The sequence below is a fragment of the Peribacillus simplex genome (genome assembly GCF_001578185.1).
In the GTDB taxonomy this organism is placed as follows: domain Bacteria; phylum Bacillota; class Bacilli; order Bacillales; family DSM-1321; genus Peribacillus; species Peribacillus simplex_A.
The window spans coordinates 5,162,490-5,277,832 of record NZ_CP011008.1; the positions used below are offsets into that span (position 1 = coordinate 5,162,490).

Annotated in this window: 114 protein-coding genes, 1 tRNA gene, 2 pseudogenes and 1 riboswitch (2 of these 118 cut by a window edge); of the genes and pseudogenes, 29 read left to right on the forward strand and 88 right to left on the reverse strand. The window is 42.1% G+C overall.

Going from position 1 to position 115,343, the window contains the following annotated elements:
* The 20 genes and pseudogenes from upp to UP17_RS24305 all read right to left on the reverse strand — a co-directional run.
* Positions 1-446, reverse strand: partial view of a uracil phosphoribosyltransferase gene (upp, locus tag UP17_RS24210; protein WP_034315825.1) — the 5' portion only. It extends 184 nt beyond the left edge of the window; only the first 446 of its 630 coding nucleotides appear in the window; the start codon lies at positions 444-446; the stop codon falls past the left edge of the window.
* 235 nt (positions 447-681) lie between these two features.
* Positions 682-1,923 carry a serine hydroxymethyltransferase gene (gene glyA / locus UP17_RS24215; protein WP_061465713.1) on the reverse strand — a complete coding sequence of 414 codons (1,242 nt, stop codon included), beginning with the start codon at positions 1,921-1,923 and terminating at the stop codon, positions 682-684.
* 369 nt (positions 1,924-2,292) lie between these two features.
* On the reverse strand, positions 2,293-2,889 hold the full coding sequence (locus UP17_RS24220) for a TIGR01440 family protein (protein WP_061465714.1): 597 nt from the start codon (positions 2,887-2,889) through the stop codon (positions 2,293-2,295).
* 82 nt (positions 2,890-2,971) lie between these two features.
* A complete protein-coding gene (rpiB, locus tag UP17_RS24225; RefSeq protein WP_061465717.1) occupies positions 2,972-3,418 on the reverse strand; it encodes a ribose 5-phosphate isomerase B in 447 nt (148 codons plus the stop codon).
* Between the two features lie 127 nt (positions 3,419-3,545).
* Positions 3,546-4,821: pseudogene (locus tag UP17_RS24230) on the reverse strand (methyl-accepting chemotaxis protein).
* Positions 4,822-4,843: 22 nt separating this feature from the next.
* Positions 4,844-5,287 carry a low molecular weight protein arginine phosphatase gene (locus UP17_RS24235; RefSeq protein WP_061465719.1) on the reverse strand — a complete coding sequence of 148 codons (444 nt, stop codon included), beginning with the start codon at positions 5,285-5,287 and terminating at the stop codon, positions 4,844-4,846.
* A gap of 146 nt (positions 5,288-5,433) precedes the next feature.
* Entirely contained in the window at positions 5,434-6,000 is a 567-nt protein-coding gene (locus UP17_RS24240; RefSeq protein WP_061465721.1) for a manganese efflux pump MntP, read from the reverse strand.
* A 75-nt stretch (positions 6,001-6,075) separates the two neighbouring features.
* Entirely contained in the window at positions 6,076-7,125 is a 1,050-nt protein-coding gene (locus UP17_RS24245) for an L-threonylcarbamoyladenylate synthase (protein WP_061465722.1), read from the reverse strand.
* A 262-nt stretch (positions 7,126-7,387) separates the two neighbouring features.
* The gene (gene spoIIR, locus UP17_RS24250) at positions 7,388-8,269 is read right to left on the reverse strand and encodes a stage II sporulation protein R (RefSeq protein ID WP_061465724.1); all 882 of its coding nucleotides are present in this window, start codon (positions 8,267-8,269) and stop codon (positions 7,388-7,390) included.
* Between the two features lie 274 nt (positions 8,270-8,543).
* Positions 8,544-9,413 (reverse strand): peptide chain release factor N(5)-glutamine methyltransferase, encoded by an 870-nt coding sequence (prmC, locus tag UP17_RS24255; RefSeq protein ID WP_284149547.1) that lies wholly within the window; start codon positions 9,411-9,413, stop codon positions 8,544-8,546.
* The gene (gene prfA, locus UP17_RS24260) at positions 9,406-10,476 is read right to left on the reverse strand and encodes a peptide chain release factor 1 (protein ID WP_061465726.1); all 1,071 of its coding nucleotides are present in this window, start codon (positions 10,474-10,476) and stop codon (positions 9,406-9,408) included. The genes prmC and prfA overlap by 8 nt, the downstream gene beginning before the upstream one ends.
* Positions 10,477-10,635: 159 nt before the next feature.
* Positions 10,636-11,091, reverse strand: a complete 456-nt coding sequence (locus UP17_RS24265; protein ID WP_061465728.1) for a hypothetical protein — start codon at positions 11,089-11,091, stop codon at positions 10,636-10,638.
* Between the two features lie 245 nt (positions 11,092-11,336).
* Complete coding sequence (locus UP17_RS24270; RefSeq protein ID WP_061465730.1) at positions 11,337-11,942, reverse strand: thymidine kinase; 606 nt, start codon at positions 11,940-11,942, stop codon at positions 11,337-11,339.
* A gap of 138 nt (positions 11,943-12,080) precedes the next feature.
* Positions 12,081-12,281: a 50S ribosomal protein L31 gene (gene rpmE, locus UP17_RS24275; RefSeq protein ID WP_053348458.1), complete on the reverse strand. Its 201-nt coding sequence runs from the start codon at positions 12,279-12,281 to the stop codon at positions 12,081-12,083.
* 149 nt (positions 12,282-12,430) lie between these two features.
* On the reverse strand, positions 12,431-13,720 hold the full coding sequence (gene rho / locus UP17_RS24280) for a transcription termination factor Rho (protein WP_034315849.1): 1,290 nt from the start codon (positions 13,718-13,720) through the stop codon (positions 12,431-12,433).
* Between the two features lie 326 nt (positions 13,721-14,046).
* Positions 14,047-15,009 (reverse strand): class II fructose-bisphosphatase, encoded by a 963-nt coding sequence (glpX, locus tag UP17_RS24285; RefSeq protein WP_061465732.1) that lies wholly within the window; start codon positions 15,007-15,009, stop codon positions 14,047-14,049.
* Between the two features lie 99 nt (positions 15,010-15,108).
* Positions 15,109-16,392 (reverse strand): UDP-N-acetylglucosamine 1-carboxyvinyltransferase, encoded by a 1,284-nt coding sequence (locus UP17_RS24290; RefSeq protein ID WP_061465734.1) that lies wholly within the window; start codon positions 16,390-16,392, stop codon positions 15,109-15,111.
* Positions 16,393-16,600: 208 nt separating this feature from the next.
* Entirely contained in the window at positions 16,601-17,251 is a 651-nt protein-coding gene (gene fsa, locus UP17_RS24295) for a fructose-6-phosphate aldolase (RefSeq protein WP_061465736.1), read from the reverse strand.
* 174 nt (positions 17,252-17,425) lie between these two features.
* Positions 17,426-18,283 carry a class II fructose-bisphosphate aldolase gene (locus UP17_RS24300; RefSeq protein ID WP_061465738.1) on the reverse strand — a complete coding sequence of 286 codons (858 nt, stop codon included), beginning with the start codon at positions 18,281-18,283 and terminating at the stop codon, positions 17,426-17,428.
* 248 nt (positions 18,284-18,531) lie between these two features.
* A complete protein-coding gene (locus UP17_RS24305) occupies positions 18,532-18,903 on the reverse strand; it encodes a response regulator (protein ID WP_061465740.1) in 372 nt (123 codons plus the stop codon).
* Between the two features lie 298 nt (positions 18,904-19,201).
* On the opposite strand from UP17_RS24305, the gene UP17_RS24310 reads away from it, so the two are divergent.
* Positions 19,202-19,732: a DUF2529 domain-containing protein gene (locus UP17_RS24310; protein WP_061465742.1), complete on the forward strand. Its 531-nt coding sequence runs from the start codon at positions 19,202-19,204 to the stop codon at positions 19,730-19,732.
* Positions 19,733-19,781: 49 nt separating this feature from the next.
* On the opposite strand, the gene UP17_RS24315 is transcribed toward UP17_RS24310, so the two are convergent.
* The 10 genes from UP17_RS24315 to UP17_RS24355 all read right to left on the reverse strand — a co-directional run bounded on the left by UP17_RS24315 (position 19,782) and on the right by UP17_RS24355 (position 33,680).
* On the reverse strand, positions 19,782-21,389 hold the full coding sequence (locus UP17_RS24315) for a CTP synthase (protein ID WP_061465744.1): 1,608 nt from the start codon (positions 21,387-21,389) through the stop codon (positions 19,782-19,784).
* Positions 21,390-21,800: 411 nt separating this feature from the next.
* Complete coding sequence (gene rpoE / locus UP17_RS24320) at positions 21,801-22,382, reverse strand: DNA-directed RNA polymerase subunit delta (RefSeq protein WP_061465745.1); 582 nt, start codon at positions 22,380-22,382, stop codon at positions 21,801-21,803.
* Between the two features lie 214 nt (positions 22,383-22,596).
* Positions 22,597-22,758, reverse strand: a complete 162-nt coding sequence (locus tag UP17_RS28070; RefSeq protein ID WP_155727492.1) for a hypothetical protein — start codon at positions 22,756-22,758, stop codon at positions 22,597-22,599.
* A gap of 140 nt (positions 22,759-22,898) precedes the next feature.
* Positions 22,899-26,165: a fused isobutyryl-CoA mutase/GTPase IcmF gene (icmF, locus tag UP17_RS24325; RefSeq protein ID WP_061465747.1), complete on the reverse strand. Its 3,267-nt coding sequence runs from the start codon at positions 26,163-26,165 to the stop codon at positions 22,899-22,901.
* Positions 26,166-26,195: 30 nt separating this feature from the next.
* Positions 26,196-26,828 carry a TetR/AcrR family transcriptional regulator gene (locus UP17_RS24330; RefSeq protein ID WP_061465749.1) on the reverse strand — a complete coding sequence of 211 codons (633 nt, stop codon included), beginning with the start codon at positions 26,826-26,828 and terminating at the stop codon, positions 26,196-26,198.
* A gap of 115 nt (positions 26,829-26,943) precedes the next feature.
* Positions 26,944-28,083, reverse strand: coding sequence for an acyl-CoA dehydrogenase (locus tag UP17_RS24335; protein ID WP_061465751.1), 1,140 nt, complete (start codon positions 28,081-28,083; stop codon positions 26,944-26,946).
* Between the two features lie 26 nt (positions 28,084-28,109).
* Positions 28,110-29,246, reverse strand: coding sequence for an acyl-CoA dehydrogenase (locus UP17_RS24340; RefSeq protein ID WP_061465753.1), 1,137 nt, complete (start codon positions 29,244-29,246; stop codon positions 28,110-28,112).
* A gap of 31 nt (positions 29,247-29,277) precedes the next feature.
* Complete coding sequence (locus UP17_RS24345) at positions 29,278-30,135, reverse strand: 3-hydroxybutyryl-CoA dehydrogenase (protein ID WP_061465754.1); 858 nt, start codon at positions 30,133-30,135, stop codon at positions 29,278-29,280.
* A 31-nt stretch (positions 30,136-30,166) separates the two neighbouring features.
* Positions 30,167-31,357, reverse strand: a complete 1,191-nt coding sequence (locus UP17_RS24350; RefSeq protein WP_061465755.1) for an acetyl-CoA C-acetyltransferase — start codon at positions 31,355-31,357, stop codon at positions 30,167-30,169.
* A 193-nt stretch (positions 31,358-31,550) separates the two neighbouring features.
* Positions 31,551-33,680, reverse strand: a complete 2,130-nt coding sequence (locus tag UP17_RS24355; protein WP_061466314.1) for a (Fe-S)-binding protein — start codon at positions 33,678-33,680, stop codon at positions 31,551-31,553.
* Positions 33,681-33,986: 306 nt separating this feature from the next.
* On the opposite strand from UP17_RS24355, the gene cls reads away from it, so the two are divergent.
* Positions 33,987-35,189, forward strand: coding sequence for a cardiolipin synthase (gene cls, locus UP17_RS24360; RefSeq protein ID WP_061465757.1), 1,203 nt, complete (start codon positions 33,987-33,989; stop codon positions 35,187-35,189).
* 27 nt (positions 35,190-35,216) lie between these two features.
* Positions 35,217-36,170, forward strand: a complete 954-nt coding sequence (gene uvsE / locus UP17_RS24365) for a UV DNA damage repair endonuclease UvsE (protein ID WP_061465759.1) — start codon at positions 35,217-35,219, stop codon at positions 36,168-36,170.
* 48 nt (positions 36,171-36,218) lie between these two features.
* Here the strand turns inward: uvsE and argS are convergent, their stop codons facing one another.
* The 4 genes from argS to speE form a co-directional block, all read right to left on the reverse strand.
* Positions 36,219-37,889 (reverse strand): arginine--tRNA ligase, encoded by a 1,671-nt coding sequence (gene argS, locus UP17_RS24370; protein ID WP_061465760.1) that lies wholly within the window; start codon positions 37,887-37,889, stop codon positions 36,219-36,221.
* A gap of 3 nt (positions 37,890-37,892) precedes the next feature.
* Positions 37,893-38,333: a YwiB family protein gene (locus UP17_RS24375; RefSeq protein WP_061465763.1), complete on the reverse strand. Its 441-nt coding sequence runs from the start codon at positions 38,331-38,333 to the stop codon at positions 37,893-37,895.
* 277 nt (positions 38,334-38,610) lie between these two features.
* On the reverse strand, positions 38,611-39,489 hold the full coding sequence (gene speB, locus UP17_RS24380; protein ID WP_061465765.1) for an agmatinase: 879 nt from the start codon (positions 39,487-39,489) through the stop codon (positions 38,611-38,613).
* Positions 39,490-39,502: 13 nt separating this feature from the next.
* Complete coding sequence (speE, locus tag UP17_RS24385; protein ID WP_061465766.1) at positions 39,503-40,330, reverse strand: spermidine synthase; 828 nt, start codon at positions 40,328-40,330, stop codon at positions 39,503-39,505.
* A 207-nt stretch (positions 40,331-40,537) separates the two neighbouring features.
* On the opposite strand from speE, the gene UP17_RS24390 reads away from it, so the two are divergent.
* Positions 40,538-42,607: a transglycosylase domain-containing protein gene (locus tag UP17_RS24390; RefSeq protein ID WP_061465768.1), complete on the forward strand. Its 2,070-nt coding sequence runs from the start codon at positions 40,538-40,540 to the stop codon at positions 42,605-42,607.
* A 148-nt stretch (positions 42,608-42,755) separates the two neighbouring features.
* Here the strand turns inward: UP17_RS24390 and UP17_RS24395 are convergent, their stop codons facing one another.
* Entirely contained in the window at positions 42,756-43,265 is a 510-nt protein-coding gene (locus UP17_RS24395) for a YwhD family protein (protein ID WP_061465770.1), read from the reverse strand.
* A 38-nt stretch (positions 43,266-43,303) separates the two neighbouring features.
* The gene (locus tag UP17_RS24400) at positions 43,304-43,960 is read right to left on the reverse strand and encodes a site-2 protease family protein (protein WP_061466316.1); all 657 of its coding nucleotides are present in this window, start codon (positions 43,958-43,960) and stop codon (positions 43,304-43,306) included.
* Between the two features lie 146 nt (positions 43,961-44,106).
* Between UP17_RS24400 and UP17_RS24405 the strand changes: the two genes are divergently transcribed.
* The gene (locus UP17_RS24405) at positions 44,107-44,292 is read left to right on the forward strand and encodes a 2-hydroxymuconate tautomerase (RefSeq protein ID WP_061465772.1); all 186 of its coding nucleotides are present in this window, start codon (positions 44,107-44,109) and stop codon (positions 44,290-44,292) included.
* A gap of 28 nt (positions 44,293-44,320) precedes the next feature.
* Here the strand turns inward: UP17_RS24405 and UP17_RS24410 are convergent, their stop codons facing one another.
* From UP17_RS24410 to UP17_RS24420, 3 genes are all read right to left on the reverse strand, one after another.
* Positions 44,321-44,830, reverse strand: coding sequence for a YwgA family protein (locus UP17_RS24410; protein ID WP_061465774.1), 510 nt, complete (start codon positions 44,828-44,830; stop codon positions 44,321-44,323).
* 32 nt (positions 44,831-44,862) lie between these two features.
* The gene (locus tag UP17_RS24415; protein WP_061465776.1) at positions 44,863-46,170 is read right to left on the reverse strand and encodes an HD domain-containing protein; all 1,308 of its coding nucleotides are present in this window, start codon (positions 46,168-46,170) and stop codon (positions 44,863-44,865) included.
* Between the two features lie 236 nt (positions 46,171-46,406).
* Positions 46,407-46,628 carry a YuzB family protein gene (locus UP17_RS24420; RefSeq protein WP_048683566.1) on the reverse strand — a complete coding sequence of 74 codons (222 nt, stop codon included), beginning with the start codon at positions 46,626-46,628 and terminating at the stop codon, positions 46,407-46,409.
* Between the two features lie 291 nt (positions 46,629-46,919).
* On the opposite strand from UP17_RS24420, the gene UP17_RS24425 reads away from it, so the two are divergent.
* Positions 46,920-47,666 carry an RsfA family transcriptional regulator gene (locus tag UP17_RS24425; protein WP_061465778.1) on the forward strand — a complete coding sequence of 249 codons (747 nt, stop codon included), beginning with the start codon at positions 46,920-46,922 and terminating at the stop codon, positions 47,664-47,666.
* 256 nt (positions 47,667-47,922) lie between these two features.
* On the opposite strand, the gene UP17_RS24430 is transcribed toward UP17_RS24425, so the two are convergent.
* Together UP17_RS24430 and pta are read right to left on the reverse strand one after the other, a co-directional pair.
* Positions 47,923-48,771 (reverse strand): octanoyl-[GcvH]:protein N-octanoyltransferase, encoded by an 849-nt coding sequence (locus tag UP17_RS24430; protein ID WP_061465780.1) that lies wholly within the window; start codon positions 48,769-48,771, stop codon positions 47,923-47,925.
* Between the two features lie 34 nt (positions 48,772-48,805).
* A complete protein-coding gene (gene pta / locus UP17_RS24435) occupies positions 48,806-49,792 on the reverse strand; it encodes a phosphate acetyltransferase (protein ID WP_061466318.1) in 987 nt (328 codons plus the stop codon).
* A gap of 256 nt (positions 49,793-50,048) precedes the next feature.
* On the opposite strand from pta, the gene hemQ reads away from it, so the two are divergent.
* Positions 50,049-50,798 carry a hydrogen peroxide-dependent heme synthase gene (hemQ, locus tag UP17_RS24440; protein WP_061465782.1) on the forward strand — a complete coding sequence of 250 codons (750 nt, stop codon included), beginning with the start codon at positions 50,049-50,051 and terminating at the stop codon, positions 50,796-50,798.
* Between the two features lie 415 nt (positions 50,799-51,213).
* Positions 51,214-51,717: a spore coat protein GerQ gene (gerQ, locus tag UP17_RS24445; protein WP_061465784.1), complete on the forward strand. Its 504-nt coding sequence runs from the start codon at positions 51,214-51,216 to the stop codon at positions 51,715-51,717.
* Positions 51,718-51,824: 107 nt separating this feature from the next.
* Here the strand turns inward: gerQ and UP17_RS24450 are convergent, their stop codons facing one another.
* The 3 genes from UP17_RS24450 to UP17_RS24460 form a co-directional block, all read right to left on the reverse strand.
* The gene (locus tag UP17_RS24450; RefSeq protein ID WP_061466320.1) at positions 51,825-52,193 is read right to left on the reverse strand and encodes a DUF423 domain-containing protein; all 369 of its coding nucleotides are present in this window, start codon (positions 52,191-52,193) and stop codon (positions 51,825-51,827) included.
* Positions 52,194-52,219: 26 nt separating this feature from the next.
* Positions 52,220-52,483, reverse strand: coding sequence for a YwdI family protein (locus UP17_RS24455; protein ID WP_061465786.1), 264 nt, complete (start codon positions 52,481-52,483; stop codon positions 52,220-52,222).
* Between the two features lie 270 nt (positions 52,484-52,753).
* The gene (locus UP17_RS24460; protein WP_061465788.1) at positions 52,754-53,434 is read right to left on the reverse strand and encodes a uracil-DNA glycosylase; all 681 of its coding nucleotides are present in this window, start codon (positions 53,432-53,434) and stop codon (positions 52,754-52,756) included.
* A 152-nt stretch (positions 53,435-53,586) separates the two neighbouring features.
* On the opposite strand from UP17_RS24460, the gene UP17_RS24465 reads away from it, so the two are divergent.
* Together UP17_RS24465 and UP17_RS24470 are read left to right on the forward strand one after the other, a co-directional pair.
* Positions 53,587-55,020: a phospholipase D family protein gene (locus UP17_RS24465; protein WP_061465790.1), complete on the forward strand. Its 1,434-nt coding sequence runs from the start codon at positions 53,587-53,589 to the stop codon at positions 55,018-55,020.
* A gap of 139 nt (positions 55,021-55,159) precedes the next feature.
* A complete protein-coding gene (locus UP17_RS24470) occupies positions 55,160-55,507 on the forward strand; it encodes a YflT domain-containing protein (RefSeq protein WP_061465792.1) in 348 nt (115 codons plus the stop codon).
* 74 nt (positions 55,508-55,581) lie between these two features.
* Here the strand turns inward: UP17_RS24470 and UP17_RS24475 are convergent, their stop codons facing one another.
* From UP17_RS24475 to mobA, 4 genes are read right to left on the reverse strand one after another with little or no spacing between them, the layout of a single operon-like run.
* Positions 55,582-56,601: a MoeB/ThiF family adenylyltransferase gene (locus UP17_RS24475; protein ID WP_061465795.1), complete on the reverse strand. Its 1,020-nt coding sequence runs from the start codon at positions 56,599-56,601 to the stop codon at positions 55,582-55,584.
* Positions 56,602-56,625: 24 nt separating this feature from the next.
* On the reverse strand, positions 56,626-56,859 hold the full coding sequence (gene moaD, locus UP17_RS24480) for a molybdopterin converting factor subunit 1 (RefSeq protein ID WP_061465797.1): 234 nt from the start codon (positions 56,857-56,859) through the stop codon (positions 56,626-56,628).
* Positions 56,852-57,316, reverse strand: a complete 465-nt coding sequence (locus UP17_RS24485) for a molybdenum cofactor biosynthesis protein MoaE (RefSeq protein WP_061465799.1) — start codon at positions 57,314-57,316, stop codon at positions 56,852-56,854. The genes moaD and UP17_RS24485 overlap by 8 nt, the downstream gene beginning before the upstream one ends.
* Positions 57,306-57,941, reverse strand: a complete 636-nt coding sequence (mobA, locus tag UP17_RS24490) for a molybdenum cofactor guanylyltransferase (RefSeq protein WP_061465801.1) — start codon at positions 57,939-57,941, stop codon at positions 57,306-57,308. The genes UP17_RS24485 and mobA overlap by 11 nt, the downstream gene beginning before the upstream one ends.
* Positions 57,942-58,267: 326 nt before the next feature.
* Here mobA and pdxK point away from each other — a divergent pair, with 326 nt between their 5' ends.
* The 3 genes from pdxK (at position 58,268) to bshB2 (ending at position 60,329) form a co-directional block, all read left to right on the forward strand.
* The gene (pdxK, locus tag UP17_RS24495) at positions 58,268-59,095 is read left to right on the forward strand and encodes a pyridoxine/pyridoxal/pyridoxamine kinase (protein ID WP_176431819.1); all 828 of its coding nucleotides are present in this window, start codon (positions 58,268-58,270) and stop codon (positions 59,093-59,095) included.
* Positions 59,096-59,219: 124 nt separating this feature from the next.
* A complete protein-coding gene (locus tag UP17_RS24500; RefSeq protein WP_061465802.1) occupies positions 59,220-59,567 on the forward strand; it encodes a YojF family protein in 348 nt (115 codons plus the stop codon).
* 96 nt (positions 59,568-59,663) lie between these two features.
* The gene (gene bshB2 / locus UP17_RS24505; protein ID WP_061465804.1) at positions 59,664-60,329 is read left to right on the forward strand and encodes a bacillithiol biosynthesis deacetylase BshB2; all 666 of its coding nucleotides are present in this window, start codon (positions 59,664-59,666) and stop codon (positions 60,327-60,329) included.
* Positions 60,330-60,475: 146 nt separating this feature from the next.
* Here bshB2 and UP17_RS24510 read toward each other — a convergent pair whose 3' ends face one another.
* Together UP17_RS24510 and UP17_RS24515 are read right to left on the reverse strand one after the other, a co-directional pair.
* Positions 60,476-61,681 carry an MFS transporter gene (locus tag UP17_RS24510; RefSeq protein WP_061465806.1) on the reverse strand — a complete coding sequence of 402 codons (1,206 nt, stop codon included), beginning with the start codon at positions 61,679-61,681 and terminating at the stop codon, positions 60,476-60,478.
* 18 nt (positions 61,682-61,699) lie between these two features.
* Positions 61,700-62,119, reverse strand: a complete 420-nt coding sequence (locus UP17_RS24515) for a MarR family winged helix-turn-helix transcriptional regulator (protein WP_061465808.1) — start codon at positions 62,117-62,119, stop codon at positions 61,700-61,702.
* Between the two features lie 131 nt (positions 62,120-62,250).
* Between UP17_RS24515 and UP17_RS28075 the strand changes: the two genes are divergently transcribed.
* Positions 62,251-62,511 carry a hypothetical protein gene (locus UP17_RS28075; RefSeq protein ID WP_155727494.1) on the forward strand — a complete coding sequence of 87 codons (261 nt, stop codon included), beginning with the start codon at positions 62,251-62,253 and terminating at the stop codon, positions 62,509-62,511.
* Between the two features lie 129 nt (positions 62,512-62,640).
* Here the strand turns inward: UP17_RS28075 and UP17_RS24520 are convergent, their stop codons facing one another.
* The 19 genes from UP17_RS24520 to UP17_RS24610 all read right to left on the reverse strand — a co-directional run bounded on the left by UP17_RS24520 (position 62,641) and on the right by UP17_RS24610 (position 80,102).
* On the reverse strand, positions 62,641-63,732 hold the full coding sequence (locus UP17_RS24520) for a PQQ-dependent sugar dehydrogenase (RefSeq protein ID WP_061465810.1): 1,092 nt from the start codon (positions 63,730-63,732) through the stop codon (positions 62,641-62,643).
* A gap of 27 nt (positions 63,733-63,759) precedes the next feature.
* Positions 63,760-64,626 (reverse strand): Cof-type HAD-IIB family hydrolase, encoded by an 867-nt coding sequence (locus UP17_RS24525; RefSeq protein WP_061465812.1) that lies wholly within the window; start codon positions 64,624-64,626, stop codon positions 63,760-63,762.
* 168 nt (positions 64,627-64,794) lie between these two features.
* Complete coding sequence (locus UP17_RS24530; protein WP_061465814.1) at positions 64,795-65,913, reverse strand: PRK06851 family protein; 1,119 nt, start codon at positions 65,911-65,913, stop codon at positions 64,795-64,797.
* An 89-nt stretch (positions 65,914-66,002) separates the two neighbouring features.
* Positions 66,003-66,479, reverse strand: a complete 477-nt coding sequence (gene ybaK, locus UP17_RS24535; RefSeq protein ID WP_061465816.1) for a Cys-tRNA(Pro) deacylase — start codon at positions 66,477-66,479, stop codon at positions 66,003-66,005.
* A 99-nt stretch (positions 66,480-66,578) separates the two neighbouring features.
* On the reverse strand, positions 66,579-68,123 hold the full coding sequence (gene gntK / locus UP17_RS24540; protein ID WP_061465818.1) for a gluconokinase: 1,545 nt from the start codon (positions 68,121-68,123) through the stop codon (positions 66,579-66,581).
* Positions 68,124-68,261: 138 nt separating this feature from the next.
* Positions 68,262-68,714, reverse strand: a complete 453-nt coding sequence (locus tag UP17_RS24545) for a GntT/GntP/DsdX family permease (protein WP_061465820.1) — start codon at positions 68,712-68,714, stop codon at positions 68,262-68,264.
* A 508-nt stretch (positions 68,715-69,222) separates the two neighbouring features.
* The gene (locus tag UP17_RS24550) at positions 69,223-69,921 is read right to left on the reverse strand and encodes a hypothetical protein (RefSeq protein WP_061465822.1); all 699 of its coding nucleotides are present in this window, start codon (positions 69,919-69,921) and stop codon (positions 69,223-69,225) included.
* Entirely contained in the window at positions 69,918-70,412 is a 495-nt protein-coding gene (locus UP17_RS24555; protein ID WP_061465823.1) for an ECF transporter S component, read from the reverse strand. The genes UP17_RS24550 and UP17_RS24555 overlap by 4 nt, the downstream gene beginning before the upstream one ends.
* Before the next feature lie 2 nt (positions 70,413-70,414).
* The gene (locus tag UP17_RS24560) at positions 70,415-70,999 is read right to left on the reverse strand and encodes a cob(I)yrinic acid a,c-diamide adenosyltransferase (protein WP_061465825.1); all 585 of its coding nucleotides are present in this window, start codon (positions 70,997-70,999) and stop codon (positions 70,415-70,417) included.
* Positions 71,000-71,012: 13 nt separating this feature from the next.
* On the reverse strand, positions 71,013-71,441 hold the full coding sequence (locus UP17_RS24565; protein WP_061465826.1) for a bifunctional adenosylcobinamide kinase/adenosylcobinamide-phosphate guanylyltransferase: 429 nt from the start codon (positions 71,439-71,441) through the stop codon (positions 71,013-71,015).
* Positions 71,393-72,010, reverse strand: coding sequence for a histidine phosphatase family protein (locus UP17_RS24570; protein ID WP_061465828.1), 618 nt, complete (start codon positions 72,008-72,010; stop codon positions 71,393-71,395). Before UP17_RS24570 ends, UP17_RS24565 begins: the two co-directional genes overlap by 49 nt.
* Positions 71,968-72,759, reverse strand: a complete 792-nt coding sequence (gene cobS / locus UP17_RS24575) for an adenosylcobinamide-GDP ribazoletransferase (protein ID WP_061465830.1) — start codon at positions 72,757-72,759, stop codon at positions 71,968-71,970. The genes UP17_RS24570 and cobS overlap by 43 nt, the downstream gene beginning before the upstream one ends.
* Positions 72,756-73,331 (reverse strand): bifunctional adenosylcobinamide kinase/adenosylcobinamide-phosphate guanylyltransferase, encoded by a 576-nt coding sequence (locus UP17_RS24580; RefSeq protein WP_061465832.1) that lies wholly within the window; start codon positions 73,329-73,331, stop codon positions 72,756-72,758. The genes cobS and UP17_RS24580 overlap by 4 nt, the downstream gene beginning before the upstream one ends.
* The gene (gene cobD, locus UP17_RS24585; RefSeq protein WP_155727496.1) at positions 73,304-74,377 is read right to left on the reverse strand and encodes a threonine-phosphate decarboxylase CobD; all 1,074 of its coding nucleotides are present in this window, start codon (positions 74,375-74,377) and stop codon (positions 73,304-73,306) included. Before cobD ends, UP17_RS24580 begins: the two co-directional genes overlap by 28 nt.
* Positions 74,352-75,317, reverse strand: a complete 966-nt coding sequence (gene cbiB, locus UP17_RS24590; RefSeq protein ID WP_061465834.1) for an adenosylcobinamide-phosphate synthase CbiB — start codon at positions 75,315-75,317, stop codon at positions 74,352-74,354. Before cbiB ends, cobD begins: the two co-directional genes overlap by 26 nt.
* A complete protein-coding gene (locus UP17_RS24595) occupies positions 75,314-76,786 on the reverse strand; it encodes a heme ABC transporter ATP-binding protein (protein WP_061465835.1) in 1,473 nt (490 codons plus the stop codon). Before UP17_RS24595 ends, cbiB begins: the two co-directional genes overlap by 4 nt.
* Before the next feature lie 6 nt (positions 76,787-76,792).
* Complete coding sequence (locus UP17_RS24600) at positions 76,793-77,848, reverse strand: FecCD family ABC transporter permease (RefSeq protein WP_061465837.1); 1,056 nt, start codon at positions 77,846-77,848, stop codon at positions 76,793-76,795.
* Positions 77,811-78,782, reverse strand: coding sequence for an ABC transporter substrate-binding protein (locus tag UP17_RS24605; RefSeq protein WP_061466326.1), 972 nt, complete (start codon positions 78,780-78,782; stop codon positions 77,811-77,813). Before UP17_RS24605 ends, UP17_RS24600 begins: the two co-directional genes overlap by 38 nt.
* A gap of 156 nt (positions 78,783-78,938) precedes the next feature.
* Positions 78,939-79,113, reverse strand: a riboswitch (cobalamin riboswitch).
* An 86-nt stretch (positions 79,114-79,199) separates the two neighbouring features.
* Positions 79,200-80,102, reverse strand: coding sequence for a polysaccharide deacetylase family protein (locus UP17_RS24610; protein WP_434218704.1), 903 nt, complete (start codon positions 80,100-80,102; stop codon positions 79,200-79,202).
* A gap of 188 nt (positions 80,103-80,290) precedes the next feature.
* Between UP17_RS24610 and UP17_RS24615 the strand changes: the two genes are divergently transcribed.
* Positions 80,291-80,364, forward strand: a tRNA-Arg gene (locus tag UP17_RS24615).
* Positions 80,365-80,565: 201 nt separating this feature from the next.
* On the opposite strand, the gene UP17_RS24620 is transcribed toward UP17_RS24615, so the two are convergent.
* Positions 80,566-81,924 carry a lytic polysaccharide monooxygenase gene (locus UP17_RS24620; protein WP_081108960.1) on the reverse strand — a complete coding sequence of 453 codons (1,359 nt, stop codon included), beginning with the start codon at positions 81,922-81,924 and terminating at the stop codon, positions 80,566-80,568.
* 372 nt (positions 81,925-82,296) lie between these two features.
* On the opposite strand from UP17_RS24620, the gene UP17_RS24625 reads away from it, so the two are divergent.
* Positions 82,297-82,773: a GNAT family N-acetyltransferase gene (locus UP17_RS24625; protein ID WP_061465842.1), complete on the forward strand. Its 477-nt coding sequence runs from the start codon at positions 82,297-82,299 to the stop codon at positions 82,771-82,773.
* Positions 82,774-83,080: 307 nt separating this feature from the next.
* Complete coding sequence (locus UP17_RS28080) at positions 83,081-83,248, forward strand: hypothetical protein (protein ID WP_155727498.1); 168 nt, start codon at positions 83,081-83,083, stop codon at positions 83,246-83,248.
* A 218-nt stretch (positions 83,249-83,466) separates the two neighbouring features.
* On the opposite strand, the gene UP17_RS24635 is transcribed toward UP17_RS28080, so the two are convergent.
* Complete coding sequence (locus UP17_RS24635) at positions 83,467-85,659, reverse strand: DNA topoisomerase III (protein ID WP_061465846.1); 2,193 nt, start codon at positions 85,657-85,659, stop codon at positions 83,467-83,469.
* Positions 85,660-85,920: 261 nt separating this feature from the next.
* Between UP17_RS24635 and UP17_RS24640 the strand changes: the two genes are divergently transcribed.
* A complete protein-coding gene (locus UP17_RS24640; protein ID WP_061465848.1) occupies positions 85,921-87,471 on the forward strand; it encodes an ABC-F family ATP-binding cassette domain-containing protein in 1,551 nt (516 codons plus the stop codon).
* Positions 87,472-87,578: 107 nt separating this feature from the next.
* Here the strand turns inward: UP17_RS24640 and UP17_RS24645 are convergent, their stop codons facing one another.
* From UP17_RS24645 to UP17_RS24655, 3 genes are read right to left on the reverse strand one after another with little or no spacing between them, the layout of a single operon-like run.
* Complete coding sequence (locus UP17_RS24645) at positions 87,579-88,766, reverse strand: class I SAM-dependent methyltransferase (RefSeq protein WP_250211730.1); 1,188 nt, start codon at positions 88,764-88,766, stop codon at positions 87,579-87,581.
* Between the two features lie 33 nt (positions 88,767-88,799).
* Positions 88,800-89,708, reverse strand: a complete 909-nt coding sequence (locus UP17_RS24650) for a phosphotransferase (RefSeq protein ID WP_061465850.1) — start codon at positions 89,706-89,708, stop codon at positions 88,800-88,802.
* 15 nt (positions 89,709-89,723) lie between these two features.
* The gene (locus UP17_RS24655) at positions 89,724-91,421 is read right to left on the reverse strand and encodes a DEAD/DEAH box helicase (RefSeq protein WP_081108961.1); all 1,698 of its coding nucleotides are present in this window, start codon (positions 91,419-91,421) and stop codon (positions 89,724-89,726) included.
* A 305-nt stretch (positions 91,422-91,726) separates the two neighbouring features.
* Here UP17_RS24655 and UP17_RS24660 point away from each other — a divergent pair, with 305 nt between their 5' ends.
* Positions 91,727-93,019, forward strand: a complete 1,293-nt coding sequence (locus UP17_RS24660; RefSeq protein WP_061465852.1) for an NCS2 family permease — start codon at positions 91,727-91,729, stop codon at positions 93,017-93,019.
* A 97-nt stretch (positions 93,020-93,116) separates the two neighbouring features.
* Here the strand turns inward: UP17_RS24660 and UP17_RS24665 are convergent, their stop codons facing one another.
* Positions 93,117-93,656, reverse strand: coding sequence for a hypothetical protein (locus tag UP17_RS24665; RefSeq protein ID WP_061465853.1), 540 nt, complete (start codon positions 93,654-93,656; stop codon positions 93,117-93,119).
* Positions 93,657-93,664: 8 nt separating this feature from the next.
* Positions 93,665-94,858, reverse strand: coding sequence for a ParM/StbA family protein (locus UP17_RS24670; protein WP_061465855.1), 1,194 nt, complete (start codon positions 94,856-94,858; stop codon positions 93,665-93,667).
* A gap of 478 nt (positions 94,859-95,336) precedes the next feature.
* Between UP17_RS24670 and UP17_RS24675 the strand changes: the two genes are divergently transcribed.
* The 4 genes from UP17_RS24675 to UP17_RS24695 all read left to right on the forward strand — a co-directional run bounded on the left by UP17_RS24675 (position 95,337) and on the right by UP17_RS24695 (position 98,698).
* On the forward strand, positions 95,337-95,618 hold the full coding sequence (locus tag UP17_RS24675) for an FAD-dependent oxidoreductase (RefSeq protein ID WP_155727500.1): 282 nt from the start codon (positions 95,337-95,339) through the stop codon (positions 95,616-95,618).
* Between the two features lie 414 nt (positions 95,619-96,032).
* Positions 96,033-97,553 carry an FAD-dependent oxidoreductase gene (locus tag UP17_RS24685; RefSeq protein ID WP_061466331.1) on the forward strand — a complete coding sequence of 507 codons (1,521 nt, stop codon included), beginning with the start codon at positions 96,033-96,035 and terminating at the stop codon, positions 97,551-97,553.
* A gap of 103 nt (positions 97,554-97,656) precedes the next feature.
* A complete protein-coding gene (locus tag UP17_RS24690; protein ID WP_061465859.1) occupies positions 97,657-97,851 on the forward strand; it encodes a YwbE family protein in 195 nt (64 codons plus the stop codon).
* Between the two features lie 187 nt (positions 97,852-98,038).
* On the forward strand, positions 98,039-98,698 hold the full coding sequence (locus tag UP17_RS24695) for an SIMPL domain-containing protein (protein ID WP_061465861.1): 660 nt from the start codon (positions 98,039-98,041) through the stop codon (positions 98,696-98,698).
* A 60-nt stretch (positions 98,699-98,758) separates the two neighbouring features.
* Here UP17_RS24695 and purU read toward each other — a convergent pair whose 3' ends face one another.
* The gene (gene purU, locus UP17_RS24700) at positions 98,759-99,661 is read right to left on the reverse strand and encodes a formyltetrahydrofolate deformylase (protein ID WP_061465863.1); all 903 of its coding nucleotides are present in this window, start codon (positions 99,659-99,661) and stop codon (positions 98,759-98,761) included.
* A 499-nt stretch (positions 99,662-100,160) separates the two neighbouring features.
* Here purU and UP17_RS24705 point away from each other — a divergent pair, with 499 nt between their 5' ends.
* The 4 genes from UP17_RS24705 (at position 100,161) to UP17_RS24720 (ending at position 104,371) form a co-directional block, all read left to right on the forward strand.
* Positions 100,161-100,940: a transporter substrate-binding domain-containing protein gene (locus UP17_RS24705; RefSeq protein ID WP_061465865.1), complete on the forward strand. Its 780-nt coding sequence runs from the start codon at positions 100,161-100,163 to the stop codon at positions 100,938-100,940.
* 26 nt (positions 100,941-100,966) lie between these two features.
* Positions 100,967-101,632, forward strand: coding sequence for an amino acid ABC transporter permease (locus UP17_RS24710; RefSeq protein WP_061465866.1), 666 nt, complete (start codon positions 100,967-100,969; stop codon positions 101,630-101,632).
* Positions 101,633-101,643: 11 nt separating this feature from the next.
* The gene (locus UP17_RS24715; RefSeq protein ID WP_061465868.1) at positions 101,644-102,384 is read left to right on the forward strand and encodes an amino acid ABC transporter ATP-binding protein; all 741 of its coding nucleotides are present in this window, start codon (positions 101,644-101,646) and stop codon (positions 102,382-102,384) included.
* A gap of 334 nt (positions 102,385-102,718) precedes the next feature.
* Positions 102,719-104,371: a glutamine--tRNA ligase/YqeY domain fusion protein gene (locus UP17_RS24720; protein ID WP_061465870.1), complete on the forward strand. Its 1,653-nt coding sequence runs from the start codon at positions 102,719-102,721 to the stop codon at positions 104,369-104,371.
* Between the two features lie 447 nt (positions 104,372-104,818).
* Here UP17_RS24720 and msrB read toward each other — a convergent pair whose 3' ends face one another.
* The 8 genes and pseudogenes from msrB to UP17_RS24750 form a co-directional block, all read right to left on the reverse strand.
* Positions 104,819-105,778, reverse strand: coding sequence for a peptide-methionine (R)-S-oxide reductase MsrB (gene msrB / locus UP17_RS24725; RefSeq protein ID WP_061465872.1), 960 nt, complete (start codon positions 105,776-105,778; stop codon positions 104,819-104,821).
* A gap of 187 nt (positions 105,779-105,965) precedes the next feature.
* On the reverse strand, positions 105,966-107,150 hold the full coding sequence (locus UP17_RS24730) for a NupC/NupG family nucleoside CNT transporter (RefSeq protein ID WP_061465873.1): 1,185 nt from the start codon (positions 107,148-107,150) through the stop codon (positions 105,966-105,968).
* A gap of 378 nt (positions 107,151-107,528) precedes the next feature.
* On the reverse strand, positions 107,529-108,767 hold the full coding sequence (locus UP17_RS24735; protein ID WP_061465874.1) for a sensor histidine kinase: 1,239 nt from the start codon (positions 108,765-108,767) through the stop codon (positions 107,529-107,531).
* A gap of 10 nt (positions 108,768-108,777) precedes the next feature.
* Complete coding sequence (locus UP17_RS24740; protein ID WP_061465875.1) at positions 108,778-109,449, reverse strand: response regulator transcription factor; 672 nt, start codon at positions 109,447-109,449, stop codon at positions 108,778-108,780.
* A 108-nt stretch (positions 109,450-109,557) separates the two neighbouring features.
* Positions 109,558-109,773, reverse strand: a complete 216-nt coding sequence (locus UP17_RS29640) for an ABC transporter permease (protein WP_349817583.1) — start codon at positions 109,771-109,773, stop codon at positions 109,558-109,560.
* Between the two features lie 4 nt (positions 109,774-109,777).
* Positions 109,778-110,488 (reverse strand): ABC transporter permease, encoded by a 711-nt coding sequence (locus tag UP17_RS24745; RefSeq protein WP_434218679.1) that lies wholly within the window; start codon positions 110,486-110,488, stop codon positions 109,778-109,780.
* Positions 110,421-110,696, reverse strand: a complete 276-nt coding sequence (locus UP17_RS29820) for an ABC transporter permease (RefSeq protein ID WP_434218680.1) — start codon at positions 110,694-110,696, stop codon at positions 110,421-110,423. The genes UP17_RS24745 and UP17_RS29820 overlap by 68 nt, the downstream gene beginning before the upstream one ends.
* Positions 110,668-111,408: pseudogene (locus UP17_RS24750) on the reverse strand (ABC transporter ATP-binding protein). Before UP17_RS24750 ends, UP17_RS29820 begins: the two are co-directional and overlap by 29 nt.
* A 285-nt stretch (positions 111,409-111,693) precedes the next feature.
* On the opposite strand from UP17_RS24750, the gene UP17_RS24755 reads away from it, so the two are divergent.
* A complete protein-coding gene (locus tag UP17_RS24755) occupies positions 111,694-112,032 on the forward strand; it encodes a DUF485 domain-containing protein (protein WP_061465876.1) in 339 nt (112 codons plus the stop codon).
* A gap of 13 nt (positions 112,033-112,045) precedes the next feature.
* Positions 112,046-113,584, forward strand: coding sequence for a solute symporter family protein (locus UP17_RS24760; protein WP_061465877.1), 1,539 nt, complete (start codon positions 112,046-112,048; stop codon positions 113,582-113,584).
* Positions 113,585-113,716: 132 nt separating this feature from the next.
* On the opposite strand, the gene UP17_RS24765 is transcribed toward UP17_RS24760, so the two are convergent.
* The 3 genes from UP17_RS24765 to UP17_RS24775 form a co-directional block, all read right to left on the reverse strand.
* Positions 113,717-114,166 carry a threonine/serine exporter family protein gene (locus UP17_RS24765; RefSeq protein WP_208857036.1) on the reverse strand — a complete coding sequence of 150 codons (450 nt, stop codon included), beginning with the start codon at positions 114,164-114,166 and terminating at the stop codon, positions 113,717-113,719.
* A 16-nt stretch (positions 114,167-114,182) separates the two neighbouring features.
* Complete coding sequence (locus tag UP17_RS24770; protein WP_061465879.1) at positions 114,183-114,938, reverse strand: threonine/serine exporter family protein; 756 nt, start codon at positions 114,936-114,938, stop codon at positions 114,183-114,185.
* A 302-nt stretch (positions 114,939-115,240) separates the two neighbouring features.
* Positions 115,241-115,343 carry the 3' portion of an alpha/beta fold hydrolase gene (locus UP17_RS24775; RefSeq protein ID WP_061465880.1) on the reverse strand. Its footprint extends 704 nt past the window's final position, so 103 of the gene's 807 nt are visible here — the last part of the coding sequence; its start codon lies off the right edge, out of view — the gene reads right to left on this strand; the stop codon is at positions 115,241-115,243.

Sequence of the window (115,343 nt, forward strand, 5' to 3'; positions counted from 1 at the left end):
TTTTTAATGGAATGGATCGCTTCGATGGCTGAACCGCCAGTTGCTAACATCGGGTCAACGACAATGCATTCTCTTTCTGCCAAATCACTTGGCATTTTCGCATAATATTCAACTGGTTTCAATGTTTCAGGATCACGGTAAAGTCCAACATGTCCAACCTTTGCAGCTGGAATCAGCTTAATGATTCCGTCCACCATCCCTATGCCTGCACGTAAAATCGGGACGATCCCTACTTTTTTACCAGAAAGCATTTTCACTTTCGCCGTGCTTACAGGTGTTTGGATTTCCACCTCTTCCAGTGGCATATCCCTTGTAATTTCAAATGCCATCAATGATGCAACTTCGTCCACTAGTTCGCGGAATTCTTTTGTTCCTGTATTTATATCACGTATATAGGCTAATTTGTGTTGAATTAACGGGTGATCGAAAACATAAACTTTTCCCATTCAGCATCTCTCCAATTCCATTGCTTATTTTTGCGCTTTTTTATGATTTCCCTAATTGAATAGAAAAATTGTCGTGTCTTTTATAATTCACTTCAACCTATTTTACAGAAAAATGTTTCAATCTTCAATAAAGGTTTAGATGTCAGACCTTTTTTACTATTCGGACTATTCTAATATACTCACCTTCTTTAAAATACAAAAAAACCGCTCCCTTTAAAAGGGAGCGGCTCCGATATTACATTGAAGGATATAATTCAAATTTGCTCGTTAATGATTCAACGCGCTGTTTTGCTTCTTCAAGTTTAGCTTCGTCTTCATTATTTTTCAAAACAAGTCCGATGATTGAAGCTATTTCATCCATGTCTTCCAACCCGAAGCCACGCGATGTCACTGCAGCAGTCCCAATACGAATACCACTTGTAACGAATGGTTTTTCCGGATCATAAGGAATCGCATTTTTGTTAACTGTAATACCGATTTCATCCAAAACATGTTCTGCGATTTTTCCTGTTAATCCTGTTGAGCGTACATCAAGAAGAATCAAGTGATTGTCCGTTCCATCAGAAACAAGGGTGAATCCTTCTTTCTTCAAACCTTCGCCCAAGCGTTTAGCATTATCGATGATTTGTTGTGCATACACTTTAAAATCATCTTGAAGCGCTTCGCCGAATGCAACAGCCTTAGCGGATATCACATGCATCAATGGCCCACCTTGAATACCAGGGAAAATGGATTTATCAATTTTCTTACCGAATTCTTCTTTACAGATGATCATTCCTCCGCGTGGTCCGCGAAGTGTTTTGTGAGTAGTTGTCGTTACAAAGTCTGCATATGGAATTGGACTTTGATGCAATCCTGCTGCAACTAAACCTGCGATATGCGCCATATCGACCATTAAATAAGCTCCAACTTCATCTGCAATTTCACGGAATCGCTTGAAATCAATTTCACGTGGATATGCACTTGCACCAGCTACGATCAATTTCGGTTTATGCTGACGGGCTTTCTCCAATACATCATTGTAATCAATACGGTGATCTTGTTCGTCTACACCATATTCAACAAAATTGTAGTTAACACCACTGAAGTTAACTGGACTTCCATGTGTTAAGTGGCCGCCATGAGAAAGGTTCATCCCAAGCACTGTGTCGCCAGTTTGAAGTACTGTAAAGTAAACGGCCATATTAGCTTGAGCTCCAGAGTGAGGCTGTACGTTTACATACTCCCCGCCGAAAATTTCTTTTGCACGCTCACGTGCTAGATCTTCAACGATGTCAACATACTCACATCCGCCATAGTAACGTTTTCCAGGGTATCCTTCTGCATACTTATTAGTTAAGACCGACCCTTGCGCTTCCATGACAGCTTCACTTACGAAGTTCTCAGAAGCAATAAGCTCAATCTTACTTCTTTGACGCCCTAATTCCAGTTGAATTGCGTTAAACACTTGCTCATCTTGCTTTGCTAAACGATCCATTCCGTAATTCCTCCCCAAATTGTGCGTGATTCGCTTTTTAGATTTATGTGCAACATGCCTTCTAAAAGACATGAAAAAGCCTTACCAATAATAATTAGAAAATTCTACTCCATTTTAACATGTCTAATTTAGAAGTGATAGTCTAATTTTATCGAACATTAGATGTTTTTTTATTAAAAAACGTTCGTATTTAACAGTTAAATTAAGTTAAATAGCTCTTTTACCCTATATTTAATCAGTGAAAAAACCATTTTATTGGCACTAAAAAATTAAGGATTTTTTGTGAACATTATCTTAAGCTTTACACTTCCGCTATCATTCTATACGAAAAACAGCATTCCCCACCCGAGAAATGCTGTCTAACTTTACCTATAAAGTACAACTCTTGTTTTCAATGAGGTCCTGATAAACGGCCCGTTCCCCGCCTATTAGTTTCGGGCGGGTTTTTGCCATGGTCACATGTGCATGTCCTATTTCTTTAATGGCAGATCGAACTGGAACCGCCACATGCTTTAAATGCATGCCAATGAAGGTATCCCCAATGTCTATCCCCGCTTCCGCTTTAATATGCTCAACGACGACAGCATCCTTCCATTGTTGATAGGCGAACGTTGCCATCGATCCCCCAGCTGTTCTGACCGGCACAACCGAAACTTCTTCATAATCGTTTCGCACTGCGGTTTCCCTTTTCAAAACCAGGGCCCTATTTAGATGCTCACAACATTGATATGCAACCTGAATGCCCGTTTTTTCTTGAAAATCCCTCACTACGGAATAAACCATCCCCGCAACGTCGAGCGTCCCTTCCGTACCGATTCGTTTTCCGATCACTTCACTTGTACTGCAGCCGATTACCAGTAGCTGGTTTTCTTTTAAAGCTGCCTCTTCTTGAAACTCATGTAATAGTTTCCGAAACTGGTTTTCCCATATCTCAAGCTCATTCGAAAATATAGCATCATTTGTCATGAAAACGCATCCTTTCAATAAGAAAACTTGCTATTGGAAGAAAAGAGTGGACTCTCTAAATTCTTTTCCAGAACCTTAACGATTAGCTGTGTTTACCTTCATATTCCGCTATCTTACCAATCCTGTTTTGATGACGCCCGCCTTCGAATTCCGAAGTCAGCCATGTTTGTGCAATTTCCCTGGCAAGACCCGGACCAATGACACGTTCCCCCATAGCTAACATATTGGTATCATTATGCTGACGGGTCAACTTTGCACTATAGACATCATGAACCAATGCACAACGGATCCCTTTGACCTTATTAGCCGCAATGCTCATTCCAATTCCAGTACCACAGATTAAAATCCCCCGATCGAACTCACCCTTTGCAACTTTTTCTGCAACCGGCAATGCATAATCCGGATAATCCACTGACGTACTGCATTCACAGCCAAAGTCCTCAAATGGAATCTGTAATTCATTCATTAAATTCTTTATTTCTTCACGGATATGTATGCCACCATGATCCGAAGCAATCGCAACTTTCATCAAAATCCTCCCCTAGCTTTTTTATTTGATTTTATTGTGTCACAAAATTATGAAAAGATAAAGGACGGCCAACCTTTTTCTCCCGTAAAGAAGCAGGAAACCAACTAAGGTTTCCTGCTGAAAAATGTCAAGTGTTAAAGCGTGTAATGGTCCCGTTCAACTTTTCCGCTTGCACTTTAAGGTCCATCGCCGATTTTTTGACGTTTTCCATGACTATTGCTTGTTCGCTCGTCATAGCTGTTACTTCTTCCGCTCCAGCAGATGTTTCTTCTGCAATGGCAGCCACCTCTTGGGACTGCCTAGATGTTTCTTCTACACTTTCCATTTGACGGTCAACAAGCTCAGTAATATCTTTTACTGCAACGACCACATTATGTACCGTTTTTGTCATTCCTTCTATCGCTATATCCGTATTTGTCCCGTTTTGGGCTTCTTCATTTGCCGATATGACCTGATCGCCGATTTGTTTCACAACTGCCTGGACCTCAACTTGAATATTTTGAACCAGGTTCGAAATGCCCTGAACAGCTTTCGCACTCTGATCAGCTAACAACCGGACTTCTTCGGCTACAACCGCGAACCCTTTTCCATGTTCTCCTGCCCGTGCAGCTTCAATGCCAGCAGGTTCGTCTGTGCCGCAATCTCGCCGACAAGTTCGATGATTTGCTCCACCTTTTTTGCATTTCCCTCTAAACGATTGACTGTTTTCAGCGACTTTTGATTTTCTTTAGCCAATTGTTTAATGCCATGAACCAAGGAATTGACTACCGCTTTGCTCTGAACAAGTTCTGTAGCCATATCACTGGATAGTCCAACGGATTCCTGTGCTTTGCTTTGAACCTTTTTGGCAATCATGACGACATCATCAATGGATTCAGCAGTATTCATGATGGAAGCGGCAGATGTATCCGCCCCTTTTGAGATTTCCTCTATGGTTCTTCCTATATTATCTGCCTGTTCGGATGCTTTTGAAGATTCTTGAGAGATATGGAGGACCTTTTTGTTGGTCTCACGGAAATTCTCTTCAATATTCCGAACCATGTCCTTAAGGTTAGAAAGCATATGATTGAAAGCAGTGCCTAATGAACGGATTTCATCATCCGTCTTCGATAACACCACTTCTTCGTTTATACTTCCATCAGCAGCACTTAATACGGCTTTTTCTAGTCTTTTTATGGTTTAGTAATAAGACCAGAAGCGAAAAACGAAAGAATCCCCGACCACAGTATGCCTAATAAAAGCGCCCCTACACTAAAACTTAGCAAACTCGTTTTTCCAAAAAACATTGGATGGATCACGAAAATAAAAAATGCCGAGGTTGAATAGGTGATCAGAGCAAGGACTGTAGTGAAGATAACCAATTTTTTTCGCAAGCCAAATTTATAATGTGTTCTTTCCTCCATACCGCTCCCCCCTGTAGACTGTTTACTCTTTCAGCCTTATGACTAATTCTTCCATTAATTCCTGCAGCTCCCTGAAGGTTTCCCGATAGATGCCTTCAGAACCGCCAAACGGATCTATTATGTCTCTATCATATTTATCGTCAATAACGAATTCTTTTAAAGTAAAAGTCTTATCGATCATCTTAGGATATGTACGGATAATGACCGCTTTATGCCCTTCCGTCATGGTGAAAATATGAGTCGCCCACTCCATTTCCTTCTCGGATAAAGGCGTTGAATGATGATTATGCACTATGTCATTCTCAACCAATACATTTTTAGCATGCACGGAAGCATCCTGGCCCACTGAAGCATAAACACCAGCGGACTTCACTTCAACACCTGCAATATGCTTATTTTTTAATATCGCTTCTGCCATGGGGCTTCTGCATGTGTTACCTGTACATACAAATAATACTCGGATCATATTAACGCCTCCTTTTTATTCATTATAAGCTATCGCCCGTTCTATATAGGCAAAAAAATAAACACTCTCTTTATGTCATGAGAAAAATAAAAACCGTCCCGATAATCGGAACAGTTGAGGAAGGAAAGGTATGAGGTCAAGTGGATTTAAAAAGAGAACAATAATTTTAATCCAAACGCACACAGGATGCTTCCGCCAAGAATCTCACTATAAACTCCGAGCACCCCCTGTATTTTTCTACCCAGTAATAGCCCTCCCCACGTTAACAGAGTGGCAGCCAACCCAAAACAAAGAATGGTTATAATCGTTTTCGCACCGTAAATCCCCAGGGTTAATCCTACTGAGAAGCTATCCAGGCTTACCCCTAAAGCAAAAATGAATAGGCCTTTCCCGACAGGAGCCAGCATCTTAATTCCCCTGGCATCAGCTTCACCCTTTTTACCCGGGATGAACATCTGTATACCAAGAATGACCAACAAGAGACCTCCGGCGTATGTAGCAAAGGTCCCGAATTTTTCTGAAATGAAACGACCTGCCCCCATACCAAGCAAGGGCATCCAAATATGAAAAATACCTACTATCAGCCCTATAAAAAATACTTGCCTCAACCTTAGCTTAAACATTCCCATTCCTAGGCCGACGGAAAAGGCATCCATTCCCAACGCGAATGCCATGAGCAATAAGGTGATGATTTCCCCAGCAAATGTATTCATTCCAATCCTCCCTCGGACGTGCCTATTACATGTTATGCATGTCCGAAAAGAAATAGAAGAATAAATCAGTCCTCGTTACACATGTTCCTCGATGATTTGATGACCTGCCGCCTTCTCAAGCCGGTTCATGACAGCAGCCCCGATACCGTAGTCAGGAAACATTTCACTGAAAATGATATCGACCTCCAGCTCATCAAATTGTCGTAAAGTATCATATAAGCCTGTCGCAACTGTATGTAAATCCGATAAAGAACCTGGGGCAACCACATAATCCGCATTATAATCCTGTTGATGTTCTAAAGCCGTTATGATGCCTACCTTTAACCCGTCATTTCTTTTTTCATTCACAAGCCTCTGAAGGAATGATTGATTACCCTTGACTAAAAATAGCGGGGCTTTTGGAGCATAGTGGGTATATTTCATGCCCGGAGCTTTTGGCGCCGTTTCCTGATTCTTCAAAGCGACATCTTGCCTGACTTCTCCTATTACCGCTTCCAACTGTTCCAAGGTCACCCCACCAGGCCTTAAAATAACAGGGACTTCCACAGTGCAATCCAGTACTGTGGATTCTACGCCCACACCCGTAGTACCGCCATCGACAATGCCTGCAATCCGGCCCATCAAGTCATCTTCAACATGTTTGGCTGAGGTGGGGCTTGGTTTTCCTGAAGTATTTGCACTTGGAGCCGCAATGGGCAAATCACTCGCACGAATAAGACCGAGGGCAACCTGATGATCTGGCATCCTGACAGCCACCGTGTCCAATCCAGCTGTCACAAGAGTTGATAGCTGGCCCGGTTTTCGTTTCATGATCAAAGTCAAAGGACCCGGCCAAAATTCCGCCATTAGCTTCCGTGCCTTTACCGGGATCTCTTCTACAATACCTGACAACTGGTCATCTGAGGCTATATGAACGATTAAAGGATTATCACTCGGACGCCCTTTTGCTTCAAACACTTTTTTGACCGCCTCGTCACTTTTGGCATTCGCGCCTAGTCCATAAACGGTCTCCGTAGGAAAGGCAACCACTTGATTAGCCATTAATAATTCAGCTGATTGTGTAATCTGGGGATAACTTTGTAAATTATCCACATTTTTATCCACTGACCAAACTTTCGTTTTCATTTTTAACACCATCGCCTTTTAACATTTCTTATTTTATATGATTGCTTTTATATGAACGATATTTTCAACTTATCTTACTAATTTTACTTAAAAGATACTTTGAAAGTATAAAAGAAGTATACACATAATTCAAGTGTTATCCACAAATTGGGGATAACTATATCGAATCCGTGGATAAGTTTGTGGATATTAAAGATTAATGACAGACTTTTTTGATTTTTTGTTAATAACCCTGTGGATATGTTTTTTAAATTATCTGATCTTAAAAAAGCTCATTGAAGATTTCTGCAAATAAGGACTTCACTTCTACCTCAGGCTCCTTTTCACCTTTATAAAATTGTTGACCCTGTTCATTGGATGCCGCAAGCTTCTCTTTGTTTTCCTTACCATTCCCATCAATGACTTCCTCCGTTAATTCCTCGTTCCCCTTTACTTCTGTCACTTCACCTTCTACCTCTGGCTCGATAACCTTTACCGTTTCTTCCGGTACTTCCTCTTTTACACTTTCATCTTTTACCTTTTCTTCAACTTCTTCCTCTTGAATAGGTTCTTTCTCTTCATTCGTTGCAGCATAAGCCTTCCCTCCCGAAGTTTCGGATTCTTTATCTTCATCCTCGACAATCGGACTTTGACTTACAGCCGTCCCATTTGAAAAATCCAAGAAACATAATGGAGGAAATAACACACACCACCAATTAGCCCCTTCCCCTTCACCCAGTGTAATGATCACAGCTTCATAATCCCCTGCCGGATATAAATACTGCCCGTAAAGTTTTGTTGGAAATTCCGCTTGTCCAAAATCTACTTTTACTGACTGTTCCAAACCATGTTCCTTTATAACCGCCTCAGCCGTGGCCTGGATATCCGGTAGATGTGAGGTGATCACATCCCTCGCGTCATCCAAAGAAGTAAGCTCCTCGACCCACTTTGTGATATCTTTATTTACCTCATCCCTAATCAGCCGCTTAACCGATTGATCCTCTTCTGTATCACTATTAGCAAGTATCCGCAGACGAATCGCCTCATCCGGGATCACCATCGTTTCCTCTGCACCGACCATTTCCGCTTTAGGCATATATATACTTACGATCGTTCCTATAGTTAAGATTAATAGATAAATAATGGCTAAATGTTTAGTTTTCATCGCCTTCGCCCCCTCACATGAATTAGTCTCACCATTTTCCAGCTATCTTAAACTAGTAAAAATCAAAAAAGTTGATAGTTGGAAATATAGATTCCAATTTGATAGTGAGGGGGGAGATTATAAAAAAAACCGCCTCTAAGTAGAGACGGATCCAGACTGTTGACCAACTCGATATTTTATTGATTTTTTTGCACACTGTTTTTTGAGGGTTTGCACTATTAGAACGTTGATTGGTACGTAGGGCACTCGCTTTCCGTCCCAAAGAAGAGACGGATTATTTTAATACGGCAAAGACCATTCTATCTTTTTCGTTAATGTCATTTACAATGGATACTTCTGCGGCGGGAAAGGTTCGCTTCAATAAATCGGCAACCGCCTGACCCTGTCCAGTACCCACTTCAAAACCGATCAGTCCAGGCACCTTCATGATTAGAGGTAACTGTTCCATAAAACGGCGGTAAAAATCCAGCCCGTCGACACCAGCAAATAATGCACGATGTGGTTCATGGCCTGTTACGACTACAGACATGGATTTTTGATCATCATTTGGTATATATGGCGGATTCGATAAAAGGATGTCCACCTTCTGGTTCGTGTTAATGAAAGGCTGAAGCAAATCACCCTGCATGAACTGCACTTCGGCACCAAGTGATTCGGCATTTTCCCTCGCTACTTCAAGTGAAGGATCTGCTATGTCCGTGGCCATCACCAACAAGCTTGTTTTTTCAAGTTTCATCGTAATGGCGATTGCACCGCTGCCCGTCCCAATATCAGCTAATCGGAGCTTCTGTCCCTCCATAAAAATGGCCGGGAGTTTACGTAATGTATAATAAATCAATTCTTCTGTTTCAGGTCTCGGTATCAGCACTTCCTCATTTACAAAGAAGGTCCGTCCATAAAATTCTTCACTGCCTATTATATATTGGATGGGTGTTCCATCAGCGTGAAGCTCAATAGCTGCCTTAAATTGTCCAAAATCATCTTCACTAAGCTCATCATGAAGGTTGGCTAGTAGCTGGGAGCGAGTTTGTTTTAATAAATGCTGTAACAGGATTTCCCCTGCATTGGCGTCACGATCATTTTCCTTTAAAAAAGAAGAAGCCCACTTAAGGGCTTCAAACACTTTCAGGCCAGAATTATTCATCTGCATTTTCCAGCCTTGAAGATTGGTCTTCCATGATTAAAGCATCCACGACATCATCCAGTTTACCTTCCATGATTTGATCCAGCTTTTGAATCGTTAAACCAATGCGGTGGTCAGTAACGCGGTTTTGCGGGAAGTTATACGTGCGAATCCTTTCGGAACGATCGCCCGTACCAACAGCAAGCTTCCTATTTTGATCATATTCCGCCTGCACTTCGCGATGGATTTTATCATACACCCTGGCACGCAAAACCTTCATCGCTTTTTCTTTGTTCTTGATTTGTGATTTTTCATCTTGACAGGATACAACCGTATTAGTCGGAATATGAGTCAATCGCACCGCTGACATGGTCGTATTGACACTTTGCCCTCCAGGACCGCTTGATGCAAAGGTATCGACACGAACATCCTTATCATGGATCTCGACTTCCACTTCCTCGGCTTCGGGTAAAACGGCAACCGTGGCTGTAGATGTATGAATCCGTCCACCTGATTCAGTTTCAGGCACTCGCTGAACCCGATGGGCTCCATTTTCGAATTTCAATTTTGAATAAGCGCCATTGCCATTAATCATGAATATGATTTCCTTGTAGCCTCCAAGCCCGGTAGGACTCGCTTCAATGACTTCAGTCCGCCAACCCTGCACTTCTGCAAAACGGCTATACATTCGGTATAAGCTACCTGCAAATAAAGCCGCTTCATCTCCGCCTGCCGCTCCGCGGATCTCCATGATTACGTTCTTATCATCGTTAGGGTCTTTCGGAATGAGCAATATTTTCAGTTTATCCTCAAGGCCTTGTATGGTCTCTTCGAGTTCATTGATCTCTTCTTTTACCATTTCACGCATATCCGCATCAAGTTTGTCCTCCAGCATAGCCTTAGCTTCCTGAAGTTGCTCACGAACCGCTTTATATTCTTTATAAGTCGATGCGGTCTCTTGAATACTGGATTGCTCCTTAGAATATTCCCTTAGCTTCTTATTGTCATTAATGATCTCCGGGTCACTTAATAGTTCATTCAATCTTTCATATCTATCTTCTACTGCTTGCAATCGATCAAACAAATTATTCACCTCATAATTTTCCAAAACATCTGAAACGAATTGGAAGTAATCCATCTTTTCTAACTATAAATAAGTAGTTCAGTGTCCCAGCTCAGTTCACTTCTAGGTTAATTATAGTATAGGTGAATAATCAACGTCAAAGAGGATTCAAAATTGTGGTTATTTCTTTAACTTAACATCTATTTTATATTGGGGCACAACCCTGGTTATCATGTCTTGAATTCGCCGCTTTTCCTCATTTCTTTTCTCTTCCGTCTTGATTTCGCCTTTATCATGGACCGTAACATGTATGGTATTGCCATTTAACCACACGGTGCCCGCTTCATAATTAGTTTTCGACTTAACGACCTCTCGGATTTTATCAATTTCCTGCCCCATGGAAGGGGAATTATTCGATGTTTGATGCGGAGTGTTTAGGACTTGATCCGATGGCCGTTCCGTTTCATTGTCCCAATCATTATTAGACATACGTTTTAAACCTTTGCCAACAAAAGCCTTTCCATCCCGGGATTGATCGCCATATTCCGAATCATTATTTATTGCATTGTCATTTTGACCGCATGCTGTTAGTGCAGCAAGAAAAAAGGCCATCATAAAAACCAGTATTGATTTCATATTATTTCCCTCCATTTTGACTAGTTAAACAAGGACATTTCCTAAGTTAGCCTTCCCAAAATGGGGCAATATTTATCTTTTATTTCCCTTCCATGTATTGGTCTTACCACCTGAATGCCTTTAGAAAGTTTTTTCAACATGGCTTATCCTCTTTCAGAATAAACTCAATTTCCCGTATAAATTACTTAACCATTTCTTCATAAAAAAGCACCCTAAGATCTCAATCGATCCTAGGGCACCATCATTCAAATATGTTCTTTAATCCCGACAGCCTGCTTACCTGGAACTTCGTGATGATGGCGGCAGCGGGGCTCGTATGATTCCGATGCACCCACAAGGATGATCGGCTCATCATAGGAGGCCGGCGCCCCATCTATCAATCGCTGTGTCCTGCTCGCAGGTGAACCGCACACTTCACACACAGCCTGCAGCTTAGTCACTGATTCTGCTAGCGACAATAGAACAGGCATAGGACCGAATGGTTCACCTCTGAAGTCTTGATCTAGTCCAGCCATAATCACTCGATAACCGCTGTCCGCAAGATGCTGGGCAACCCCGATAATTTCATGATCAAAAAATTGCACTTCATCTATAGCAATGATATCCAGGGGCTTGTCCAAATGCTTAAAAATATCAGTTGAATGGGCAATCGGTTTTGCCATCACAGAAGAGCCATTGTGCGATACGACAGCCTCTTCCGCATAGCGATTATCTATAGCCGGTTTAAATACAGCTATTTGCTCTTTAGCAAATTGAGCACGGCTGACTCGTTTAATCAATTCCTCAGATTTACCTGAAAACATGCTTCCGCAAATAAGCTCAATCCAGCCTGTTTGTTTCATTACATACATGGAAACAGCTACTCCCTTCCACCTGTCGATCCCTTAGCCATAATTGAAGTGGACCCGGCTTTATAAAAATTCTTACCTGTTTACAGAAAATAAAAAACAGGCAAGAAAAATACTTGCCTGTTTTTTAAAAAGTCCGGCTTATTTAATACCGTATTTTTTGTTGAAACGATCAACACGTCCGCCAGCTTCAGCGAATTTTTGACGACCAGTATAGAATGGGTGGCACTCTGAACAAGTCTCAACTTTGATCTCTTCTTTAACTGAACCAGTTTCAAAAGTGTTTCCGCAAGAGCAAGATACTTTTGAAAGTTTATAATTTGGATGAATTCCAGTTTTCATTCTTTTCAGCTCCTTCTGCCCTGAATCATTCGAAACAGAGTTATATACTTCAAGGTGAGGGAAAAGCACCCTCACATTTATTGTAAAAACACATGAACCCATTATAGCAACTTAAGACTAGTTGTGCAACAGTTTGTTTCTTTCACTGTTTAAGAACGTTTAACGCTCGCTGGTCCCTTTTTCATTTCTGACATCTCTTCATCCAACTTACTGAAAAACTCTTCATTACCTTTTGTCTGTTTTAGACGGCGAAGGAATTTCTCTGAGAAATCAGGTGAATCTGACATCGTTTTCCTAATAGCCCATAATTTATCCAGGCGATCTTTCGGAATTAACAATTCTTCTTTACGAGTGCCTGAGCGACGGATATCGATTGCAGGGAAGATACGTCTTTCGGCAAGGGCACGGTCTAAATGCAGTTCCATATTACCCGTACCTTTAAATTCCTCATAAATGACATCGTCCATTCTCGAACCCGTGTCTACCAATGCCGTAGCAAGGATCGTCAAGCTGCCGCCTTCCTCGATATTCCTCGCCGCACCGAAAAAGCGTTTTGGACGATGGAATGCAGCAGGGTCAATCCCTCCGGATAGTGTACGCCCGCTCGGCGGAATGACAAGGTTATAAGCACGGGCAAGCCGGGTAATGCTATCCATTAAAATGATGACATCCCGTTTATGCTCCACAAGGCGCATAGCTCTTTCCAACACTAGCTCTGCCACCTTTATATGGTTTTCAGGCACTTCATCGAACGTTGAACTCACCACGTCTCCAGCAACGGAGCGTTCAATGTCCGTCACTTCTTCCGGGCGTTCATCGATCAACAGTACAATCAATTCCGATTCAGGATGGTTCGTGGTTATCGCATTGGCAATTTCTTTGATAAGCATCGTTTTACCAGCTTTTGGGGGTGCGACAATCAGACCACGCTGTCCAAAACCTACCGGTGCCAAGACATCCATAATTCTAGTTGATAAGTTCTTCGGTGTCGTTTCCAGTTTAATTTGTCTGTTTGGATACAGCGGTGTTAAGCCTGGAAAATGTACACGCTCCTTAGCCGATTCCGGATTATCGCCATTGACGGCTTCAACATGCAGCAATCCATAATAACGCTCGTTTTCTTTTGGAGGTCTTACCTTACCGGACACTTTATCTCCATTTCGCAAATCGAATCTGCGGATCTGTGAAGCAGAAATATAAATATCCTCCGAGCTTGGAGAATAATTAATTGGACGCAAGAAACCGAAGCCCTCGGAAGGGATGATCTCTAAAACACCCTCCATGAATAGGAGACCATCCTGCTCAGCTTGTGCTTTCAGGATAGCGAAAATAAGTTCCTTTTTTGAAAGTTTGCTGTAATAGGAAACTTTATATTCACGCGCGTGCTCATAGAGATCCTTTAGTTTCATGTTTTCTAAATTAGAAATAGTTAAATTCATTATGACACCACACTTTTATTAATTAAACGTTTTCACCCATACTGAAAAAGAAATGGTTTGTTAGATGGAAGAAAAACCGCAATCCATGTACCCGACCAGAGTTTTCTTAGAAAGGATGATACATTTTTACATGTAAAGAAGAAAATTATTTGAAGGCTTCTTGAAGTTTGGAGTGAAAGGGCAGATTTTATATATAAATCAATTAATAGTAAACCAAGCTTTATTTTACTTTTTTTATTTTAATTATTCAACTTAAATTTTTTAAAAGAGAAAGCGAGCGATGTACCCGCTCGCTTTTTAGCTGTGATCTTTTCTAAAAAACGTTCTTAGTCAATCAGACCATTCGGTTTAATTTTAAGACTGTGACGTCCATCAATGAAACGAACGGTTCCAGATTTAGCACGCATGACTACGGATTGTGTTTCGCCGTAATTTCCTTTAAATTGTACACCTCGTAAAAGCTCTCCATCAGTCACACCTGTTGCAGCAAAGATTGCGTCATCTCCGCGAACAAGGTCTTCCATTCTGAGGACTCTTCCTAAATCAAGGCCCATTTTTACACAGCGTTCCACTTCTTCATCACTTTGAGGAATAAGTTTACCTTGAATTTCTCCTCCGAGGCATTTCAAGGCAACAGCTGCAATAACTCCCTCTGGAGCTCCGCCAGATCCGAATAAGATGTCAACACCGGTAAGATCGAAGGCCGTATTGATGGCACCTGCTACATCCCCATCGTTGATCAACTTGATACGTGCCCCTGCCTCACGAAGTTCGTGAATGATCTTCGAATGACGATCACGGTTCAAAACTGTTGCGACTACGTCTTGGATATCTTTATTTTTTGCCTTGGCTACCGCTTTCAGGTTGTCCAACACAGAAGCATTGATATCAATCTGACCAACAGCCTCGGGACCAACGGCTATTTTATCCATATACATATCCGGGGCATGAAGCAAGTTCCCCTTATCTGCTATCGCCAATACAGCCAATGCATTCCAGCCGCCAGATGCAACGATGTTCGTTCCTTCCAAAGGATCAACTGCAACATCCACTAGTGGCCCAAGACCAGTACCAAGCTTTTCACCAATATAAAGCATTGGCGCTTCATCCATTTCCCCTTCACCGATTACAACCGTCCCTTGCATGGGTATTGTATTGAAAACATCCCTCATTGCAGTTGTTGCTGCATCATCTGCTTCGTCTTTCATTCCTCTTCCCATCCAACGAGCAGAATTCAGTGCCGCCGCCTCTGTTACGCGGACAAGCTCCATCGATAAACTTCTTTCCATTTCCGGTTCCCCCTCATGTACACTAGCATGATTTATTTATATATTAGTATAACACATTATATCATATATAGTAACACAATGGGGTAACAAGAAAAGGGATCAGCTTTTAAGCTGCTCCACCTCTTCTTGCGTCATTTCTTCACGCCAAATCGTTGCTCCCAAACCTGAAAGTTTTTCAACCAGATGGCTATATCCGCGATCTATATGTTCAAGCCCGGTCACTTCGGTAATCCCTTCAGCCATTAAACCGGCAATTACCAGAGCTGCTCCGGCACGTAAATCGCTTGCCTTCACTTTTGCTCCATGAAGCTGGACAGGACCATCAATGATGCCTGCTCTGCCCTCGACTTTGATCTTCGCATTCATGCGTCGCAGTTCATCAATATGCTTAAATCGTGCCCCGTATATCGTATCGGTCACCATGCTAGAACCGCTTGCTTTTGTTAAGAGTGAAGTGAAGGGCTGCTGAAGATCTGTTGGAAACCCGGGATAAACCAGCGTCTTGATATCAACGGACTTATATTTATCTCCTGGTGAGACAAAAATCTGATCATCACCGGCTTCAATATTAATTCCCATTTCCCTCATTTTGGCAGTCAATGACTCCAAATGCTGGGGGATGACATTATCGATCAAGATTCCTTCACCGACCGCAGCGGCTAAAATCATGAAAGTCCCGGCTTCAATCCGATCTGGTATGATCGTATGTTTGCACCCATGTAAACTTTCCACACCATCAATACGAATGATATCGGTTCCGGCACCCTTGATTTTCGCTCCCATGTTGGTCAACAATGTGGCAACATCGATGATTTCCGGTTCTTTCGCAGCATTTTCAATCACTGTGCGGCCTTTGGCCAAAACAGCGGCAAGCATAATATTGATCGTTGCCCCTACACTGACGACGTCCAAATAAATGCGTGCCCCCCGTAGCTCGTCCGCCCTAAGGTAAATGGCTCCTTGTTCATTCGTCACTTGTGCGCCTAGCGCTTCAAACCCCTTTATATGCTGATCTATTGGGCGAGGACCTAAATGGCAGCCTCCAGGCAAGCCAATCACTGCCTTTTTGAATTTACCAAGCATCGCCCCCATTAAATAATAGGAGGCACGTAACTTCTTAACTCTTCCATTGGGAAGAGGCATTGAAATCATTCTGCTGGGATTCACTGTCATTTCCCCATCATCAAAGGAAACCTCACCGCCAATTTCCTCCATTAACTCTTTCAGCATCTGTACATCCGAGATATCAGGCAGCCCTTCAATCGTTACAGGAGAGTCCGCCAAAATTGTTGCAGGGATAAGGGCAACCGCACTATTTTTTGCTCCGCTGACACGAATGCTTCCCTTTAAAGGATAGCCACCGGCAATTTTAAGTTTTTCCATAATAAACTCCCTTCCACGCTAAGCACTTAGATGCTACTTCCAAAAAGTAATATTTTACCACAAGAAAATTGCATAATCCGACAACATTCACTATCTGTTCCTTAGTTTACACAAAATTATAAAATTCATGTAAAAAAAGCTAAAAATTTCTAATTTATGTTAATTTTATTTAAAACGGTGCAATCTATAGCGACTTAGCGGCAAGGCATTATGCTTCAGTACGAGAATTCCAATCCTTCAAGAAAGCTTCAATCCCTTTGTCCGTTAATGGGTGGTGGAATAGTTGTATTAAAACTTTATAAGGGATCGTTGCAATATGTGCCCCTTTAAGAGCCGCTTCAGTAATATGCATCGGGTGGCGGATAGAAGCTGCAATGATCTCAGCATTGATATCATGGATCGCAAATATGTCAGCAATATCCGAAATTAAATCCAAACCATTTTGGCCAATGTCATCCAAACGCCCTAAAAATGGCGATACATAAGTTGCCCCAGCCCTAGCTGCCAATAATGCTTGGTTGGCACTGAAAATAAGGGTGACATTTGTTTTGACACCTTGTTTTGTAAGAGCTGCAACAGCCTTCAAACCGTCTGGAGTCATTGGTACCTTAATCGTGATATTAGGTGCAATTGCAACTAATTCCTTGGCTTCAGCCATCATTCCTTCAAAATCAAGCGCAATCACTTCTGCAGAAACGGATTCCTTAACAAGGCTTGTGATTTCTTTTAACCGTTCATGGAAAGAAACTCCCTTTTCTCTTGCAACAAGGGACGGGTTAGTCGTAACACCTGCTAAAACGCCAAGTTCGTGTGCTTGCTTTATTTCTTCCATGTTTGCTGTATCAATAAAGAATTTCATAAAATATCCTCCGTATGTAATCAATTTTTTTATCTGAATTCTAATTGTTCAAAAAATAGAGCTCGGATTCCAGTCTGCATCTAAAAGAAACCATTAGGGGGGTGCCCCCCCAAATGGAATTATCATCTATTTCATCTTACATTTAAGGGATGAAACCCATATTGCTTTTGTTATTTATGCTTTACCGTTTGAACCGAATTCACGCATTTTGCCGATGACAGTTTCTTTAATCGCTTCACGGCCAGGTACCATGTATTTACGTGGATCGTATACTTCAGCATCGTTATTCAGAATTTCACGAACGGCTTTTGTGAACACAATTTGATTTTCCGTATTCACATTGATTTTTGATGTTCCAAGAGAAATCGCTTTTTGGATATCTTTCGTAGGAATGCCTGTACCACCATGAAGAACAAGAGGTTTGTTTGTTAAATCCCGTACTTCTTCCATTTCTTTATAGCCTAGGTTAGGCTCACCTTTGTATGGACCGTGAACGGATCCCAACGCTGGAGCAAAACAATCGACATTCGTTTCTTTAACTAACTGTTCACATTCTTGAGGATCTGCATATACGACTCCATCAGCGATCACATCATCTTCTTGTCCGCCAACTGTGCCCACTTCCGCTTCAACAGAAACATTACGTGCGTGAGCGAATTCGACAACCTTCTTGGTTGTTTCGATATTCTCTTCAATCGGGTGGTGCGAAGCATCGATCATTACTGAAGTGAATCCAGCTTCGATAGCCTCTTTACATTTATCAAAACTTGAACCATGGTCAAGGTGAATGGCCACAGGAACAGTGATTTTCATGTCTTCCAACAATCCTTGAACCATCATGACAGTCGTTTTAAAACCACCCATATGACGGGCAGCCCCTTCGGAAACACCAAGGATGACTGGAGATTTTTCTTGTTCTGCAGCAGCTAAAATGGCTTGAGTCCATTCCAAGTTATTGATATTGAATTGACCTACTGCATATTTTTCTTCAAGAGCTTTATTCAGCATATTTTTCATAGAAACTAAAGGCATTTGATTTCCTCCTACTAGTGAATGTAATTATTTTAAAGTTAATTCTTTCTAGATATTCCCTAAAACCAAAGTAGCATACGCTTATAAATCAGAATATCTCGCTTCTTTTAGCATATCAATACATCAAAAAAACAGCAACAAATACACTATATCGTGCTTCAAATTTTATTCCAAAAAAAACAACGGCCCATCTTAAAAAAGATAGCCGCGGCAATTCTTTAGTCAAAAATATTAAATTATCAAGACCATTAACTTGACTGTATCGGTAAATATTCACGAACGGCTTTTCTAATATCATCAATATCAAACGGCTTTGCAAAGTGGGTCATTGCACCTAAATCCTTTGCTTCTTGAATCATATCGAGTTCACCATATGCGGTCATGATTATGACCCGGATGTCCGGATCGACCACTTTCATCCTCTTCAATATCTCAATGCCATCCATTCCGGGAATCTTCATATCCAGTAATACAAGATCTGGTGAATGATTATTTAGCACTTCCAGGGCCTGAATGCCATTTGCGGCTTGAAATGTTTCATACCCTTCTTTATGTAAAACCTCGTTCAATAAAATACGAATCCCAAATTGATCATCAACTATTAATATTTTCCCTGACATTTAATCACCTCTCCCTTACCCGATTTATTTAATTAAATGTATTAGCCTAGTCGGCCATTACATAGGCTGCGTCAAATTACTTGTAGTCCAACGCATTTATTCCCCATTCATGATTTCTATGTTCATATTCGATAATTGTAACAAAATTCCTGCTCTATGGCTAAAAGGATTTTCATTTTTTTTGTTTTTTCGACCGATTTAGTTAATTCAGCCCTTTGGATCAGAAGCCCAGAAGCCTGTCAATGCAAGGGAAAGTCCTTTATAATGAAGATATAATTTTTTAAAGGAGTCTCTAATCATGTTAAAAATTTTCTCGACACAGATAAGCGGTTTATTTAAAAAAATGATTGAAAATGAAGCCTTTGAAATGGAGGATGCCGGCCGCCTGCTGGCTCAGGCGGCGATTGGGGATGGCTCAGTGTTCATTCACGGATTTGGTGAAATGCAGGGCGTCACATCGGAGGCTTTGGATGGGGCAGAACCTTTTCCTAAGGCAAAAAGATTTGAATTGGGAGAAACTATGTCCAGGGAAGATCGATTTCTTATATTCACTCGCCATTCAGATGATTTTGAAGCATTGATGCTGGCAAAACAACTAAAGGAAAATGATATACCATTTGTTGCAGTTTCTACATCCGTTCCTTCTAAAGAGGAGTCCCTTCTAGAGTTGGCGGACGTACATATAGATTTACGTATGCAACGAGGGTTGATCCCCGATGAAACTGGAAATCGATATGGGTACCCTACCCTCATTGCCGCTCTTTTCGCCTATTATGGGATTAAATTCACTCTTGAAGAAATCATAAAAGAATATGAAGATGAAGAATGAAAAATTATCTTAAACAAAAAAACAGCCACATGGGCTGTTTTTTTATTTATTAAAGTTTTTTGCTGCTCTTTAAAGACATACCGACAAAGTCACGGAATAGCGGCTGTGGACGGTTAGGGCGTGACGTGAATTCCGGATGGAATTGGGAAGCCACAAACCAAGGATGATCTTTCAATTCAACGATTTCAACCAGACGGCCATCTGGGCTTGTACCGGAGAAGACAAATCCTGCCTCTTCCATAGCCTGACGGTAGTGGTTATTGAACTCATAACGGTGGCGGTGACGTTCATAAACAACCTCATCATTATATGCTTCGTATGCTTTAGTTCCTTCGATAAGCTTACATGGATACAGACCAAGACGCAGTGTTCCGCCCAAATCTTCTACATCCTTTTGCTCAGGAAGTAGATCGATGATTGGATCTGGAGTATCTTCCTTAATTTCAGCTGAATGCGCTTCTGGCAATCCTAGGACGTTGCGTGCATATTCAATGGATGCCAACTGCATGCCTAAACAGATTCCGAAGAACGGTGTTTTTGTCGTACGGGCAAACTCGGTCGCTGCAATTTTCCCTTCGATTCCGCGATCTCCAAAGCCACCAGGGACAAGGATTCCATCTGCATCTTTAAGAAGTTCAGCAACATTTTCTTTTGTTACATCTTCAGAATTCACCCAGTCGATTTCAACATCTGCATCAAATGCGTAACCTGCATGCTTAAGTGCTTCCACAACAGAAAGATAAGCATCTTGCAATTCAACATATTTTCCGACTAGAGCGATTTTCGTTTTCTTTGATAAAGAAGTTACCTTTTTGACAAGTTCCTTCCAATCTTCCATATCCGCTTCGCCACAGTCCAATTTCAAGTGATCACAAACGATTTGGTCCATATTTTGTGCTTGAAGCGCAAGAGGGATGGAGTAAAGTGTATCCGCATCAAGACATTCGATGACAGAATTTTTATCGATATCGCAGAATAAAGCGATTTTATCCTTCATATCTTGTGAAATTGGGCTTTCTGTACGTGCAACGATGATATTCGGCTGAATGCCAAGACTGCGTAATTCTTTTACACTATGCTGTGTCGGTTTTGTTTTCATTTCACCAGCAGCTTTGATGTAAGGGACCAGTGTACAGTGGATATACATAACATTATTGATCCCGATATCACTTTTAATTTGGCGAATCGCTTCAAGGAACGGAAGAGACTCGATATCCCCTACAGTACCACCAATTTCAGTAATGACTATATCGGCATTCGTTTCATTACCTGAACGGAAAACCCGTTCTTTAATTTCATTCGTGATATGGGGAATGACTTGAACTGTTCCACCTAAATAATCACCACGGCGTTCTTTTCTCAGGACGGTTGAATAAATTTTACCTGTAGTCACATTGCTGTGTTTACCAAGGTTGATATCAATAAAACGCTCATAATGCCCAAGATCCAAATCCGTTTCAGCACCATCATCTGTTACAAACACTTCACCATGTTGATATGGACTCATCGTACCAGGATCCAAGTTGATATAAGGGTCAAACTTCTGGATCGTAACATTCAATCCCCTATTTTTTAAAAGTCTACCTAAAGAAGCTGCAGTTATCCCTTTTCCTAAGGAAGAAACTACTCCACCTGTCACAAAAATATATTTTGTCATCTTATATCCTCCTATAGATTGTTTTCTTCGAATGCCGTTCTTCACATCATTTAATCTGAACCTGCATCAAATCTTCCGCCACACAGGCGGTTAAAGCTATAACCATAAAATCTGTACAAACCATTAATCACTTAAAGGTTTTTAGTGAGAGTCATGCAGGATACATGAACAAGAATAAATTTCCTTAAATGACAGTTAACATAAATATGTTCTCTATAGTTTTTACAATTCTAAGAGAAATCATTTTTAAAAATAAAAAAATGATGTCATTTATTCATTCCATCATTAAAAACAAAAACGCTCCGCTTACAATAAAAGTAAGGGAGCGATATAATTTAATCATTGTGTCCTTTTTTAAGGAGCCCAAAAATGATTCTACAAATTTCGCCTCAAAAAGTCAAGGGCGATTATTTATTTGTCATTCTCTTCTTTCAACTCTTCTTCGTCTTCATCTTCGTCCTCATCATCTTCCAGGACAAATGCTTCATCTTCAATTATTTCTTCTTCCAGATCGTCATCATCATCCACGTCATCATCCAAGAGCACTTCGTCAATAACTGGAGAACCTAGAATATCATCATCGTCGTCATCTTCATCCTCATCCAGATCATCGACATCTTCTTCAAAGTCAAGATCTTCGTCTTCAAGTTCATCGAAATCGTCGATAACGACAGCAGCCTTTTTCGTTTTCTTTTTCTTTTTAGGTTTTACAACATGCACGACTTCTTCTTCGATTTGGTCAACCGGATACCATGTTTTCAATCCCCAGCGGTTGTCCCCAAGTGAAGTGAAGCGGCCATCCACATTTAAATCCGTATAGAATTGTGCAATTTTCTTTGCCACTTCCGCTTTAGATAAATGGTGCAGCGAAGCTAATTCGCTTATTAAGTCTTTAAATGGAATCGGTTCATTTCTTTCCACCAACAAATCATATGCCATCTCTATTAAGGACATTTCCAATAATTGCTCTTTTGAGTGTTCTTTTAAACTCAAATTCCGCACTTCCCTTCTCTATTCAAACACTGAATTCCGTGTTTTTTCACATAAAAAAATAATCTAAAACAGTATTTCGATAAAATAACGACAATTCCTGCTAGACATATACTCCATTATAAACAATCTAAATGGGTTTATGCTAGTTCTATCTGATACTTTCACAGATTTACCTAAATGTCTATCTTTCACCGGAACCCTTAAGCAGAAAAAATCATGCACTTTCTTTTTTCGATTTCCGGCGAAAGGCTGCCGTAAAAAATACAACAGTCAGGATAAAAAAAGAGATGGCACCCAATTGATGCTCATACAATTCAATTAAAATAACGATGGCAAGAATGTAACCTATGATTTTCCCAATCATTTTCAGGTTCATTTTCTCAACTCCAATAGGGCTGATTCTTCATTTATGCCCCTTTTCCAAATAATTATAAGGTAAAATCTTCATTTTGTTAAAAAAGACGGAAATTATTTAAAAAAGGGGCCCCAAAAAATCGGTGCCCCCCCCTTCTTGCTCTACATATTTCTTCGATACTGACCGCCTACATCATATAGCGCCCTGGTTATCTGGCCAAGACTGGCCACTCTCACACAGTTCATCAGTTCAGCAAAGATATTTTCCCCATTCATGGCTGCCAATTTCAGTTTAGTTAGCGCCTCATCCGTGAACTCCTTATTTCTTTCCTGGAATGCCCGGAGATTTATGATTTGCCCTTCCTTTTCTTCCTTTGTTGCACGGGCAATTTCCATGCTGTTCACAGCTTCCTCGGAAGGAGGATTGGGGTTCAAATACGTATTGACCCCAACGATCGGCAATTCACCCGTATGCTTTTTCATTTCGTAATGCATGGATTCATCCTGGATTTTCCCGCGCTGATACTGTGTCTCCATAGCACCCAATACCCCGCCTCGATCATTGATCCGATCGAACTCTTGCAGTACAGCTTCTTCAACCAGATCCGTCAATTCCTCTACGATAAAGGCACCTTGCATCGGGTTTTCATTTTTTGAGAGCCCATGCTCCTTTGTAATGATCATTTGTATGGCCATTGCCCGGCGTACGGATTCTTCAGTAGGCGTCGTAATGGCTTCATCGTACGCATTAGTATGCAGCGAGTTACAGTTGTCCTGTAGTGCCATTAAAGCCTGTAGTGTCGTTCTAATATCATTAAAATCAATTTCTTGCGCATGAAGGGAGCGCCCTGAAGTCTGTATGTGGTATTTCAGCTTCTGGCTACGGTCATTCGCACCATATTTATCCCGCATGACTGTCGCCCAAATCCTTCTTGCCACCCTCCCGATAACCGTATATTCCGGGTCGAGCCCATTTGAGAAGAAGAATGACAAATTCGGGGCAAAGTCATCAATATTCATTCCGCGACTTAAATAATATTCGATGTAAGTAAAGCCATTCGCTAATGTAAAAGCCAGCTGTGAAATGGGATTGGCACCCGCTTCAGCAATGTGATAGCCAGAAATGGATACAGAGTAGTAGTTCCTGACTTTCCGATCAATGAAATATGCTTGGATATCTCCCATTAACCTTAAGGCAAATTCCGTAGAGAAGATGCAAGTATTCTGGCCTTGGTCCTCCTTCAGAATATCCGCTTGAACGGTTCCGCGTACCGTTTGAAGAGTATAAGCCTGCACTTCTTCTGCTTCGGCATCCGTAAGGGGGCGGCCTAGCTCTTCTTCTTTCCGTTGAATCTGCTGATCGACTGCCGTATTCATATACATGGCCAAAATGATCGGTGCCGGTCCATTGATGGTCATGGATACAGAGGTTGAGGGGTGGCAAAGGTCAAAGCCTGCATAAAGCTTTTTCATGTCATCCAACGTACAGATACTGACTCCGCTTTCCCCTACCTTTCCATAGATATCAGGCCGATGATCAGGATCCTCGCCATATAAAGTTACAGAATCGAAAGCCGTACTTAGCCGTTTAGCATTATCATCCTTTGACAAATAATGAAAACGCCTGTTGGTCCGGTCGGGCGATCCTTCACCGGCAAACTGCCGCTTCGGGTCTTCCCCTTCACGCTTGAATGGAAAGACTCCCGCTGTGTAAGGAAAGAAGCCGGGAACGTTCTCACGGAATACCCATCCTAAGATTTCTCCATAATCAACATATTTAGGCAATGATACTCTCGGAATCATTAAACCTGATAAACTTTTAGTTTTCAGCTTTGTGACGATTTCCTTATCCCTGACTCTCGTTATAAACTGCTCCCCTGCATACTTTTCTTTTAAATCCATCCATCCAGAAAGGATTTTTTTAGATTCAGGTGATAAATTTGAAGCGGTTTCCTTTTTCAAATTCTCTAAAGAAGCCACAATGCCTTCGTTACTATCATTTTCCTTAACTGCTTCAATAGCTCCTTCAAGCTGGAAAAGCCTGCGGGCAATACGTACTTGTTCAGCCGCGCGTTTATGATACGATCTGACCGTATCACTGATTTCACGTAAATAATAACGGCGATCGGTTGGAATGATGACATTTTGCTTATAGACATCCGCTTCTTTCGAAAAGGCAGTAATCCAACCCGTCCCTGATTTTTCATTAAGCTTTTCAATCAGTGCTGCGAATAATGCATTTGTTCCTGGGTCATTGAATTGGGAAGCTATTGTACCGTATACCGGCATTTCCGATGGATCTTGATCAAAAAGCGTACGACTTCTTTGATATTGTTTTTGAACTTGGTTTTTTGCATCCTCGGAGCCTTTACGCTCATATTTGTTAATGACTATCAAGTCTGCGTAATCAATCATATCGATTTTTTCGAGTTGTGAAGGCGCACCGAATTCACTCGTCATTACATACATGGATACATCGCATATTTCGGCAATTTCTGCATCTCCCTGACCAATTCCGCTCGTTTCAACGATGATCAGATCGAATCCAGCTGCCTTCACGACTGAAATGGCATCTTTTATCGCCAAAGACAACTCACTTTTTGAATGACGCGTGGCTAGGCTCCTCATATAAACTCGCTCTGAAAAAATCGCATTCATTCTAATCCTGTCACCTAACAGGGCACCGCCTGTTTTTTGTTTGGTCGGGTCGACAGATAGAATGGCGACTTTCTCGTCTGGAATTTCATTAATGAACCTCCGTATCAATTCATCAGTCAACGAACTTTTTCCAGCGCCGCCCGTCCCTGTAATCCCAAGAACAGGAACCTTCTTTTCGGAAGTCTTGATCTGCTCAAAAAGACTCTCCACCGCTGCCGCAGATTCCTTTGAAGCGTCGAGTCTATTTTCAGCAAAGGTAATAAATTGGGCAATGGCATTTGTTCCCCCTGCAATCAATTCATCAAAGCGTTCCTGTAAAGATGGTTTGACAGTCGAGAAATCACACTCCTCCATCAATACATTTATCATGCCTTGAAGCCCATATTCCCGCCCTTCATCAGGAGAAAAGATGCGGGCAATCCCATAATCATGGAGTTCTTTAATTTCCTTCGGGATGATGACACCGCCACCTCCGGCAAAAATCCGAATGTGCTCGGCTCCCTTTTCTTTCAGCAGGTCATACATATATTTAAAATATTCCACATGACCGCCTTGGTAAGATGACATGGCTATTCCCTGAACATCTTCCTGGATGGCAGCATTCACGATCTCCTCCACCGAACGATTATGTCCTAAGTGAATTACTTCCGCCCCGCTGGACTGAAGGATTCTCCTCATTATATTGATAGATGCATCATGTCCATCAAATAGACTCGATGCTGTAACGAATCTGATATGGTTCTTCGGTTTATACACCTCAACTGTACTCATTTAGCTCCTCCTTATTGAAACGTTTTTATATCAGAGACTTTTCTGAAGCGATACATTTTGAATCAATAATTGCGTCTGCAGTTCAACATACTCTTGAAGCGTGTAATTTTTATGCAAAGCCCATCTTCTGAAACTCCACATCTGTCCCTGAACAAAAATGTTATGTGAAACAAGGCTTATTTGTTTTTCCGTCAACAATAGCTCCCCATTCTCAACACACTTCGTTATGACCTTTTCGAACATGCCCACCATCCGAATTTCTTTGTTCAGAACATAAGGTAAAGCATCTTTCGTCAGAGCTTTCACTTCCTGATACATGACCAGCACTTCGTCCTGCATTTCATCCATCACTTTATAAAAGTAAGCGATCGTCAGCTTCAAACTTTCAAGTGTCCCATCACTCTGTTCTATTTCTTTTTGAAGCTTTTCCTGGACTTCATCGTAGATAAAGTCACAGACGAGATATAATATATCTTCCTTGGTCCGGATATACTCGTATAACGTGCCAATACTGAAGCCAGCGGCTTTGGCAATTTCCCTGGTAGTCGTTCGATGAAATCCCTTTTCCTTAAAAAGGGTGACCGCCCCTTTAATCATTTGTGTACGCCTTTTTTCAACCAGCCGCTCATCCTTTACCGATGCAAGAACTTCTCTTTTTTCCATTTTCAAACCCCTTTTTTGAATCCCTTCAATTAATTACCAAAGACATACTTCCGAAGAAATTGAAAAGGGTATTCCGGTAAGGACGATGCCTCATCGGAAAACCTCGATTTCAATACTATTTAGTAATCATCCTTGAGATGACCAGCTTTTGAATTTCCTGTGTGCCTTCGTAGATCTGGGTTATTTTCGCATCACGCATATACCGCTCCACTGGGTAATCTTTTGTATAACCATAACCACCGAAAACCTGCACGGCTTCCGTCGTCACTTTCATTGCTGTATCTCCAGCAAAGAGTTTGGACATGGCCGACTCTTTTCCATAAGGAAGGCCCACTGATTCCAACCAGGCAGCCTGATAGGTTAATAGCCTTGAAGCTTCAACACCTGTTGCCATATCCGCCAATTTAAAACCGATTCCTTGCTGTGCAGAAATTGGCTTGCCGAATTGTACGCGCTCTTTTGCATAGTCAACTGCGGCATCCAGTGCACCTTGGGCTATGCCTACAGCTTGTGCTGCAATTCCATTACGGCCCCCATCAAGCGTCATCATCGCAATTTTAAAGCCTTCTCCTTCTTTTCCAAGAAGGTTTTCTTTAGGAACTCTGCACTCATCAAAGATGATTTCCGTGGTCGGTGATGAACGGATTCCCAGCTTCTTCTCTTTTTTACCAACACTAAAACCCGGGAAGTCCTTTTCAATGATAAAGGCACTCGTTCCTTTTTGTTTCGATTCAGGATTTGTCAATGCAAAGACGACATATGTATCAGCAATCCCGCCGTTCGTAATGAAGATTTTCGAACCGCTGATAATATATTCATCACCTACAAGCTTTGCAGACGTTCTCATACCGCCTGCATCTGAGCCTGAGCTAGGTTCAGTAAGGCCGTATGCACCGATTTTTTCCCCCAGTGCCATCGGGCGAAGGTATTTTTGTTTTTGCTCTTCAGAACCAAATTTATATATTGGCCACCCTGCAAGCGAAGTATGGGCTGATAGAGTCACTCCAGTAGAAGCGCAAACGCGGGAAAGTTCCTCAATCGCTATGCAATACGCTAAGTAATCGCTTCCAATTCCGCCGTATTCCTCTGGCCACGGAATCCCTGTCAGTCCAAGTTCAGCCATTTTATCGAAAATCTCTCGGTCAAATCGTTCTTCTTCATCCCTCTCGGCAGCTGTCGGAGCCACTTCATTCTGGGCAAAGTTGCGTACCATCTTCCTAATCATTTCATGTTCTTCCGTTAGTTTAAATTGCATGACCATGTCCCCCGTCTTTTTCGTATTTATAGACTCTTACTGATGACCATTCTCTGTATTTCACTCGTTCCCTCATAAATTTCGGTTACCTTTGCATCCCTGAAATAGCGCTCGACCGGATATTCTGTTGAATACCCGTAGCCTCCGAACACTTGGACTGCTTCTATCGTCACATCGACAGCCGTCCTCGAAGCAAATAGCTTAGCCATGGCCGCTTCTTTACCGCACTTCAATCCACTTGAGCGTAAATACGCCGCCCGATAGACCAGTAGCCTTGAAGCTTCTATGCCTGTTGCCATTTCGGACAGTTTGAAACCGATCCCCTGTTGTGCTGCAATGGGTTTGCCAAATTGAACCCTGTCTTTTGCATATTGGACAGCATGTTCCATGGCGCCTTCTGCAATTCCCAAAGCTTGAGAAGCAATGCCAATCCTTCCAGCATCCAAGTTGGCCATTGCAATTTTAAAGCCTTCACCTTCTTTGCCTAAGAGATTGGCAGCAGGCACTTTCATATCCTCGAACGTCACCTGTACGGTGCTCGAACCATGAAGGCCCATTTTACGTTCATCTTTACCGATGATTAAGCCTGGCGTCCCTTTTTCTACGATAAAAGCAGAGATTCCCTTGCTTCCCTTCTGAGGGTCGGTTGAAGCAAAAACAATAAACACATCCGCTTCCCCGCCGTTGGTGATAAAAACCTTGGACCCATTTATTCGATATTTTCCGTCTTCCTTTACTGCTACTGCCTTGGATTTCAAGCTCGCGGCATCTGAACCCGAACTTTGCTCAGTTAAGCAAAAGGCGCCCAGATATTCACCAGCGGCTAACTTAGGCACATATTTTTGCTTCTGCTCTTCCGTTCCAAAATAAACGATTGGGTTTGTGCCAACAGAAGTATGAACGGACAGTATGACACCAAGAGTTGGACTTACTTTGGAAATCTCATTGATGGCGATGATATACGACATGAAATCCATACCTGCGCCACCGTATTTTTCTGGAATGGGGATTCCCATCAAACCAAGCCCACCCATTTTTTGCAGGATCGTTTTTGGAAACACTCCCCTTTCCATTGTCTCGATATGAGGTGTAATCTCATTTTCTGCAAAATTGCTTACCATCTTCCGCATCATTTCCTGTTCTTCGGTAAACTTGAAATCCATTCCTTCACTCCTCCCTAGCTGCAAATGCTTTCTATGATTGGTTATATTCATAAAATCCACGTCCTGCTTTCTTGCCTAGCCACCCTGCTTTCACATATTTCCTTAACAGCGGACACGGTCGGTATTTATCGTCTCCCAGTCCTTGGTGAAGGGTTTCCATTATGTATAAGCATGTATCGAGCCCAATGAAGTCAGCTAGCGTAAGCGGGCCCATGGGATGGTTCATTCCCAACTTCATTACATCGTCAATCGCCTCTTTAGTAGCGACGCCCTCATAAAGTGTATAGATGGCCTCATTGATCATCGGCATCAAAATCCGATTCGCTACAAAACCTGGAAAATCATTGACTTCCACCGGTACCTTGTTCAAGGTTTCAGCCATCTTTTCTACCTCTTTATAAACTTCATCCGATGTAGCAAGGCCACGGATGATCTCAACCAGCTTCATGACTGGAACGGGGTTCATAAAATGCATGCCAATTACCTTTTCCGGCCTATTCGTGGCAGCGGCTATCTCAGTAATCGGAAGCGAAGAAGTATTGGATGCAAGAATGACCTGCTGCGGCGTGATTTCATCCAGCTCGGCGAATATTTTTGTTTTTATTTCCATATTTTCCACTGCCGCTTCAATCACTAAATCAACGGCAGCTGCATTTTTTAAATCCGTCGATGATGTCAAACGGGAAAGGATCGCATCTTTTTCCCCGGGCCCCATTTTCCCTTTTTCTACTTGACGGGAAAGATTCTTGGTAATTGTCCCTAGTCCCTTTTCTACATATTCTTCTTTTAAATCGTGTAAAAGTACTTCATAACCGCTCATTGCACAAACCTGGGCAATGCCAGATCCCATCTGTCCCGCACCAATGACCATCACTTTTTGAATGCTCATGAAAACCCCTCCTCATTTATCTATGAAACTATCATCCTTGTTTTGGCACTTCGATTAAAATGGCATCTCCCTGCCCGCCTCCACTACAGATCGCTGCGATGCCCAATCCTCCTCCTCGGCGTTTCAATTCATGCATCAGCGTAATGATGATGCGAGCACCACTTGCCCCGATTGGGTGACCTAATGCTACAGCACCGCCGTTAACATTCACTTTTCCAGGCTCGATGTTGGCAATTTTTCCACTGGCGAGTGCAACCGCTGCAAATGCTTCGTTCACTTCAAATAAATCAATATCCTCTATCGATTTACCTGTCTTCTTCAGGATTTCATTTATGACCAAACCTGGCGTTTTAGGGAAGTCCTTTGCTTCCACTGCCACTTCTGCATGAGCCACAATATAGGCAAAAGGCGTTTTCCCTTCTTTTTCCGCACGTTCCTCACTCATCAATACGAGTGCTCCTGCCCCATCATTGACGCCAGGTGCATTACCTGCCGTAATGGTACCCTCATTATTAAAAGCCGGACCTAATTTTGCTAACTTCCCGGCAGATGTATCTTTTCTTGGGCCTTCATCATGTTCGATGGTAATTGGTTCGCCTTTTCGCACCGGCACCTGTACGGCAATGATTTCTTCTGCAAGAATACCGCCATCGATTGCTTTTATCGCTTTTTGATGACTCTCGTAAGCCCAGCTATCCTGTTCCTCACGGGTGATTTCAAGATCTTCGGCAGTACTGTTTCCGTAAGTGCCCATATGAACGCCTGTAAAGCTGCAACTAAGTCCATCCGAAATCATGGTATCCTTAAGTTGGGCATCTCCCATCCTTAGGCCCCACCTTGCTTTCGGAAGAATATAAGGCGCATTGCTCATCGATTCCATTCCTCCGGCAACAATGATTTCTTCTTCACCTAAGCGAATGATCTGATCAGCCAATGTAACACTGCGAAGTCCTGATGCGCATACTTTATTAATGGTTTCCGTTTTCACTTCCCAAGGCATTCCAGCATGACGTGCTGCCTGTCGTGACGGTATTTGACCTTGGCCCGCTTGAAGTACATTCCCCATGATAACCTCGCCTACTTGCCCGCCTTCAACCCCTGCCCGATCAAGTGCCTCTTTGATTGCTATTCCACCAAGCTGAGATGCTGTCAAACCGCTAAGGCCGCCGCCAAATTTACCAAAAGGTGTTCTCACACCACTAATAATCACTGTTTTTGCCATCATTATTTCCCCCTTCAATAACATTGATTGAACGCTCGCTCAATATGAAGTTAAAAAAAATCGTTTTGTAAGCGCTTAATATCATCTTACATAATTTTTACAAAAATTAAAATATTTAGTTTGTAAATATTTAAAAATTGCCTGCTTCCATTTGGCTCATTCCATATAGAAGAAGCAGGCATTCCATTTTAAATTAAGATGCAATCGATTTATTTTCACCAATGACCGCTTTTTCGAGCAGTTCAGCTACATCATACGTTTTAACATTTTCCTCAACTTCTTTTGCTTTCGTCCCATCAGATAGCATGGTCAGGCAATAAGGACATCCGGAACTGATCACTGTTGGACTGACGGCGAGTGCTTGTTCAGTACGTGCCACATTGATGCGGTTTCCTGTTTCCTCTTCCATCCACATCAAACCGCCTCCAGCTCCACAGCACATCCCTTTTTCACGGTTGCGCTCCATCTCAATAAGTTTCACACCTTCAATGGATTGTAAAATTTCACGCGGCGGGCTATATACTTCATTGTACCTTCCCAAATAACAGGAATCGTGGAATGTAATCGTTTCATTCACTGGATACTGAGGCACCAATCTGCCTTCACTTACAAGTTTGGCTAACAATTCAGTATGGTGATACACTTCAGCTTTCAAGCCAAAATCCGGATACTCATTCTTAAAAATATTGTATGCATGCGGATCGATCGTTACGATTTTCTTGATTTCATTCTTCTGGAATTCTTCTATATTCTTCATGGCAAGCTCTTGAAAAACAAACTCATTTCCCAATCGACGAGGAGTATCCCCTGAGTTTTTCTCCTTATTTCCGAGGATTGCAAATTTGACGCCCGCCTCATTCAATAATTTTGCAAAGGAAAGGGCAATCTTCTGGCTTCGGTTATCGTATGATCCCATTGAACCTACCCAGAATAAATATTCGAATTCCTCGTCTGCCTTTTGTAATTCCTTCACGGTAGGAACGCTGACATCTTCCCGAAGGCTTCTCCAATCTTCTCTCTCTTTACGGTTAAGCCCCCACGGGTTTCCTTGACGTTCGATATTTGTCATGGCACGTTGTGCATCAGGATCCAGCCTGCCCTCTGTCAATACCAGATAACGGCGCATATCGATGATTTTGTCGACATGTTCATTCATTACCGGGCATTGATCTTCACAGTTCCGGCAAGTCGTACATGCCCAAAGTTCTTCTTCCGTAATGACTTCGCCAATCAGGCTCGGACTGTATGCTTCGGTCGCTGCAGCTGATTCCTGCGCCCCCTTGGCGGCACTCGCTAGAGCTATCTTATTTCCCTCCGTATTCCCAAAAACAAAAGATGGCACCCATGGCTGCTTCGTTGTAACAGCAGCGCCTGTATTTGTTAAATGGTCACGCATCTTGATGATGATATCCATCGGTGACAGCATTTTACCGGTACCAGTAGCAGGGCACATATTCGTACAACGCCCGCACTCCACACAGGCATAGAGGTCCACCATTTGATATTGCGTCAAGTCTTCGATATATTTGGCGCCGTAATATTGATTGCCTTCTTTGTCGAAAACTTCTTCTTCCAAATCAACCGGCTTCAATTTCCCTGGATTGTCCAGGCGATTGAGGAATACATTTATCGGACCGGCAATCAAGTGGGCATGCTTAGATTGCGGGATATAAACAAGGAACGATAATATGATCAGTAAATGCAGCCACCAAGCTACATAAAAAACAACTGTTGCCGCTGTTGTTCCCATCCAGCCAAAAAGGAAAGCAATGCTTGAAGCGATTGGCTCTGACCAAGTTGCATCGTGTTCATGCCAGATCATTCCCATTCCATTCCCCAGTAACACGGTAATCATGATTCCAGTAATGAAGATGACAACCAATCCTGCTTTGAAATCCCTTTTCAAGCGAACGAGCTTCTCGACATAACGACGGTAAGCCGCCCATAGGATTGCGACAAGAACGGTAAGCGTCACAATTTCCTGGAAGAAAGTAAAGGCCGGATAAACAGGGCCAAACGGTAAATGCCATCCCGGTCTTAAGCCTTTAATGAAGAAGTCCAGTGCCCCAAATTGCACTAAGATGAAACCATAAAATAACATGGCATGTATGATTCCGCTTTTCTTATCTTTAAAGAGCTTCTTCTGTCCAAATACATAAACCCCTATTTTCACAAGACGATCTTTCACACGGTTATCGAATTCCACTTTTTTGCCAAGTTTTATATAAGCTATACGAGTCCTTACCAAATAGATAAACAAACCCGCGGCGTAAGCGGTTACAATCAGGAATGCAGTTAAGTTGATCCACAGCAAGCCATTCATTTCCATGCAGTCTTTCCCCCTTTTTGTAAATTGTAAATGCCAAAAGGTAGCCATTTAAATAAAATAGAAAATTTGGCATTTTTCTGAAATTTAATTAACTCCATTATATAATGAATGAGCATTCAGTCAACTTTTTTCTTCTAAAAACATATTTGATTTTTCTACACCTTATTGTATAGTTCGACAATTCCGTTAATTTCCCCTTCTGTATTCTAAAAAAAATTGAGGTTCCTTTCCCCGCTTTTTAATGGTTACTAACAGGGAATTTGAGCCAAACTAAATGAAATCATTTAGGGGGGATTTTTTTTGAAGATTATCACTACGATTGCCTCTATATTTTTATTGATCTTCACTTGGTGCTGGGTTGATCTTAAGATAGGGCATAAGCGTTATATGAAGCAGGCAACCAACATTAAATATCCGCCTCGGAACAGTGACATGACTATATTTACATCAGGAAAAATCCTGTTTGATGATTTTATGAAAGAAGTCAAGCGAGCTCAGCATTCCATCCATATCCTTTTTTATATTGTGAAAAATGATAAATTCAGCAAGGATTTTTTGAAGTTACTGCAATCAAAAGCGGAAGAGGGCGTGGAAGTGCGACTTTTAGTAGATTGGGTTGGAAGTAAAAAGATTTCCCGCAAAACCATTCAGGAGCTAACTAAAAGCGGGGTTCATTTTTCTTTTAGCTTTAAACCGAAACTTCCTTTCCTTTTCTATACAATACAAAAAAGAAATCACCGAAAAATTACTGTGATAGACGGCAAAATCGGCTATCTTGGGGGCTTTAATATCGGTAAGGAGTATATTAACCAAGGGGAAAAGCTCAACCCTTGGAGGGATTATCATTTGAAAATGACCGGGGAGGGGGTAAGGGACCTGCAGGAAGTCTTCCTCTCGGATTGGTTCTATGATACAAACGAGGATCACAGGGGAACACCTGCCTATTTCCCGACATTGACTCCCGGGTCGCAGGTACATCAGGTTTTTGTCACGAATGGAAGTGATCTTGAACAGTCCTTAGCACACATGATTCAGCAAGCCAATAATAAAATCATCATCGGGACTCCATACTTCATTCCCAGTGAAACTCTATTTCAAGAATTAAGGGAGGCCCTTGCACGCAATGTTTCCGTAACGGTCATCGTACCTGAAAAATCAGACCATGCCCTTGTCAAAGAAGCATCCTTTCCCTACTTCAGGGTATTATTAAAAGATGGGGCTGAAATCATGCAATTCCAAAGAGGGTTCTACCATTCTAAAGTGATACTTATTGATGATACAATCTGTGATATCGGTACGGCTAATTTTGATAAACGCAGCCTTTTTTTAAATAGTGAAATCAATTGTCTGGTATTTGACCGGACATTTATAGCAGATGCAGAAAAGGAATTGGCGGTGGACCTAGCTGAATCCAAGCCATTAAGCAGTGACGCGCTTTCCTCCATGAATGTTGTCCGATCAGCAAAAGAATCGCTGGCCTCCGTCCTTTCTCCTTTTCTTTGAAATCCCGCTGTTCAAGGAGAAAATATAATGAAAATAAGATTTGGATTTGTATCCAACGCAACCCGTTTATGGGAAGCTTCTCCAGCTAAGACACTTACTTTCAAGCGATATATCACACTTGGCACGGAAAAAGGGATGGAAAAACTGCTGAGTGTGACTAGGCAGAACATTGAAAATACCTTAAGGGTCCTTCAATATAACACGGCCCACCAAATAGAAATATACCGGATGTCCAGTTCAATTGTTCCTTTAGCCACGCATCCCGAAATAGAATGGGATTTCGTCACTCCTTTTAGAAGAGAGTGGAAACAGCTTGGAGATTGGGTTTCTGAACATAAGATGAGGATTAGCTTCCATCCCAATCAGTTTACGCTGTTTACCAGCCCTAAACCCGAGATTACACAAAATGCCGTAAAAGATATGGAGTTCCATTATAAAATGCTTGATGCAATGGCCATTGCAGACTCTTCTTTTATCAATATCCATGTCGGCGGAGCCTATGGTGACAAAGATTCCGCCATAGTAAGGGTTCATGACAATCTTAAATCGCTTCCTATCCACGTCAAGGAAAGAATGACCTTGGAGAATGATGATAAAACCTATACAGCATCAGAAACCCTGAGTGTATGTAAGAAGGAAGGCATTCCACTTGTCTTTGATTACCACCACCATCTCGCAAACCTTTCAACTGAGCCTCTTAACGAGCTGCTCACCGAGGTGTTCACCACTTGGAGTCAGGCAGGGGCGGTACCAAAGATTCATATTTCATCCCCGAAATCGGCAGGTGAATTTCGCTCGCATGCTGATTATATCGATTTGGAATTCATCATGCCCCTTTTTAAAGTGCTTAAGGGACTTGGACAAGACGTGGATTTCATGATTGAAGCCAAGATGAAGGACCGGGCGATGTTGCAGCTGATTGAAGATATAGCTAAGGTACGTGGTGTAAAAAGGGTAAGCGGCGGTGCCATCGAGTGTTAATCAAATTAAAAAAAGCGTCTGTTTCGTTAGAAACAGACGCTTTTTCCTTTACATTTTTTCCGGCGCCGAAACCCCGATTATAGCTAATGCATTCTTTAAAGTAATTTGGACGGATTTGACCAGTCCTAGACGTGCCTTACTTCTTTCCATCTTTTCAACATCCAAAACCTTATCGGCATTGTAAAAACTGTGGAATGTAGAAGCCAAGTCGAATATATAATTCGTCATGCGGTGAGGCATACGTTTTTCGGCAGCTTCCGCTATTGCCTGCGGGAACTCACCTAATTTCTTCAGAAGCTCCACTTCTTTTTCAGTAGAAAGGGCCGAGAAATCAGTGACCCCTTCATAGCTGATCCCTTGTTCCACACCTTGGCGTAAAATGCTGGAAATACGGGCGTGAGCATATTGCGCATAATAAACCGGATTATCATTGGATTGTGATACCGCAAGATCCAAATCGAAGTCCATATGAGTATCCGCACTTCTCATTGCAAAGAAATAACGTGTTGCATCCAGACCCACTTCATCAATAAGATCACGCATCGTGACGGCTTTACCGGTACGCTTACTCATCTTCATTTTCTCGCCGTCTTTATACAGGTGAACAAGCTGGATGATTTCTACTTCAAGCTGCTCGCGTTTGTATCCTAATGCTTCAATCGCTGCCTTCATACGCGGTATATAGCCGTGGTGGTCCGCACCCCAGATATTGATCAACGTTTCAAAGCCGCGCTCCAGTTTATTACGGTGATAGGCAATATCCGGTGTCAGATATGTGTAGGACCCATCCTGTTTAATAAGCACGCGGTCTTTATCATCGCCTAATTCTGTAGAGCGGAACCATGTAGCCCCATCTTCCTCGTAGACATGGCCTCTTTCCCTTAACACTTTGAGTGCTTCATCAATCTTACCGTCTTGATATAGGGAAGTTTCGGAATACCATACATCAAATCCGACACGGAAATTCCCCAAGTCTGTTTTCAGTTTTTCCATTTCATATTTCAAGCCGTACTCTCGGAAAAATTCAAAACGCTCTTTTTCATCGGCATTTACAAATTTATCACCATATTCACTGGCAAGCGTTTTACCGATGCCAATGATATCTTCGCCATGATAACCACCCTCAGGCATATCCTTTTCGAGACCAAGTGCTTGGAAATAGCGTGCTTCGATGGAAAAGGCCAAATTATTGATTTGGTTTCCTGCATCATTGATGTAATATTCACGTGAAACATCATAACCTGCTTTAGACAGGATATTACATAACGTATCACCCACTGCTGCACCGCGGGCATGGCCGAGATGAAGATCACCGGTCGGATTCGCTGAAACGAACTCCACTTGGACTTTTTCGCCTTTTCCAAAGTCACTTTCCCCATATGCTCCATCCACTTTCAAAATGACTGGAATCAATTCTGTCAAATAAGAATTATTCATGTAGAAGTTTATGAATCCTGGACCAGCAATTTCAATTTTTTCGATGGATGCTTTTGAATTGTCAAAGTTTTCGATGATTGCTTCCGCTATCATTTTTGGTGCTTTCTTTGCAATCTTCGTTAATTGCATGGCCATATTCGTGGAATAATCTCCGTGTGTTTTATCTCTTGGGAGTTCCAATACAACGTTTGGAATCTGCTCTTCCGTTGCTAAACCAGCTTTAATGACTGCCGCTTTAATTTCTTCTTTCAGTTTTTCCTGTACCTCTTTTACTATATTCATGTGCTATGCTTCCTCCTTATAGGAAATCGTCATCTCATATTGACCGGGTTCGCTTCCCTGCATATGTAACGTATATTTAAGGACAAGTTTCCCTTGTTTGGACTGCTCATCCCATTGATGATGAATTTTTTTCGCGGTCGTCCGTAACCCTAACCTGCCGTATATACTTTCATAATGTCCATTTGTCGCTTCCTGCAAGCGGAAAAGCTGCCTCATTTTAATGGCACCATTTCTAAGCAGGATCGTTTCATCCGTTTTGTGCTTGATGGTCGTTTGTGTTTGACCAGCTTCATTTTCCTCTTTATATTGCAAATATAAGTCTGAACCTTTATACATTTTTGTACCAAAAGTGACCAGCTCATACGTTTCCGTCTCTGAGCCGTGCTTGATTTTTGTCTGTAACGTCACTTTAATAGTATGCTTATCTATATCATGAAGAGTCAAAGCTACACTTCCTTCATCATGTCGTTCTTAACTTTATAAGTATAAATATTCTTCAAGGAAGTTTCAACTTGGAGCGGGAAAATAAAGTGTAAATCCAATAAAGTGAGGATAAACTTGCGAAATCATATTGTAGCAATTCATTTGATTTTAACGCAAGAATGACTCATTGGGGCGGAATTATTAAAAAAGAGTCCATCAGGTGTAAAATTCTTTTCCGGATTGGATGAAAAAAAAGACCATCCCCGCTAAAAAACAGGAACAGTCAAGTCTTCATCCATTAACCTTTTTGTACCCAACCTAAAAGCATTTCGCGAATCAGCTTGCTCGCCGTGTTCGCCGTTTGCTCGGATGGATCATAAATCGGTGCCACTTCAACTAAATCGCAGCCGACTACATTAATTTCAGAACGGGCTATCTCATGAATCGAAGCTAAAAGCTCTTTTGAAGTGATGCCCCCACAATCTACGGTGCCTGTTCCTGGCGCATGTGCAGGATCTAGAACATCGATGTCGATCGTCACATATACAGGACGACCTGCCAACTGCGGCAGTACTTCTTTCAGAGGTTCAAGAACTTCAAATTTAGAGATGTGCATGCCGTTTTCTTTTGCCCATTGGAATTCTTCCTTCAAACCGGAACGAATGCCGAAAGAGTATACATTTTTCGGACCGATAAGTTCCGCTGATTTACGGATGATGGACGCATGGGAAAGCGGCTCGCCCTCATAGTCCTCACGTAAGTCTGTATGGGCATCCATATGGATGATGGCCATATCGGGATACTTTTTGTACATGGCTTTAATGACAGGCCATGTGACAAGGTGTTCCCCTCCCATCCCCATTGGGAACTTACCTGCATCTAACACGCTGTCGACAAATTTTTCAATCATATCGATGCTGCGCTGCGGATTACCGAATGGTAATGGAATATCCCCTGCATCAAAGAATTTAACTTCCTCTAATTCACGATCTAAATACGGGCTGTACTCTTCCAAACCAATCGAAACTTCACGAATCCGGGTAGGGCCAAAGCGAGAGCCCGGACGGAAACTTACCGTCCAGTCCATCGGCATACCGTATAGCACAGCTTCAGATTCCTCAAAAACGGGATGGCTTTTAATGAATACATTGCCTGAATAGGCTTCATCGAATTTCATTGTCATGCCCCCCTTATTTCACTAAGTCTTGAACGAATTTAGGCAGGACGAAAGCTGCTTTATGAAGTTCTTTTGTATAATATTTCGTTTCGATTTCATGGAAACGGTCTTCTGTCACTTCTAATGGATTATATTTTTTTGATCCGATGGTGAACGCCCAAAGGCCGCTTGGATACGTCGGGATATTCGCTAAATAAAGGCTAGTGATTGGGAATATTTCTTTCACATCACGTTGTACATCACGAATTAAGTCTGCCTTAAACCAAGGATTATCTGATTGTGCCACAAAAATCCCATCTTCTTTTAAAGCTTTGGAAATCCCGGCATAAAAACCTTTTGTGAATAAATTGACAGCAGGTCCAACAGGTTCAGTCGAGTCGACCATGATCACGTCATATTCATTTTCACTTTTGGCGATGTGCATGAAGCCATCCCCCACTTGTACGTCTACACGCGGATCTTCAAGCATGCCTGCTATTTCAGGCAAGAATATCTTTGAGTATTCGATAACTTTCCCATCGATATCAACCAATGTAGCTTTTTTTACGCTTGGGTGTTTAAGGATTTCACGGATAACTCCTCCGTCCCCTCCTCCTACAACCAAAACGTTTTCTGGATTAGGATGAGTAAATAAAGGAACATGGGCTACCATCTCATGGTAAACGAATTCATCGCGCTGTGAAGTCATTACCATGTCATCCAACAATAGCATATTGCCCCACTCTTCCGTTTCAATCATATCCAGCTTTTGAAACTCAGTTTGCTCCGTATGTAAAGTACGATTCACTTTCATCGTAATACCAAAATTCTCTGTTTGTTTTTCAGTAAACCAAATGCTCATTTATTAACGCTCCTTTTCCATTTCATATTGTCAGTCACCTAATAGGTTCCCCAAAATCGTTATAGTCATTAGCTAGAAAAATTATAGACGAATCTAGCAGAATTGCAAGATAAATTTCATAAATGCAGTTCTTATGTTTAAAAATTTCTTTTTTTTCCATAATAGTAATAGATAATAGATTCTTTTCTGATAAGAGAGGTGAAAGCAATGGAATTGATTCCAAGCGAACGATTCAAAAGGACAACTAAATATGTACGGGCCTTCATTATCCTTGCCACAATCGGGCTCACGATACTCTTTGTATTGCTTCTCTCCTTACTGATTTATGCAAAAATATTAGGTCCGCCTCCTTTGGTCGTGCCGCAGTCCACTCTTTACTATAGTGATAATGGAAATGTGATCGGCGAAACCGATAATGGCCAGAAACGTTATTGGGCCGGGCTGGGTTCGATTTCACCACAGCTCATCAAAGCGACTGTCGCTGTTGAGGACCGTCAATTTTACACTCATAATGGATTTGATATAAAACGGATCGGCGGTGCCATCCTTGCGGATATTAAGGCAATGTCCAAAGTCCAGGGCGCAAGCACCATTACCCAGCAGTATGCCAGGAACCTGTTTCTTGGCCATGACAAAACGTGGTCGCGTAAATTTAATGAAGCCTTTTATACGGTACGTTTAGAAATGAATTACACAAAAAAGGATATTCTAGAAGGTTATTTAAATACGATTTACTATGGCCATGGTGCATATGGGGCCCAAGCTGCAAGTCAATATTACTTTGGCAAGGATGCCAAGGATTTGACCCTTCCTGAAGCGAGCATGCTGGCGGGAATACCAAAAGGGCCGTCAAATTATTCTCCATTGGATAATTTTGAAAAAGCGAAATCAAGGCAGAGAGTTGTCCTTCAAGCAATGAAAAACAAAAACTACATTTCAGAACAAAATATCGCAGAAGCGTTGCGAACATCCCTTGCATTAAAGGGTGAACACGGAACGGTTACAAATAAAACCGCTCCCTATTTCCAGGATGCAGTCAAGCAGGCTTTAAAATCACAGCTTCATTTAGATGACCGGATGATCGAGCTGGGCGGGCTTAAGGTCTATACAACACTGGATGAAACCCAGCAGGATGCTGCCGAAAAAGTTCTCTCCAATATCATACCCAAGTCTTCAGGGATCCAAGCCTCGATAGTGGCGATGGATCCGGACACCGGGGAGGTCCGTGCACTGGTCGGCGGTAAAGATTACGCGGAGTCGCCATTCAACCGAGCTACACAGGCCGTTCGCCAGCCCGGTTCCACCATTAAGCCATTGCTATACTATTCAGCGTTGGAGAACGGTTTCACACCGTCTACCACCTTAAAAAGCGAGACCACTACATTTTCTTTCGATGATGGTCACTCATCTTACACACCGCATAATTACAACCATCAATATGCGGAAGGCGAAATCACGATGGCTCAGGCCATAGCTCTTTCCGATAATATCTTCGCCGTAAAAACGCACTTGTTCCTTGGGGAACAGACATTGGTCGATACGGCGAATCGTTTCGGCATCACGGCGAAAATGGATGCAGTTCCGTCCTTGGCACTCGGTACGTCAGGTGTAAGGGCGATTGAAATGGTGAACGCATACAGCATTCTGGCTAACGGTGGCAAGAAAGTTGAACCCGTGTTTATCAAAAAGGTTGAAAATCAAAAAGGTGAAGTGATTTTTGATGAAAATAAGAAACCAGAACAGATTTTGGATGAGGATAAGGCATTTGTCATGACTCAAATGCTTACAGGGGTTTTCGATGAAACCTTAAATGGCTATACGAAAGTGACTGGCAGCACCATCAACTCCCAGCTGACCCGCCCATATGCCGGCAAATCAGGTTCCACCCCGACGGATAGTTGGATGATCGGTTACACACCGGAGCTTGTAGCTGGAGTATGGACTGGGTATGATCAAGGGAAAAAGATCGAGATCCCCGCTGAAAAAAGCTATGCTAAGAAAATCTGGGCTTCCTATATGGAAAAGGGCCTACAGGGGAAACCGGTAAAATCGTTTAAGGAAACGAAAAACGTAATCGGGGTAAACGTGAATCCCGCAAGCGGAAAATTGGCAACAAAGGATTGTCCTGTCTCAAGACTGACTTATTATGTTAAAGGAACTGAACCTGTCGAATACTGTGCCGAGCACTTTAAGGGTAAGGGTCCGAAACATCCCCCAAAAGAAGAAGACCAAAAAAAGTCCCCGTGGTATAAAAAAGTCTTAAAACCATGGGGATAACGAAAAACCCCGAAGCCGGTAGCGGCTTCGGGGTTTTTCTGTCCTAGTTCCACAGTGTCTAAACTGCTGTCTTTAAGTTTACTGATTTTATCCGTTTCCTACAAGTGCATTTTTCACTAAACTTAACATTTCATCCATTAAATCAAATTCAAAGCGTCAATGACTCCTTGAGCTTTGCTGAAGAGCGCTCCCACATTCCTGCATCATGGTTTTTTAGGAAGTCTGCAAGTATACGTTTTGATTTATCGTCCATGTCCTCGACGATGATATGCCGTTTAAGCGATTTATCCATCCGGTTAACATGCTCCGGAAGGGATTTGTAACCGCGTCTAATTGACCGGTCGACCATCATTTCACACGCTGTCACACCTGCATAGTGCGGACCATTTTGAGTGGCTTCAATGGTCACCCAAACAAGCCAGTAAGGTTTGGCATTCGGGACCTCCTCTTTAGTCTTTAAAAACTTAATCCCTTTTTCCACTGCACTCCTTGCATGCATCGCGCCGATATCGACCTCGGCTTCACCTGCATCCACATCGATGATGACCGGAGAGATATTATCGAGCGTCAAAACCCCTGCTCCATATCCGCCATGACCTTCTGTAGGGTCGTTTTTTATAATATTGAAGCCTACCTTTTTCTTTGGTTGTTCTTCCATGTTTGTATCCCCCTTTATCGTTTGTCATTCCATATAATTTAAAAAAGCAAAAGTGTAAAGAACTGATTCAAGGCGCCGCCTACCAATGGCACAACATTGTTCAAAATCGGGCTAATCGTATACCGGCTTAGCGGTGTGATGATCAGAATCAAAAAAATCAGGGAGCCATATTGTTCATACTGGGTCATTTTTGCCCGCAAATCAGCTGAAACTAGATCCTGTACGATCCTATAACCATCGAGCGGCGGCAGCGGTATCAGATTAAATACAAACAAAAGGATATTTAAGTTGATGAGCATCGCGAAGAATGGCTGAATGAAAAACGGTAAATCAGGTCCAACGCCTGCCGCCAGTAACCCGTAAAAAATTAAATACCCGAAAATGGCAACAAGCAAATTACTGAACGGGCCGGCAAGAGAGACGAGCACTCCTGCCAATTTTGGATTCTTGAAATGAAAACGATTAACCGGTACAGGCCTAGCCCAACCAAATCCAGCTATTAATATCAACAATGTTCCGATCGGATCCAAATGAGAAATCGGATTCAATGTGACTCTTCCTTCATTTTTAGCTGTCGGATCACCGAACTTATAGGCTACATAAGCATGTGAAAATTCATGAACCGTAAATGCGATTAACAGTGACACAATGACATATGGAAGGTCTTCCAACCTATAAGCTAAAAATCTTTCTATTTGGTCCAATAGCTTCTCCCCCAATATTTATTACCGTTAGTATACATCAAAAGAGCAAGAAGTGAAAAAACTCTGACTTCCACATCTTGCAATTACTTTTCCATTGTGAAACACTACAAGATAAGAGAGGAAGGGGGGAATGAGAGATGCCATATGTAACAGTCAAAATGCTTGAAGGCCGTACAGACGAACAAAAAAAGGCTTTAGTCGAAAAGGTGACGGCAGCCGTTACGGAAACAACTGGAGCACCAGCTGAAGCCGTGACGATTTTCATTGAAGAAATGTCAAAAAATCATTTAGCAGTAGCCGGTGTCCGTAAAAGCGATCAATAAGATTTACATAATGGTAAAAGCTAAGCCATCAATTCGGCTTAGCTTTTGTTTTTAACTGCTCAATATATTCATATGCCCCATCAATTTCTTCAAGCGTATATTTTTGTTTGCTTTTCAGCGTGAAAATTTTCTCGGTGACTTCCTCTTTTTCTAGCGTGTCAAAGTATAACACCGTTGAAACCAGCTCCAAAAACCGGGCATTCTGTTCGTTCATATCGAGTAAGCATCCCTCAAGTGCCGGCATCTCCACTTCCTGTATGGATAGGAAATCCTGGCCGGCATCCGTTATCGAATAACAATATTGATAATAGCCTGCTTTTTTTTCCCTTACTTCATTCAAATAACCCATTTCGCAGAGCTCTTCAATCCGTAAGGTCAACTCCTCCGAATACGGTCCATAAAAGTGAAACTGAAACTTTTCATGAAATGGGAAGGACAGCTTCTTCGCGATATAAACGATTTTTTGTAATTTTTTCCGACCCGAGATTTCACCGGCAGTAGAAATTGCATTGATAATGTTTGCATGATCCTTAAACAAGGCTCGTCACTCCTCACCAAAAATGTACCACTTTAATCCGATAGCTCCAAAAGCTTACGAATTTGTTTTTTTATATTTTTCTTCGTAGATTCATCACGCAATAAATCTGCTGGATAGTACAACTTATGATCCGTTCTTCTTTTCCCTGAAATTGCATCGACAATTTCGGATTCACGTGATAATTCACGAATTTCGCCATTATTTTTCAGCAAGTGAATCGGCAGCCTCTCCTCTTCCTCACCTGGCCGGTAAAAATCATACGGCAGATCTGATGAAGAATCGACGACAAGATAATAATCCGGATCGATGCCTGCCTTCTTGAAAAGCGTCCTTAATTCCATCAACCTGTTCATCTGACTGTTCGATGGATGGAATTCCACATATTTAAATAGTTTACGGTTAACGAAGCGAGTGCATAAATCTTTTAAAATCGCATCGTTTTCCTCTTCCCATGCTTCGAAATAATAGAGCATCACCGCTTCATCCATTTTCAAATAGTCCGTTAAAGTCACTTCTCCCTTGAACAATGAATAAAAATGGTTCGGTTCTTGGGCAAACTCATAACCGGATTCATATAAATGTTTCGCTCTATGTAGGATCTTGGTAAGTATGACCTCCGCACTTCTCGTAACTGGATGGAAATAAACCTGCCAATACATTTGGTAGCGACTCATGATATAATCCTCAACCGCATGCATCCCGCTTTGTTTGATGACGGCATGTTCTTCCCTTGGCCTCATTACACGCAAAAGCCTTTCCATATCGAAATGTCCATAACTCACGCCGGTGAAGTAGGCATCACGCTGTAAATAATCCATTCTATCAGCATCGATCTGACTTGAAATCAGGCTGACTACTAATTTGCCTTTATAGGTTTTCGCAATGACTTCTGCCACTTTTTTAGGAAAATCACGCCCAACTCTAAGGAGGATCTTATTCACTTCCGTATCGCCGAGGATTATCTGCTGCGTGAATTGCTCATGATCCAGGTCAAACACCTTTTCAAAAGAATGAGAGAAAGGACCATGACCTAAATCATGCAGAAGGGCTGCGCACAAGGATAGTAACCGTTCCTCAGGTTTCCATTCCGGTCTTCCCTCAAAAACATCATCCACGATTCTCCGGACAATCTCATATACTCCAAGCGAATGGCTAAGCCGGCTATGTTCCGCACCATGAAAAGTTAAATAAGTCGTTCCCAGCTGTTTGATCCTTCGAAGCCGCTGGAATTCCTTCGTCCCTATTAAATCCCATATAACCCGGTCACGAACATGTATATATCGGTGCACAGGGTCCTTGAATACTTTTTCTTCTTGTAATTTTTCGGCGGAATATTCCATGAACTACCCTCTTTTTCATAATCTCGATGGACACATTATAGCGTGTTTTGACAAAAAAACCTAACTTCCACCTTGCTAGTAAGAGGGGTCATTTTGTAAGAAAACGGAAGTTTTAGTCTGGTTTTGTTTCGAAAATAAGGAAATAAAAAATCACCGCAGTGTGTTGAATCTGGGTGATGATTACTTGTTCCATTTATCAAAAGCAAATAATCCACTCTACCTATATATCATGGATCCTACTTTAGTTTTTTATTGATTTTATCTAGTAACTCGTCTTCTGTCGGTGCAGCAACTGGACGGTTATTGACAAAGGCAAAAGACTTCTTTCTGCCAGGACCGCAATAGGATTGACAGCCCACTTCGATTTTCGCGTCGGGATCAAGCTTTTCAAGACGGGGGATTAATGTTTTAATGTTTACCGCCAAGCAGTCATCGCACACTCTGAATTCATTGGACATCCTCCGGTCACCATCCTTTCCATGACAAACTATGTTTCATTCCATTTATATAACTAAAGGGTATTTTACCGTTTCTACTTATGAATATCAAGAGGGCTGGATGATGTGAAAAAGAAGGGGCCGCCGCTAGCAAATGATGTAATTCATCAAAAAACTAGTATCCTTTTAACCTTTTTGTATAAAAAATCCAGATTTTGTCCAAAATGCTAGTAGAGCACTCCATTAATCCTGCTACACGATATTTTATATAGTTGTTTATTTTAAAAGTTACCAGAAAGGGAGTATGTAGAAATGAAGGTTCGTCAAGACGCCTGGACAGAAGAAGATGATTTGCTTTTGGCAGAAACGGTATTGCGCCATGTGCGGGAAGGCAGCACTCAGCTGAATGCTTTTGAAGAGGTAGGGGATAAGTTGAATCGCACCTCTGCCGCATGCGGATTCCGCTGGAATGCTGTTGTCCGCCATAATTATGACAAAGCGCTATCCCTTGCCAAGAAACAGCGTAAGCAGCGGCAAAGGATTCTTGGAAAAGATCAAGGAGGGAAAAAACGGCTTCTTTATACTCCGCCGTCCCCTACGATTTCTGACATAATGGTTCCTCATGAACAAGAAGTGGAACTAGAGTTGGAATCCGAAGTCGATACTACCAATTATGAAGCAGCAGAAGAATTCGTTGTGGCTGAAGCACTCCCCCCTAAACCACAGCACACTCCTGTGACTTTGGAAAAGGCCATGAACCTTGATACCGTCATCGCCTATTTGGAATCTATGAACGGCCGTATGCTTCAAGCCGAAGTATTAAAAACCGAAAATGAAAGATTGAAGCTTGAAATCAAAGGGCTGAAAAAGCGAAACGAAGATTTGGAGAATAAAATCAGCCACCTTGAACAAAACAGCGGCCTGATGCAGGAAGATTATGAAACTTTGATGAATATCATGAATCGGGCAAGGAAGCTGGTCTTGTTAGAGGAAGAGGAACGTCCGGCAACTAAGTTCAAGATGGACCGGAATGGTAATTTGGAAAAAATGGCTGAGTAATGAGATAATGTGGGGTTCAGTTACATAGATCAACCACATGCTAATGGCCGAATCACCAAAGTTCATCCGAAAGAAGGAGCCTAAACAAGGCTCTTTTTTTCATGGTTCCAAGAAAAAGGAATAAAATCGTCTAAAAACGCTCGTTGATTATATCTCTGCTACCTATCATACATTCCCCTTCACAGTTTCAGTGAATGCTAAAGTCGTATTAAATGCAAAAAGCCGTTCCTGACTTACTGGAACGGCTTTTTGCAAATCAAACATTTAATGAATCGAATACCTTATCGTTGCGTTCTACCACTCTTTTCAAATATGCCTCATACAACGGCCATTCTTCAACAGAAAGAGTGTCAGAGAATATCCTTCCGCTATGTGCCTTCAATACATGAAGGAATCTGAGCATCACGTCCTGAACGCTCAATTGCACCCCCAACAATTCTGAAAGGGACGCCATTACCGAAGGGTCGATATCAGGATAGGCGAATTTCGTTTCTGAATTTCCTTTAGCTGCATCATAAAAACCCTTCACGAGACTTGCACGTTCAGCCCCGCTTCCATTGACACACAAATAGATTTGAACAGCTACGCCATTGCGAATCCTGCGTTGGGATATACCGGCAAACTTTTGCCCTTTTATACTTAAATCATAACTTCCAGGACAATATGAGCCGACGATTTCCCTTGCCTCCATATTGACTTGGAAATCGGAAAACATCAATTGGACAAGCTCCCACATTGCATCATATCCACGATTGATTTCAATTTTCTGATCGTTTTCAGGAAAGATGAGCGAAAAGTTAAGGACCCCTTCATCCAACACGACTGCGAGCCCCCCAGAATTCCGTACGATGGCCTGATAATCCTGCTCTTCTAAATGTTCCAAACCCTTTTTAAGAAAAGGCAGCTTCGTATCCTGTATACCCATTACGATGGTTTGATGGTGCACCCACGCTCTGGCCACTGCCGCTGATTTACCTGAACCTACGGAAGCGCAAAATGTATCATCCATCGCAAAGGACTCCAGAGCAGGAAACTGAGGTCCAACGGAAGATTGATCAATAACCCGCCACTCTTGCTGCATTAATAATGAATCTGTTTCACTCATATGAATCTCCCTCTACATTTAATCCTCATGCTGCCTATTGATACTGCGCCACAAACCCTTGTACCGCTGTAATGACAGCCAGTTTATATACATCCTCTTCACTGCATCCCCTCGAAAGGTCATTTACAGGACGGTTCAGCCCCTGAAGGATCGGACCGACCGCTTCGAAGCCACCCAAGCGCTGTACCATCTTATAGCTAATATTCCCTGCTTCGAGACTTGGGAAAATAAAAACATTCGCATCCCCCTGAATAAGAGAATCCGGTGCTTTCTTTCTTGCTACTGAAGGAACGAATGCCGCGTCAAACTGAAATTCCCCATCCAGAATGATTTGAGCATCCATTTCTTTTGCTAATTCGACAGCATCTGCGACTTTTAGGGTCTCGGGGGATATTGCCGACCCTTTCGTAGAAAAGCTCAGCATCGCCACACGCGGTTCGATATCGAACATTAGTGCAGTCTTCGCACTTTCTATAGCAATTTCAGCCAGGTCCTGAGAATTAGGGTTTATATTAATCGCACAATCCGCGAACACATATTTTTCTTCGTTCCGGACCATGATGAATACGCCCGATGTTTTATTGACGCCTGGCTTTGTTTTGATGATCCTTAGGGCAGGACGTACCGTATCGGCAGTCGAATGCGTTGCACCACTCACCATTCCATGTGCCAGTTTCATTTGGACGAGCATGGTTCCAAAATAGTTCTCATCCTTTAAGATTTCCCGTGCTTGTACATCAGTAGCTTTACCGTCACGGACCTTCACGAACGCTTCAACCATTTCATCCATCATGATATAATTCTTCGGATCATATATTTCGATTGCATCAAGGGAGATTTTTAAATCTTTTGCCTTCTCTTGAATCAACCCGATATCCCCGATCAATACTGGTGTCACTAGTTTCGCTTTGGCAAGCCTGCCTGCCGCTCCCAAAATCCGTTCATCCAATCCTTCTGGAAAAACGATCTTTAAATTATGCCCCATAACTTTCGATTCCAATATTTCAAATAAATCACTCACTGGCTCATCCTCCTTTTCAGATACGTTTCCCCTGTTTTCCCTATATTTAACCATTCGGTAAACTTCTAGTCGTCTTCTTTTAAGAATACCCTAGCAGCCAGGTAAATTCCAGCCACTTTGGTCCCTCCCAATCCGCAAATTTGAAAATTGTTTGAACACCGAAAAACAGTGATGGTGTTTGCGGGTTGATATAAATTTCCTTATACTGAAACTATGGTATATTTAAAGTTATTAAAAGACTTAGGAGTGAATCGAAATGAGTGAAGCAGCACAAACACTGGACGGCTGGTATTGTTTACATGATTTCCGTTTGATCGACTGGACATCTTGGAAAACGTTATCAAGTGACGAACGCCAATTAGCTATTTCAGAATTCCAAGGTTTACTGGATAAATGGAATATGACACAAAGTGACAATGAAGGCAGCCATGCCCTATATTCCATCGTTGGTCAGAAAGCGGACTTCATGCTTATGTTTGCCCGCCCGACCATGGAAGAATTGAATGCAATTGAAAACGAATTCAACAAAACGAAGCTAGCCGAATATACAATTCCCGCTTATTCATACGTTTCCGTCGTGGAATTAAGCAATTACTTAGCAGGTGGAGATGGCGAGGACCCTTATCAGAACCCTCATGTTCGTTCTAGACTTTATCCGATACTTCCAAAAGCGAAACATGTATGCTTCTATCCGATGGACAAGCGTCGTGATGGAGATGACAACTGGTATATGCTTTCCATGGAAGAACGCAAAGGCTTAATGCGTTCACACGGCTTGATTGGCCGCAGTTATGCCGGCAAAGTAAAACAGATCATTTCCGGTTCTGTCGGTTTTGACGATTATGAATGGGGCGTTACACTATTCGCAGATGATGTCCTTCAATTTAAAAAATTGATCTATGAAATGCGTTTTGATGAAGTGAGTGCTCGTTACGCTGCATTTGGTTCTTTCTTTGTAGGCAATATCCTGCCGGAAGAAAACGTTACTTCTTTCTTATACGTATAAGGCGATGGGCTTCCGGTTTCCGGAAGCTTTTTTTCTTTTTGCGTCCCCTCCCTTTTATTTTTCCCCGGCTATGGAATAAATCCAATGCACATCCCATACATTTTCAATAGTGATGAATTTATTTTTTTACAGTCCATTCAGCATCAGGAAAATTAACCAAGGCAATTCCTGACTCCAGCGAGGTGAAGGAACGTTACTTCTATTCATTAGCCGACAATAGGATATGACTTGAATCATGAACGTTAAGTATCACTAAAATTCATTGTGGTTTTTTAAGCCACCCGGGGATTGTCCAGAACAGCCGTAAACAAATACAATACTACCGGTCGCTATAAATCGCACTGTTTCTCCCAGTCCACATTCTCGGATTGTCCAAATTCCACAAAATCCAATAAACCTTTTAGGAGGGAATGCAATGTCACAAAATAACCCTTATGGTAATTACCCGTACGGCGGAAGCCCCTATTACCCCTATGAAAACAATGAGTCTGACCCGCGGCAGCAGCAGTCTCCTTACCAGCAACAAGCATACCAACAGCCATCATACCAGCCACAACTGCCCACTAAGGCAGGTACTCCACAACAAGTGCCCATGCCGATGAATCCAGCCACTTCCGGACCACAGGTACCTGGCATGCTTCCAGTCGAAGCATCGTACATCGAGAACATATTGCGTTTGAATAAAGGGAAATTAGTCACTGTTTATACCACGTTTGAAAACAACAAGGAATGGAATGCAAAGATCTTCAAAGGAATCATCGAGGCTGCAGGGCGCGATCATTTGATCATTAGCGACCCTCAAACGGGAAAACGATACTTAATCCCGATGGTATACTTAGATTATATAACGTTCGATGAAGAAATCGAATATGAGTATCCATTTGGAGGCGCTGGGCTTGCCACCTATTCGCCAAGGTGAAGAAAATTCTATATAGAAGAGCCTCAGAATCAATTTGATTCTGAGGCTCTTCCTTTTTTCCAAAATGGAATCTTAAAAGGCTGACCTAAGAAGGTCAGCTGCCTTCATTACAAGTATTTATATGCAGCAATGGCCATTAGGACCCAAGCAACCAAGAATGAGACACCGCCAAGTGGAGTGATGGCCCCCAGGACTTTGATTTGCGTAACGCTTAGAACGAATAGGCTTCCCGAAAACAGGATGATTCCTATTAGCATAAGCCAGCCGGACCAGTTGATTAGCGGACTTGAAATCTTCCCAGCCAATAAACCGAGCACTAATAAACCCACAGCATGGAACATTTGATATTGAACAGCCGTTTTCCATATTTCTAAATATTTATCAGGAATCTTCCCTTCCAGTCCATGTGCACCGAATGCACCTAGTGCTACAGCAATAAACGCATTCAATGCACCTAAAATGATGAACAGTTTCACTATTATTTCGCCTTCCCTTCCCAAATTTAAAAATCGAACAAGGACTCCCCATTTGCCTCATCCATTTTAACCGGTTCTACATTCGATGTAGCCGACATAACGGGTTGGGTCAATGTGATTGGGTTAGGGTTTGGAATGCTGATGTTCCCAGCTTTTTCATCTACCATTACCTCGCAAAGGGATTTAATGGCGATTACATACCCCTGTACCTTATCCTCTGAATTTGCCTGTTTCGCTTTCAAAACAAGCTCTTCGATTTTATTTAACATTTGTCTTGATGAAATATCCAACTTTACCACCTCGCCTATATACAGGTCAAAACTTTCATAACTAGCATAGCAAAAATCAGAGAAGAAAACACCTTGCATATTCCCTACTTTTTAATTGGCTTGGATTGAAATTTCAAGCATGGCTGTCCTGAAGAACGAAAGACATCAAGGGAGGGCAGGTTTGGTGTTTTGAATTGAAAAGCACGGCAGCCCTTCGGAAAATTGGGATCCCAAGTTATATAGAAATGACTGCACGCCATACAATTAACCCGTTCCCTTTTCTCGCCCCAATCATCGCTTCGAGATTTTCCAAGCAATAGGGGATTCCCCCATTTCCATCAGCAATTGATTTGTTTTGGAAAAAGGTTTGCTGCCAAAGAAACCACGGGAGGCCGACAATGGACTCGGATGGACGGACTTAATGATTTTATGACGGGTTTCATCAATCAAGGGGATTTTAGTTTGGGCAGGTTTCCCCCACAAGATGAATACAACCGGTTTCGGACGGTCATTCAATAGGCGAATAACTTGATTCGTAAAGGTTTCCCACCCTTTTCCGCGGTGTGAGTGAGCCTCTCCCTCGCGGACAGTCAAGATGGTATTCAATAGTAGCACTCCCTTGTCCGCCCATTCAACAAGGTAACCATTATCAGGAACTTCATGTCCTAGATCAGTGTGTAACTCTTTAAAGATATTTCTTAAAGAAGGTGGGATGCGAACCTCCGGCTTAACTGAAAAACTAAGGCCATGTGCTTGATCCGGGCCATGATAAGGGTCCTGTCCAAGGATGACAACCTTTACGTCTTTATAAGAAGTATAGTGAAACGCATTGAAAATATCATCCTTATCCGGGTGAATGACTTGCTGACTGTACTCCTGCTTTATAAATCCCCTTAGCTCCTTGTAATATGTTTTTTTGAATTCCTCTTCCAATAGAGGCCACCAATCATTTGTTAATAATTGATTTTCCATTTGCCACAGCCCCTTTCCACTTTTTGAAATTATATTATATCAAACTTAATCGCCTTACCTTTTTCCATAGATTACGGTTTATGTTTCTATATACCCCTAAAGTGGGAAATTAGATAGTTAGCAATCAATTTATTCAGGTTGGAGGATTCCCTATGAAAAAATGGTACAAAAGAAAACGATTTTATCTGCTTGTCAGCATTGTGATCGTCATTACAGCCGTAATCAACTATAACAGCTACAAGCCTCTCCCTGATGGCATTTCTTATGAAGGGAAGGTTCATCATGTCGAGGATATTGATTTCATTTATGACCTTTCCTATCACGATGAGCAAGGGAATCTGCAACATGAGCAGCGAATTTTCCAAACCATATATCAAGCCATAGAAGACGCAGATTCTTTTGTCGTAATCGATATGTTTTTGTTTAATGCTTTTTATGATGAAAAGATAAACTTTCCAAAGTTAACCGAGAACCTGAAGGAGAAACTGGTTGAACAGAAGAAAAAGAAACCTGACCTCCAGGTTATATTCATTACTGATGAAGTGAATACTTCCTATAATGCCTACCAGTTAGAGGCATTGGAAACGATGAAGAAAAATGGCATTGAGGTCATCGTTACCAACTTAGACCGGCTTCGGGATCCGAATCCTCTCTATTCAGGTGTATATCGGACCTTTTTCCAATGGTTCGGTGAAAGCGGGAAAGGATGGATTGTGAATCCAATGGCTAAAAGCGCACCAAAGGTCACCTTACGTTCTTATCTAAGACTGATGAACATTAAAGCCAATCACAGAAAAGTGGTCGCTACCGAAAAAACGGCCATCATTTCATCAGCCAATCCTCATGACGCGAGTGGATTCCATTCCAATATTGCATTTCAGATGGATGGGAATATCATCGGCGACTTTGTTAAAGCAGAAGAAGCCACTTCGAAATTTTCGGGTGGCCCAAAGTCATTTCCTGAATTAAAAGGGTTATCTGCAGATAAAGGACCAATATCGGTACAATTGCTAACGGAAGGAAAAATCAATAAACATGTCCTTAAGGCAATAAAGGATGCACAAAAAGGCGACAAGATCCATCTTGCCATGTTCTACATTGCCGATCGCGATGTTGTCGAGGCATTAACCGATGCAGCTAAACGGGGTGTGAAGATTCAAATGATATTGGATCCGAATCAAAACGCTTTCGGAAGTGAGAAAATCGGTCTTCCTAATCTTCCAGTTGCCGCTGAATTCGAAAAACTGGGGGATGAAAACATTTCGATCCGCTGGTACAAAACAGAGAAAGAGCAGTTCCATACAAAGTTGATGATGATCCAAAAGGCTAATGAAACGATTATTCTTGGAGGATCGGCTAATTATACCTCACGCAATCTGGATGACTACAATCTTGAAACAAATGTTGAAATCCACGCTCCAAATGACGCGGACGTTTCTTATGATGTCGATAACTATTTTCAAAGACTTTGGACAAATCAAAATGGAACATACACGGTAGATTACAGTGAGTATCAAAAGAAACTACCTGTCTTCAAATACTTGACCTACCGCATACAAAAGGTGTTCCGCTTCACCACTTATTAAATATATTTCGATATAAAATGTTTATACATGCCCAAATAAGGTTATATACTACTATAACCAATCAACAACTATGATAAAACAAGATTCCATTTACCCATATCCAAGAGAATCTTACACTGAAATTCAAGGAGGAGTTTATATGTATCAAGTACATGTAGTAGAAAACGGTTTACAAGCAAAGGAAAAAATCGATGAATTGACTACATCAGGATATACGAAGGACGATGTATATTTGTTTGCCCATGATAAAACCCGTTCGAAGCACCTTACCGAGAATACAAATACAGAAGATGTAGGCATGAAGGAACAAGGCTTCCTTGATACCGTTGGAAATCTCTTTAAATCACGTGGAGACGAACTTCGTAATCGAATGAGCAACCTTGGTCTTAGCGATATGGAAGCAGAACGTTACGAGGAAGTGCTTGACGAAGGCAAAGTCGTCATCGTTGCTTCCAAACAAGATAATAAAGACGGTGTTACACACTAATACCCGATAACCACTACCCTATATGATTCATAAAAAGCGAGGCACCCTACCGGCAGCCTCGCTTTTTATATTCATTATCCCAGGATACTTTGGTATGTGGCCTTTGCATGGACCATATCCTTCGTTCCGTGAATCAACGCCCGGCCATCCTCGAAAATGACAATACGTTTCCCATCTTTTTCACAAGAGAGAAGAAATGGATTGAATTGCACCAAATAACCACTGCCGTTCAGATCTTTGGCTAATTTCTCGAGTTGCAGTTTCAAAGGTTTTGGCGGTCTGACCTGTACAGTATCCCTACCGCAAAGAACCGCAGTTTTCGTTGCGTTTTCCATAGTTAAAAAGGGATATGTCCTCTGATCTCCGCAAGAGAGACAATCTTTCTTTCTCGCTTTTGTTAATTTTACGGTTTGGTATTGATTCCTCCACAGATCAAAAGTAACAAGTGCAGGTCGAACCGATTCCCAATCTTCAACGAGGATTTTCAAAGCTTCAGCAGTTTGGTGTGCCACTACCATCGTTACAGCTGGTGATATGATTCCTCCTGTGTCACAGGTCATTCCTTGAATGGGGATAGCTTTAAGTAAACAGTGCAAACATGGCGTCTGTCCTGGAAGGATGGTCAAAGTCATGCCCACACTACCCACACATGCCCCATAAATCCATGGTATCTGTAACTTTTGTGACAGATCATTAATAATCATCCGTGTCTCAAAATTATCGGTTGCATCCAATATCAAATCAACATCACCAAGCAGCTGTTCAAGGTTCTGGGCGGTCGCGTCCATAATGATGGCATTGACTTCGACTTCATGATTGATATCAAATAGATGGCGCTTTGCCGCTTCTGCTTTTGGCAGTTTCTCCTCGACATCCCGTTCCGTATACATTTGTTGACGCTGTAAATTACTGGTTTCGACATAATCCCTGTCGACAATGGTAAGCTTCCCTACTCCCGCACGAGTAAGGGCCTCTGCGTTAGCAGACCCCAATGCCCCCGCCCCTAGAAGTAAGACATGCTTCTTCAAAATTCTCGATTGGCCCCCTTCACCAATGGGGGAAAATAAAGTCTGCCTTGAATATCGCTCTTGCACTATGAACCCTCCCATCCGATTTGCTCAGCCTCCACTGACAGGTGGAATGAAAGCCACTGTATCTCCATCAGATAGAATCGTGTCATCGTCAGCAAATTCTTCATTGACCGCTGTCATCACGGTTTCAAGACCTTCCAATTGAAATTCCACCCTCATTTTGCCTTTAAGCTGGGCCACACTCATTCCATTTCCTTCTATAGAAAGAGTCTCTTTGCCTAACTCATCTTTCAATTGGGCAAATAAAAGTACATTAATCATTGATATCCACCTCTTCCGGTTTCCCTTTTGGATATGGAACTGTTTCCAACTGATTTCCGACCCATGTCTCCCCATCTTCCCAATGTTCCTTTTTCCATATAGGGACAATTTCTTTTATTCTTTCAATCGCATACCTGTTTGCCTCATATGCATCATTTCGATGTGGCGTACTAACGGCAATAACGACTGCGATATCCGTGATTTCAAGTTTTCCAACACGATGGGTGATTGCCGTTTCTGAATCTGGCCACCGCTCCTTAATTTCAGAACCGATTTGCTCTAATTTCTTAATGGCCATCGGTTCATATGCTTCGTAAATTAAGAAAAGAGTCTTTTTTCCTTTCGTCATTTCCCTCACTGTACCAATAAAGGTCGTGACGGCACCTGCATTCCGCTCTACTACTTTATCAATCACTTCCTGGATGACAATCGGCTCTTTTGAAATTTTATAATTCATGTCTACCATCCTTTATATATAATTCAGTTTGATCAATATACCCTGCCTCTTTATAATCTTCCCTCGTATTCATATTGAAAAAAAGGTGTTGAAGATGTTCAGGATTCTCGTGATATAACTTAAAGTCGGTTTCCTTCATGATTTTCACCGAAATTTTTTCCAAAAATAGACCCATTTTCAACTCGCGTTTTAATAAGCACTCCGTCAGTACAGGAAGACACCTTTTATGATAAACAGCAAAAAGCGGTTGGATCCTGCCATTTATTTCCGGAATGACAGCATCGAATTCAGGTTCATAATAGGAAATGATATCATTTATGGCAGCCGCATTCACAAAGGGCATATCACAGGCCGTAAGGAATTGAAGCTCCGTTTTCGCAGCGGTCATCCCTGCATGCAATCCGCCAAGAGGTCCTTGATCTTTATGTATATCCGGTATTAACGGAAGTTGCAGAAAACGATAATCTTCAAAAGTATTGGTAATGACCAGAATGTTTTCTGACACCTTTTTCAATTCGGCTGCCACTCTTGAAATGTTCGTAACGCCGCCTATGGTCAACAGAGCTTTATTCACTCCCATACGACTTGATTTCCCACCAGCTAAAAGTAACATAGTCCATTCCAAACGAATCACCTCCCTATTTTGGGTTTATTCCCGCAACCAACGGTAAAGCTATAATAAATGCATCCACTAATGAAGCGTCCCTATATTTAAATATTTTAAATCAATTTTGAAAATAATGACACTTTCACATCTTTGCTTATATATCAAAAGTTTGGACAAAGCATATTTCCAAGGAGCAGACTAGGCCTTTCCATTTCCTTATTAAAGGACTCATATAGGGTGACAACTAAGTTTTACATAAAAGAAATTTTGGTATATTCTAAAAATAGGATATTACCTGGTATGCTGATAATATCGATATCTAATTCTCCTGAGGAGGTCACATAATGACTATGAAAAGAGCTATGACAGTTGCCGGATCGGATTCGAGCGGCGGAGCGGGTCTTCAAGCAGATTTAAAGACATTTCAAGAATTCGGCGTTTACGGTATGTCCGCTTTAACGACAATCGTGACGATGGATCCTAAGAATGGGTGGTCCCATAATGTATTCCCTACACCGGTTGAGGTTTTGGAAGCCCAAATCGAAACGATTTTATCAATCGGCATTGATGCCATGAAAACGGGAATGCTTGGATCAGTGGAAATCATTGAACTTGTTGCCCGTAAAATCGACGAGTTGAAACTGGACAAAGTCGTAATCGATCCAGTTATGGTATGTAAAGGTGAAGATGAAGTGTTGCACCCTGAAACAGCTGTAGCTTTGCGTGAACTTCTTGTTCCACGTGCAACAGTAGTTACGCCAAACCTGTTCGAGGCTGCCCAGTTAGCTGGGACAGCACCTATCAAGACGATCGATGATATGAAGGGTGCAGCTGAAAAGATTCATGCACTTGGTGCTAAATATGTCTTGATCAAAGGCGGAAATAAGCTGGGGAATGACAAAGCCATCGACCTTCTATATGATGGAAAAGAATTTGAGATCCTTGAATCCGAGAAAATCGAAACAACCAACACACATGGTGCCGGCTGTTCATCTTCAGCAGCTATTGCAGCTCAATTGGCTGAAGGGAAAAGTCCTCGTGAGGCTATCCACATTTCGAAGGACTTCATTACCGAAGCGGTTCGCCATTCTTGGAAGATGAATGACTATGTAGGACCTGTTAACCATGGTGCATACCATAAATATGGAATTGCTGAAAACACCCAAAAATAAAACATCAAGTTTAGTGGCCGCTCAAATTCATCGAGCGGCCTTTTTCGCTTTTTTTGTTTTTATTTAGTAAACTAGAAAGAAGGAAAAGCTTATCTAGCCGCCCAGTTAAGGAGGAAATTATAGAATGAAACCTATAGACCGTACAGAGGTGCAAAATGCTATTGATACTTTCGCCGGACAAGATGTATATCTTCACCTTGAAACGACAAATGGTGCCTATGCCACTCATGTAGATGAAGCTTTCTTTTCGGCAGGTGCTTATATTCGTAATGCATTAATACAGTATGAACACGGGAAGATAGTTGGGGATGGACCCTACCGCATCGGCTTAAAGCTCAATATTGGCTGGGTATATGCAGAAGGCGTTAACCACTTCGAAATGGATGAACAAGGTAGGTTGCTGTTGGCAGGACTTGATTTTTCCGGGAAGCTTGCTGTCTCCATGCAGCTCAGCCCTACTCCCTTTGAATGAGTACAACTTGCTTGATATTTTAATATTATTCCGATGAATACTCCCATTCACCGATAACCATACTCACTGTAAGTAGAACGGAAGGAGAAATATACCTTGGAAAAAGAACGTCATGTATTAGTTATTTTCCCACATCCCGATGATGAAGCCTTCTCGGTCTCTGGAACGCTTGCCCTTCATAGAGAAGAGGGCACTCCCGTCACCTATTTATGCTTAACTTTAGGAGAAATGGGACGTAATTTAGGAAATCCTCCATTTGCAACAAGAGAATCGCTCCCTAAAATTCGTAAAAAGGAATTAATCGATGCAGCAAATGCGATTGGAATCCAGGACTTGCGCATGCTCGGTTTGCGTGATAAGACAATCGAATTCGAAGATGATGAAAAGCTGACTTCATTATTTACCGATGCTATCAATGAATTGAATCCTTCATTGATCATTACGTTTTACCCAGGATACAGTGTCCATCCAGACCACGAAGCAACAGCACGGGCTGTGGTTCGGGCTGTGGAAAGAATCGAAGAAAAAGAGAGACCTAAACTTCATTGTGTCGCGTTCTCCAATAACTGCATCGATGAGTTAGGACAGCCCGACATCATCCATGATATATCTGCCGTAGAAGAAAAAAAGGTAGCTGCATTCACTGCCCATCGTTCGCAAACGCAAGCAATGGTAATCGATTGGAAAGAGAAATTCGAAAATCAGGATGCTGATTTTCTCGACTGGATCCGCAAAGAACGATTATGGACCTATAAATTTTAAAGAAACCGCCAATATGGCGGTTTCTTTGTTTATGGCAAAAAAAAAGCGCCTGCTGATTACAGGCGGAGAAAAGGGGGATAATTTGGAAAATTAATCATTATAAAGCATCCCCTAAATTTCCCATTTTATACAGACATATAAAAAAATTAAGCAGACAAACGTTCCTCATGATGCATTTTCTTTCTTGCTGAGGCTTTTTTTCCATGTGCCAAATAATAAATCCCGATAAGGGCGAATGCAAAGATTGACATTCCCATGAATAACCCTTTGAACCCGGTAAATGGGATAAGGAAGCCCAATAGGAATGGGCCAACACCAATACCAAAATCATACATTGTAAAAAACGTGGATGTGGCTAATCCCATCCGATTTGATGGGGATTCCTTGATAGAAATCGCTTGACAGCTTGATTGGAACGTACCATATCCCACTCCGATAAAGGCACCGGCAATCAGAAGCGTGATACCATGATGGGATTGGCTGAGGATGACCATACCCATGGCAAACAGGAAGAGCGATGGGTAAATGACTGCATTCTCCCCCTTCACATCGAACATTCGTCCTGTAAACGGGCGGGACGCCAAAAGGAATACAGCAAATACTACAAAGAAAAAGCTCGCCGCATCCATTAAATCCATTTCCTTTGCAAAAGATGTTAAATAGGACAAGATGCTCGAATAGGTAAATCCGGCAAATCCGATAAAAATGGATATGGGCAGGGCCCTTTTTTCAAAGTAATCACTGATTTTAAATCCCTTCTGTGGTAGAGCTCCGCGTTTTTCCCCTTCAGGTACATTCATGAACAACGATGCGACTAAAGAAAATGCGGCAAATAAAGAGGCAGCATAGAAAATGATCGAATAGCTAAAATGCTGTGTGATCAGCAATCCAATAAACGGACCGAATGCCATTGCCAAGTTTGTACTCATGGCAAAGTAGCCTGTACCCTCCCCGCGTCTTTCATTCGGAATGATATCTGCAGCAATCGTTCCAGTTGCCGTTGTGGCAAGGCCAAAAGCAAAACCATGAATAAGACGATCGATCAATAAGAGGGGTAAACTATTCACCAGGAAATAGCCAATGGATGCGGCCAGGAATAGAATCAAGGATCCAAGCAACATTTTTCTGCGGCCGATCTTATCAATTTTTTTTCCTGCAATCGGTCTGACAAGCACTGCCCCGAGGACAAAGATACTTGAGGCAAGTCCTGCTTGTGCTTGCGACGCATGAAAGCTATCCATCGTATAAATGGTTAATGTCACCATCAAGACATAAAAAGTTAAAAAAAGAAAAAAATTCACAGACGAGACAATCAGAAAGTCTTTCGTCCACAATTTCGGTTTGTCATTCATTTCAATCCTTCTTCCTTACTATTGTTTTAATTTTTCCTTCAGGAAAATCAAAGTTCGTAACGTTGCCTCACGATCCTCTTCAGCCAAACCATTCATTAATTGAAGTTCAAACTCTTCAACCACTTTTTTGGCCTCTTGAAAAGTCCTTACACCTGATTCCGTTAACTGTATTCTCCGTTCCCGCTTATCTTTTCCTGGGATTTGTTCAATCAAATCAAGTTCTTCCAAACGGTTTACCGTCCGGGTTACCGTCGGCTTCTCCACATCTAGATAAGTGCTTATTTCAACAAGCGTAGAACAGCCATACTGATTCAGATAATATACAATCAGCCACTGGGAATGAAAAAGATCAACCTTAGCCAATTGTTCATTTAACTTTTTGGTAAATGACCTTGAAAATTGTAAGTTATGATGAAAAAAACCATTATGAAAGGACAAAGGTATTCCTCCTGTTAATTAGTTACCTAGGTAACTATACACTTATTCTTTAAAAATGTCCAGCCTTCGGATGAAGAAAACACTTGTCGTGAATTTCGCGCTGTTTACTCGTGAATTTTGCTGTTTTACTCGTGAATTTCGTACGTTTACTCGTGAATTTCGCGCTTTTACTCGTGAGTTTTGCTGTTTTACTCGTGAATTTCTGCTACACTCGTGAGTTCGCGCTGTTTACTCGTGAGTTTCGCGCTTTTACTCGTGAATTTCACGCTTTTACTCGTGAGTTTTACTGTTTTACTCGTGAATTCCACGCTTTTACTCGTGAATTCCGCAAACTGTATGGGTCAAATCGGGGCCATGCCATGCTCTTCGTGGTCGATGCTTCGAGGCCATAAACAAAAAGGGAACCCCGCTATTAAAAAGCGAGGCTTCCGATATTTGATCTTTGCGCTTCGGAATGATTTCATTCAAAAACTATTTTGAATTACACAAATACCACATCTCCGAGCTTCTCATTGATAACTTCAGGACATATTTTTTAACCGGGAAAGTGGCACACGATAAAGCTTATCATCCTTTTCATCAGGATTTCCTCGGCCATCCGTATTGTTGCTTATGAAATAAAGGAATTCTCCATCTACGGATACATCACGTATCCGCCCAAAACCCGTAATGATAGTAGTCAGCTTGCCGCTCTGTACATCATAACTTTTAACCGATTCGCCCCTTAAGGCAGCAAAATAAAGCTTTCCGTCAAAATAGGCCATTCCAGAAGGGGCCCATGTTTGCTCGCCGGAATGAATCAATGGATTTACCATATCAGGTTTTTGCTCATCGCCCTCTATTTCTGGCCAGCCGTAGTTCTTACCTGGATCAATCTTATTTAATTCATCGTGAGCCGAGTCCCCGTGCTCACTTTCATACAACTGCCCAGATTCATCCCACGCCAGACCTTGTGGATTGCGGTGACCGTATGAATAAACGTATGAATTCCCGAAAGGATTATCTTTCGGAATGGTGCCATCCAGATTCATGCGCAAAACCTTCCCGCCTAAGGAATTAATACCCTGTGCGATCTCCGGCTTTCTTGCATCACCTGTTGTTGCATATAGCTTATCATCCGGTCCAATCTTGATCCGGCCACCATGGTGGTATTCCCCGCTTGGTATGCCGTCAAGCAAGGTCTCCTTCTCCTGCCAATTATCACCAACTTTTTGTAAAATGATGATTCGATTGATGGAATCCCCGCCTTCTTCATACGTATAATAGGCGAAAGCTTGCCCGCTCTTGGAGAAATCGGGAGTTAACAAAAATCCAAGTAATCCCGCTTCCGCTTTTGCGGACAATGTCTTTTTAAGATGGACCTTTTGCCTTGTCATCTTCCCCTTGTCCCATTCTACGATGGTTCCTGTCCGCTCTGATACATACATTGTGTCCCCATCCTTCTGAATCGACCATGGGGAATGCAGGTTCGTTACTAGCACATCCGGATCTTCTCCTAAAGTGCCCGTCACTTCTTTATCAGGCTTCGGCTGGGTTATGCTGTCATCTTTATTCATGTTACAGCCAGTTAAAGTCAATGTAGCCATAAGGAAAAATAAGAGCCATCTTTTCAAAAGTCATTCCCCTTTCGATTCATCAGTTTAATAGGCTGACTGTTTAAGTACCTTTAAAATGGCCTCCGCTACACCGGATTCATCATTCTTACCTGTTACTTCATCACACAGTTTTTGAATATCGAGCGGGGCATTTCCCATTGCAACAGACAAACCTACCCGTTCAAACATGGATACATCATTATAATTATCCCCAATGGCCATGGTTTCCCGCATCAAGCCGGCTTTTTCATTTACATAAGTTTCAAGTGCCGTACCTTTTTGAGCTGTCCCACTCATGATTTCCACATTTCCCCGTCCCGATGAAGTGACTGTAACTCCCTTTCCTTTCAATTTAGAAGCAATTTGATTTAATAAACTTAAATCTTTTGAGAAGCTGAGAATTTTATAATATTCCACATTTGAATGGCGGAATAACTCGGAATAATCGGAAATGGAGGTCACCTGTCCAAGCTGTAAACGCTCCTCTGCAAATTTCCTCATTCTCTCAGGGTCAATCTCCGGATTGGCTGTAACAAATACATCCACCAATGCAGCTATTGCGTTTTCATAGTCTTTAGAATAGATTCCCTGACTCGTATATATTTCGAAATAAATTCCTTGTTCTTCGAGGAATTCACCTACCATGCTAGCAGTTGCGGCTGACATTGGATTGGAAGCAGCAATCTTTCCATCCTCCCTGAAGAGTGCAGCACCATTTACACAGATGACAGGACAAACGATGCCTGCTTCATCTAAAGCTACCCTTGCTTCCACATAAGATCTGCCAGTAGCAATGATTACTTCCACTCCCTCACTTTGCGCCTTCTGGATTGCGTCTCTATTTTCCTTACTGACCTTTTGCATTTTGTTTAACAATGTTCCGTCCATATCAATTGCGATCGTCTTTATCAATTCAACCTGCTCCTTTTTTTCAATATAATCCCTATTTTAACCGAAAGAGCGTGGATAAACACGTTTTCCAAACTCGTCTTGATTCTTGCTGTAACTTCAGTCATATAAGAAGTCCAATTATGTAAATAAATAAACTGCACCTAATGAAGAAAGGTGCAGTTTGTTTTCTTAATGTAGAATCTTGTGGCTATCCACTTCCTGTGCCCGTTCAATAATCTGTTGGTGAATGTCGCTTTGAATGTCATCGATTGCTGTAAAGTCCATCGCTTTCACATAAATCTTTTCAAGTTCGTCATGCAGCTCTTTTGCTTTAGCAAGACTTGCTGTAGCTTCATTCATTTTCGTCCTGTACCTGGAGGAAACATCCTTTATCTGATCAGCATAAATTTCATCTGTTCCTGGCAAGATGGCCGTTTTATATATATCAATGATTTCATCACCTTCACAACTCGGAAAGTATTCATGAGGGGATGTGCTGTCAAAAATGGCAATCCCTACTTCCCGGACGATTACCATGTCCAAGCTATGCGGATCGAAACCACAATGATATACTTCCACATCAAAACCTCTTTGCTCAGCAGCCTTTGCAATCTTTTTCAGCATCGTTGATTTACCGGAACCCGGACGCCCCTTTAAAAAGTACCGTTTTTGTACTCCTTCAGTAATATTAGGAACGAAATCAACTGCACCCTTTGGTGTTGCGGCTCCTAAAAACCGATGACGAACATCAGCCTTCTTGTTAAGGACGATATCTCTATAAAAGCCTTCTATCAATTTATTGGTCAACCCATTCAATTTAACGAAATCAATATTTGCCTTATAAATGTCTTCCCATTCATCATGTATCTTCAAGGCTTCAGCGAACAGGGCATATGCCTTTTCAAAACTCTTGCTTCTCGCATTCGTCAATCTTATGATTGCCGCTCTTTCGGAAGCCAGCTGCTGAGAATTCCAAGCAGACCCTAGATTGACATATTCCTCAATGGCCCCTGGTGCCTTCGGCTCAATCACATGCGGCGCTGTCCCATCCACGAGTCCAATCTTCAAAGCCGGTATGATTACTCCATCAATGGAATCATTATCGGACGAACAATGTAAAAACTCGATGTCATAGTCTTTATCCAGCCATTCTTGGCCGATTTTTTTCATAATGGTCGATTTACCGGAACCAGGTCCGCCTTTTAATATGAATAATCTTTCCAAACCTGCTAAATTGGAATCATATAAACTATAAAAACCTTTAGCCGTATTGCCTCCAGCGAAATAATGCATCACTTTTCCTGTCACTTTTACACTCTCCCTCACAATACAGATGTGATATTCAAGACAGCGTATGCAGAAAAAACCTATTAGGTGAATGCCTAAAGATAAACCGTCTATTTTATAAGGGCTACAGATTCCGCTTGTGTGACTTCCAGGAACTCTGACGGTTTTAAAACTATCTGTGTACCGATCCGCCCTCCGCTTACGATGATTTCAGGCAGGTTGGTTGCACTTTCATCGATGAAGGTCGGGTATTGCTTTTTCATTCCGATCGGTGAACAGCCTCCCCGAATGTAACCTGTATATTTTTGCAGGTCTTTAACCGCGAGCATTTCAATTTTTTTTGCACCTGCCGCCTTTGCTGCTTTTTTCAAATCCAGTTCGGTGGCTACAGGAATGACGAATACATAAAGCTGCTGCGGTCCGCTATGGGTAACAAGTGTTTTAAAAACGGTTTCGGGAGTTTTTCCAATTTTGTCCGCAACAGTGATCCCGTCGATTTTTCCATCATTGGCATCATAACTCATCATGCCATACTCTATACGTTTGTTATCAAGAATTCGCATTGCATTCGTTTTACTTGCTCCCATATTAATATTCTCCCTTATCGTTTTCCTCCATCTTACCATTTTTAAATACCAGGCAAAAAGAAAAGCACAGTGCTTATACAACTGTGCTTTCCCTTAAATTCATTCTAAATGACGTCTTTGGAAATCAGCAATCCGCTTGTAGTCGCCTTCCAATTGCCTGCTCACGGATAAATAAATCGACATTAATTCTTCATACACTTTAACGTTCTCTTCGCTTGGGACAAGTTCATTCGTTTCACCGATCATACCCTCAACCTCATCAAGGCTTTCTATTTCCCCTAAAGCGTATAATCCAAGTACGGCCGCACCTAAGCTCGAACTCTCAAAGCTTTCAGGAATTGTCACGTTCTGATTGAATATATCAGCCATGATTTGACGCCAGAGCTTTGAGCGGACAAATCCACCGCTTGCATGAATTTTCTTGGGAGCACCTGTCAATTCCCTTACAGCAAGAAGGACACTATACAAGTTATACATCACACCCTCCAACACTGCCCGGACCATATGATCACGAGTGTGATGAAGCGCAAGTCCAAAGAAGGAGCCCCTAGCATCGGCACTCCATAATGGCGCCCGTTCCCCAGCCATATACGGGTGGAATATTAGCCCATCGGATCCAGGTGCGATATTGGAAGCCATATCCGTCAGTATCTCATAGGAATCCTGGCCCGATGCCTTGGCTTTTTCAATTTCCACACGGCCTAATTGATCGCGTGCCCATCGGAAAGTGATTCCCCCATTGTTGACCGGTCCGCCGATTATCCAATGATTCTCAGTAAGGGCATAGCAGAATGTCCTGCCTTTCGGATCGGTAATCGGTCGGTCACTGACGGTTCTTACCGCACCGCTCGTTCCGATTGTCACTGCCAGAACTCCTGGCTTGATGGCGTTTTGCCCTAGGTTGGCAAGCACACCATCACTCGCGCCAATCACAAACGGGGTACCTGCCCGAATGTTCATTTTTGCAGCTAATTCCTCACTTAAACCTGAGAGGGTATGCGTTGTAGGGACAAGCGTTGGCAGCTTGTCAGCCCCAATACCGGCAATGGTAAGTGCCTCTTCATCCCACTTCAGGTCATTCAAGTTGAACATGCCCGTTGCAGATGCAAGCGAATAATCCATCACGTACTCATTGAAAAATTTATAGATGATGTATTCTTTAATTCCTATGAATTTGTCCGTTTCGTTAAAAACCCCAGGATGCTCATTTCTTAACCACATTACTTTCGTGATTGGGGACATTGGGTGAATGGGTGTTCCAGTCCTATGATACAATTGCATCCCCTGTTCAGAAGCCTTCAATTTCTCCGCATAAGAAACACTTCGATTATCCGCCCAAGTAATGCTATTCGTTAGCGGATTACCGTCTTTCCCCATGGCGATCAAGCTATGCATAGCCGAACTGAACGATATGAAACCCAGTTCATCCTTTTCTATACCGCTTGCAATCATGACCTCGCCTATAGAAATGATGACCGCTTTATAAATTTCTTCGGGATCTTGTTCCGCAACGGAAGGAGTTGGACTGTGAAGAGGGTATCCCTTCGAACAAGAATGGACAACTTCCCCCCTTTTTGAAAAAAGAACAACCTTCGTACTCGTCGTACCAATATCGATTCCCATCATATAACCTGAATGTTTCATACTTACATCATGCTCCTTTCTCTTAAACAATTGAATTCAATAGTAAGATTAGGATAAATGAAACGACTGATATATTCGTTTCCATAACCGTTCAAGATTTTGCCGTTTGTGCGACTGTTAAATTAAGGAACTCTTCGATCATCTCAAATCCTCATCATTCAAGTGGGATGGAATTAATGAACTCGAACCGATAGCAAGGAGCAGCAATTTAAAATTAACACCTGGAAAAGAAGATATGATCGGCAGTACACTACCTGCCGCAGCTGTCATCACGACAGTTGCTGAACCTGTGGCCTCTTGAATCATAACTACCAAACAGAATCGGTGAAATATCAAAGTAAGCCGCTTAACTTGCAATGGCTTCACGACTCCACTCATGATCAATACATTTTCAAATGCATCGCCAGCTCCGATAATCAAAATAATGGACGCGGTTGGAGCGAGACAGGCGGATATAAATTGGTTTATTTCTTCTTTATTAAAACGTCTGGTGTAACCTAATGTAAAGAATGAAACCCCACAGAGACCATGTGGCCGATAATTGTTCTTCAAATGAAGACATGCCAATTCATTCTTCTGCAAACACGGCATCGGAAGCACCAGCCTGCTTTAACACGTGATTAAGGTAATGCCGAAAGCCGGAAGTATTACTGCCCCTGTCTGAACAGCATCTGCAACATTCGGAACATCCATACCTGCGAAAATCCTTAAAATGACGGATGCAAGCAGTAGCCATTAAATGGGCGAGATTTAGCTTTTGGGTGATAATGATCAAGAAAATCCTGGAACTGGACCATAAATCAATGAACTATTGTTATGGATCAATCCAAATAAACCAGACATCTGCTGCAACTCTGTCTGATGTTGATTAAAAAGACCGTTATGATTTCTTGTCATTCTTAAACCAGCCGAACCTTTGGAACCCCTTATAATCTCTCTATGTATATAAGGCAAACTCAGAATAATATTTTATAATGAATAAATAACATAATTGAAAATTTAAACGCTTTTAAATCACTAAATTATGACCTAAATGAAAAAAGCATCGAACCAGTTCATTGTGAACTGGAACCCGATACCCGATTCATTCATAAAATGATCATTCACCAATAAAAAGAGGACCGGATTGGAGCTTGATTTCTTCCTCCAGATGTTCAGGATAAGCAATGAGGAAGCAGGTAGATGGCCCAGAGGATTTTTCGATATCGACTTTATTACTTATTTGGATAGAAACACCTTCACCACTTGGGTCCAGATGCTTCCACTCATACGCTATCCCTTTTGAACCGACTGGAAGTGCCTGAACTTCTTCCATTTCACATAGGCTTTTATATAAAGATAATGGGGCGATCCAATCTTGTTGATCCATAACTTCTTCTCCAACGAGCGGCCTGCCGATGAGAGCAATTTTCTGTAAAGGATGTTGCTTTTTAACACCTTCATTCCTTCGTTTACCAATCACCATAAGACCAATTGCTGATTGAAGAAGCGGCATGTTACTTTCTGTGCTGCCAGTAATGGGGAGGCCCTCCATTCCCAATTCTTTCAGCCCCTCCCTGACACCCCTGGTCAAGTCCTCCCAGGCTTCATCACCGCAGAAATTATTTAGAACGACGGATACTGGACTTCCGCCAACGCCCAAACATTCCATGACGGCAACCCGAAAGGAATAATATCCAACGACCTCATAAGGGACATGGACCAGATCTTTTTCCTTTAGACCGATGCCGCCACTATTATCACTTGAAACAATCAATGAATCTGATTCGGAAAATGGTAAAATCATTGAATCACTCATTCTACGAGTCCATCTTTAAAAATCATTTTTTTCAAAACAGGCTCCAAGCGTGGCAGTAAAATGGCTGCCAATACTACATTTACCGCCGTCGCCGCCGTTAATCCCGGAACAAGCAACGTGTAAACACCCTTGCTGACCAGAAAGGCGAAAGGCAGGGCCAAGATGAAGGCGTTACCGATGAAGAAGAGGAAAAATGCGCCTATTTTTTTCCCGTGTATATATAAAATGCCGAACATCCATACGAGGACTGCCATTTCGGCCATGATCAAAAAATGGAATGGCCCAAGTGGCATGCTGCCGATGAACGCTGAGATGATATGACCAAGCCCCGCTACAATAGCCCCCGATACCGGGCCAAGTACGACAGCCGCCAAAAGGGCCGGAAAACTATCCAAAGCAATACTGCCTATTGGGGAAGGGACTTTAATCATTGCCCCGACCGCCGATAAAGCAATAAAAATAGCGATTGTACTAATTTTTCTTACGTCCATGTCTACTCTTTTTCCTTTCTTTTCCCTCCACGGAATACATTTGCACTGCGGATATATTCCACATCTTTCACACCAAGGCGGAAATTGATCACACGTCCAACAGCAAAAAAGTAATCCGACAAACGATTTAAATATTGAAGTGATAATGGTGAAACTGCTGCACCGGACTTAATCAATGAAACGACCAATCGTTCAGCCCTCCTTGTAACCGTTCGGGCAATATGAATGGTTGCAGCCGCTTTTGAGCCGCCAGGCAGGATGAACTTTTCCAATTCCGGCGCTTCGAGTATGAAGGCATCTATTCGTTCTTCCAAATAGGTAATGGCCTCATCCGTCAGCTTTTGTGGGGCCTTCTCGGAAACGGTTGCCAAATCACCGCCACAGTCAAATAGCTCATGCTGGATTTTCTCTAGATCGGCCAATACATCCGTAAATATAGCGGGATCCAATTCAGTCACCGCAAGACCGATATAGCTATTCACTTCATCCACTGTTCCATACGATTCAACACGGATGTCATCCTTGTCAAGCCGGCCTCCGATTACGCTTGTTTGTCCCTTATCCCCTGTACGTGTATAGATTTTCATCCCATTACCTCCTCTATTTTATTCTTTGGTTAATTCCGTACCAAATGATGTCAACGCGCCTTGAAATGGATGCTACATCTTGAAAGACCCATCCGCAGGCATCGCGCCATCTGCGATCACTTGCTTCCATCGGGACAATGCCTTTGGAAATATCAGAGCCGATCACAATGAAATGGTGTTCATCCCTTTCCTTCTCCCATATTCGCCAGTCAGCCATGATTTCCTTCCACCTTTTTCGAATCGAATCAGAATCCATCTTTTCTGCATCTTGTTGTATCCATGCATCCAACCCCTGCAATACAACAGTATTGCCTTGGAAATCAATCAATTCCGGCTGTTCTTTTCGATAACCGGATAGCCAAAGGACATCACTTTCCAGACCATACAATTGCTTTACCCATTTAGTTTTCCCATTATAGGCGCCGCCTGTAACAAAGTGCATCGTTCTCCCCTCCTTAAGCTGTTCCGGTCTTCCCATATCAGCTCATATCCCCTGCCATGTGAAATCCCCCAATCAAAAAAATTCTTTTCCTTCGGGGCATAGCGGACCAATAAATCACGAATTACCCCTCCATGTGTCATTATGGAAAATCGGTTCTCCTTACAGGCAATCAATTGTTTCCAGCCATTATTAACACGTTCGGAAAATCCCGGATAGCTTTCACCCCCAGGCACCAATGCCTTCATGGGACGTTCCAGCCAATTAAGATAATCTTCATCTGCCTTCAAATCATCATACGTCTGCCCTTCCCAACTGCCGAAATTCATTTCACGGAACGAAGCGTTTTTGACCGGAACTATATCCGGAAACAGCAGTCTTGCAGTTTCCACACAACGAGGCAAATCACTCGTGTAAATTTTTTCATACTGTGGGTAAGATCCCCTTAAGTCTAGAATTTCCTTTTCCCCTTTGATACTTAATGGAGAATCCGTCCAGCCTAAATAGGCCTTTCGCTCATTTGCTACTGTCAGCCCATGGCGAAGTAGTGTAATAGCCACAATATCAGCCATAACCAAAGCTCAACCCCTTCCACGGATGCCCCCAGTACATCCCCCGTTATCCCACCGAACCAACTGATGACTTTACGTTTTATATAAAACAGGAAAAACAGTGCAGCCAGACACATGATGAAAAATAAGGTGACAAGCTTAGAATCGATGATCCAGGCGATCGCCAGACCTACAAGGAGGTACAGCAAATAAATGGGCAAACTGCTTTTCTTTACTGCACTTTGAAAAAAAGCGCCGAGCCCCTCTTTTTTAGCCAGTGGCATCCGGATAAGTAAATAACCCATCACACATTTGCTTAAGAGTGGAAGGGCAATGATCAAGAAGTATGTCCATTCATTGACCCTTTCGACAATTTCATAGATAAATATGAACCGGGCGGCCAAAAGGACAATGACGGAGATGACACCGAATGCACCTGTCCTTGAATCCTTCATGATTTCCAATCGCCGCTCTTTATCCTGATAGGAAAAAAAAGCATCACTTGCATCGATCCAGCCATCGAGATGCAAACCTCCCGTTAATGCCATCGTCAAAAACCAAAGGAAAAAGGCAATTGCAAGCGATGACAATGGGGTCCATTCCACTAGTGCATATAAAACACCGCCCAATATCAAGCCTAGTAAAAGACCAACTAGTGGAAAGGTTTGAATGGCACGGTGTATATATTTCTTCTCCATAGGAAGCTGCTTCTTAATTGGAAAAACTGTAAAGAACTGCAGGTTAATTAAAAATCCAATCACTGCGTTCATTCCTGCATGCACCCTTTCTTCCGCAATGGGATTCCCGATTCAACTAGATAGGCTTCATTCGCCTGCCCGACGATCGTTTGATGAAGCAGGCCTAATGTTTTTCCGTATATATGGAGGAAATCATTCTGGAAAATCGGTTCCTGCACCAATTCATTGCTCACGACTATTAAACAGCTGGATCGTTTTCTTATCTCATTGATCCCGGTTATTATTTTTGAAAAAACGCTTTGTAAAAACTCCTTTTCAAGCGGAACACCTGGGCCAAATAGTTCGTTATCAAGCAGGGTTGTCAGACAATCGAGCAGGATTATGGAATCCTGATTAATGTCCGCTCCTATTCGTGTAATATCCGTTGCGTATTCCGAAGTCTTCCAGGCGATTGGGCAGCTTTCTCTATCTTTCTGGTGCCTAAGGATGCGTTCACCCATTTCAACATCACTGACACGGCCGCAAGCGAGGTAATGCAAGTTCCCATCCGTTTGAAGTGCATATTCAAGGGCTTTTCTTTCCGCGAAACTGCTTTTTCCGGACCGGACACCCCCGGTTATAAAACAGAGCCTTGCTTTCTCCACTGTCTTACCCCCTCCATCAGCGCTTCGTTATCACGTTCACTCTTCACTGCAAACCGAAGCCACTTTCCATCCAACCCCGGGAAATTATAGGTATGGCGCGGTACTATTCCTTTTTTTAGCAAAAAGGGAAAAAGGGATAAGGATTCATCTTTCACTAAATAGAAATTAACTGCGCTATCAGAGACACTCAACCCTTGTTCCTCATAAAACCGGAATAGTTTCTGCTTTTGCAATTGAATATAGTCTCTTGTTTTTCTCATATATGCTTCTTCAGCAAGACAGATTTTCCCTACTTCCAATGCAACATGGTTGACGCTCCAATGCGGTTTATAAGTTCTTACACGGGTTATGATGTCAGGTGCAGCAAGCAAATAGCCTAGTCTCAAACCCGGAATTGCAAAGATTTTAGTCATTGATCTTAGAATGAGTAAATGTGGAAATTCATTGATTAAAGAAGCATAAGTAAAGGCATCTTCCGTGAAATCATAAAAAGCCTCATCCATGACAACCAGGCAATCCGCTTTTTGACATTCAAAGATCAATTCCCTAACTTCATCCTTCTTAAATGAAACACCCGTCGGATTATTAGGCGTACATAAGAAAATTGCATCATATTCGGATAATCTAGGAATCAACCGATCCAAGTCCAGTTTCCACTCAGGTGCATCAAGCTGATGAAAATCTACCTCACATCCTGCTGCCAAACAAGCTTCTGCATATTCCGCAAATGCCGGCTGAATGATCAACACCCTTTGATTGGTTAACCTGTTCGCTACCAACATGATTATTTCTGCACCACCATTTCCCACCAAAACGGATTGCTCAGGAAGCGCTTCTTTTTTGGCAATTGATTTTGTCAGTTCAATCGCATGCGGATCTGGGTAATGTAAGATTCCTTCGAAAAATCTAGGCCACTGTTCCTTTATACGTAAAGGCGGACCCAATGGGTTGATGTTAGCACTGAAATCGAGAACCGATTCAGGCATTTCGATTTCCAGCGCTTCGTAAAGATAATGAGGATTAGAGCCATGAGAAGGTAATGTCAAGAATAAGTCCCCCTAGCCATAGCATCAGTAGAAATAGAAAAGATGACCGATGCATGATGGTAATCGTTTTTGGTATATGTTTTGCTTCTAATCGAACAAGCGGAACGCCCATCCTCGCACGGTCGGAAACAATTCCTTTGTACATATTCCGGCCGCCTAGCTGTATTCCCAAAATGGCAGCAACGCCTGCTTCACACCACCCGCTATTCGGACTTGGATGTTTTTTAGCATCATTGAATAATATCTTCCATCTAGCACCAAATCCATGATAGCCGGATTTTGAGCTCAGCAACATCAGGAACCCAGTGAGGCGGCTGGGAATCCAGTTCACGATATCATCGAGCTTGGCTGAAGCCCAGCCAAATTGCCCATATTTATCATTTTTGTACCCAACCATGGAATCGCAGGTATTAATTGCCCTGTACACCATTGCGAGCGGCGCACCGCCAACAGCTGCCCAAAACATTGGGGCAGTAACACCATCACTGGTATTTTCTGCTACGGTTTCTACCGTCCCCCTGACGATTTCGGATTCATCAAGATCAGAAGTATCACGGCCCACGATATAGGAAAGTTTTAGCCTCGCTTCAGGATAATCCCGTTCATTCAGCGGATGGCACACATCCATTCCAGCTTGCTTTAAGCCCTTCTGAGCTATCGTAGTGGCAATGACAACAGCCTCCCAAAGGATACCTGCAAGCGGATGGATCCGATAAGCCAAGTAGACGGTTAGGCCTGTAATCAATATCACCATCGCTAAGACGATGATCAACATGAAGAGTCCATTCCGTTTCTTATATGCCCCTCTATTGAATGCCTGATCCAACTTGCTTATCATCGTTCCTATCCATTTAACTGGATGCGGCCAATTTGGCGGATCACCAATTAATAAATCAAGGAAAAACGCCAGTGTAACTGCAATAAGATGATGGTAAATCATAGATCCTCAATCCGTTTCCGATTTTTCTTTATTGCTTCTACTGTACAATCATATACACCGCGACTGATCAGCTTCCCTAACGGAGTGATGGTGCCTGCATATTGAAGCGCCTTCCCTCTTTGGGACGCTGCAATCAAAATACTGTCGGTCGATGTTCCTGTTGCACATGTATTCGTCACCTTATCCATGACATTCGAATCATGAAGCGCTTTTACTTTTGCCTCGGTTGCAGTAACTATGCTGTGTATGAAAGCCTCTTCTGCCAAATGCCCATTTATGAATATCCATGTATTTATGGTTCCTGGAGTGGAACTCCAAGAATGCCGGTCAGCTAAAGAAGCGTCGATGGCATTCCCTACACCAGCCGTCACGATGATAAAAACCGAGAAATCTTCAGCTCTCATTAACTTGAAGGCAACCGTATCGAGAAAGACGGCTGTCATCATCCCCACCGTTTCCTGCGGTTCAAATCCATGAGTTCTTAAATAGCCGGCCATTTCAACATGATGATCTTCGCAGTCATAATCATGATGGACATGCCTATTCACGAAATATTTATGCCAGCCCGTACCCGAACCGGTCACTCCAGAAGACATCGTTCTAAGCGGGATCGGAGAATTCAATTGAATCATCTCAGGTCCCATTGTCAGATAAGATTCATCAATTTCCAATGGGATAGTGTCATTGCCATGCTTCTCCGGAACGATGAACATTTGAGGTTTCGGAAGTGCGGGATGTGGATGTTTTTCGATCGTCGTATGATATACACCTTGAATCCGTTCCTGTTGGAGCACTTCATTCGGCACATCAACAACCTGAATTTGCCCTTTTTCAAGCAACATAAGCCGATCACAATATAATCCAGCCAAATTCAAGTCATGAAAAATTGAAATAACGGTTAACTCCTGTTCTTTTGCCATTTTTCTCATTAGATCAAGAAGGTCCTTTTGATAGGAAAGATCCAAATGGTTTGTAGGCTCATCCAAAAAAAGGATTTCCGGTTCCTGGGCAAGTGCCTGTGCCAGCAAGACCCGTTGTCTTTCCCCACCTGACAATCGTTCAAAATGAAGATCCTGAAAATCCGCTACTCCCGTTTGTTCCATAACCCGTTGGACGATCATTTCATCTTCTGCGGACCAACTATGGAACCAGCCCGTTTGATGGGCATACCTCCCAAGTGAGACCGTCTCTTTTACTGTATAGGAGAAAGCTAATGAGGAATGTTGAGGGAGCACGGCAATGACCTGTGCAAGTTGTTTTGATGAATATTCATTCAAATCCCTGCCTCTTATCCGTACGCTTCCGTCCTTATAATCAAGCACCCCGCTAAGCATGCTTAAAAGCGTCGTTTTTCCGCTGCCATTAGGACCAAGGATCCCGAATAATTCCCCTTTATGTACATCAAAAGAGATAGAGTCCAAAACAGTTTTGTTGTCATATCCACCTGTTAACCCTTTTACTTCAAGCATCCGTATTTACCCTTCTCTCCGTCTCTTTAATAAAATCAGCGCAAATGCCGGTGCCCCGATAAGTGAGGTGATCACCCCGATCGGCAGTTCCGCTGGGGCAATGATCGTTCGTGCTACAAAATCCGCCAATATTAAGAATCCGCTTCCTATCAACAATGACAACGGAAGCAAATGTTTATGGTCAGGTCCCCAAATCTTCCGGACAAAATGAGGAATGACCAATCCTACAAAACCAATCGCCCCTGAAACGGCAACGGCTGCCCCTGTCAATGTCGAACCGGCTATCAAGATCCACATTTTCCGCCGCTTCACGTTCACACCTAAGTGTTTTGCCCGGTCTTCCCCGAAAGTCATCGCATTCAATTCGCTTGCATTCATGATCAAGGTCAACGAACCAATGATAAAAAACGGCAAAATGATTACGATATAATTCCATCCGCGCATTGAGACGCTTCCCATCAGCCAGCCGATGATTTGTCTTAATTCTTCACCCGTCAGCGCAATCATCAATGAAATGAAGGCACTTAAAAACGAGCTGAAAATGATTCCCGTTAAGATGATCGTTTCCACTTTCATCGACCGATCCATTTTTTTTGCAAAAGTCAGTACGCAGAGCATCGTGAGCACTGAACATAAGATGCTCAATGCCGGAAGAGTATATAAACCGATGAATGGCAGTGATATATTCAAGAATATTGTCAATACGGCGCCGACCGATGCTCCTGAAGAAATACCTAATGTGTAAGGATCAGCGAGCGGGTTCCGGAGCAGTCCCTGAAAGGCTGCCCCGGCAATCGCAAGTGATGCCCCAACCAAACCAGCGAGCAGCACACGCGGCAAGCGGATGTTCATCACGATATTCGTAAGCATCACATCCGGATCGGCAGAAATCGGCAAGTGAAAAATCTCCTTGCCGATTATTTGTATAAGTACGGAAATCGGAACTGGCACCGAACCAAAGGAAATGCCTATCGTCATTGCGAATAACAAAATTAACAACGCAATCAAATAAGCAAACGCCCATTTAGTTGTCAAATTGGTTCGGATAGACTGCTTTTGCAAGTTCCTCTACTCCTTCTATTAAGCGTGGACCGGAACGGGTCACCAAGTCAGAAGGGACATCAAAGACTTGGCCATTCTTAACGGCATTTACGTCTTGCCATCCTTTTCGGCCTGTCACTTCACTTACTGGATCTTTTGTATAATTACCATACGTTGTAATGATGACATCCGGATTTGCAGCAATCATCGACTCTTCATCAATTTTTGCCCAGCCGTCCAATTCAGCAGCAGCGTTATCCGCTGAAATAATATGAAGCATTTCATCCATGAAGGTATTTTTTCCAGGTGTATATATATCCGGTGATGGCGAAACCTCAATTAAAACGGTCTTCCTATCCGCTTCCTTAACGGATTTGGCTTTTTCCTGAATATCCTTGAGCTTCGTTTTCATATCCGCAACGATTTCGCTTGCCTTATCATTTTCCCCCGTTGCCTTTCCAATCATTTCAATAGATTCATAGACTTGGTCAAAGCTTTGTGCATCATTGACTACAAGGACATCTATTCCAGCATCCTTAAGCTGCTTTAATCCCTCATTTGAATTATGGGCACTTGATGCATGGGCAAGAACAAGGTCAGGCTTCATGGAGACAATCAGCTCCGTGTTCATTTCCATTCCGCCAACTTTTTTGATTTTTTTCGTTTCTTCCGGGTAATTATCATTGTCGGAAACACCAACGACCTTTTTACCTAAACCAAGTGCAAATACCACTTCTGTATTACTTGGTATCAACGTAACGATTTTCTTCGGTTTTTGTTCTATCGTTACTTTTTCGCCCGTTGCATCTTTAATCGTAATCGGGAAAGCGTCGTGTTGAGCATGATTCGTTTGCTGCTTTTCTTTTCCTTCATCAGTAGCGTCACTGCAGCCAACCATCATGCCTGCAGTAAGCAACATCAACAATATCAAACCAAAAATCTTCTTCATTTTCATTCCCCACAATCTTTTCATTTAATTTCTTCACCTAATAATCTCGGAAGGTGCACCCAAAACAAAAAGCACCTCCCGTTAAACGGAAGATGCTTGTATGGCAACAATATCATTACGGACTCTTAGGGTCTGCCACACACCTTCCCATCCGCGTAGGTTACAGGTGTACGAATCTTGGCAGGTCTCCTGGCTCATGGTCATCGTCAACGGCACCTTCCCATATCCCATACAGTGGTACACAGCCGTCAGCTCCCAAATACAGTGGCGGGACCGCGCTGGCATTTCACCAGCTTCCCTTTTAAGTCATTAAGACACCAAATCGTTCATATGTATATAATTTTCACTGCCTTCATTATACACCATGTAAGAATCGATTATTATATGATTTTTCTGAACAAGTTTGAAATGCACCGTCCATTTTCAATGATTTGAAGCATTTTCTACCAGCGACGCGAACCCATCGACTGATAATCCAGGTGAAATCCGAACTCGATGCAAGGCATACATCCCTTGGTCCCTTGAAGCTCCTCCAGGTTCAGTAGTGACTGCCATCTTGTATCCAGCTTCTTCTGAAAGCCTGAGACTCTCTTCATTATAACGACCAACTGGATAGGAAAGCACTGTCGTGTCCTGTTGCAGGATACGATCGAACAGATCCTTTGACTGGACCATTTCCGCTTCTTGCTGCTCTGCCGTCATTCGGTTCAGCTCCAAATGGTTTATAGTATGGCTTTCGATCGAAATCCCATTCCCGCTCATCTCCATCATTTGATTTTCAGTCAGGTGATGACCTTTATCGATGGACTTCCCGATCATGAAGACAGTCGCTTTCATATCATGTTCTTTTAGTATATGGAAAGCGTCCGTGTAGTTATCTGTATAGCCATCATCAAAAGTAAGCCAGACACACTTTTCACTCGGCATCCGATTTTCGGTTAAAACGAGAAATGCTTCTTCAGGGGATAATGTATAGTAACCATTTTCCCGAAGCCACGTCATTTGTAATCGGAATTCCTCTTTTGGTACCCGAAGGCCATTGCCTTCAGAAATGCTATGATACATCAATATTGGAAGCTGTACCGCGGACTCGGCCGTTATCCAGTCTCTCGTATCGATTCGTTCAGTATATAATTCGTCCTCCGAATCCTGCCCAGTGTCATTCTCCGCTGCTGCAGCCACTTCAATGTTATCTTCCGTGATAGGCGCAGCCGTCTTTGTGCCTATATCCTCTAAAATCCCTTGTGAGCATGCCGGTAAAATTAAAATCCCCAGCAGCGTCACCATCCATAAAACTCTATAATTCCCCACTATCATTCTCCTAATTTTTTCTAGCATAATAGTACCAGAAAACCAGGAAATAATAAACTATTCCATTTAATGAAGAGTAAGGAAACAGGAGAGCTGAGTGCCCCCTAAGCGTCTAGATGTTTTTTTTCATAATTATTATTGCTATTAACTTGAAAAGTTTGCCTATAAGAAATATAATAAATAAGTCGTCGACTTTTTTATATGTCCCAGTAGCTCAGCAGGATAGAGCGACAGCCTCCTAAGCTGTAGGTCGTAGGTTCGATTCCTATCTGGGACGCTAATTAGAAACAGCCAAAACCTTGTTGTATCAGGTTTTGGCTGTTTTATTTTATTGGTACAGGGTTATTCTTTGTATGATACAAGGTGTGTTTGAGAAAAATCTCCAAGATTATAACACCAATACAGGTTTCTCCTCGGACATTAGCTTGTCCCAATTTTTCGCACCAAAATCCTCTTGCTCTCTTAAGTGTTACTTAATTTAAATCTCGTTCCATAACGATAAAGCAAATATCCAGTTTGGATCACCGTATCCTTGATAACTTTGAACCGCTTCATAGGTTTTCCCCTGGTGTTCTACTCTGTCACCCTTAGTATATGCTTTAAATGAATCCCATTGTTCATAAGATAAGCTCTGCTCTTTTGTAGTTACTGCAAGAGTATCACTTTTAATCGATCCATTTCCTGCTGCATCTATTGCGGTAACTGTGTATTTATATGTTGTATCAGATTTTAAGTTCATGTCCATATATGATGCAATGTCGGATTTGCCGACTGCTGTCATTTGTCCACTTGCTGTTTCCCTGTATACTACATAATGGTCAATTCCTATATTGTCTTCTGATGGGCTCCACATCAAGTTAACACTAGTTGAGGTTTCCCCCATACTATGCAGTCCTTTTGGCTGATTTGGCGCTTCCGTATCCGGTACTTCGTTTCCTGTCTTTGCAACAGCGGATTCACTTTCCTGAGAAACATTTCCTGCTGCATCCACTGCCTTCACTGTATATGTATATTCCGTATCAGCCTGTAATTTCCGATCTGTAAATGTTGTTCCTGGTACTATATCAATTACTTTTCCTTCACGTAATACTTGATACTCTTTCACCTCTACATTATCTGTAGAAGGCTCCCAATTTAATTCCACACTATTTGCTGTAACCTTCACTGCATGTAATTTTTTTGGTTGTGTTGGAGCTTCTGTGTCCGGTTTATCATCATTCATTAAATTAACATCGATAACATTATAAAAAGCATTAGTAGTATTAGCCACATCCCAAACAGCCAAAATCACATGGTATCCGCTACGGTCTGTTGGCACGTTAATTTTATGCGATAGATTATTAGATGCTTCAGAACCGTCATGTTGAATAGTTCCAATTGGTTCAAGATCGGCACGGGTTAGAGGTTTGTTAGAATCCCAACCTTTTTTTGTAATATAATAGTGCCATTTGCTCGTTAGATGCGATTGGGTGTACTTCCATGTGAAAATATTTTCACCGCCAGTGATTGAATTCTTAAACCAGCGATCAGTTTTTTGTTGATCGAGAATTCCGCCAAACTTACCACCGGCTGAAGCAATCACACCATCTGCCGGCCCATTTTCCGGGAATCCTTTAGGGGCCTCTAAACTCTGTGGTTCATACATTATACTTCCACAATTCAAGTTAAGGGCCCCATAAGTTTGGCTGCATAACGCTGCTCGGCTACCGGGTTTTTCGACAAATCCATGTGCACTGGCATCATTAGGTATTAAAGCAGCTCCGATTATGGCTGCGACAAATATACAAGCGCCAGCTCCTGCTTTTCTTTTACTCATTTTTGTAAAATTATTATTCATCGGCATTGGTCCCCTTTTCTATATCCTTGTTATGATGATCAAATTTTCTATGTGCGAGGATTTTGATGCAAAAAGATAAAAAGCTACATTTTGTCAGGGGAATTTTTAAAGATATGAAGTTATAGTCGCATCTATTAAAAAAATTCCACTTTCTGCTTTACCTCCCTTTTTTGAATTCAAATTGTAGTTATCATGATATGTATCGGATAAATCTTTGAAATTGGATGGTAAATAATAATTAAAAATCTAAAATATTACCATTCTTGAACATCCGGTGAACTTTAATTTTAAATGGCACTAATTATTTAAATTAAGAAGATAGCCGGCTTCGTAATGGTAATATATAGAAGAAGGGTTAGGGGGGAGCATTTTATGGAAAAGGTAAATTCCGTTGAGTTAAAGCATTTTTCAGATGAGTATTCCGAAAAACTAAATCATTTTGAACTGCCTGAAGAACAAGGTCTATTTACTGCCTTGCCAAACAAGTTTACAGACGCAACAAAAGGGCAGCATCGCATAGTTATTTTAAGTGATGATGAACCTGTGGGTTTCTTTTTACTGCATTCAACAGATCGCGTAAAAGAATATTCGACTAACCCCAATGCCATGTTGCTGACCGCATTATCAGTTGATTATAAGCAGCAGGGTAAAGGCTATGCAAAACAAGGCATGCTCCTACTGGACGAGTTTGTTAAATCAGAATTTCCTAATTGCGATGAAATTGTATTAGCTGTCAATCATAAGAACATCCCCGCACAAAAGCTGTATGTTAGGGCTGGATTTCATGATACGGGTTTAAGGAAGGTTGGAATTATTGGCGAACAATACATTATGAAATTAACCATTTAATTCATATTCATTTTTTTATTTCGATAAATATCTGCAGAAAAATAATGGATATACATTACAGCTGGTATATAATTACACTTTTTTTAAAAGAAATGTTTGAACCTGTCCTATCCGGGTATACAAATACTGTAAGACATTCTCACCAAAGGAGATGATGTGCACGATGAGTACAATCAGAAGCCAATGGAACAAAGAGAATGACGCAGCGGTGTTTAGTCCCGGTGATCAGCGTTAGAGTCAATTGAAGAGTTAGATGATAATCAAAAAGGGAATTACTAGTCTTCTCACCCAAAGGAGGATACTGATCATGAGTATTTACAGCCTATGGAATCCAGAGAATGATGAAGCAATTTTCAGTCCGGGTGATCAGCAGCCATTCTGTACGCTTACACTAGTGGATTCGGATAAACACAAAAAAAAAGCTGACAAAACACTTGAATATGAATTGCAAGGGACCGTAATGAATGAAATTTAGTCGTGGCCGCGATGTATGGAAAGGGATGGAGCGAATGCTCCATCCCTTTCCACTGTCTTTTTTTATGAATTTCGCCACTTAAGCGGTAATCTCATTGTCAGGAAAGATGGCCCTGCGGAAGCAGAAAACAGCAAGGATTATGCCCACTCTGCCCATACAAATAAACCCCATAAAAAGAGCCCTCACTATAAAGACTAATAGTGAAGGACCCATTTCTTTTATTTATCGAATTTCAGTTTGGCCAAAGCATCCGCTAATGCAGTATTGATCGGCTCTTCTTTATTTTGCTTTTTCATATAATTGGAGACTTCATTTTTTGATACTTTTTGATTTTTATTTTGCCCTCTTCGTTTATTGTAAGAAGAAAGTTTTTCGTGAAAACCGCATTTACATGTGAATGTCTGTGCTTCTCCTTGACCGCGCATTTCCATCTTTTTGTGACATTGTGGACATCTGGCATTTGTTACACGTGAAACACCTTTTTTGTGGCCACATTCACGATCTTGACAGACAAGCATTTTTCCCTTTTTACTATTCACTTCAAGCATCAGCTTGCCGCAATCAGGACATTTCGTTCCTGACACGTTATCATGCTTGAATTTTTGGTCACTATTTTTGATTTCATGAACGATATTTTTAGCGTAGGCGCGCATATCGCCGATGAAAGCCTGCTTTGCTAGCTTTCCTTTTGCAATTGCTGTTAACTTTTGCTCCCATTGAGCTGTCAGTGCTGGAGATCGTAAGTCTTCAGGTGCCAATTGAAGGAGTTGTTTTCCTTTCGAAGTAACATGAAGGCCCTTCCCTCTCTTTTCGATCAGGAAGCTATTGAACAGTTTTTCAATAACGTCAGCACGCGTTGCAACAGTCCCAATTCCGCCAGTTTCCCCCAGAGTCTTGATGAGTTCTTTGCTTTCCCCTGTCATGAAACGAGCAGGATTTTCCATTGCCGAAAGAAGTGAGCCTTCATTGAATGGTTCCGGCGGTTTCGTTTCACCCTCTGTTTGTTTCACAGTCGAAATGGTTAAACTGTCACCTTTTTGAACGTTCGGAAGCAGTTGCTCAGCAATGCCATCTTTAGCTTCTTCCTCATCAAATTGATGATCATAGACTTCCTTCCAGCCTGATTTCAGGACGACCTTCCCTTTTGCCATGAACGTCTCCTGCCCCATTTTCGCGGTTATGGTCGTTTGCTCATATTCAAAAGGCGGCATCAATACGGCAAGGAACCTTTTAACGACCAGATCATAGATTTTCGATTCTTTGTCGCTCAGTTTTCCCGGTAGCGGCGTTTGCTCAGTGGGGATGATTGCATGATGATCCGATACCTTGCTATCATCCACGAACGATTTATTGGCCTTAATCGGACTGCGCAGGATCCTCGATGCATACTGGGCATATGGTTTAATGCTGACGGCCTGTAATCTTTCTCTTAGCGTATCAACTAAATCCGTTGATAAAAAGCGTGAATCCGTCCTTGGGTACGTCAAGACTTTATGGCTTTCATATAAGCGCTGCATGATCGATAATGTCTCTTTCGCCGAATAGCCGAATTTCTTATTGGCGTCCCGTTGAAGTTCCGTTAAATCATATAAAGAAGGGGCAAAACTTTTCTTATGGGCTTTGTTCACTTCCACCACTTCTGCCTTTTTCCCCTTCACGGCTGCTAGAACCTTTTCTGCCTTGGCTTTATCGAATGTGCGTATATCTTTTGATTGGGCATCTTGCCAGATTAGGCGCAAATCGGATTCTGCATTTGCCGAAACGCCATAATATTTCTTAGGCTGGAATTGTTTTATTTCTTCTTCCTTTTTTGCAATCATCGCAAGTGTCGGCGTTTGGACCCGACCGCAGGATAACTGGGCATTGTGCTTGGTTGTAAGGGCGCGTGTCGCGTTCATCCCAACGATCCAGTCCGCTTCCGCTCTGGCCACAGCAGAGGCAAATAGATTTTCATACTCCTTGCCATCCTTCAGCTTTTTAAATCCATCTTTGATCGCTTTATCCGTTACAGAGGAAATCCAAAGCCGCTTGATCGGCTTCTTCACATTCGCTTTTTCGAGAATCCAGCGTGCAACAAGTTCCCCTTCACGGCCTGCATCTGTTGCAATGATGATATCCTTGACATCATTGCGATTCAACTGTGTTTTAACCGATTGAAATTGCTTGCCTGATTGCTTGATCACGACCAATTTCAAAGAATTCGGCAACATGGGCAGGTCCTCAAGGCGCCAAGTTTTATATTTTTCATCATAAGTTTCCGGATCTGCATGTGTCACCAAATGACCTAGAGCCCATGTGACGATATACTGATCGCCTTCAAAAAAACCATTACCCTTTCTCCCGCAATTCAGTACTTTTGCTATATCTCTTCCGACCGAAGGCTTCTCGGCCAGTACGACTGTTTTACTCATAGTAAACATCCTTCCCTTTTAAACTGATTTCTCTATTATCTCACATAATTTATAACAGGGCGATAATGCATAGGCATGGCATCCAAAAACAGGTCCAACAGGTGTCGATCCTATATTCATCATTACGATTTTTCCTGCCAAGGGCTCGATTGTCACCAAAGGGCATATATGTAAATTAATAGATTAGATAGCAATCCCGTGCAGATTTTAGTATGATGAAACGTAGGGATTTTTTCAAATTAATTGGGAGGTTCAATATAAATGAGCTTACTTTCTATAGATAAATTAGCACACAGCTTTGGCGACCGCACCTTATTCAAGGATGTTTCCTTCCGCCTGATGGCCGGCGAACATGTTGGTCTGGTCGGGGCAAATGGTGTCGGAAAGTCAACGATGATGAATATCATTACAGGACAGCTTATCCATGATGATGGCCGGGTGGAATGGACACCTGGTGTCGAATATGGATATCTAGATCAGCATACGATACTTTCTAAAGGTAAATCGATTCGCGACGTCTTAAGGGATGCATACTTACCTTTATTCGAGCAGGAAAAAGCATTGAATGAAGTAACAGAGAAAATGGGGACAGCCACTCCAGAAGAACTTGAAGAACTCTTGGAACAAATGGGTGAAATCCAGGACAAGCTTGAAGCCGGTGGTTTTTACAATCTGGATATTAAAATTGAAGAAGCGGCACGCGGTTTAGGGTTGGATGCAATCGGATTGGACCGTGACGTTTCTGCCCTAAGCGGTGGACAACGGACAAAAGTTTTACTAGCCAAGTTACTTTTGGAACAACCTGAAGTACTGCTCCTTGATGAACCGACGAACTACTTGGATGTAGAGCATATCCGCTGGCTGAGCAGCTACCTAAAGGAATATCCTAATGCTTTCTTATTGATTTCGCATGATACCGAGTTCATGAACGGCGTCGTCGACGTCATTTTCCATCTTGAATTTTCAAAACTGACCCGTTACACTGCAACTTATGAAAAATTCCTTGAGCTTGCCGAATTGAATAAAAATCAGCACATCAATGCCTATGAAAAACAGCGTGAATTCATTAAAAAGCAAGAAGATTTCATTGCAAAAAATAAAGCCCGCTACTCAACGACCGGTCGGGCAAAGAGCCGTCAAAAGCAATTGAATCGCATGGAACGTATCGATCGTCCAGAAACTGCAATGAAACCTACCTTTGACTTTAAAGAATCACGTGCGAGCAGCCGTTATGTATTTGAAGGTGAGGATTTGGAAATTGGATATGACCGCCCATTGCTTCCGAAGTTGTCCATGACAATCGAACGGGGAGAAAAAATTGCCGTGGTCGGCTGTAATGGAGTTGGAAAATCCACTCTTTTAAAAACGATTTTGGGTAAAATTGATCCTCTAGGCGGCAAAAGATCACTTGGCGATTTCCTTTTTTCTTCTTATTTTGAACAGGAAGTCAAAGCAGGCAATACGACGCCGATCGATGAAGTGTGGAATGCATTTCCGCATCTAGACCAACCACAGGTACGTGCCATTCTTGCCCGTGTCGGTCTGAAAAACGAGCACATTACACGTCCAATGAGTCATTTAAGCGGTGGTGAACAATCAAAAGTACGTCTGTGTAAACTTATGCTTACCGAAAGCAATTGGCTGTTATTCGATGAACCGACTAACCATTTGGATGTCGTTGCAAAAGAAGAACTGAAACGTGCATTGAAAGAGTATAAAGGAACGATTGTCCTCGTATGCCATGAACCTGACTTCTATGAAGATTGGGTTACCAAAGTATGGGATGTAGAAGAATGGTCGGCTCAAAATTAATTTTTTTAGGGGATGTCGCAGAACGCGCGGCATCTCCTTTTATTATGAAGTAAATAAAAAGCTGACTGAAAAGACTCATTCAGTCAGCATTATTTCCTTAACACAGCTTAAACTCGTTCCGCCACCAATGTATATGTTTTCGGAAGTCCAATATCGTGGATTTTATGATTCGGTTCTTCCTCGAGTACTTTAATAACAAGCCCTGATTGACCTATTGACGTTATAAGTTCCCCGATTGTCCATTTACGCTGTACAACCCTTGAAAGGCTCCCTTTTTCCTCATCCGGCATATGCTTGGAAAAAGCGACCTCATTATTTTCGATTGCCGGGGCAAAATAGTTTCCTGTTATCTTATGTTTTTTGCCATTCGAAGTAATGAGCTTTGTTGAAATCGGGTGAAATTCATGCAGTACGAATCGGCCTCCGGGTTTCAACATCGATTTAATTTTTTCAAATAACGGCTGGAGATCGATTAAATAGTGAAGCACGCCAAGCTCCATTAAGATCAAATCCTGATTCCCTGATTCATGTTCCGACGGTAATGAAAGCACATCTGAAACAATATACTCGATGGAGACATCGGACCCATTTGCCAGCTCATTTGCAAACGTTGCGTTTTCCTGGGAAAAATCAACAACTTTCACTGTGGCTCCCAATATGGCCATCGCAACTGCTTTGACACCGTTCGACCCCATCAAATGAGTGATTTTTTTACCGGATATGTCCCCCATATATTTATAAAAAGGGTGCAGTCTCCATTTTGGGTTTTGCTTGATTTTCGATGCCAGTTCCGCAGGATTTCCATAACGATTGATAAGCGCTAAGTAATTATTCTGGTTCCACGCCTGTTCATTTTCCGCTGTGAACCCTTTCTGCTCGGCAAATAAGTAAGCATGAATCTCGGCACTGTACCTTCTCATTTCTTCATCGTATAAATAACTGTACAACGACCTGCACCATACCTCCATATCCCCCATCTTTATTGACAAACGATAAGGGTCAGTTTTAATGGTCGTGTTAAACCTGCAGTGGACAGTGACAGAAATCCCCTCGACATCCATTTGAAAAGAGGCAGTCTCAGGACTTTTTTCAGGCTTTGTCGGGGAGTATTCGGAAAAAAGGTCTAATGCCTCATCAAAAAGATCCCATTGTACATCAATGACGATGTTCTCATAATTATCAATATCCACTCCTTGCACGAACAGAGCAGGTCGACCTGTATATTGATAAGGAATATTAGCTTGTTCCAACATGTTCCCCATTAATGTGATTGTATGATAATAACTTGCCTTCATATGAACCTCCTAGACATCAAAAGAGCATTACAATTATTCTTCTATAGCAAATTTCAAACCGGTACTCGTAATGGCTATCAGCTCTTCATCATGGCGGTCAATGCCATAAACGAGTAATGTAACAAGCATATATATTGCTCTGAACCTGGCTAAGCTCTCCGTTTCTTTTTCGATTTCACCATAGATTTCAAAAAAGCCTCGGCGCGCTTCTCTTGGGAAATAACTATATAAAAAGGATAAATCAATGGCAGGGTTTCCGATATGCACATCTCCCCAATCAATGATACCTGTAAGAACGCCTTCGTCATCAAGTAAAACATTTCGGATATGAATGTCTCCGTGAACGAGTGAACTCGGTTGCGGAGCACCCAACTCGCCTAGCCCTCCAACAAAATCTTTAACCGCATCAGCTTGTTCAAAGTATCCTAGCTTTATTAGATTTGAGACATTTTCCATTAGCGACTTCTTGCGATAGGATACATCAAGCCTCATCATCCCATCAGGCTGTACACCTAAATGCTTAGCCCTTTCCACAGGGAAACGGTGAACAACTTTCAAAAAATGGGCAAATCTTTTTGCCGATTCAGCCTTCTTTGCTTTTGTTCCTTCTACAGGCAAGTGTCCCTTTACCATTTTATAACCGGTAAAAGGATAAGGATATAGTGTACTTGGTTTCCCAAAAAAGATTGGTTCAGGGATATCAAGCGGAAAAGTCCCTGCAATTGAAGGCAAAAGCTGATTTTCCAACTGAATCAACGTAACTGCAATAGGGCGGCGAGGGAAACGGAATACAAATTGCCCATTGATTTGTATGACCGTATTATCGAACCCCTCCCCAAGCTGCTTGATCTCTTTCAACTCAATTTCCGGAAACTGCAGCATGATCAATTTTCCTGCAAGCTCCAACGAAACTGGATATTCTGCCAACCAAGGCTTTTCCACTCCAGTCTCCCCCTTTTACCGGTTTCTCCCTCTATTGGGGCTGCTGCCTGACCCACCCCTAAGATTACTTGGCCCTTGTGCACTGTTTGCTCTACGGCTGTCTCTTTGATCTCCTCGTGGATTGTCACGCTTTAGTCCACGGCTGTCTTCCGATCGGCCTCCCCGTGAATCTTCACGTTTGGGTCCGCGGCTGTTTTCCATCCGGCCTCCCCGCGAATCCTCACGTTTGGGTCCGCGGCTGTTTTCCATCCGGCCTCCCCGCGAATCCTCACGTTTAGGTCCGCGGCTGTTTTCCATCCGGCCTCCCCGTGAATCCTCACGTTTAGGTCCGCGGCTGTTTTCCATCCGGCCTCCCCGTGAATCCTCACGTTTAGGTCCGCGGCTGTTTTCCATCCGGGCTCCCCGTGGTTTCTCCCTCTCGATTTCACGATTGTCCGCTTGATTTACAGAACGGTGACTGCCTCGATTCGGTCCTCTCGTATCTATCCGTTCCCGATGGCGCCTTCCCCCTCCTGAATGCGGTCGGCGGGTACCCACTTCAGCATTATCATCATAACGTTTCTTTTTTTGTCCCACCTCATCAGGTTGGAACATTTTCACTCCTTCAATCGTCTTTCTTTCGATTTTCATGGAGATCCCTTTTTCTATATCGCTTAAAAGCTGAAGATCCTTCGTGGCAATGAAGGTTACAGCCAAGCCATTCTCACCCGCTCGTCCTGTACGGCCAATTCGATGGATGTAACTTTCAGCGTCCTCGGGAACATCATAATTGAATACATGTGTCACACCTTCTACATCAAGTCCTCGTGCAGCAACGTCCGTTGCCACTAAATATTGAAGCTTGGCATCCCTGAAGTTTTTCATGACGCGTTCCCGCTTTGCCTGTGAAAGGTCCCCATGGAGTTCTTCAGAATTGAATCCGGCTGCCTTGAGGGCATCATTCAAAACTGAAACGCGACGTTTTGTACGGCAAAATATGATCGCCAGGTATGGCTGTTCTTCTTTAATTATGTTAATTAATGAAGACTGTTTGGCACGATCGGTCGTTTCGATGACAAGCTGTCTGATTTGCTCGACCGTTACTTGCTCAGCCTTCACAGCGGCGGTTAATGGTTTATTCATGTAGCGCTTAGCCAATTGATGCACTTGTTCTGGCATCGTCGCTGAAAAGAGCAACGTTTGGCGCTCCTCTGGAAGCTGACCCATGATTTCTTCCACTTCTGGTAAAAATCCAATATGGAGCATTTGATCAGCTTCATCCAGCACAAGTGTTTGAGTTTGGGAAAGGTCAATGGTGCCCCTTCTTAAATGATCTAATAACCTGCCTGGTGTGGCAACCACCACAGAAATATTTCTTGTCAGCTTTTTCATTTGCTGCTCGACATCCTGTCCGCCATAAACTGCAAGCACCTGAAGTCCTTCGATTTCATTGGCGAATTTTTTCAATTCGGCTGTGATTTGCAAAGCCAATTCTCTGGTTGGCGTGACGATCAGAGATTGTATGTGGGATGCAGCAGGATCGACTTTTTCCAGGATTGGCAGCAAAAACGCCAAGGTCTTCCCCGTTCCCGTCTGCGCCTTCGCGATGACATCTCTTCCAGCAAGGATATCCGGTATCGATTTCTCCTGTATGGGGGTGGGGTTGGATATTCCTATTTGCTTTAATATCATGTTAATCGCCGGGCTGACGCCAAGGTCGATGAATTTTGTCATGTATTTGCCTACTTTCTGAATTTCTTCATTTTATTGACTGTTAAACCAACTTCAGTAAATTGGTACACTTCCTTCACTAAAGGTCATTTTTCTTAGTCTAAGCTATTTGTTAGTATATCATTATCTATTTTCGAGAAAACCTGTCACTTAAAATTTTTCATGCTATTGTACTTTAGTTATTTTTCTAATATAATTTATAAGGTTTTATTATCCATACTATCGAGCTGCTTACTTGAAAAAGGGTAAGCATCTTATCCTTGTAGAGTTTTGCAAGGATTTTTTTTATATAAAAAAGGAGTGACCGCATGTTTAAATTAAAAGAACGGAATTCAAATATTAAGACCGAAGTACTTGCGGGGCTTACAACCTTTTTAACACTGGCTTATATCATCGTTGTAAACCCAATGATCCTTTCTGATGCCGGAGTTCCTTTCGACCAGGCATTCACAGCAACCATAATCGCAATAATAGTCGGTACCCTATGCATGGCCCTTTTAGCCAATTACCCAATTATCATAGCACCGGCCATGGGATTGAATGCTTATTTTGCATACTCGGTACTGGGAACCCATGATATCTCATACACAGTTGCCTTTTCGGCAGTCTTTGTTACCGGTATCATCTTTATCCTTTTATCACTTACCTCTTTCCGCTCAAAATTGATTGAGGCCATCCCCAATAACTTAAAGCATGCAATCAGTGCCGGAATCGGACTTTTCATCACCTTTATCGGACTTCGCTTGTCAGGTGTCGTAACACAGCATGAATCCAACCTAGTCACCCTTGGAAGCTTCAGGGACCCTAGTGTGGCACTTACATTGGTTGGTCTGGTCATTACGATCGTGCTGATCGTACGTAATGTACAGGGTGCGATATTCATCGGGATGATCGTGACTGCCATAATCGCTTTTTTTACAGGCCAATTGGAAGTGGATGGTCTTGTTTCCACTCCTACATTACCTGAAGGGATAATAGTCGCCAATCCAATCACATCTATCGCGGATGTCATTAACTACGGGCTTTATGGCGTCGTCTTCTCCATTTTACTTGTGATGTTATTCGATACGACAGGTGCTTTATTAGGCATTGTTCGTCAAGCCGGATTGTTGAAGAATAATAAGCTTGAAAAATCCGGCAGTGCTTTTTTTGCAGACTCCATCGGCACTACCGTTGGTGCCATGTTCGGTACAAGCCCGACCGCAGCCTCAGTTGAATCTTCAGCTGGGGTAGGAGCAGGCGGCAAGACAGGCTTAACCGCGTTAGTTGTGGCCATCCTGTTCTTAATAACTGCCTTCTTCAGTCCACTGATAGGGGCTGTTTCAAATGTAGCGGCAATCACGGCACCAAGCTTGATCATCGTGGGTAGTATGATGATCAAAAGCATTAATGAAATTGACTGGACACACTTTGATGAGTCATTCCCAGCCTTTTTGGTCATTGTCGCCATGCCGTTAACGTCAAGCATCGCAAACGGGATAGCACTTGGATTCATCGCCTATCCCATTTTAAAAATGGCTAGAGGCAAGTTCCGTGAAGTGCATCCGTTCGTGTACGTGTTTGCTATTCTATTCCTCTATCAACTGATTTTCCTAGCTTGATCATTTCAAGAGGACCCCCCTGTGGTTTCTCTTTTTTTAACCAGCTCTCCAATAAAAAGAAGGATATCCAACTTTTCGTCAGATATCCTCCTATATATTACTGGTTCATTTGATCAAGAAAATCACCCAGGAGATCATCAAGATTTTCCTCTTCTTGTTCGGGTTCTTCCACTTGTTGTTCGGGTTCTTCCAAACTCCAATCAAAATCATCCAGATCTCTCTTAGGCAAGTCTTCCTTGACCCCCTCCACTTCCTTTTCTTCAAGCTCAACTTGCATATATTCCTCATTCGATCCATTACTGTTCAAAGAGGCAAGCAAGGCCGTAGCGCGTAAAGGATCGGATAAAAGGTTGTACATAATCGTTCCAAGCATAGCTTCTGAGTGGGAATGCTTGAGCCAATCACGCTGAGATTTGCTTAGCTTGTTCGGCATGGGCAGGGCAATCATTTCCCGATCCTGATGGGTGGATTGCCCGACTCCATCGAGAACATACTCGGCAATTTTACTGGAAAAATTCCTTCTTTCCGTTTCCTTCAATTTCTGCAGCTGTCTTAACGTATAGTCTGATACATCCGAAGGGATACGAAAAGTGATGGCTTGCCCTCTTTTAATTTCAGAAGAAGCTGTTTTTTTCATTCTCTCACCTATTTAATGGAACCCGTTCTTTGTTCTTTCTTCTTTTGCTGGGACTGATTCTGTTCCTTTGCATTCCGGCGTTTAAAATCCGAAATCAATTTATAATAGGCGTTTGCCATCATCCAAACGCTTTCCCGCTCATCTTCGAAAAAGTCTATATTGTAGCCATCGAAATTTTGATTCAATGTTTTCAAGTAATCTTTCAGGACAATTGATCCCCCGCCTACGAAATAGCAGATTTCCGTTTGGGAATTTTTTTGCCATACATTGCGCAGGTGGCGATATTGCTTTTTGGCCAGTTCTCCCAAAATACGGTCAACGATATCATGGACACTAGTCCGGCTTCCGCGAACCATAATATGATTGCGATCATTTTTCTTCGTGATGATTTCAACGACGTCGCGTCTGCTATCCAGCTCGACACCATGTTTCTTCCTGATTTCTTCACGAATCGATTCAAGGGCTTCAGCTACTCCCAAATTGAATCCTTGAGCTTTGTCATCGTCAACTTTACGGTTTTTAATGACCGCGATATCTGTCGATAATCCACCGATATCCTGAATGAGTATTCTTCTATCTATTAATTCACGGTTAATGATATTCAAATCTTTATCCATGACCAAATTTATGTATGCAGCGAAGCCTTCTGGATAGACTTTCACTTCATCGAATTTGATATTAACCTTAATGCCTTGGTATTTAGGAGTAATTAAAAATTCCACCTGGTGGACTGAACCAAGTAATTTCGAGCGGTACCCGACGTCTTTACCTTCTTTAACCTCCCGAAGTGGCAAACCTGTTCCAAGCGTATAGTTGGCTTCCACAACATTATTCACTTTTTTGAATGTATCGTTGTCCCCCAACTTGGCAGCGTCTAATGCAAGAGCCGCAAAAAGCATGACTAATGTTTGATCTTCTTCCGATTTACTGCTTCCTAAATCCAGTTCTGTAGGATTATCACTTTTTGTCGCCAAGTTCCCAACGCGATAAATCGCATTATTGTCTTGCAGAGCCGGTGAATGGACCCTAATATGAATCCCTTCCAATGGGTTTTTTTCATTAAGTTCCTCAATCCCAATGACCGGACGGTCCTCTATGTCTTTTGCAATGACATTCGGTATATATAGTTCAGACTCTAGCTTTCCAAAAATAGCTTTGATAGCATCATTTCCTACGTCTACTGCTGCGATTCTAGAACTCATCTAAAAACATCCCCTTTTTAATAGAAAAAAAATAGTGAAGCATTCCCTTTAAGGATAGAAAAGGTTTCCACGATAGTCAATCCTTCATTAGTAATAGCTAGATTTGTCGAATTGTTTTCAAATTGTTTACAATAGGAACAAATATGTATACACCTTATATATAGCTATGTGTACGCATTTGCACACAGGTATACGTTTTTGTACACAAACCTTATATTGTATTTTTAATTGATCTTTCCCCTTACAAAAATAAGCGTATAAATAGTGAATTTGGTTGTGGTAATAAATGGGCGATTCATTAATGAACTGTACAGAGGTATTCAAATGATTGAGAAAAATACAGAAACCTCCAAATTTAGGAACCTTATTGGCGCAGTCCGTTAACTTTCCCTTCTTTTTCTAAACTAGATACAGATATAACCGCTGACGTCTTAATTGCAGGCGGCGGAATTACAAGGATTACTCAGCTAAACAAGGTATTAAAGTTACACTGATTGATGCTGGCGAAATCCTTAATGGAACAACGGGACGGGACACACCACAGCATGGCCTGATTTACGACCAGTTGATCACCGAACATGGAGAAGAGAAGGCCAAACTCTATTATGAAGCTAATGCAGATGGAATGAAATTAATCAAAGACTTGGTAGAAGAACATTCCATTGAATGTAATTTGACTGCAATGGATACCTATATTCACGCGAATACTGATGAATATAAAAGTAAAATTCAAAAAGAACTAAAAGCCTATCGAAACTAGCCATTCGCGAGGATTATGCAGAAGAAATGCCTTTCTGCTTGTAAATCTTCTATGATCCAAGCACAAGTTTCACCCCTTTAAGATATTTAACGGCCCTCCTCTCCACGATTCTTGAAGCTGCAAAAGTTATCCCGATAGTCATTCCTTCATTAGTTGTAGCTATATTTGTCGAATTGTTTTCAATAGAAAAAATATGTATATAACTTATATATAGCCATGTGTACATGATTGTAAACACGAATACATATTTGTGTACAATAAAACTATTTTTGTTTACATGTATACACATTTGTAAACAAACCAAATAATGTATTTTTCTGAATCTTCCTCTTACAAAAAATAGGGGTATAAATAGTGGATTTGGGTATGGTAATAAATGGACAATTCACTAATGAACTGTATGGAGGTATTCAAATGACTGATAAAAATACAAACCTTCCTCAATTTCCGGAACCCTATTGGCGCAGTGCGTTAACTTTCCCTTCGTTTTCTAAACTAGATAAAGATATAACCACTGATGTTTTAATAGTAGGCGGCGGAATAACTGGAATCACTTCAGCTTATCTATTGGCTAAACAAGGCATTAAAGTCACCCTGATTGAGGCAGGCGAAATCCTTACTGGAACAACCGGACACACTACAGCAAAAATAACAGCCCAGCATGGACTGATTTATGACCAGTTGATCACCGAACATGGAGAAGAGAAGGCCAAACTCTATTATGAAGCGAATGTAGATGGAATGAAATTAATCAAAGACTTGGTAGAAGAACATTCCATTGAATGTAATTTGACTGCACAGGATGCCTATGTTTACGCGAACACTGATGAATATAAAAGCAAAGTCCAAAATGAACTGAAAGCCTATCAAAAGCTTGGCATTCGGGGGGATTATGCAGAGAGTATCCCTTTCTCCATTCCTTGTAAAGCTGCAGTGATAATGAAAGATCAAGCACAGTTCCATCCGTTAAAATATTTAACTGCCCTCATCTCCAAGATTCTTGAAGCTGGAGGGACAATCTATGAACGGACAACGGCCATGAAGATTGAAGACGGCGACCCTCCGACCGTTCAAACCGATACTGGATATACAATCAAAAGCAATCAGGTAATCGTTGCCTCCCACTTCCCTTTCAATGATGAAACGGGCTTATACTTTGCCCGTGTTTATGTAAAAAGGTCCTATGTACTTGGAATTAAGACTGATCAGGAATATCCAGGTGGGATGTATTACAGTGCAGACAACCCTACCCGATCCCTTCGCTATACGGAATTGGAAAATGGGGAAAAACTTATACTTGTCGGCGGGGAAGGCCATAAAACAGGCCAGGGAATCTCGACTATCGAGCATTATGAGGCCTTAAAGGACTTCAGTTCCCAATATTTCGATGTTACGGATATTCCATATCGCTGGTCGGCACAAGATATTATGTCACCGGATAATATCCCCTTCGTCGGTCCAGTGACATCCAATCATCAAAACGTTCTAATTGCAACGGGTTATGCAAAATGGGGTATGACGAATGGATCGATTGCCGCTAAAATCTTGACTGACCATATTTTGCAAAGGGATAACCGGTATGCAGAATTGTATGCCCCTTCCCGTTTAAAAGGCTTGAAGAATATAGTTCAAGTTAATGCTGATGTAGCGAAACATTTGATAAAAGGCAAATTGGCCACCATTCTTAAAACGCCAGAAGACTTAGGCATTGATGAAGGGGCAATCGTGAAGGTCAATGGAGACAAGGCTGGGTGCTACCGAGATCATGATGGTCAGCTGCATATTGTCGATTCCACATGTACCCATATGGGGTGTGAGGTTGCATGGAACAGCGGCGACCGTACCTGGGACTGCCCATGCCATTCCTCCCGTTACTCTATAACCGGGGAAGTATTAAATGGTCCTGCCGTCGAACCATTGAAAAAAATACGCTAATGGACAATGTTAGTAATAGTCGACTGGGTTCGCCGTTTTCCTTATACTGAAGTTATGCATGATTGAATGATTGCAAATAACTCTGAAAAGGATTGAATTGAACATGAACGGTAAAAATCGGAAAGACATTACCCCTGGTGCCTCAGTGGACATTATACTTAAAGCAGATCAACGCAGCGGAAAACTGACAAGCGGAACTGTAAAGGATATTTTAACCAACTCCAGCAGTCACCCTCATGGAATTAAAGTAAGATTGACTGATGGCCAGGTTGGCAGGGTTCAAGTCATTCATAAGTAAAGCGCACTCGGTCCAGGCCGAGTGTTTTTTTTGTATATCTTAAGCTTGAAGATATTCTTGAAGATATTATAGAAATTTTTTATGGGTTTTTCGACGGTATCGATAAAGATGGAGATATTTCAATCATGTTTCCCGTTCATACTTCGTACAATAGGGTTGAGATCTCATTAAAAAGGCTGGTGTCAACATGAATCAAGAATATAATGCCCCCGATAGGGATTATTACCGCAATGATGAACATACATTAAGAGTTTCCGGCTCAGAGACGCTTCAAGCTGCCCCGGATCAAGCCATAATCACCCTTGGAGTCATAACAGAGGATAAGGACCCGCAAAAGGCCCAGCAGGCCAATTCCCAAGCAATCGCGAATGTCATCGCATCACTTAAATCCGCTGGCATACCCGAAGAGCAATTGAAAACGAGTGATTATAGAATCGATCCACAATATGATTATATCGACGGAAAGGAATTGTTCAAGAACTATAAAGTCCAGCACATGATCCAAGCCCAAACGACAGACATCGAAAAAATAGGCAGCATTATCGACACGGCAGTCAGAAGCGGTGCCAATTCGATCACAAGCATCCGCTTTTCCTTATCCAATCCAGAAGCATATTATAACCGGGCACTTTCGCTCGCTTTAAAAAAGGCATACGAAAAGGCACTCTCCATGGCTCGAACAATAGGAATCTCATTGAATCCAATCCCTAATCAAGTTGACGAAGTATCAGAAACCACGACGCCCATCCATTTCCAAACGAGCACCTTTTCAAAAATGGCATCCACCCCGATCCAGCCTGGAGAATTGAATATCACCGCCTCAGTCAGGGTGGTGTACACGTATTAAACATTTCATTATCCAATCCATGCTAAAAACCCCCTTGGCAAACCAAGGGGGATCTTCACTTTAAAAGACTACCGTTTTATTTTCATGAACGAGGACGCGGTCCTCCAAATGCCATTTAACTGCACGGGCCAGCACTCTGCGTTCAGCTGAACGACCGATTTTCTTCATATCCCCTGCTGAATCGCGATGGTCCACACGTTCAATATCCTGCTCGATGATTGGACCTTCATCCAAATCATTCGTCACATAATGGGAAGTCGCCCCAATCAGCTTAACACCTCTATCATAAGCTCTTTCATAAGGCCGGGCACCAATGAAGGCAGGTAAAAATGAATGATGTATATTGATGATTTTGTTTGGATGGGCAGCTACGAAATCCGGCGTCAATATCTGCATATACCTAGCTAATACAATTAGGTCCACATTGAACTCTTCCAAAAGTCCAAGCTGTTTTGTCTCAACTTCCTTACGTATATCCTTATTTGCAGGAATATAATAAAAAGGGATACCCATCGATTCGACAATTTGCCTGGTATCTTCATGATTACTTATGACTAGCGCAATATCAGCTAATAAATCCCCGCTTTGCCATTCCCATAGCAATTCCAGAAGACAATGCGGTTCCTTGGAAACGAAGATTGCCGTCCTCTTCAAATCACTCACATGGTTAAATGTCCATTGCATTGAGAATGTTGTCGAAACTTCCTGAAATGCAAGTTGCATATCCTTTGCCTTATCCTTTAATCCTGGACAATCGAATTCAATCCTGGTGAAAAAGGTACCGCCCTCAGGATTCATCGAATACTGGCTCAATTCAACAATATTTGCATCATATTCTTTAAGAAAGGCTGTAACTGTTGAAACAATTCCTGGCTGGTCCGGACATTTTATAATTAAGCGGCCTCTATCTTGATTTTTTTCGCGAAATTCCTGTAATTGATCTTGCACAAAGTTGCTTACCATTTTCCCAACTGCCCTTCTTCTATTTTGCTATATTATACTTCACTTCATAGGCAAAATTAAAGTCAGTCAACAAATTCGATTTTGTTTGCAGACAATACGAAGCTTTTTTCGTTATCCTCACAGTTTTATCTCATTTCCTTTCATTTCATTTCAATAGAAACGGTTTTCAACCATTTTTCTCTTTCGATAGGGATTAAACCTTCATCCTGAATTGTTCTATATTCATTTCTAGAGTTGAATCTAGTCGAAATCTCTTACCCTATTAAATAATTATTGTCATTTTTTCAGGAAATTACCGGTAATTTAGGAGGAAATGAAGGCAATGGCCGAGAACCTTTAAGAAGTGCATAGTGAAGGGATTCATGAATGAAATGTCAGCATGATCTGGGCACCCTTTTTTATTTCAGTTTTATTTTCCCTAGTGAATGAGGTTATTTCACTACCTCATAAGGGTATAGACCATTCTATTAGTTTTTTCAAAGGGGGAAATGAAATTATCATGAAATCATCAGTTACATTCATGCTATCCATTCTGGTTATTCTTGGTCTTCTGTCCGGCTGTGCTGAAAAAGACCAGCTAGAGGATGGGAGTAAGCTGATCAATAAGGAACAGTTTGTATTCGCTGCCTCAGGCGAATTCAAGCCATTCAGTTATGTCAATGATGACATGACCGTAACAGGATTCGATATTGAAGTTGGCGATGCAATAGCCAAAGAACTCGGCCTAGAGCCAGTACCTAAACGGATAAAATTCAAAGGTATAGTAGAAGGTGTCAAAACCGGTCGGGCAGATGCCGCGGTTGCCAGTCATACAATTAATGAACAACGAAGTAAACATGTTGCCTTCTCCACCCCTTATTACTACTCAGGTCCTCAAATTTTCGTCCGCTCAGATAGCGATATTAAAACGGTCGAAGATTTAAAGGGAAAGGAAGTTGCGGCTTCTAAAGGCTCCACTTACGCAACCACAGCCGAAAAGTATACAACCAATGTAAAAACCTATGATAGTGATATCACCGCCCTGAAAGCATTGAGCGGAGGACGTCATGATGCCGTCATCACCGACTTTGTAACCGGCAAGGAAGCGACCAAGGAAGGTTTCGACATCAAAGGACGACAATTGATAGAACGAAGCGAGCAGGCCATCGTACTGCCTAACGACAACCCACAGCTGCTTGCACGCATCAACGAAGCACTTGAAAACCTCCGGGAAGATGGAACTCTTGCGAAAATCAGTAAAAAGTACTTTGGTGAGGATATCACAACTAAGCCTGAATAAAGATTGATAGAAAGGGAGTCATTACATTGCCAAGTTTCTCACATTTTTTTGATACATTATTTAGCTCCTCGGACGTATTCATCCGAGCCATGCTCCTAACATTGGAACTGACGGTAGTCTCCATATTGGTGGGAATCATCATTGGGCTGTTATTTGCACTTTTAAAAATATCAAATATAAAAATTCTTGCATGGATTTCAGATACATATGTATTCCTGGTACGGGGTACACCGCTTATCGTACAGATTTTCATACTCTATTTCGGTATCAGCAATCTCTTCTTACTACCGGACTTCTGGGCGGCGTCACTTGCCCTGGCCTTCCATAATGGAGCTTATATCTCTGAAATTTTACGTGGTACGATCCAATCCATCGACAAAGGCCAAATGGAGGCCGGACGCTCCCTTGGCATGAGCAATTCGCTCACATTAAGAAGAATCATCTTACCTCAAGCCTTCCGTCGTGCATTGCCGCCGCTAGGCAACCAATTCATCATCGGTCTGAAGGATTCATCACTGGCAGCCTTCATATCCATGAATGAGCTGTTTAACGTAGCCACTACGTTAGGTTCCAACAATTTCGATGAAATGACTTATTTATTGATTGTAGCGGTCTACTACTTGATTCTAGTGGCATTCCTGACCATTATCGTCAATTTATTCGAAAAGAAACTGTCCATTAGTGATCGATAGGGGGAATTGAAATGGAACAAAAAGAAATGATTCGCATTAGGAATTTAAATAAATCTTATGGAAACCTACATGTACTCAAAGATATCGATATGAAGGTGTTGGATAGCGATGTTGTCTGTCTGATCGGACCAAGCGGTTCCGGAAAAAGCACACTTCTCCGCTGCTTGAATTATTTGGAGAAGAAGGACAGCGGGCAAATCCTTATTGAAGGAACGGAAATCAAACCTGGTACACATGATATTAATAAAATCCGCGAGAAAGTCGGAATGGTTTTTCAGCATTTCTATCTCTTCCCGCATATGACCGTACTTGAAAATGTCATCGAAGCACCGACTCACGTCAAAAAGATCCCTAAGGCCCAGGCTATTGAAGAAGCAAAAGCATTGCTTGCCAAAGTCGGTTTATCAGATAAAGCGGATGTTTATCCAAGCAAGCTCTCAGGTGGTCAGAAACAGCGTGTTGCCATAGCCCGCGCCCTTGCCATGAAACCTGATATCCTACTCTTTGATGAGCCCACCTCCGCTCTGGATCCCGAACTTGTCGGGGAGGTTCTTGCTACGATGAAGGAACTTGCCTTGGAAGGGATGACAATGGTAGTCGTTACACATGAAATGAGCTTTGCACGTGAAGTTGGGGATTGGATTGTCTTCATGCATAATGGACGGGTTGTCGAAAGCGGCCCGCCAAAAGAATTCTTCACCAATCCAAAAGAAGAGCGTACAAAAGAATTCCTGCAAACGACAGTCTTTTGATTTGGCGGGAAGAATTCGTCCTTCACTGCCGATAATCCGGCCTTGAGCCCGGACATCATTATAAGCAGTACAGGCGTGAATTCCTGTATTGCTTATTTTGCATGTAAAACCCGTTCATTTTTTCTTTATTTGCCAGTTAGCTAGTTCTTCATTTATATGATTGAAATTTCAGGGATATTTTCAATCTGACTGTACAAAATATATACTTGATGAATTGTTTCAGAACATATCCCAAAACCCTGATTCCGGCTCGAACATGGAAAAATATCTGTATTTATGGTATATATACAGGTAAAATTAAAAGAAGTATATAAATGAAAGAGGTCGAATTCAGTTGGAAAATAACTCTTCGAATTTTATTAAAAATATTATAAAAGATGATCTAGAGTCCGGAAAACATGATCATGTCATCACCCGCTTCCCTCCTGAGCCTAATGGATATTTACATATCGGGCACGCCAAATCAATTATTTTGAATTTTGGGGTGGCTGATGATTTCAATGGGAAAACAAACCTTCGTTTCGATGATACGAATCCATTGAAAGAAGATATCGAGTATGTCAACTCCATTAAGGAAGATGTAAAATGGCTCGGCTACGACTGGGATAACCTTTTCTTCGCTTCCGACTATTTTGATGAAATGTATAAGAGAGCTGTGCTGCTCATCAATAAAGGAATGGCATATGTGGACGACCTTAATGCCGACCAAATCCGTGAATATCGCGGAACGCTGACCGAGCCAGGGAAAGATAGCCCCTACCGCAATAGAACCGTAGAGGAAAACCTTGAACTATTTGAAAAGATGCGCAGCGGCGAATTCGGGAACGGTGCAAAAGTATTGCGTGCAAAAATCGATATGAGCTCACCTAACATTAACCTGCGCGATCCCGTTATATACCGTATCTCCCATACCGAACACCATAATACCGGCAACAAATGGTGCATCTATCCGATGTATGCCTTTGCCCACCCTATTGAAGATGCTATCGAGGGAGTCACCCACTCCATTTGTACGCTTGAGTTCGAAGATCAACGCCCCCTTTATGACTGGATCGTTGAAAATTGTGAAATGGACAGCAAACCAAAACAATATGAATTTGGCCGTCTTAACCTGACTAATACAGTAATGAGCAAGCGAAAACTGAAGCAGCTCGTGGATGAGAGCTTCGTGGACGGCTGGGACGACCCACGGATGCCTACCGTTTCGGGATTACGAAGACGCGGGTATACACCCGAAGCGATTCGTGCATTTTGCCAAGAGATAGGTGTCGCAAAAACAAGCGGTGTTGTAGACTCTCAAATGCTCGATCATTTCGTGAGGGAAGACTTAAAGCTGAAGGCTCCGCGAACCATGGCTATTCTAAACCCGCTTAAAGTGGTCATCACCAACTACCCGGAAGGTGAGATTGAATGGCTTGATGCTGAGGTCAATCCGGAAGTTCCGGAAATGGGCACACGGCAAATCCCATTTTCACGTGAAATATATATCGAACAGGACGATTTCATGGAAAACCCGCCGAAAAAGTATTTCCGTCTTTTCCCGGGCAATGAAGTCCGTTTAAAACATGCTTATTTCATTAAATGTGAAGAAGTGATAAAAGACGAAGACGGTAACGTCATTGAGCTTCGCTGCACATACGACATTGAAACGAAAAGCGGATCTGGCTTCACTGGCCGTAAAGTTAAAGGTACATTGCACTGGGTCGAAGCTACACAGGCCGTTTCAGCAGAATTCCGCAACTATCAGCCTTTAATATTGGATAAGGAAAATGCAGATGAAGAAGAAAAATCATTCTTGGAGCGGGTAAACCCTGATTCCGTAGAAATTTTACAAGGCTTTGTGGAGCCTAACATGAAAGATGTTAAGCCTCAGGATAAATTCCAATTCTTCAGGCATGGGTATTACAATGTTGATTCAAAACTCACTTCGCCCGGCCAATTGGTCTTCAACCAAATTGTTGGTTTGAAAAGTTCCTTCAAGTTATAGAGTCACTGAAAAGAACCAGATTCCTAGCGGGATCTGGTTCTTTTCATTCTCTGCACCCCTATATCATTTTCTCTCGTAAAGTTTGATGCCTTGCTTGGAAAGGGCCTGTTTAAGAGTACTATGTGTCGAAACTTGACTAAAATCAAGTCCTAACTGAATCGATGTCTGGGCTACATCAGGACGAATACCGGAAATGGTCGATTCAATGCCCAACAGGCAGGGTACTTATCAATTGAAAAATCTGATGGGCAACCATCGTGTCTAAAAGGGAAACTCCGATAAATTGATGAATAAGTTCTTGATGGTCAATGCATTCTGTTTCCTAGAAGCTTCTCAATTTCCACATTGGAATCTGCTGAATAGATGGATCCAACTTAGAAGAGTTATCAAGGATGCATCGATATAAATTTTCATCCACTTTATCCAGCTGTGTTCCCCTACAACTAGTTAGTTCATTTTAAAAAGTAATAATAAGTCTGCATATCCCTCTCTCTCCATTTCATTTCTAGGAATGAATCGAAGGGCCGCAGAGTTTATGCAATATCTCGTGCCTTTAGGATTGGGGCCATCAGGAAAAACATGTCCAAGGTGCGAATCGGCGTCCCTGCTGCGCACCTCGGTCCGGGTCATTCGGTGGCTGAGATCCATTTTTTCATTGACACTTGCCGACATGATAGGCTTCTTGAAACTCGGCCACCCACAACCGCTATCATACTTATCACGTGAACTGAATAGGGGCTCCCCAGAAACGACATCTACATAAATGCCTTCTACAAAGTGATCCCAATAAGCATTATCGAAAGGAGGCTCCGTGCCATTTTCCTGGGTTACATGGAACTGACGCTCGGTTAAGGTCTTCCTAAGATGCGCATTATCCTTAGGCCAATTTTCCTTAATGAAAGCATCCCGTCCCGAGCCCTTACGATACAATGCATAGCGAAATTGATTTTTTCGATGGAATTCTTGATGGTATTCCTCTGCTGCGTAAAATTTCCCCGAGGGTAAAATACCCGTAACGATAGGTTTCTTAAACCGTCCGCTCATCATTAAAGCTTCCTTGGATTGCTCTGCTTCCTGTTTCTGACGTTCATTAAGATAGAAAATGGCTGCCTTGTATTGCTCTCCCCTATCCGAGAACTGGCCACCGTCATCCGTTGGATCGATTTGGTGCCAAAATATCTCTAATAACGCTTTATAAGAAATGATTGATGGATCGAATTCCACTTGAACCGCTTCAACATGATCAGTCGAACCGGTAATCACTTGTTTGTAACTAGGCGCGGTAAAACTACCGCCCGTATAACCCGATGTCACGCTAATGATTCCATCCATTTCATCAAAGGGAGCAACCATGCACCAAAAACAGCCTCCTGCAAAGATAGCTGTTTCTTTCTCATTCATCGTCATCCTCAACTCCCCTTTCATGGCTAGTGATTTCATGTATTATATACCAGCAAGCCAAATACCTTCAAATTCAAAACAATAGATTTCTTTATCTTTGCTGAACAGATAAAAAAGAGGCACTTAGGAGTAAACCCCAGTACCTCTTATGTTATATCCACTTGCATATCATTAAACTGAACATTATGGTTTCTTAAAGTATTACACTTACGATGATCGCTGAAAGGATGCTGACAAGAGTCGCACCGTATAGCAGCTTCAAGCCGAAACGAGCCACAACATTTCCCTGTTTTTCATGCAGGCCTTTGACCGCACCAGCAATGATTCCAATAGATGAAAAATTAGCGAATGAAACCAAGAAAACCGAAACGATCCCTATCGTCCTATCGCTCAATGCCGATGATGCATCCCCTAAGCTCAGCATGGCAACGAATTCATTCGTCACTAGCTTCGTCGCCATGATTCCGCCTGCAGTAACGGTTTCTGAAATCGGTACACCCATGATAAAGGCAAACGGTGCAAAGATATACCCCAGGATTTCTTGGAAGCTGATGCCGAGGATCATATCGAATAAGCTGTTGATTCCTGCAATTAATGCCACGAAACCAATTAACATCGCTGCAACAGTGATAGCAACCTTAAATCCATCCATGATATATTCCCCAAGCATTTCGAAGAAAGACTGCTTCTCTGCGCCTACTTCAACTGGGAGAATATCATCTTCATCCGTTACCGTATAAGGGTTAATAATGGATGCAATGATAAATCCACCAAACATGTTAATAACAATAGCCGTCACAACATACTTTGGTTCAATCATGGTCATATAAGCACCGACTATCGACATCGATACGGTTGACATGGCTGACGCACAAAGCGTATACATGCGTGATGGAGGAATGGCACCGAGTTGTTTTTTCAAGGTGATGAAAACCTCGGATTGGCCGACTATTGCTGATGCGACAGCATTGTAAGATTCCAATTTACCCATTCCATTCACCTTACTCAGCAGGAATCCAATCCACTTCATGATGAAGGGAAGGATCTTGAAGTGCTGTAAAATCCCGATTAATGCTGAGATGAATACGATAGGTAGAAGGACATTTAAAAAGAAGGGTGATGCTCCTTTGTTTACAATCCCGCCAAATACAAAGGTGACCCCTTCATTTGCCCATTCCAAAAGTCTTCCGAAACCATTGGCAATCGAATTGATGATCACTAAACCGAACTTCGTATTTAATAATAAATAAGTTAAAATAAGCTGAATGATCACCATCAGTATGATCGGTTTAATTTTAACTTTCTTGCGGTCACTACTCACTAAAATAGCTAGTCCAAAAACAATAAGCAGTCCTAAAATTGCTATCAGAAATTTCATATTCTGCCTCCACTAAGGTGAATTTAATGATCGTGCATTATTAGTAGGGTACCCTCAAAAATTTTATGCAAACGTTTTCTCTTTTATCCAAAATACTTGTACGTACCTCTCTAGAAGTTTATATTAAACTAATATTTTTTCAAGTGCAATTGTTATCTCACTTTTTAAAATAACAATTGATTACAATAATGGGTTTTTCCTGAAATAAAAAGAAGGTTCCCTTAAGGAACCTTCTCTTATATTATCCCATAGCTTGCCTTGAAACATGTTTCTATGAGGAGGATTGCTTTTTAGACTTCAGTTTTTTTGGACATTAACGATGTATGTGAACGGCAGCAGCAACGAACCCATGAATGGTCAAGCGATTGGATGGCATAATTAACTTTTCTTTTGATTTCTCGGAAAAGTGATTTCAAAACGGGTTCGTTCATTTTGTTCACTAGTAACCTTGATCGTCCCTTGATGTGTGTTAACAATCCATTTGGCAATAGATAGGCCTAAACCGGAGCCTTCATTTGCTGAACGGGATTGCTCCACTTGATAAAAACGGTTAAAAATCAAGGGGATTTCTTCCTGTGGGATGCCTTCTCCATTATCCTCTACAGAAAGAATGATGGATGAAGCATTCTTGATGCAGGAAAGGGAAATCTCCCCGCCTTCCTCCGTGAACTTCATGGCATTATCCACCAAAATCACCAATAGCTGATGAATTCTCTCTTTATCCCCATGAAACACCACCTGTTCGGGGGCATGGCTAATTATTGATTTTTCTTGAAAAGAAGCTATATCAGTATACTGTTCAACTATGTCCATAAGTAAGTCATCAAGGAAAAAGTTCGATTTCTTAACCTCTATTTGATTCGAATCCGTTCTAGTCAAGGTCAAAAGTCCGTTAACAAGCTTATTCAAACGTCGGACTTCTTTCGAAATGATGGATATATCAACGGCTTTTTCCTCGATTGTCGCGTTCGGTGATTGAAATAGCAAATCAGCCCGCGATTGAATGACAGCAAGTGGCGTTCGAATTTCATGTGAAGCATCCGAGACGAACTGCTGCTGCTGATCCCAGGATTTCTTGACTGGTATAAGGGCCCGTCCTGCAAGAAGATAGCCTGCGCCGACCGCCACCAAACTTCCAATTCCCCCACCAACAAACAATATGAGCAGCAAGCGATCGAGCATTTCTTTTTCTGTATCCACATTTCTGATGAATTGTACGGTCATCTCTCCATATTCCGTATTGACCTTGGTGGAAAGCGCACGATACGTCGGTCCATTTACAGATATTTCTTCAATCTCATCAAATCTTTTAGGATAAAATTTCGATTCATTAACCTTAAAGAAATTGTCTTCGCTCAGTCTTGGCTCAATAATCGTATCATCCGGTCCCCAAACGATGACGCTTGGCCCCGGACCTAATAGAAACTCACCTTGCGGACGTCCGCCTGGCATGCCCCCATTATTGAAATCCCTGTGATCCTTTTCAAGTGAATCATTGACATCCCTATAGATCTGATCTTCCGTATAGAAATAAATCGTTCTGCTTAATATGGCTATTAAGACAATAAAGACGATAGAATTCAATAATGTTAGTTGAAGCCGTGTTTTTTGGAACATAATGATCCCCTTATGGTTGTTTTAGCATATAACCAATACCCCGAACGGTTTGAATATCCTTATGATAATTGAAAGGTTCCAACTTTTTTCTTAAATGATGGATGTACACTTCAACAATGGCAATCGTCGTATCTGAATCAAATCCCCAAATGCGGTCAAAAATCTGCTCACGGGTCAATATTTTCCCATTATTTTGAATTAGATACTCCAGTAATTCAAACTGCTTCAAGGTCATTTTAATGATCTTTCCATCAACCAAAATATCCTTTTCTTTTTCCAACAGTTCAATTCCACGGTATTTCACATGCTGCGCAAGCGATATAATGCCACTCCTTCGAAGCAGGGCACGAATCCTGGCCTTAAGTTCCGGTGCCTGAAATGGCTTGACCAAATAATCATCGCCACCCATCTCCAAGCCTCTGACACGGTCCTCAAGCGCATCTTTTGCCGTCAAAAACAAGACGCTTGTATCTATCTTTGCTTCCCTGATTTTCCGTACGATTCCAAATCCATCAATTCCCGGAAGCATTACATCCAAAATGATGATATCGTAGATACTTTGCAGAGCCATGAATAGTCCATCTTCCCCATTTTCCGCTGTATCTACTTCATATTCATCAGTCAGGATTTGCCTGATCGATTCTAATAATGAAACATTATCTTCTACCACCAAAACCTTCATCCAGGGTGCCTCCTAACCATTTCAATTATGATATATGTTGATTTTATCCTTTTTCATAGGCAAAGGAAAGCGGGCTTTTAATCGCCGGCTTTCTCTCAAATTGTATGTTCATTCGTGACGCAGTGCTTGGATTGGATTTAATTTGGATGCCTTATTGGCAGGGAAAGCACCAAAGATTATACCGATTAAAATGGAGAATAAGAAGACTAACAGTGTCACCGACCATGAATAACTAATCGTTAAACTTGAAAAAACTGAAACCGATTTCGCGATCCCCAATCCAATTCCAACTCCCAACAGTCCCCCTAAGCAGCTCAAGACCATCGCTTCAATTAAAAACTGAAGAAGAATGGATTTTCGATTTGAATTGCCTTTCTAATCCGATTTCCTTCGTCCTTTCTGAGACTGAGACCAGCATGATATTCATAATTCCAATTCCGCCTACAAGTAACGAAATACTCGCAATACCGCCAAGCATGAGAGTGAACGTATCCGACACAGAGCTCATTGTATCCATCAGATTTTCTTGATTGGACACCGAATAGTTATCACTCTGACCTGGAAATGATGTGGTCATCGTACCTTGTACCCGGTACATCGCCCTATCTAAGATATTCTCGTTCTCCGCTTTTAAATATACCGTTCCGATTGTCGTGCTGCCTGTAGCCCGTTCTGCAGCAGTGATCGGTGCAATGATTACATCATCCCCGCTCGATCCCATTGAGGTGCCTGCTGATTTCAAAACACCGATCACTCGATAGGAAACACCTCCGATAAGAACGCTTTGGTCCACCGCTTTTTGATTTTCAAAAAGCGCGTCGGCTGTATCTGACCCCATGACAACCACCTTAGAGCGTAATTCCGTTTCCATATCCGTCAAAAAACGACCTTGACTAAGCTTTAGATCCCTCACTGTTAAGTAGGATGAAGTTGTACCGACCATTGAGAACTGTGTCGAAGCTTCTCCGTTTTTAGCATAAACGCGTCCGGTGACTACAGGCAACTTCCGATATCCCGTCCAGATCTTTAAACTGTTCAATTGTGTCATCCGTCAGCTTCACGGAGTCGGTATCCGTGACACTTACCGTTAACAGGTTCGTTCCCAAGCTATTGATTTCGTCCTGAACGGACTGTGAGGAACCCTGCCCAATCGAAACCAGAACGATTACAGAGGCAACTCCAATAATGATCCCGAGCATGGTCAACAATGCACGGACTTTATTGGATTTGATACTGCGTATAGCCATCTTCATTGATTCGCCCAGGTTCAATCCAATCACCTCCGTTTTCAAATAGCTGACCATCCTGTATCCGTACGACACGAGTTGCTTCTTTTGCCACTTCCAAGTCATGCGTTATAAGAATGATTGTTTGTCCCTTTTCGTTTAAATCTTTCAGCATTTGCAGCACTTCTTTACTTGTTTTACTATCAAGAGCCCCTGTCGGCTCATCCGCCAATAAAACGGGAGGGTTGCCTGCAAGCGCCCTAGCAATTGCAACCCTTTGCTGCTGCCCACCCGAAAGTTGAGCTGGCAAGTGATTCTTCCGGTCACTCAGGCCCACCATATCAAGGCACGCATTGGACACTTCTCTTCTTTCCTTCACACTTGCCCCTCTATAAACCAGGGGAAGTTCCACATTCTCCAACGCTGTCAGTTTTGCCAACAGATTGAAGTTTTGAAAGATAAATCCTATTTTAATGTTACGAATGGCAGCTAACTCATTATCCTTCATCTTTTCCACTTCTTTTCCATCAAGAAGAAATTCACCTGTATCAGGCTTGTCAAGACAGCCAATCATATTCATGAACGTCGATTTCCCCGATCAGAAGGTCCGATGATAGAAATGAAATCTCCTTTATTGATTGTTAGGCATACATTTTGAAGTGCCATAACCGTATCTCCGCCTAATTCATACGATTTAGACATGTCCCCTGATTTTTATGATGGGGTTCGCCATATTACTGGCCTCCCCTGCCGCTTGGCATTTCGCCACCGTTTGGCATCCCGCCTCCGAAACCAGTATCGTGAAGGAAGCCTAACTTTTCCTTAATGGTCGGATTTGATTTCATGGTCGTACATTTATGTCAGCCTTTACTCTCATTAATAATTACTATGTCGAACGAAAAAAGGTTTATTTCAAGATTTTAAATTTACAATATATTCTGAAAAATATATACTGATACTGTTATCAGAAAAATTGGCAATCAAAACCAAAATAATATTCAATGAAGGGGGAACCAACTTGGCATCAAACGATTCAATAGCTAAGAAAACCGAGGTAAGCGCTTCCACAGACTACACTAAGATCGTCCAATCACAATCTTTTCAAGAGCTCCTAAGGAAAAAACGCAATTTCATCGTCCCACTATCCATCTTTTTCATGGTCTTTTATTTCACCTTACCCATACTGACTTCCTATTCTAAAGTTCTTAACTCTTATGCCTTCGGGGCTATCAGTTGGGCCTGGGTTTTTGCCTTCGCTCAATTTATCATGACCTGGACCTTATGCATCCTCTATTCCAAAAAAGCTGCGGCTTTTGACCAAATAGTAGAAAAAATCGTTAAAGAAGCGAAAGGATAAAGGTGAATTTACAATGAATATACTTGCTTTCATATTATTTTTAATCATTGTCGGGCTTACATTAGTCATTACCTATTTTGCTTCACGGCGCACCAAAACGACCGCGGACTTTTATACGGCGGACAGCAGCCTGACTGGCTGGCAGAATGGCTGGGCCATTGCGGGTGATTATATGTCCGCCGCCTCTTTTTTAGGAATAGCTGGGATGGTCGCACTCTCTGGATTTGATGGCTTTTTCTATAGTATAGGTTTTCTGGTTGCTTATCTGGTCGTTCTTTATATCGTGGCCGAACCGCTCCGTAACCTTGGTAAGTATACACTTGCGGACATGATCGCTGCCCGTTTCAATGAAAAGAAAGTACGCGGGGTCGCTGCCCTTAACACCATTTCCATTTCAACCTTTTATATGATTGCCCAACTAGTCGGTGCAGGTGCCCTTATAAAACTCTTACTTGGAATTGATTATCTATACTCCGTCATCATTGTAGGTATTTTAATGACCGTCTACGTCGTATTCGGCGGTATGACGGCCACCAGTTGGGTCCAAATCGTAAAGGCGATTTTATTGATGGCAGGTACATTCATCATCTCTATTATCGTGTTGGCGAAATTCGACTTTAGCGTGATCGAGATGTTCAAGCAAATGAAAACAGCCACCCCTTTAGGCGGCGATTTCCTCAACCCGGGTAACAAATTCAAGGATCCATTGGATACTTTATCCCTTAATTTGGCGCTTGTACTCGGTACTGCTGGACTTCCTCACATTCTCATCCGTTTCTTTACGGTAAAAGACGCCATCACAGCCCGTAAGTCCGTAGTATATGCCACTTGGATCATTGGCATCTTTTATATAATGACCATTTTCCTTGGCTTTGGAGCAGCAGCTTTTGTTGGATACGACAAAATCATAGCCGCGAATGCCGCCGGCAATATGGCTGCCCCGCTGCTTGCCGAAGCCATTGGAGGTGACTTCCTGTTCGCCTTTGTGTCTGCAGTTGCTTTCGCTACCATTTTAGCGGTTGTAGCAGGTCTCGTTTTATCTGCAGCCTCTGCTTTTGCCCATGACTTTTATGGCCACATCATCCGAAAAGGTCAAGCTACTGACAAAGAACAGGTCGTTGCAGCTCGTTGGGCATCGATCGGAGTATCCATCCTCTCCATCATCCTTGCTTTATTTGCCCAAAACATGAATGTCGCTTTCCTTGTGTCACTTGCCTTTGCCGTCGCTGCTAGTGCCAATCTGCCAATCATTATCTTCACGGTATTCTGGAAACGTTTTAACACAGCTGGGGCTGTCACGGGTATGATAGTGGGGCTGGTCAGTTCTTTATTACTTGTTTTCCTAAGTCCCAATGTCTGGTCGCCGGTAGAGGGAGCCGCAATATTCGTAGGGGAGCCATTATTCCCACTTGCCAATCCAGGCATAGTCTCCATCCCAATTGGTTTTATCGCAGCCATCGTCGGAACCCTGCTGTCAAGCAAGAAGGCTGATGCCAAAAAGTTCGACGAAATATTGGTTACAGCTAACACTGGAATGAAAGACCCTTTATAAGCTGGCTTCATTATTAAATATTAAAAAGAGAAAGGAGATCAAGGTATTCACCTGTTCTCCTTTCTCTTTTATTTAGGTTGAAAATCTTCAAAATCAGTAAGGAAAATAAAAGTGGATTCCTTTACAATTCATCTAACTTCTCAATCTTATCTTCCTTCTATTGTATTTCGTTACTAGCTGGTTCATGACTTCTGCAAAGATCAGCCCCATTGCTATCGCACCAGCCAGCATGAAAGCCTTGGCGGCCAATTGAACGGCGACATTAAAATCATTTACGACAAAATGCTTCATCGCATCATATGACAAGCCTCCTGGCACGAGGGGGATGATTCCCGATACATTAAAAATTGTGATCGGGGTTTTATACCTTTTAGCAAAATACTGGCTGATAACCGCAACGATAAATGCAGCCGCTAATGTTGCCATAATGCTGTTTATCTCATTTTTAACCATAAAGAAGTATAAGACCCACCCTAACATCCCTACGCAACCACATTGAAACAATGAATTTTTCGGTACATTGAAGATCACTCCAAAGGCAGCTGAGGCAATGAAACTTGTAATAAGCTGTGCAAACATCATTCTTCCCCCTCTAAAATCATAAGAAAACAAACGCAGCCGATATTCCTGCCCCAATGGCTAAAGCAGTCAAACCTGCATCCGCACCCTTGGATAGACCCGAAACTAAATGCCCTGCAATTAAATCCCTGGCTGCATTAGTAATTAACAGCCCTGGCACAAGCGGCATCACCGCTCCAATGATTATCGTGTCCAAATGACTTCCAACCCCAATATGGACAAAGAACATGGCCACTAAACCTACAACTAAAGAAGCTATAAATTCAGCAAAAAAACGAACTTCCAGTAACCAGTGCAAATAAAGCAGGCAAGAGAATCCCATCCCTCCAGCTATACAGGACCAGATGAAATCATTCCACTGTCCTTGGAACATGATTAAAAAACAGCCGCTCGCTATAAATGCAGCAAAAACCTGACCCCACATGGGATACCCCATCCCGGCCTTTTCGATTTCCTTTAACCGTAAATAGGCTTCCTCTGGTGACATTTCCTTGCTGGAAATGCTTCGGGATATACTGTTAACAAGCGTTACCTTATGTAAATCTGTAGATCGTTGGGAAACTCGAATTAATTTGGAGGCTGGGTGCATTCCATCCAGCGAAAAAATAATTCCTGTGGGGGTTGAAAAACTGTGGGAGTCACCGCATCCATACGCTGCAGCAATTCTAACCATCGTATCTTCCACCCTTGATGTTTCCGCTCCGTTCTGAAGCATGATTTTTCCCGCTAGTAAACATACATCTATAATTTCATTGTACGGTAACTGATCTTCCATTTTATCCTCTCCATCACTTTCTGCGTAATAACAGATAAACGATCTTACCAGTTTAAATCCACCTCATAATAGCCCAATTCCTCTGAAAAGGATATAAAAATATTACCTATTTAATTTATCAACACCATCTAATTGCGGTACATACAACCTTAGTACCATTATTCCCTTTATTTCTTGCTGAAACCGCTTGGTTAATAGAAAAATACAATAGTAAGTGAAGTATTTATAATGAAAAATGAATGCAGACACGAGGCCTGCATCCCTTTATAATATACCGTCATCATCCAATATATCCTGTACCTTTACACTCCTTTTTGTATAAAGCCATCTACGGTTTCATTAAACAAGTCGCTTTCTTCAATGAATGGACAATGGCAACTATCTTCAAAGATTACTAGTTCGGAA

Bases quoted from the DNA above. Each gene is read 5' to 3' on its own strand.
- UP17_RS24265 (WP_061465728.1), bottom strand. From the start codon at position 11,091: ATGAAATCAATACTGGTTTTTATGATGGCCTTTTTTCTTGCTGCACTA.
- uvsE (WP_061465759.1), top strand. From the start codon at position 35,217: ATGAAAATAAGATTTGGATTTGTATCCAACGCAACCCGTTTATGGGAA.
- UP17_RS24415 (WP_061465776.1), bottom strand. From the start codon at position 46,170: ATGGAATATTCCGCCGAAAAATTACAAGAAGAAAAAGTATTCAAGGAC.
- UP17_RS24605 (WP_061466326.1), bottom strand. From the start codon at position 78,782: ATGAAAATGAAGAAGATTTTTGGTTTGATATTGTTGATGTTGCTTACT.
- UP17_RS24570 (WP_061465828.1), bottom strand. From the start codon at position 72,010: ATGGCTGATATTGTGGCTATTACACTACTTCGCCATGGGCTGACAGTA.
- gntK (WP_061465818.1), bottom strand. From the start codon at position 68,123: ATGAAACATTCAGGTTATATGATGGGAATCGATATTGGTACGACGAGT.
- UP17_RS24465 (WP_061465790.1), top strand. From the start codon at position 53,587: ATGAAAAAATGGTACAAAAGAAAACGATTTTATCTGCTTGTCAGCATT.
- UP17_RS28070 (WP_155727492.1), bottom strand. From the start codon at position 22,758: ATGAACCTGAAAATGATTGGGAAAATCATAGGTTACATTCTTGCCATC.
- glpX (WP_061465732.1), bottom strand. From the start codon at position 15,009: ATGGAAAGAAGTTTATCGATGGAGCTTGTCCGCGTAACAGAGGCGGCG.
- UP17_RS24270 (WP_061465730.1), bottom strand. From the start codon at position 11,942: ATGTATGTAATGAAACAAACAGGCTGGATTGAGCTTATTTGCGGAAGC.
- UP17_RS24290 (WP_061465734.1), bottom strand. From the start codon at position 16,392: ATGGAAAAACTTAAAATTGCCGGTGGCTATCCTTTAAAGGGAAGCATT.
- ybaK (WP_061465816.1), bottom strand. From the start codon at position 66,479: ATGGGAGCAAGTAAAACGAATGCAATGCGAATTCTTGATAACAAACGT.
- UP17_RS24350 (WP_061465755.1), bottom strand. From the start codon at position 31,357: ATGGCAAAAACAGTGATTATTAGTGGTGTGAGAACACCTTTTGGTAAA.
- UP17_RS24555 (WP_061465823.1), bottom strand. From the start codon at position 70,412: ATGGACGTAAGAAAAATTAGTACAATCGCTATTTTTATTGCTTTATCG.
- UP17_RS24300 (WP_061465738.1), bottom strand. From the start codon at position 18,283: ATGCCTTTAGTTTCTATGAAAAATATGCTGAATAAAGCTCTTGAAGAA.
- pdxK (WP_176431819.1), top strand. From the start codon at position 58,268: ATGACTATGAAAAGAGCTATGACAGTTGCCGGATCGGATTCGAGCGGC.
- UP17_RS24560 (WP_061465825.1), bottom strand. From the start codon at position 70,999: ATGAAAATCTATACACGTACAGGGGATAAGGGACAAACAAGCGTAATC.
- UP17_RS24735 (WP_061465874.1), bottom strand. From the start codon at position 108,767: ATGTTCCAAAAAACACGGCTTCAACTAACATTATTGAATTCTATCGTC.
- UP17_RS24470 (WP_061465792.1), top strand. From the start codon at position 55,160: ATGTATCAAGTACATGTAGTAGAAAACGGTTTACAAGCAAAGGAAAAA.
- prmC (WP_284149547.1), bottom strand. From the start codon at position 9,413: ATGAATAATTCTGGCCTGAAAGTGTTTGAAGCCCTTAAGTGGGCTTCT.
- UP17_RS24665 (WP_061465853.1), bottom strand. From the start codon at position 93,656: ATGAAAAAAACAGCTTCTTCTGAAATTAAAAGAGGGCAAGCCATCACT.
- UP17_RS24550 (WP_061465822.1), bottom strand. From the start codon at position 69,921: ATGAGTGATTCAATGATTTTACCATTTTCCGAATCAGATTCATTGATT.
- UP17_RS24625 (WP_061465842.1), top strand. From the start codon at position 82,297: ATGGAAAAGGTAAATTCCGTTGAGTTAAAGCATTTTTCAGATGAGTAT.
- UP17_RS24335 (WP_061465751.1), bottom strand. From the start codon at position 28,083: ATGCAATTTAAACTAACGGAAGAACATGAAATGATTAGGAAGATGGTA.
- rpiB (WP_061465717.1), bottom strand. From the start codon at position 3,418: ATGAAAGTTGCGATTGCTTCGGATCATGGTGGCATACATATCCGTGAA.
- UP17_RS24635 (WP_061465846.1), bottom strand. From the start codon at position 85,659: ATGAGTAAAACAGTCGTACTGGCCGAGAAGCCTTCGGTCGGAAGAGAT.
- UP17_RS24660 (WP_061465852.1), top strand. From the start codon at position 91,727: ATGTTTAAATTAAAAGAACGGAATTCAAATATTAAGACCGAAGTACTT.
- UP17_RS24770 (WP_061465879.1), bottom strand. From the start codon at position 114,938: ATGGAAGATCAGTTACCGTACAATGAAATTATAGATGTATGTTTACTA.
- rho (WP_034315849.1), bottom strand. From the start codon at position 13,720: ATGAATTTAACTATTTCTAATTTAGAAAACATGAAACTAAAGGATCTC.
- UP17_RS24500 (WP_061465802.1), top strand. From the start codon at position 59,220: ATGAAACCTATAGACCGTACAGAGGTGCAAAATGCTATTGATACTTTC.
- UP17_RS24340 (WP_061465753.1), bottom strand. From the start codon at position 29,246: ATGGATTTCAAGTTTACCGAAGAACAGGAAATGATGCGGAAGATGGTA.
- UP17_RS24645 (WP_250211730.1), bottom strand. From the start codon at position 88,766: ATGAAGGCAAGTTATTATCATACAATCACATTAATGGGGAACATGTTG.
- UP17_RS24220 (WP_061465714.1), bottom strand. From the start codon at position 2,889: ATGACAAATGATGCTATATTTTCGAATGAGCTTGAGATATGGGAAAAC.
- msrB (WP_061465872.1), bottom strand. From the start codon at position 105,778: ATGACGATGAATGAGAAAGAAACAGCTATCTTTGCAGGAGGCTGTTTT.
- UP17_RS24460 (WP_061465788.1), bottom strand. From the start codon at position 53,434: ATGGAAAATCAATTATTAACAAATGATTGGTGGCCTCTATTGGAAGAG.
- rpmE (WP_053348458.1), bottom strand. From the start codon at position 12,281: ATGAAAACTGGAATTCATCCAAATTATAAACTTTCAAAAGTATCTTGC.
- UP17_RS24690 (WP_061465859.1), top strand. From the start codon at position 97,657: ATGAACGGTAAAAATCGGAAAGACATTACCCCTGGTGCCTCAGTGGAC.
- moaD (WP_061465797.1), bottom strand. From the start codon at position 56,859: ATGATTAATGTACTTTTATTTGCCCAATTGAAAGATGAGTTAGGCAAA.
- UP17_RS24685 (WP_061466331.1), top strand. From the start codon at position 96,033: ATGACTGATAAAAATACAAACCTTCCTCAATTTCCGGAACCCTATTGG.
- gerQ (WP_061465784.1), top strand. From the start codon at position 51,214: ATGTCACAAAATAACCCTTATGGTAATTACCCGTACGGCGGAAGCCCC.
- UP17_RS24655 (WP_081108961.1), bottom strand. From the start codon at position 91,421: ATGACAAAATTCATCGACCTTGGCGTCAGCCCGGCGATTAACATGATA.
- UP17_RS24545 (WP_061465820.1), bottom strand. From the start codon at position 68,714: ATGCCGTGTTTGCAGAAGAATGAATTGGCATGTCTTCATTTGAAGAAC.
- UP17_RS24740 (WP_061465875.1), bottom strand. From the start codon at position 109,449: ATGAAGGTTTTGGTGGTAGAAGATAATGTTTCATTATTAGAATCGATC.
- speE (WP_061465766.1), bottom strand. From the start codon at position 40,330: ATGAGCATTTGGTTTACTGAAAAACAAACAGAGAATTTTGGTATTACG.
- UP17_RS24760 (WP_061465877.1), top strand. From the start codon at position 112,046: ATGAATATACTTGCTTTCATATTATTTTTAATCATTGTCGGGCTTACA.
- cbiB (WP_061465834.1), bottom strand. From the start codon at position 75,317: ATGATTTACCATCATCTTATTGCAGTTACACTGGCGTTTTTCCTTGAT.
- UP17_RS28080 (WP_155727498.1), top strand. From the start codon at position 83,081: ATGAGTATTTACAGCCTATGGAATCCAGAGAATGATGAAGCAATTTTC.
- UP17_RS29820 (WP_434218680.1), bottom strand. From the start codon at position 110,696: ATGGCTATACGCAGTATCAAATCCAATAAAGTCCGTGCATTGTTGACC.
- cobS (WP_061465830.1), bottom strand. From the start codon at position 72,759: ATGAACGCAGTGATTGGATTTTTAATTAACCTGCAGTTCTTTACAGTT.
- UP17_RS24390 (WP_061465768.1), top strand. From the start codon at position 40,538: ATGGAATTGATTCCAAGCGAACGATTCAAAAGGACAACTAAATATGTA.
- UP17_RS24695 (WP_061465861.1), top strand. From the start codon at position 98,039: ATGAATCAAGAATATAATGCCCCCGATAGGGATTATTACCGCAATGAT.
- argS (WP_061465760.1), bottom strand. From the start codon at position 37,889: ATGAATATAGTAAAAGAGGTACAGGAAAAACTGAAAGAAGAAATTAAA.
- hemQ (WP_061465782.1), top strand. From the start codon at position 50,049: ATGAGTGAAGCAGCACAAACACTGGACGGCTGGTATTGTTTACATGAT.
- UP17_RS24405 (WP_061465772.1), top strand. From the start codon at position 44,107: ATGCCATATGTAACAGTCAAAATGCTTGAAGGCCGTACAGACGAACAA.
- UP17_RS24595 (WP_061465835.1), bottom strand. From the start codon at position 76,786: ATGCTTGAAGTAAAAGGGTTAACAGGTGGATATGACAACAAAACTGTT.
- UP17_RS24510 (WP_061465806.1), bottom strand. From the start codon at position 61,681: ATGAATGACAAACCGAAATTGTGGACGAAAGACTTTCTGATTGTCTCG.
- UP17_RS24565 (WP_061465826.1), bottom strand. From the start codon at position 71,441: ATGCACTTTGTTACAGGCGGCGCCTATAATGGGAAAACTAAATGGGTA.
- UP17_RS24620 (WP_081108960.1), bottom strand. From the start codon at position 81,924: ATGAATAATAATTTTACAAAAATGAGTAAAAGAAAAGCAGGAGCTGGC.
- UP17_RS24485 (WP_061465799.1), bottom strand. From the start codon at position 57,316: ATGAATTATAAAATTTCAAAAGAGCCGATTGTCATCCAGGAAGTGATT.
- UP17_RS24430 (WP_061465780.1), bottom strand. From the start codon at position 48,771: ATGAGTGAAACAGATTCATTATTAATGCAGCAAGAGTGGCGGGTTATT.
- UP17_RS24245 (WP_061465722.1), bottom strand. From the start codon at position 7,125: ATGAAAACGAAAGTTTGGTCAGTGGATAAAAATGTGGATAATTTACAA.
- icmF (WP_061465747.1), bottom strand. From the start codon at position 26,165: ATGAGTACAGTTGAGGTGTATAAACCGAAGAACCATATCAGATTCGTT.
- UP17_RS29640 (WP_349817583.1), bottom strand. From the start codon at position 109,773: ATGGTCTTGAGCTGCTTAGGGGGACTGTTGGGAGTTGGAATTGGATTG.
- purU (WP_061465863.1), bottom strand. From the start codon at position 99,661: ATGGTAAGCAACTTTGTGCAAGATCAATTACAGGAATTTCGCGAAAAA.
- UP17_RS24355 (WP_061466314.1), bottom strand. From the start codon at position 33,680: ATGAATGGCTTGCTGTGGATCAACTTAACTGCATTCCTGATTGTAACC.
- UP17_RS24705 (WP_061465865.1), top strand. From the start codon at position 100,161: ATGAAATCATCAGTTACATTCATGCTATCCATTCTGGTTATTCTTGGT.
- UP17_RS24670 (WP_061465855.1), bottom strand. From the start codon at position 94,858: ATGAGTTCTAGAATCGCAGCAGTAGACGTAGGAAATGATGCTATCAAA.
- UP17_RS24305 (WP_061465740.1), bottom strand. From the start codon at position 18,903: ATGTCAGGGAAAATATTAATAGTTGATGATCAATTTGGGATTCGTATT.
- glyA (WP_061465713.1), bottom strand. From the start codon at position 1,923: ATGGATCGTTTAGCAAAGCAAGATGAGCAAGTGTTTAACGCAATTCAA.
- speB (WP_061465765.1), bottom strand. From the start codon at position 39,489: ATGAAATTCGATGAAGCCTATTCAGGCAATGTATTCATTAAAAGCCAT.
- UP17_RS24330 (WP_061465749.1), bottom strand. From the start codon at position 26,828: ATGGAAAAAAGAGAAGTTCTTGCATCGGTAAAGGATGAGCGGCTGGTT.
- UP17_RS24420 (WP_048683566.1), bottom strand. From the start codon at position 46,628: ATGTCCAATGAATTCAGAGTGTGCGATGACTGCTTGGCGGTAAACATT.
- UP17_RS24730 (WP_061465873.1), bottom strand. From the start codon at position 107,150: ATGAAATTTCTGATAGCAATTTTAGGACTGCTTATTGTTTTTGGACTA.
- UP17_RS24640 (WP_061465848.1), top strand. From the start codon at position 85,921: ATGAGCTTACTTTCTATAGATAAATTAGCACACAGCTTTGGCGACCGC.
- UP17_RS24310 (WP_061465742.1), top strand. From the start codon at position 19,202: ATGTTAAAAATTTTCTCGACACAGATAAGCGGTTTATTTAAAAAAATG.
- UP17_RS24345 (WP_061465754.1), bottom strand. From the start codon at position 30,135: ATGAGCATTCAAAAAGTGATGGTCATTGGTGCGGGACAGATGGGATCT.
- UP17_RS24715 (WP_061465868.1), top strand. From the start codon at position 101,644: ATGGAACAAAAAGAAATGATTCGCATTAGGAATTTAAATAAATCTTAT.
- UP17_RS24235 (WP_061465719.1), bottom strand. From the start codon at position 5,287: ATGATCCGAGTATTATTTGTATGTACAGGTAACACATGCAGAAGCCCC.
- UP17_RS24765 (WP_208857036.1), bottom strand. From the start codon at position 114,166: ATGATGTTTGCACAGCTTATTACAAGTTTCATTGCCTCAGCTGCCTTT.
- spoIIR (WP_061465724.1), bottom strand. From the start codon at position 8,269: ATGAAAACTAAACATTTAGCCATTATTTATCTATTAATCTTAACTATA.
- UP17_RS24425 (WP_061465778.1), top strand. From the start codon at position 46,920: ATGAAGGTTCGTCAAGACGCCTGGACAGAAGAAGATGATTTGCTTTTG.
- UP17_RS24395 (WP_061465770.1), bottom strand. From the start codon at position 43,265: ATGGAAGAACAACCAAAGAAAAAGGTAGGCTTCAATATTATAAAAAAC.
- UP17_RS24240 (WP_061465721.1), bottom strand. From the start codon at position 6,000: ATGAATACATTTGCTGGGGAAATCATCACCTTATTGCTCATGGCATTC.
- fsa (WP_061465736.1), bottom strand. From the start codon at position 17,251: ATGAAATTCTTTATTGATACAGCAAACATGGAAGAAATAAAGCAAGCA.
- UP17_RS24315 (WP_061465744.1), bottom strand. From the start codon at position 21,389: ATGACAAAATATATTTTTGTGACAGGTGGAGTAGTTTCTTCCTTAGGA.